The organism is Streptomyces sp. BBFR25, assembly GCF_044590125.1.
Taxonomy (GTDB): Bacteria; Actinomycetota; Actinomycetes; order Streptomycetales; family Streptomycetaceae; genus Streptomyces; species Streptomyces canus_D.
In genome coordinates this window covers 230,687-346,029 of record NZ_CP172447.1, presented here as the reverse complement: position 1 = coordinate 346,029, position 115,343 = coordinate 230,687, and the positions used below count along the sequence as shown (strand labels likewise).

At 70.8% G+C, this 115,343-nt stretch carries 90 protein-coding genes and 3 pseudogenes (2 of these 93 running past the window's edge); 53 read left to right on the top strand and 40 right to left on the bottom strand.

Translation table 11 applies throughout. From position 1 onward, the window contains the following. Positions 1 to 388 carry the 5' portion of an Ohr family peroxiredoxin gene (locus ACGH52_RS01385; RefSeq protein ID WP_059296927.1) on the bottom strand. 110 nt of this gene lie to the left of the window's left edge, so only the first 388 of its 498 coding nucleotides appear in the window; it begins with the start codon at positions 386 to 388; its stop codon lies off the left edge, out of view. A 123-nt stretch (positions 389 to 511) separates the two neighbouring features. Next, complete coding sequence (locus tag ACGH52_RS01380; RefSeq protein WP_059296926.1) at positions 512 to 1,408, bottom strand: RNA polymerase sigma-70 factor; 897 nt, start codon at positions 1,406 to 1,408, stop codon at positions 512 to 514. Positions 1,409 to 1,662: 254 nt separating this feature from the next. Between ACGH52_RS01380 and ACGH52_RS01375 the strand changes: the two genes are divergently transcribed. After that, positions 1,663 to 2,283 (top strand): DUF5134 domain-containing protein, encoded by a 621-nt coding sequence (locus tag ACGH52_RS01375; RefSeq protein WP_399936928.1) that lies wholly within the window; start codon positions 1,663 to 1,665, stop codon positions 2,281 to 2,283. A gap of 6 nt (positions 2,284 to 2,289) precedes the next feature. Here ACGH52_RS01375 and ACGH52_RS01370 read toward each other — a convergent pair whose 3' ends face one another. From ACGH52_RS01370 to ACGH52_RS01350, 5 genes are all read right to left on the bottom strand, one after another. After that, positions 2,290 to 3,681 carry an aldehyde dehydrogenase family protein gene (locus ACGH52_RS01370; protein ID WP_399936926.1) on the bottom strand — a complete coding sequence of 464 codons (1,392 nt, stop codon included), beginning with the start codon at positions 3,679 to 3,681 and terminating at the stop codon, positions 2,290 to 2,292. Next, complete coding sequence (locus tag ACGH52_RS01365) at positions 3,681 to 4,781, bottom strand: phenazine antibiotic biosynthesis protein (protein ID WP_399936924.1); 1,101 nt, start codon at positions 4,779 to 4,781, stop codon at positions 3,681 to 3,683. Before ACGH52_RS01365 ends, ACGH52_RS01370 begins: the two co-directional genes overlap by 1 nt. Before the next feature lie 91 nt (positions 4,782 to 4,872). Then, positions 4,873 to 5,616 (bottom strand): PIG-L deacetylase family protein, encoded by a 744-nt coding sequence (locus tag ACGH52_RS01360; protein ID WP_399936922.1) that lies wholly within the window; start codon positions 5,614 to 5,616, stop codon positions 4,873 to 4,875. Continuing rightward, positions 5,613 to 6,875 carry an NAD(P)/FAD-dependent oxidoreductase gene (locus ACGH52_RS01355; protein ID WP_399936920.1) on the bottom strand — a complete coding sequence of 421 codons (1,263 nt, stop codon included), beginning with the start codon at positions 6,873 to 6,875 and terminating at the stop codon, positions 5,613 to 5,615. The genes ACGH52_RS01360 and ACGH52_RS01355 overlap by 4 nt, the downstream gene beginning before the upstream one ends. Before the next feature lie 146 nt (positions 6,876 to 7,021). Beyond that, entirely contained in the window at positions 7,022 to 7,786 is a 765-nt protein-coding gene (locus ACGH52_RS01350; RefSeq protein ID WP_059296920.1) for a class I SAM-dependent methyltransferase, read from the bottom strand. 197 nt (positions 7,787 to 7,983) lie between these two features. Between ACGH52_RS01350 and ACGH52_RS01345 the strand changes: the two genes are divergently transcribed. The 4 genes and pseudogenes from ACGH52_RS01345 to ACGH52_RS01330 all read left to right on the top strand — a co-directional run bounded on the left by ACGH52_RS01345 (position 7,984) and on the right by ACGH52_RS01330 (position 12,459). Then, a complete protein-coding gene (locus ACGH52_RS01345) occupies positions 7,984 to 8,922 on the top strand; it encodes a 2-hydroxyacid dehydrogenase (RefSeq protein WP_399936917.1) in 939 nt (312 codons plus the stop codon). Positions 8,923 to 9,249: 327 nt separating this feature from the next. Then, a pseudogene (locus ACGH52_RS01340) lies at positions 9,250 to 10,869 on the top strand (cytochrome bc complex cytochrome b subunit). 148 nt (positions 10,870 to 11,017) lie between these two features. Then, positions 11,018 to 11,860 carry an alpha/beta fold hydrolase gene (locus tag ACGH52_RS01335; RefSeq protein WP_063124323.1) on the top strand — a complete coding sequence of 281 codons (843 nt, stop codon included), beginning with the start codon at positions 11,018 to 11,020 and terminating at the stop codon, positions 11,858 to 11,860. A 107-nt stretch (positions 11,861 to 11,967) separates the two neighbouring features. Beyond that, a complete protein-coding gene (locus ACGH52_RS01330; RefSeq protein ID WP_059296917.1) occupies positions 11,968 to 12,459 on the top strand; it encodes a GNAT family N-acetyltransferase in 492 nt (163 codons plus the stop codon). A gap of 90 nt (positions 12,460 to 12,549) precedes the next feature. Here ACGH52_RS01330 and ACGH52_RS01325 read toward each other — a convergent pair whose 3' ends face one another. The 3 genes from ACGH52_RS01325 to ACGH52_RS01315 form a co-directional block, all read right to left on the bottom strand. Continuing rightward, entirely contained in the window at positions 12,550 to 13,734 is a 1,185-nt protein-coding gene (locus ACGH52_RS01325) for a 2-oxo acid dehydrogenase subunit E2 (protein ID WP_399936915.1), read from the bottom strand. 109 nt (positions 13,735 to 13,843) lie between these two features. After that, on the bottom strand, positions 13,844 to 16,531 hold the full coding sequence (aceE, locus tag ACGH52_RS01320) for a pyruvate dehydrogenase (acetyl-transferring), homodimeric type (protein ID WP_399936913.1): 2,688 nt from the start codon (positions 16,529 to 16,531) through the stop codon (positions 13,844 to 13,846). Positions 16,532 to 16,652: 121 nt separating this feature from the next. Continuing rightward, positions 16,653 to 17,393 carry an SDR family oxidoreductase gene (locus tag ACGH52_RS01315; RefSeq protein ID WP_399936911.1) on the bottom strand — a complete coding sequence of 247 codons (741 nt, stop codon included), beginning with the start codon at positions 17,391 to 17,393 and terminating at the stop codon, positions 16,653 to 16,655. Between the two features lie 278 nt (positions 17,394 to 17,671). On the opposite strand from ACGH52_RS01315, the gene ACGH52_RS01310 reads away from it, so the two are divergent. After that, entirely contained in the window at positions 17,672 to 18,124 is a 453-nt protein-coding gene (locus tag ACGH52_RS01310; RefSeq protein ID WP_059296913.1) for a cupin domain-containing protein, read from the top strand. Positions 18,125 to 18,243: 119 nt separating this feature from the next. On the opposite strand, the gene ACGH52_RS01305 is transcribed toward ACGH52_RS01310, so the two are convergent. From ACGH52_RS01305 to ACGH52_RS01295, 3 genes are all read right to left on the bottom strand, one after another. Next, positions 18,244 to 18,738 (bottom strand): cupin domain-containing protein, encoded by a 495-nt coding sequence (locus ACGH52_RS01305; RefSeq protein WP_399936909.1) that lies wholly within the window; start codon positions 18,736 to 18,738, stop codon positions 18,244 to 18,246. Positions 18,739 to 18,783: 45 nt separating this feature from the next. Beyond that, entirely contained in the window at positions 18,784 to 20,319 is a 1,536-nt protein-coding gene (locus ACGH52_RS01300) for an MFS transporter (protein WP_399936907.1), read from the bottom strand. A gap of 115 nt (positions 20,320 to 20,434) precedes the next feature. After that, positions 20,435 to 20,905 carry a carboxymuconolactone decarboxylase family protein gene (locus ACGH52_RS01295; RefSeq protein ID WP_399936905.1) on the bottom strand — a complete coding sequence of 157 codons (471 nt, stop codon included), beginning with the start codon at positions 20,903 to 20,905 and terminating at the stop codon, positions 20,435 to 20,437. 305 nt (positions 20,906 to 21,210) lie between these two features. Between ACGH52_RS01295 and ACGH52_RS01290 the strand changes: the two genes are divergently transcribed. From ACGH52_RS01290 to ACGH52_RS01270, 5 genes are all read left to right on the top strand, one after another. Beyond that, on the top strand, positions 21,211 to 21,999 hold the full coding sequence (locus tag ACGH52_RS01290; RefSeq protein ID WP_399936903.1) for a DUF427 domain-containing protein: 789 nt from the start codon (positions 21,211 to 21,213) through the stop codon (positions 21,997 to 21,999). A gap of 100 nt (positions 22,000 to 22,099) precedes the next feature. Then, positions 22,100 to 23,050, top strand: coding sequence for an alpha/beta hydrolase (locus ACGH52_RS01285; RefSeq protein ID WP_399936901.1), 951 nt, complete (start codon positions 22,100 to 22,102; stop codon positions 23,048 to 23,050). 18 nt (positions 23,051 to 23,068) lie between these two features. Further along, a complete protein-coding gene (locus ACGH52_RS01280) occupies positions 23,069 to 23,788 on the top strand; it encodes an alpha/beta fold hydrolase (RefSeq protein ID WP_399936899.1) in 720 nt (239 codons plus the stop codon). 105 nt (positions 23,789 to 23,893) lie between these two features. Then, complete coding sequence (locus ACGH52_RS01275; protein ID WP_399936897.1) at positions 23,894 to 24,235, top strand: hypothetical protein; 342 nt, start codon at positions 23,894 to 23,896, stop codon at positions 24,233 to 24,235. Between the two features lie 234 nt (positions 24,236 to 24,469). After that, on the top strand, positions 24,470 to 27,241 hold the full coding sequence (locus ACGH52_RS01270; RefSeq protein WP_399936895.1) for an AAA family ATPase: 2,772 nt from the start codon (positions 24,470 to 24,472) through the stop codon (positions 27,239 to 27,241). A gap of 20 nt (positions 27,242 to 27,261) precedes the next feature. Here ACGH52_RS01270 and ACGH52_RS01265 read toward each other — a convergent pair whose 3' ends face one another. After that, positions 27,262 to 27,669, bottom strand: coding sequence for an OsmC family protein (locus ACGH52_RS01265; protein WP_399936893.1), 408 nt, complete (start codon positions 27,667 to 27,669; stop codon positions 27,262 to 27,264). A 180-nt stretch (positions 27,670 to 27,849) separates the two neighbouring features. On the opposite strand from ACGH52_RS01265, the gene ACGH52_RS01260 reads away from it, so the two are divergent. Next, positions 27,850 to 28,593 carry an SDR family oxidoreductase gene (locus ACGH52_RS01260; RefSeq protein ID WP_399936891.1) on the top strand — a complete coding sequence of 248 codons (744 nt, stop codon included), beginning with the start codon at positions 27,850 to 27,852 and terminating at the stop codon, positions 28,591 to 28,593. A gap of 21 nt (positions 28,594 to 28,614) precedes the next feature. Here the strand turns inward: ACGH52_RS01260 and ACGH52_RS01255 are convergent, their stop codons facing one another. Beyond that, positions 28,615 to 31,356 carry an AAA family ATPase gene (locus ACGH52_RS01255; protein WP_399936889.1) on the bottom strand — a complete coding sequence of 914 codons (2,742 nt, stop codon included), beginning with the start codon at positions 31,354 to 31,356 and terminating at the stop codon, positions 28,615 to 28,617. A gap of 208 nt (positions 31,357 to 31,564) precedes the next feature. On the opposite strand from ACGH52_RS01255, the gene ACGH52_RS01250 reads away from it, so the two are divergent. From ACGH52_RS01250 to ACGH52_RS01240, 3 genes are all read left to right on the top strand, one after another. Beyond that, a complete protein-coding gene (locus tag ACGH52_RS01250) occupies positions 31,565 to 31,897 on the top strand; it encodes a hypothetical protein (RefSeq protein ID WP_399936888.1) in 333 nt (110 codons plus the stop codon). Between the two features lie 106 nt (positions 31,898 to 32,003). Then, positions 32,004 to 33,470: an aldehyde dehydrogenase family protein gene (locus ACGH52_RS01245; RefSeq protein ID WP_399936886.1), complete on the top strand. Its 1,467-nt coding sequence runs from the start codon at positions 32,004 to 32,006 to the stop codon at positions 33,468 to 33,470. A 98-nt stretch (positions 33,471 to 33,568) separates the two neighbouring features. Next, complete coding sequence (locus ACGH52_RS01240) at positions 33,569 to 34,399, top strand: helix-turn-helix transcriptional regulator (protein ID WP_399936884.1); 831 nt, start codon at positions 33,569 to 33,571, stop codon at positions 34,397 to 34,399. A gap of 28 nt (positions 34,400 to 34,427) precedes the next feature. Here the strand turns inward: ACGH52_RS01240 and ACGH52_RS01235 are convergent, their stop codons facing one another. Next, complete coding sequence (locus ACGH52_RS01235) at positions 34,428 to 35,036, bottom strand: malonic semialdehyde reductase (protein ID WP_399936882.1); 609 nt, start codon at positions 35,034 to 35,036, stop codon at positions 34,428 to 34,430. A gap of 112 nt (positions 35,037 to 35,148) precedes the next feature. On the opposite strand from ACGH52_RS01235, the gene ACGH52_RS01230 reads away from it, so the two are divergent. The 7 genes from ACGH52_RS01230 (at position 35,149) to ACGH52_RS01200 (ending at position 42,374) form a co-directional block, all read left to right on the top strand. Further along, on the top strand, positions 35,149 to 35,550 hold the full coding sequence (locus ACGH52_RS01230) for a winged helix-turn-helix transcriptional regulator (protein ID WP_399936880.1): 402 nt from the start codon (positions 35,149 to 35,151) through the stop codon (positions 35,548 to 35,550). Between the two features lie 200 nt (positions 35,551 to 35,750). Continuing rightward, positions 35,751 to 38,564, top strand: coding sequence for an AAA family ATPase (locus tag ACGH52_RS01225; RefSeq protein ID WP_399936879.1), 2,814 nt, complete (start codon positions 35,751 to 35,753; stop codon positions 38,562 to 38,564). Positions 38,565 to 38,694: 130 nt separating this feature from the next. Further along, positions 38,695 to 39,432: a sigma factor gene (locus ACGH52_RS01220; protein WP_399936877.1), complete on the top strand. Its 738-nt coding sequence runs from the start codon at positions 38,695 to 38,697 to the stop codon at positions 39,430 to 39,432. Positions 39,433 to 39,715: 283 nt separating this feature from the next. After that, positions 39,716 to 40,126, top strand: coding sequence for a MarR family winged helix-turn-helix transcriptional regulator (locus ACGH52_RS01215; protein ID WP_399936875.1), 411 nt, complete (start codon positions 39,716 to 39,718; stop codon positions 40,124 to 40,126). A 9-nt stretch (positions 40,127 to 40,135) separates the two neighbouring features. Beyond that, a complete protein-coding gene (locus tag ACGH52_RS01210) occupies positions 40,136 to 40,486 on the top strand; it encodes an ArsR/SmtB family transcription factor (RefSeq protein WP_399936873.1) in 351 nt (116 codons plus the stop codon). A 180-nt stretch (positions 40,487 to 40,666) separates the two neighbouring features. Beyond that, the gene (locus tag ACGH52_RS01205; RefSeq protein WP_399936871.1) at positions 40,667 to 41,434 is read left to right on the top strand and encodes an SDR family NAD(P)-dependent oxidoreductase; all 768 of its coding nucleotides are present in this window, start codon (positions 40,667 to 40,669) and stop codon (positions 41,432 to 41,434) included. 484 nt (positions 41,435 to 41,918) lie between these two features. Then, positions 41,919 to 42,374 carry a VOC family protein gene (locus tag ACGH52_RS01200; RefSeq protein ID WP_399936869.1) on the top strand — a complete coding sequence of 152 codons (456 nt, stop codon included), beginning with the start codon at positions 41,919 to 41,921 and terminating at the stop codon, positions 42,372 to 42,374. Positions 42,375 to 42,463: 89 nt separating this feature from the next. Here ACGH52_RS01200 and ACGH52_RS01195 read toward each other — a convergent pair. Both ACGH52_RS01195 and ACGH52_RS01190 read right to left on the bottom strand, forming a co-directional pair. Further along, a pseudogene (locus ACGH52_RS01195) lies at positions 42,464 to 42,604 on the bottom strand (hydroxylase); the annotation flags it as partial. Positions 42,605 to 43,465: 861 nt separating this feature from the next. Continuing rightward, a complete protein-coding gene (locus ACGH52_RS01190; RefSeq protein ID WP_399936867.1) occupies positions 43,466 to 44,299 on the bottom strand; it encodes a GNAT family N-acetyltransferase in 834 nt (277 codons plus the stop codon). Between the two features lie 194 nt (positions 44,300 to 44,493). Here ACGH52_RS01190 and ACGH52_RS01185 point away from each other — a divergent pair, with 194 nt between their 5' ends. The 3 genes from ACGH52_RS01185 to ACGH52_RS01175 all read left to right on the top strand — a co-directional run bounded on the left by ACGH52_RS01185 (position 44,494) and on the right by ACGH52_RS01175 (position 47,720). Continuing rightward, entirely contained in the window at positions 44,494 to 45,297 is an 804-nt protein-coding gene (locus ACGH52_RS01185) for an SDR family oxidoreductase (RefSeq protein ID WP_399936866.1), read from the top strand. A 36-nt stretch (positions 45,298 to 45,333) separates the two neighbouring features. Beyond that, entirely contained in the window at positions 45,334 to 46,158 is an 825-nt protein-coding gene (locus ACGH52_RS01180) for a hypothetical protein (protein WP_399936864.1), read from the top strand. A 143-nt stretch (positions 46,159 to 46,301) separates the two neighbouring features. Then, positions 46,302 to 47,720, top strand: coding sequence for a sugar porter family MFS transporter (locus tag ACGH52_RS01175; protein WP_121702583.1), 1,419 nt, complete (start codon positions 46,302 to 46,304; stop codon positions 47,718 to 47,720). An 18-nt stretch (positions 47,721 to 47,738) separates the two neighbouring features. Here the strand turns inward: ACGH52_RS01175 and ilvC are convergent, their stop codons facing one another. Beyond that, positions 47,739 to 48,737 carry a ketol-acid reductoisomerase gene (gene ilvC, locus ACGH52_RS01170; protein WP_007444763.1) on the bottom strand — a complete coding sequence of 333 codons (999 nt, stop codon included), beginning with the start codon at positions 48,735 to 48,737 and terminating at the stop codon, positions 47,739 to 47,741. 338 nt (positions 48,738 to 49,075) lie between these two features. Here ilvC and ACGH52_RS01165 point away from each other — a divergent pair, with 338 nt between their 5' ends. Continuing rightward, a complete protein-coding gene (locus ACGH52_RS01165) occupies positions 49,076 to 50,143 on the top strand; it encodes a ferritin-like protein (protein WP_399936861.1) in 1,068 nt (355 codons plus the stop codon). Between the two features lie 219 nt (positions 50,144 to 50,362). Here the strand turns inward: ACGH52_RS01165 and ACGH52_RS01160 are convergent, their stop codons facing one another. Together ACGH52_RS01160 and ACGH52_RS01155 are read right to left on the bottom strand one after the other, a co-directional pair. Next, positions 50,363 to 50,821, bottom strand: coding sequence for a universal stress protein (locus ACGH52_RS01160; RefSeq protein WP_399936860.1), 459 nt, complete (start codon positions 50,819 to 50,821; stop codon positions 50,363 to 50,365). 81 nt (positions 50,822 to 50,902) lie between these two features. Next, positions 50,903 to 52,207, bottom strand: coding sequence for a CynX/NimT family MFS transporter (locus tag ACGH52_RS01155; RefSeq protein WP_399936858.1), 1,305 nt, complete (start codon positions 52,205 to 52,207; stop codon positions 50,903 to 50,905). Between the two features lie 258 nt (positions 52,208 to 52,465). Between ACGH52_RS01155 and ACGH52_RS01150 the strand changes: the two genes are divergently transcribed. Together ACGH52_RS01150 and ACGH52_RS01145 are read left to right on the top strand one after the other, a co-directional pair. Continuing rightward, positions 52,466 to 52,903, top strand: coding sequence for a cupin domain-containing protein (locus ACGH52_RS01150; protein WP_399936856.1), 438 nt, complete (start codon positions 52,466 to 52,468; stop codon positions 52,901 to 52,903). 128 nt (positions 52,904 to 53,031) lie between these two features. Further along, the gene (locus ACGH52_RS01145; RefSeq protein ID WP_399936854.1) at positions 53,032 to 55,974 is read left to right on the top strand and encodes a SpoIIE family protein phosphatase; all 2,943 of its coding nucleotides are present in this window, start codon (positions 53,032 to 53,034) and stop codon (positions 55,972 to 55,974) included. 130 nt (positions 55,975 to 56,104) lie between these two features. Here the strand turns inward: ACGH52_RS01145 and ACGH52_RS01140 are convergent, their stop codons facing one another. The 8 genes from ACGH52_RS01140 to ACGH52_RS01105 form a co-directional block, all read right to left on the bottom strand. Next, on the bottom strand, positions 56,105 to 56,938 hold the full coding sequence (locus ACGH52_RS01140; protein ID WP_399936852.1) for an amidohydrolase family protein: 834 nt from the start codon (positions 56,936 to 56,938) through the stop codon (positions 56,105 to 56,107). A 9-nt stretch (positions 56,939 to 56,947) separates the two neighbouring features. Then, positions 56,948 to 57,730 (bottom strand): SDR family NAD(P)-dependent oxidoreductase, encoded by a 783-nt coding sequence (locus ACGH52_RS01135; RefSeq protein WP_399936850.1) that lies wholly within the window; start codon positions 57,728 to 57,730, stop codon positions 56,948 to 56,950. 64 nt (positions 57,731 to 57,794) lie between these two features. Further along, positions 57,795 to 58,736, bottom strand: coding sequence for an aldo/keto reductase (locus ACGH52_RS01130; protein ID WP_399936848.1), 942 nt, complete (start codon positions 58,734 to 58,736; stop codon positions 57,795 to 57,797). After that, positions 58,715 to 59,530 carry a ribonuclease activity regulator RraA gene (locus tag ACGH52_RS01125; protein WP_399936847.1) on the bottom strand — a complete coding sequence of 272 codons (816 nt, stop codon included), beginning with the start codon at positions 59,528 to 59,530 and terminating at the stop codon, positions 58,715 to 58,717. The genes ACGH52_RS01130 and ACGH52_RS01125 overlap by 22 nt, the downstream gene beginning before the upstream one ends. Then, the gene (locus ACGH52_RS01120; protein WP_399936846.1) at positions 59,527 to 61,545 is read right to left on the bottom strand and encodes a hypothetical protein; all 2,019 of its coding nucleotides are present in this window, start codon (positions 61,543 to 61,545) and stop codon (positions 59,527 to 59,529) included. Before ACGH52_RS01120 ends, ACGH52_RS01125 begins: the two co-directional genes overlap by 4 nt. Position 61,546: 1 nt before the next feature. Continuing rightward, positions 61,547 to 62,506, bottom strand: a complete 960-nt coding sequence (locus ACGH52_RS01115; protein WP_399936844.1) for a carbohydrate ABC transporter permease — start codon at positions 62,504 to 62,506, stop codon at positions 61,547 to 61,549. A 2-nt stretch (positions 62,507 to 62,508) separates the two neighbouring features. Beyond that, complete coding sequence (locus tag ACGH52_RS01110) at positions 62,509 to 63,441, bottom strand: carbohydrate ABC transporter permease (RefSeq protein WP_399936843.1); 933 nt, start codon at positions 63,439 to 63,441, stop codon at positions 62,509 to 62,511. Next, positions 63,438 to 64,715 (bottom strand): ABC transporter substrate-binding protein, encoded by a 1,278-nt coding sequence (locus tag ACGH52_RS01105; protein ID WP_399936841.1) that lies wholly within the window; start codon positions 64,713 to 64,715, stop codon positions 63,438 to 63,440. The genes ACGH52_RS01110 and ACGH52_RS01105 overlap by 4 nt, the downstream gene beginning before the upstream one ends. Positions 64,716 to 64,851: 136 nt before the next feature. On the opposite strand from ACGH52_RS01105, the gene ACGH52_RS01100 reads away from it, so the two are divergent. Both ACGH52_RS01100 and ACGH52_RS01095 read left to right on the top strand, forming a co-directional pair. Beyond that, on the top strand, positions 64,852 to 65,514 hold the full coding sequence (locus tag ACGH52_RS01100; protein WP_399936839.1) for a GntR family transcriptional regulator: 663 nt from the start codon (positions 64,852 to 64,854) through the stop codon (positions 65,512 to 65,514). A gap of 416 nt (positions 65,515 to 65,930) precedes the next feature. Next, positions 65,931 to 68,291, top strand: coding sequence for a carbohydrate-binding protein (locus ACGH52_RS01095; RefSeq protein ID WP_399936837.1), 2,361 nt, complete (start codon positions 65,931 to 65,933; stop codon positions 68,289 to 68,291). 126 nt (positions 68,292 to 68,417) lie between these two features. On the opposite strand, the gene ACGH52_RS01090 is transcribed toward ACGH52_RS01095, so the two are convergent. Continuing rightward, complete coding sequence (locus ACGH52_RS01090; protein ID WP_399936835.1) at positions 68,418 to 68,849, bottom strand: VOC family protein; 432 nt, start codon at positions 68,847 to 68,849, stop codon at positions 68,418 to 68,420. A gap of 253 nt (positions 68,850 to 69,102) precedes the next feature. Between ACGH52_RS01090 and ACGH52_RS01085 the strand changes: the two genes are divergently transcribed. Further along, positions 69,103 to 69,339, top strand: a complete 237-nt coding sequence (locus tag ACGH52_RS01085; protein WP_361466706.1) for a hypothetical protein — start codon at positions 69,103 to 69,105, stop codon at positions 69,337 to 69,339. Positions 69,340 to 69,567: 228 nt separating this feature from the next. Next, positions 69,568 to 72,492, top strand: coding sequence for an ATP-binding protein (locus ACGH52_RS01080; RefSeq protein ID WP_399936832.1), 2,925 nt, complete (start codon positions 69,568 to 69,570; stop codon positions 72,490 to 72,492). A 50-nt stretch (positions 72,493 to 72,542) separates the two neighbouring features. Here the strand turns inward: ACGH52_RS01080 and ACGH52_RS01075 are convergent, their stop codons facing one another. Further along, positions 72,543 to 73,808, bottom strand: coding sequence for an aminotransferase class V-fold PLP-dependent enzyme (locus ACGH52_RS01075; RefSeq protein WP_399936831.1), 1,266 nt, complete (start codon positions 73,806 to 73,808; stop codon positions 72,543 to 72,545). 406 nt (positions 73,809 to 74,214) lie between these two features. Here ACGH52_RS01075 and ACGH52_RS01070 point away from each other — a divergent pair, with 406 nt between their 5' ends. Next, entirely contained in the window at positions 74,215 to 74,604 is a 390-nt protein-coding gene (locus tag ACGH52_RS01070; protein WP_399936829.1) for an SsgA family sporulation/cell division regulator, read from the top strand. A 39-nt stretch (positions 74,605 to 74,643) separates the two neighbouring features. Here the strand turns inward: ACGH52_RS01070 and ACGH52_RS01065 are convergent, their stop codons facing one another. Beyond that, positions 74,644 to 78,405 (bottom strand): S8 family serine peptidase, encoded by a 3,762-nt coding sequence (locus tag ACGH52_RS01065; RefSeq protein WP_399936827.1) that lies wholly within the window; start codon positions 78,403 to 78,405, stop codon positions 74,644 to 74,646. Positions 78,406 to 78,640: 235 nt separating this feature from the next. On the opposite strand from ACGH52_RS01065, the gene ACGH52_RS01060 reads away from it, so the two are divergent. Together ACGH52_RS01060 and ACGH52_RS01055 are read left to right on the top strand one after the other, a co-directional pair. Then, positions 78,641 to 79,642, top strand: a complete 1,002-nt coding sequence (locus ACGH52_RS01060; RefSeq protein ID WP_399936826.1) for a LuxR family transcriptional regulator — start codon at positions 78,641 to 78,643, stop codon at positions 79,640 to 79,642. A 189-nt stretch (positions 79,643 to 79,831) separates the two neighbouring features. Further along, positions 79,832 to 83,113, top strand: a complete 3,282-nt coding sequence (locus ACGH52_RS01055) for a S8 family peptidase (RefSeq protein WP_399936825.1) — start codon at positions 79,832 to 79,834, stop codon at positions 83,111 to 83,113. Positions 83,114 to 84,068: 955 nt separating this feature from the next. On the opposite strand, the gene ACGH52_RS01050 is transcribed toward ACGH52_RS01055, so the two are convergent. Together ACGH52_RS01050 and ACGH52_RS01045 are read right to left on the bottom strand one after the other, a co-directional pair. Continuing rightward, on the bottom strand, positions 84,069 to 85,997 hold the full coding sequence (locus ACGH52_RS01050; protein ID WP_399936823.1) for an N-acetylmuramoyl-L-alanine amidase: 1,929 nt from the start codon (positions 85,995 to 85,997) through the stop codon (positions 84,069 to 84,071). A gap of 222 nt (positions 85,998 to 86,219) precedes the next feature. Then, on the bottom strand, positions 86,220 to 86,573 hold the full coding sequence (locus tag ACGH52_RS01045) for an antibiotic biosynthesis monooxygenase family protein (RefSeq protein WP_399936821.1): 354 nt from the start codon (positions 86,571 to 86,573) through the stop codon (positions 86,220 to 86,222). A 214-nt stretch (positions 86,574 to 86,787) separates the two neighbouring features. Here ACGH52_RS01045 and ACGH52_RS01040 point away from each other — a divergent pair, with 214 nt between their 5' ends. The 6 genes and pseudogenes from ACGH52_RS01040 (at position 86,788) to ACGH52_RS01015 (ending at position 91,827) form a co-directional block, all read left to right on the top strand. Beyond that, on the top strand, positions 86,788 to 87,552 hold the full coding sequence (locus ACGH52_RS01040; protein ID WP_399936819.1) for an ABC transporter ATP-binding protein: 765 nt from the start codon (positions 86,788 to 86,790) through the stop codon (positions 87,550 to 87,552). Then, a pseudogene (locus ACGH52_RS01035) lies at positions 87,549 to 88,294 on the top strand (ABC transporter ATP-binding protein). The gene ACGH52_RS01040 and the pseudogene ACGH52_RS01035 overlap by 4 nt, the downstream one beginning before the upstream one ends. 47 nt (positions 88,295 to 88,341) lie before the next feature. Then, complete coding sequence (locus ACGH52_RS01030) at positions 88,342 to 89,214, top strand: branched-chain amino acid ABC transporter permease (protein WP_399936817.1); 873 nt, start codon at positions 88,342 to 88,344, stop codon at positions 89,212 to 89,214. Further along, positions 89,211 to 90,266: a branched-chain amino acid ABC transporter permease gene (locus ACGH52_RS01025; protein ID WP_399936816.1), complete on the top strand. Its 1,056-nt coding sequence runs from the start codon at positions 89,211 to 89,213 to the stop codon at positions 90,264 to 90,266. Before ACGH52_RS01030 ends, ACGH52_RS01025 begins: the two co-directional genes overlap by 4 nt. Then, on the top strand, positions 90,263 to 91,453 hold the full coding sequence (locus tag ACGH52_RS01020; protein WP_399936815.1) for an ABC transporter substrate-binding protein: 1,191 nt from the start codon (positions 90,263 to 90,265) through the stop codon (positions 91,451 to 91,453). Before ACGH52_RS01025 ends, ACGH52_RS01020 begins: the two co-directional genes overlap by 4 nt. Before the next feature lie 152 nt (positions 91,454 to 91,605). Then, a complete protein-coding gene (locus ACGH52_RS01015; RefSeq protein ID WP_399936813.1) occupies positions 91,606 to 91,827 on the top strand; it encodes a hypothetical protein in 222 nt (73 codons plus the stop codon). A 107-nt stretch (positions 91,828 to 91,934) separates the two neighbouring features. Here the strand turns inward: ACGH52_RS01015 and ACGH52_RS01010 are convergent, their stop codons facing one another. The 3 genes from ACGH52_RS01010 to ACGH52_RS01000 all read right to left on the bottom strand — a co-directional run bounded on the left by ACGH52_RS01010 (position 91,935) and on the right by ACGH52_RS01000 (position 98,406). After that, positions 91,935 to 93,944 carry an NAD-binding lipoprotein gene (locus ACGH52_RS01010; protein WP_399936811.1) on the bottom strand — a complete coding sequence of 670 codons (2,010 nt, stop codon included), beginning with the start codon at positions 93,942 to 93,944 and terminating at the stop codon, positions 91,935 to 91,937. Between the two features lie 181 nt (positions 93,945 to 94,125). Further along, positions 94,126 to 97,845, bottom strand: coding sequence for a S8 family serine peptidase (locus ACGH52_RS01005; protein WP_399936809.1), 3,720 nt, complete (start codon positions 97,843 to 97,845; stop codon positions 94,126 to 94,128). A gap of 297 nt (positions 97,846 to 98,142) precedes the next feature. Next, the gene (locus ACGH52_RS01000; protein ID WP_361466660.1) at positions 98,143 to 98,406 is read right to left on the bottom strand and encodes a DUF2630 family protein; all 264 of its coding nucleotides are present in this window, start codon (positions 98,404 to 98,406) and stop codon (positions 98,143 to 98,145) included. Between the two features lie 316 nt (positions 98,407 to 98,722). Here ACGH52_RS01000 and ACGH52_RS00995 point away from each other — a divergent pair, with 316 nt between their 5' ends. Next, on the top strand, positions 98,723 to 99,610 hold the full coding sequence (locus ACGH52_RS00995; RefSeq protein WP_399936807.1) for an aromatic prenyltransferase: 888 nt from the start codon (positions 98,723 to 98,725) through the stop codon (positions 99,608 to 99,610). Between the two features lie 258 nt (positions 99,611 to 99,868). On the opposite strand, the gene ACGH52_RS00990 is transcribed toward ACGH52_RS00995, so the two are convergent. Further along, a complete protein-coding gene (locus ACGH52_RS00990) occupies positions 99,869 to 100,615 on the bottom strand; it encodes an SDR family oxidoreductase (protein WP_399936806.1) in 747 nt (248 codons plus the stop codon). Between the two features lie 363 nt (positions 100,616 to 100,978). Here ACGH52_RS00990 and ACGH52_RS00985 point away from each other — a divergent pair, with 363 nt between their 5' ends. The 3 genes from ACGH52_RS00985 (at position 100,979) to ACGH52_RS00975 (ending at position 103,407) form a co-directional block, all read left to right on the top strand. Then, a complete protein-coding gene (locus tag ACGH52_RS00985) occupies positions 100,979 to 101,569 on the top strand; it encodes a sigma factor-like helix-turn-helix DNA-binding protein (protein WP_399936804.1) in 591 nt (196 codons plus the stop codon). 253 nt (positions 101,570 to 101,822) lie between these two features. Continuing rightward, on the top strand, positions 101,823 to 102,773 hold the full coding sequence (locus ACGH52_RS00980) for a Dyp-type peroxidase (RefSeq protein WP_399936802.1): 951 nt from the start codon (positions 101,823 to 101,825) through the stop codon (positions 102,771 to 102,773). 196 nt (positions 102,774 to 102,969) lie between these two features. Beyond that, positions 102,970 to 103,407, top strand: coding sequence for a hypothetical protein (locus tag ACGH52_RS00975; protein WP_399936801.1), 438 nt, complete (start codon positions 102,970 to 102,972; stop codon positions 103,405 to 103,407). Between the two features lie 77 nt (positions 103,408 to 103,484). On the opposite strand, the gene ACGH52_RS00970 is transcribed toward ACGH52_RS00975, so the two are convergent. Next, entirely contained in the window at positions 103,485 to 104,336 is an 852-nt protein-coding gene (locus tag ACGH52_RS00970; protein ID WP_399936799.1) for a fumarylacetoacetate hydrolase family protein, read from the bottom strand. Positions 104,337 to 104,599: 263 nt separating this feature from the next. Between ACGH52_RS00970 and ACGH52_RS00965 the strand changes: the two genes are divergently transcribed. The 5 genes from ACGH52_RS00965 (at position 104,600) to ACGH52_RS00945 (ending at position 110,785) form a co-directional block, all read left to right on the top strand. After that, a complete protein-coding gene (locus ACGH52_RS00965) occupies positions 104,600 to 105,382 on the top strand; it encodes an IclR family transcriptional regulator (RefSeq protein ID WP_399936797.1) in 783 nt (260 codons plus the stop codon). Between the two features lie 505 nt (positions 105,383 to 105,887). Beyond that, positions 105,888 to 106,250 carry a WXG100 family type VII secretion target gene (locus ACGH52_RS00960; RefSeq protein ID WP_104630818.1) on the top strand — a complete coding sequence of 121 codons (363 nt, stop codon included), beginning with the start codon at positions 105,888 to 105,890 and terminating at the stop codon, positions 106,248 to 106,250. Positions 106,251 to 106,308: 58 nt separating this feature from the next. After that, positions 106,309 to 106,635: a WXG100 family type VII secretion target gene (locus ACGH52_RS00955; protein WP_109030543.1), complete on the top strand. Its 327-nt coding sequence runs from the start codon at positions 106,309 to 106,311 to the stop codon at positions 106,633 to 106,635. Positions 106,636 to 106,686: 51 nt separating this feature from the next. Further along, positions 106,687 to 108,045 (top strand): type VII secretion integral membrane protein EccD, encoded by a 1,359-nt coding sequence (eccD, locus tag ACGH52_RS00950; RefSeq protein WP_399936795.1) that lies wholly within the window; start codon positions 106,687 to 106,689, stop codon positions 108,043 to 108,045. A gap of 28 nt (positions 108,046 to 108,073) precedes the next feature. Beyond that, a complete protein-coding gene (locus ACGH52_RS00945) occupies positions 108,074 to 110,785 on the top strand; it encodes a right-handed parallel beta-helix repeat-containing protein (protein ID WP_399936793.1) in 2,712 nt (903 codons plus the stop codon). Between the two features lie 59 nt (positions 110,786 to 110,844). Here the strand turns inward: ACGH52_RS00945 and ACGH52_RS00940 are convergent, their stop codons facing one another. After that, positions 110,845 to 111,468 (bottom strand): hypothetical protein, encoded by a 624-nt coding sequence (locus ACGH52_RS00940; protein ID WP_399936792.1) that lies wholly within the window; start codon positions 111,466 to 111,468, stop codon positions 110,845 to 110,847. Positions 111,469 to 111,648: 180 nt separating this feature from the next. Between ACGH52_RS00940 and ACGH52_RS00935 the strand changes: the two genes are divergently transcribed. The 3 genes in view from ACGH52_RS00935 to eccCa are tightly spaced (at most 2 nt apart) and all read left to right on the top strand, a layout consistent with a single transcriptional unit that may run on beyond the window. After that, a complete protein-coding gene (locus ACGH52_RS00935; RefSeq protein ID WP_399936790.1) occupies positions 111,649 to 112,011 on the top strand; it encodes a WXG100 family type VII secretion target in 363 nt (120 codons plus the stop codon). Positions 112,012 to 112,013: 2 nt separating this feature from the next. After that, positions 112,014 to 112,445, top strand: a complete 432-nt coding sequence (locus tag ACGH52_RS00930; RefSeq protein ID WP_399936788.1) for a hypothetical protein — start codon at positions 112,014 to 112,016, stop codon at positions 112,443 to 112,445. Beyond that, on the top strand, positions 112,442 to 115,343 hold the 5' portion of the coding sequence (gene eccCa, locus ACGH52_RS00925; RefSeq protein ID WP_399936786.1) for a type VII secretion protein EccCa. Its footprint extends 1,160 nt past the window's final position; 2,902 of the gene's 4,062 nt are visible here — the first part of the coding sequence; its start codon is at positions 112,442 to 112,444; the stop codon falls past the right edge of the window. The genes ACGH52_RS00930 and eccCa overlap by 4 nt, the downstream gene beginning before the upstream one ends.

The following is a 115,343-nucleotide window of genomic DNA, read 5'->3' as shown; positions in this document are numbered from 1 at the left end:
CGGGCCACCGCACCACCAGATCGACGCGCAGCAGGTAACCGCCGTCCTCCGGGTCCCGGCCGAAGGCGACGGTCGCCACGACGGAGATCGCCGCGGGATCCAGCGCCTCCTGCCGGGCCAGCAGGCTGAGCGCGCCGTGGAAGCAGGCGCCGAAACCGGCCGCGAAGAGCTGCTCGGGGTTGGTTCCCCGGCCGTCACCGCCCAGCTCGGCCGGCATCCGCAGATCGAGGTCCAAGGCCCCGTCCGCCGAGCGTGCATGGCCGGAGGCCCGCCCGTGCGAGGCCCCACCACCTTGGACGGTCACCGTGGTGGTGTAGATGGGCGAGAACTCCTCCCCGTCGAAATCCTTCTCGGTCGACAGGGTGGGCAACTTGATCCGCTCGGTCACGGGATGGCTCCGGTGTCGTCGTGGTACGCGGTCCCGGCAGACGTCCGGGACGACTGGATGACCGACGAGCAACCGTTGTTGTGACGCCTGCCCCGTCGGTGGCCGAGGACCCCCGACCGCAGGTCAGTCCCGCAGGGAGGCCACGTAGGGCGCCAGTTTGGCCGGGTTCATCACCCACATCAGCCGGTCGATGCCGTCCGCCGAGATGTCGGCGGTCAGCAGGGCGACGGCCTTCTCGCCGGACAGGACCAGGACGGCCGGCCGGCCGTTCGCCTCGACCCACCGGACCTGCGACTGCGGCCAGAAGCGCGGAGCGAAGGCCACGAGGTAGCGCGAGACGTGGGGCAGCCCGACGACCGGGATCCTCGACGCGCCGCGGATACCGTTGCCGTCCGTGTAGCTGACGACGTCGGCGGTGAGCACGTCCTCCAGGCCCGACAGGTCGCCCGTCCGCGCCGCGGAGAGGAAGACCTCCAGCAGCCGTCTGTGGGCTGTCGGGGTAACGGCCTCCTTGCGTTCGGCGGCCAGGTGCTTGCGGCCCCGGCTCACGAGTTGGCGGGTGTTGGCCTCGCTGGTCTCCAGGATCTCGGCGATCCGTCCGTAGGGGTAGTCGAACGCCTCCCGGAGCACGTAGGCGGTGCGCTCCACGGGGTTCAGCTTCTCCAGGAGCAGCAGGACCGCCATCTCCACGGCCTCGGAACGCTCCGCGCCCAGGTGCGGATCCTGCGTGGTGTCGACGGGCTCGGGGAGCCAGGGCCCGACGTAGGACTCCCGGCGAACCCGCGCGGACTGGGCCACGTTGATCGCCAGCCTCGTGGCGACCGTGGTCAGGAAGGCGGCCGGTTCGTGCACCTTCGAACGGTCGGTGCTCTGCCACCGCAGCCAGGTCTCCTGCACGATGTCCTCGGCCTCCGCCGCACTACCCAGGACCCGGTACGCGATACCGAAGAGCTGCGGGCGCGCCGAAAGGAAGTCCTTCGTCGCCTGGTCAAGGGTGCCGGGTGGGGCGCCAGCGTGCATGGAACATCCCTTCTGGCTTCGTGCACCCCATGCTACAAGCGGGCGCGGACGGGCGCGTCGGCGGAGGGGCGCACGCGTGCGCATGGATCCCACAGGTGGCACACCGTGGCAACGGGTCACCCTCAGACACGTATTGTCGTCGGCGGACCCCCTGTGCCCGGCAGCCCCGCCCGGCCCCGCGCACGTGCCCTGTCACGGATCGATCCCGCTCCCGGTCAGGACAGCGAACCGCCAGGGACCAGAAGGGGCACACCGTGTCGGACAGGACGCCGGCTCTCGATGCCGTGCACGGCATGCTGACGCTGTTGTTCACCGTAGTGGCCCTGCACCTGCTGTGGCACGCAGTCCGGTCACCGGGTGCGGGCCGCCGTGACCGCGTGGACCTCGTCCTGCACTGCGCCATGGCGGCGGCCATGGCGGCGATGCCCTGGAGTCTCGGCCCACCCCTGTCCGGCCGGGCCGCGACGGTGTTCTTCACCGCCGCCGCACTGTGGTTCCTGCTGACCGCCCGGGCCGCGACGGTGTTCGCCGACCGGCTGACGCCCGCCGTCGGCATGGCGGCGATGGTCTGGATGTCACGGACCCCGTCCGGCGCCGCCGCCTCCGAAACCGTGGCGGCCGCGGGCGTCCCGGCCGCGCACCACACCGCGGCCCACGGCCATGCCGCCGACGCCTCGACGACGGCGGCCCTGGTCACCGTCGTACTGACGGTGTATCTCCTCGGCTGCGCCCTGCGGTCGTTGACGCGCCCCATGCCCGCGCTGCGGACCGCCACGGACCCCGCGCACCGCGCCGCCGCCACGAACCCGTACAGGCACGTGCGCGACGGCGCGATGGCCCTGGGGACGGCCGTGATGCTGCTGCTGCCCCACTGACCGCCGTCACTCGATCCCGACCACGGCCTTGCCGCGCATCAGGAAGTCCGACAGGTAGCCGTCGTGGGGCACTCCCGGAGCCATCCAGTACGTCGGGTGGTCACCGGCGTACACGTTGGCAATGGAGGGTTCCGCCACCAGCGTGTCGAGCAGCGCACGATCGCGGGAGAGGACCGAGAGCACGAGTGTCCCGCGCAGCGGGGCGATGCCGTCCGAGCGGCTCCAGGGCGCCACCCACACACAGGGGAAGGGGAGTTCGGTCCCCACCTGTGGGGCACCGGCGTCGGCGACCTGATGGACGGCCGGCCGCAGGACGGCACTTCCGTCCCCGAGGTCGTCGACGACGCCGTCACCGCCGAGCCAGGCGCGGGTCCCCGCCGCCACCGACCTCAGGTAGGAGTCGAGGGCCAGGGCCCGGTCCAGCGGGCACACCGGGAGAACCGCCCGGGTGTCCTGAGGCGGCAGACCGGGCAGTTGGGACAGGCGCGCCGCAAGGGCCTCCGCCAGCGGTGCCGGGTCGCCCTCGACGAGGACGGCGGTGGCGTTGACGCACGCCGTGCCGGCCTCGTCGGCGACGGAGGCGACGATCGTGTCCAGGTGCTCCCGCCAGTCCGTGTCCGCCGTGACGAGGATCTTCGTCCGGCCCGGCCCCTGGGGCAGCACGCGGGCGTCGTGGGCGTAGCGGTCGACGATCTCGTCACCGCCGTACACCACCGCACGGTCGGCGCCGCGGATCAGCGTCCGCGCGGTCCGGTGGTCCGTGGGCAGCAGCGCCAGCCGGTCCTGGCCGATGCCCGCCCGGTGCAGCGCGCCGACCAGGCGGTGCGGGGTGAACGGCTCGCGCCGCGACGGCCGTACGGCCACGCGGTAGCCGAGGGCCAGCGCCTCGAGCCACAGCCGGTGGACCCCCGGATGATTGCCGGAGGCGTTGACGGCGAACACCTCGCCCCGGCGGGCCCACACGGCGTACCCGGACCCGACGGAGGAGTCCAGGCGCTCCCGGACCGTTCCGCGCGGCCTGCCCTGCTCGGCGGAGGCACGGGCGCGGCCGACGAACCTCGCCGTGCCGCGTGTCGCGTCGCGCACCACGGTCAGCGGGGTGCCGGAGGTCCGGCTGACCAGGTACTCGTACTCGCGCACGCCCAGCCCGCCGACGGTGCCGGTGGCGAACTCCTCGGCGGCCGCCTCCAGCAGCGCGTCCAGGCCGGCCACCGGGACCGGCCCGGCCTTGCGCAGCGCGGCCAGCGCCCGGTCGACGTACACCGGCGGCACCAGGCTCAGCCGCGCCACCTCGACACCGGACACGTCCGTCACGGTGTCCGGGACACGGGTGCGGTAGGGGCCGCGGGGGCCCAGGGCGTCCAGGTACACCGGCTCGGCGACATCGGCGGTGGCCATCAGTACACACCCTCGATCACGGTCTCGCCCCGCACCGTGGGCACTGGCGCCACGTCCGCCACGGCGTCGCCCGCGTGACCGCCCGCGGGCCGGACGCGCACGGCCGTGTCGCGCTCGGCGTTGTGGGGGATGAGCATGGACTTGCTGACGTGGCTGACGATCACTTGGCCGCGCTCGCCCACCGCGACGCGTTCCCCGGTGGCGGGGTCGACGACGGACAGGAACACGTACGGCGACACCGGGTCGAAGACGCAGGGCTGCGAGGCGTCGAGACCGGCGCGTTCGAGCAGTGCGGTGAGCATCATGGTGTTGCCGTACATGCCGATCAGCGGCACCTCGGGGAAGACCTCCGTGGCCAGCAGGTGACGGGTGTCGGGGTCCATGTGGGTGCCGCCCCAGACGATGGCCCGGACCGAACCGTTGATCCGTTCCAGGAGGTCGTCCTCGCGGGCGAAGCGCTCCAGCAGGGGCGTGGTGGCGGCCAGGACACCGATGTCCTGGGTCAGCAGGATCCGCCGGCACTGTTCGACGAGGTGGTCGGTGTAGGACTCGACCTCGTCGCCGCGGCCCGTGGCGATCAGCTTCCGCACCCACCGGGGGTCCATGTCGATGCTCAGTCCCGGGCCGCCGAGTGAGGCCGCCGCCCGTTGCAGCACGTCCCCCACCAGATGCGGACCGGTCGGCGCCACGGTCAGCCACTGGGCGCCGACGGGCAGCCCGTGCTCCCGCAGACGCCGGTCGACCTGTGCGGTGCTGTGCCGCATCCAGTCGTCGAGCTGGACCACCCGCTTGGGCGCCCCGGTCGTCCCGCCGCTGTCGAAGACGTTGAGCAGCCGGGCGTCGCCGCCGTAACCCCGGGGGATCAGGTCCGCCACCGGGACCTGGCGCAGTTCGTCGCTCAGGTCGGGGAAGAGCGCCAGGTCGTCCACGCCCTTGACGTCCCGCCGCGGATCGAAGGCGAGCCGTTCGGCCCGGTCAAGCCAGTAGCGGGACCCGGTCTCCGGGTCGAAGTGCCAGCGCACCGCGGCGCGCACGAACTCGTCGGGATCCACGCCGTCGGACGGTCCGGCGTCCAGGACGGCGGGGGAGTCGTACATCATGAGGGGTCCTTCCTCGACACGGGCACCGGCCCGTGCGGATGGCGGGAGTCGCGACGGCGGGGAGAGGCGTAGGGGGCCCGCGGGCGCCCGGTCATCGGCTGAACAGTTCGAAGGCGGCGGCGGGAGTGCCGGCGAACCGAGCGCGGTGGACGCCGGTGCTCTCGCCCAGGAAGCGGCGCGCGTACGTCTCGGGATCCTCCTTGGTCAGGGCTTCGAGGTAGGTCCGGTGCCGCAGCAGGGACTGGACGCCCTGTTCGAAGCCCGGCTCGGCGGACACGGCGTGGGACGGCACCGGTGAGTTGGCGACGGCCACCCAGCGGACGCCGTTCCAGGGCAGCAGCCCCTGTTCGGCCAGCTCCGGGAAGATCCAGCGGTTGCCCGCGTCCGCCGCCGCGTCCAGTACGGCGCGGCCCACCGCCACGTGGTCCGGGGTGTTCCAGGCCCCGGTGGCCCACGTGTCCCGGTGGTTCAGGGTGATCACCAGTTCCGGCCGGTGACGCCGTACGGTGGCGGCGATGCCGCGGCGCAGGGAGACGCCGTACTCGATCACACCGTCCCGGTGGTCGAGGAACTCCACCGCGCGGACACCGACCGCCGCGGCGGCGGCCCGCTGTTCCACCTCCCGCAGGGGGCCGGCCCGCCCGGGACCCAGGGTGTCGATACCGGCCTCACCGCGGGTGGCGAGCAGGTACGTGACCTCCCGGCCGTCGGCCACCCAGGAGGCCACGGCCGCCGAGCACCCGTACTCGAGGTCGTCGGGGTGGGCCACCACGGCCAGGGCCCGCCGCCAGTCGTCCGGCATCGGGCGCAGCGGTGCGGGAGCGCTGTCGGTCACGCCTGGTCTCCTGCCGGTCGCGCGTGCGGGGGAAGCAGGCTCTCCAACGGGACCGAGGGATCGGCGAGGGCGGCTTCGTCCAGCTCCGCGTCCGACTCGATCAGGGCGCGGATCGTCCCGATCACGTCCCACAGGTTGACGCTCATCCCCGCCAGCACCCGGTCGCCGGACATCCAGAACGCGAGGAACTTCCGCTCCTCGCGCGACCCGCGGAAGACGACGCGGTCGTAGCCGCCCGGTTCGGTGTACCCGGTGTACTCCATGCCGAGGTCGTACTGGTCGGTGTAGAAGTACGGCAGCCGGTCGTATTCCGCGTCCTGGCCGAGCATGCTCAGCGCGGCGGTACGGGGCTGGTGCAGCGCGTTGGCCCAGTGCTCCACGCGCAGGTGCCGGCCGAGCCGGGGATGGTAGGCGTTGGCGACGTCACCGGCGGCGTGGACACCGTCGGCGGAGGTCCGCAGGCGGGCGTCCGTCACGATGCCGTTGCGCACGTCGAGGCCGGCCTCCTCGGCCAGGCGGACGTTGGGCGTGATGCCCACCCCCACGACCACGGCGTCCGCGGGCAGGTGGGTTCCGTCGGCGAGCCGGACCCCGTCGACGCGGCCTCCGGTTCCGGTGACGGCCTCGATCTGGGCATGGGGACGCAGGTCCACACCGTGGTCCCGGTGCAGATTGGCGAAGACCTCGGCCGCCTCCCGGCCCAGGACCTTCAGCAGAGGCAGCTCACCGCGCTCCAGCACGGTGACCTCCGCGCCGGCCGCCCGGGCCGCCGCCGCCGTCTCCAGCCCGATCCAGCCACCTCCGACCACCACGATCCGCGCGCCTTCGGTGAACGCCTCCTTGAGGCGCTCGCTGTCGCCCACGCGCCGCAGGTACAGCACGCCCTGCAGGTCCGCGCCCGGCACCGACAGGCGGCGCGGCGAGGAACCGGTGGCGAGCAGCAGACCGGCGTAGGGCACGCGACGGCCGTCGTCCAGCGTCACCGCCCGGCCCCGCGCGTCGACGGACGTCACGCTCGTGCCCAGGCGCAGATCGACGTCGTGGTCCCGGTACCAGCTCTCGGGGTGCACGTGGATGGACTCGCGGTCCTCCTTGCCCAGCAGGTACCCCTTGGACAGCGGCGGCCGGATGTACGGTCGTTCCCGTTCGTCCCCGATCACGAGGAGCGGCCCGTCGTGGCCGTGCTCGCGCAGCTCCTCCGCGGCCTTGCCGGCGGCCAGGCCGCCCCCGACGATCACGAACGTCTTCGCACGCGGCATGAGATCCCGTCCCAGTCTGTGAGGCGCACACGGACCGAGTGGTCCGGTCACCCTTCAGACCGGGCGACTACACGCGTTGTGACACCGTGGCACGGGCCCATCTGGCCCCGAGCTCCCGGAGTTCGCCGCGCGCTCCGCCCGCCCGTTCACCGGCGGGCCGGTCGCGTCACGGCCAGAACACGCGGATCACCGTGCCCCGGCAGCGGGACGAAGCCGTGCCGTGCCAGGTCGTCAATGATCCGCGTGCGCGAGGCGGGCCACATCCAGAACGACTCCGTGTGCTCCCGAAGGACATGCCGCCCGCTGTGCACCCAGTAGTCGACACGTGTGCGGATGCGGTATCCCGCCGCGGACATCGTCATGCGTCCGCCGTACACGTGCGCGCCCACCCGCTGCTCCGGCAGGCGGCGCACGACGGTGCGAGGGGGCAGCAGGGCGGGCGGCGGCTCCAGCAGGAGCGTGCCCCCGGGGGCCAGGGCCGCGTGGATCGCGGGCCACAGAGCGTCCCGCGCGGCCGGGGGGAGACAGGCGACCGTGTTGTGGCACACGGCGACGTCCGCCGCTGCGTACAGCGCCGCCTCGCCCAGGGCGTACGGGTGCACGGTCACCCGCTCGCGCTGACGCGCGGGCAGGGTGGCGAGGCGGGTGAGCAGGGACGTGCGCATGGCTCGCGCGGGCTCCACGGCGTGCACGTCGGCCGCGGACTCGGCCAGGCTCATCAGCGTGACCCGGCCGGTCCCGGCACCGATGTCCAGCACACCGAGACGGGCCCGCGCGACGTGCCGGCCGTAGAGGTCGCGGACGCGTGCCGCGTCCCGGTCGGCCTGAAGGATGTCGTAGAACTCGGCGGTCACGGCGTAGGAGTCCGGGTCCGGCCGGGACGCGGATGCTCCGGTGATGACGGGGTGCATGTCCAGCTAGACAACGTGTGAGCCGGGCGTGTGACAGCGGGTGCCCCGAGCGGGGGCCCGGCCCGAGCGGGGGCCCGGCCCGAGCGGATCCGAGGTGATCCCCGTCACGGGACCGTGCTGTCACAGGTGTGTGGCACACGCAGTCAGTTCTCTGGTTCCGACTCGCGGAACCCGGAGGGAAAGCAGAGCACGTCGTCATGACCGTGAGAACCCCGCAGGTATGGCTGCCCGCCCAGTTCGCCGATCTCACCGACCTGCCGACGGGACTGGAGTACGCCCGCTGGGACGGCCGTTCGGCCTTCCCGTCGGACCCGGCCGAGGTGAACTTCTACGTCCCGCCGCTGACCAAAGACATCGATGTCATCGGCAAGCCCCTGCCCCGGATGACGAGTCTGCGTGTGGTGCAGGCCCTGAGTTCCGGTACGGACGAACTGCGCGCGGAGCTGGACCGGCTCCCTCACCCCGTGACCCTGTGCAACGCGGGTGCGGCCCCCGCTCCGAGCACGGCCGAACTGGCCCTGACCCTGATCCTCGCCTCGCTGCGGGGCATACCGGAGTCGGTCCGCGCCCAGGACGGCGGGGCGTGGAGACCGGAGGTCTTCCCGTCCCTGTACGGGCGGTCCGTGCTCATCGTCGGCTACGGCGCCGTCGGCTCCGCGCTGGAGGAACTCCTGGTGCCGTTCGGATGTGCGGTGACCCGTGTCGCCGGCGCGGACCGGGACGCACCCCGGGGCCCCGTCCGCTCCGCCGCACACCTGCCCCAGCTCGTGGCCGACGCCGATGTCGTCGTGCTGTCCACCCCGCTGACCCCGAAGACCCGTCAGCTCTTCGACGCGGGCATGCTGGCCCGCATGAAGGACGGCACCCTGCTCGTCAACGTGGCACGCGGGGCCGTCGTCGACACCGACGCCCTGCTCAAGGAGACGCACCAGGGCCGGCTGCGGGCCGCGCTCGACGTGACCGACCCCGAGCCGCTCCCGCCCGGGCATCCGCTGCGGGAGACACCCGGCGTGCTGATCACGCCGCACGTCGGCGCGTTCACGTCGTCCCTGTGGCCCCGCCTCGAACAGCTCATCCGGCGCCAGTTGAGCCGTTTCGCCGCAGGTGAGGAGCTGGAGAACGTCGTGTCCCGCTGACGCCCGGTCCCGGGGGCGGAAGCCGCGTCGGGCCGTCCCGCCGCTGTCCTGCCCGCGGGCGCCGCGCATGTCACACCCGCACCGTCTCACCGGTCATGCTGACGACAGCAGTACACGAATCCTGCCGAACAGCACAGCGTCGGACGAGTCGGATTCGTCGCACCATACGTGTGCCGACGGTCTTCCCGGCGGGCGATCCGCGGGGGCGTCCCCCACCCCCACCACGGCCGCACGGCCGGAAGCCCTCGCGCCGCGCCAGTGCCGCGGATCCACGGCCAAGGCCGCCACCGCCGCGCTGCGTGTGACGCAGAAACGAAGGGTGAAGAGATGGGCCACGACAGCCGGCCGGTGGAGCCGGAGCAGAAGCGCACGGGGGAGAGGCTCGCCCGATGGGCGGACAGCCGGCTGGGCCGCCGCCCGATCGTGCGCTCCGCCCGGCGCCTGGTCTTCCCCGACCACTGGTCGTTCATGCTCGGCGAGATCGCGCTCTACAGTTTCGTGATCCTGCTGATCACCGGCGTCTATCTGAGCTTCTACTTCCACCCCTCCTCCGACCTCGTGGTCTACCAGGGCGACTACGCCCCCTTGCGCGGACAGTTGGTGTCCGAGGCCTTCGACTCGACCCTGCACATCTCCTTCGACGTCCGAGGCGGCCTGCTCGTCCGCCAGGCACACCACTGGGCGGCCCTGGTCTTCGTCGCCGCCGTCCTCGCCCACATGCTGCGGGTCTTCTTCACCGGCGCGTTCCGCAAGCCGCGGGAGCTGAACTGGGTGCTGGGGTTCGGACTGCTCGTCCTCGCGATGTTCGCGGGTCTGACCGGCTACGACCTGCCGGGGGACCTGCTGTCCGGCACCGGCCTCCAGGTCGTGAACGGCACGATCCTGTCGATCCCCATCGTCGGGACCTATCTGTCGTTCTTCCTCTTCGGGGGTGAGTTCCCCGGCGACGACCTGATCGCCCGCTTCAACACCCTGCACGTCCTGGTCATCCCCGCACTCATGGTCGTCCTCATCGTCGGCTACGTGGTCCTGGCCCTGCGCCACCGGCCGGCGCAGTACCCCGGACCCGGCCGTACCCGCGACAACGTCGTCGGTCTTCCGGCCAAGGTGTACGCCGTGAAGGCCGCCGGCTACTTCTTCCTCGTGACCGGCGTGATCTTCTTCATGGCCGCCGTCGCCGAGATCAACCCCGTGTGGGACTACGGCCCCTTCCGTCCCGACCAGGTCTCCGCCGGGTCCCAGCCCGACTGGTACATGGGCGTCGCCGACGGACTGCTGCGCGTCATGCCCGGCTGGGAGATCGACTTCTGGGGCCACACCCTGGCCCTGGACAACCTGCTGCCGCTGCTGGCCGGGACGCTGCTCTTCCTGGCCATGGGGGCCTATCCGTTCCTGGAGGCCTGGGTGACGGACGACGACAGCGAGCATCACCTGCTGGACCGTCCCCGCAACCGCCCGGTACGCACCGCCCTCGGCGTGGCCTGGCTCAGTGTCTACGCGGTGGCCCTGATCGGTGCCGCCAACGACATCATCGCCACCCGCCTGCACGTGTCCGTCAACGACGTGACCTGGGCCGTGCGCGTCGGCCTCTTCGTCGTCCCCGTCCTGGCCTTCGTCGTCACCAAGCGCGTGGCACTGGCACTGCAGCGCAGGGACCGCGACCTGGTCCTGCACGGCCGAGAGACCGGCGTGATCAAGCGCCTGCCGCACGGCGAGTACGTCGAGGTCCACGAGCCTCTCGACCCCGCACGACTGCACACGCTGACCTCGCACGAGCAGAACCGGCCACTGGACGCCGTACCCGCGGGCGACGGGGACGGTGCCGTGGCCCGCCGCACACAGCGCCTGCGCACCGGGCTCAGCGGCTTCCTCTAGGGCCCCGGCACGCAGATCCCCAAGCCCACGGCGACCGAGCACGAAGAACTCACCGGTCGGCACGGGTCCTGAACCGCGAGGCGACACACACGGGCGGAGACCATTTTCACACCATGTCACGCATTTGGTGGGTCTCCGGTCTCAAAGGTGAAAAGGCGACACAACGTGCCGCGAACACCGATCACGATCCCGCCCCGCCCCGCCCCGAAAGGCATGCGACATGAACCGCACCTCCCGTACAAGCCGGACCCGTACGACGATGACCGTCCTGGCCGGCGCCGGTATCGCCGCCGGCCTGCTCGCCACCACGATCGCCCCGGCCTCCGCCGACAAGGACACCACCGACCGGGGCCCCAAGCCCACCGTCGTCCTGGTCCACGGTGCGTTCGCCGACTCCACGAGCTGGAACGGCGTCATCGACAAGCTCCGGCACGACGGCTACCCGGTCGTCGCCGTCGCCAACCCGCTGCGCTCCCTGAGCGGCGACTCCGCCTACCTCAAGGACGTCCTGGCCGGAATCGACGGCCCCGTCGTGCTCGCCGGTCACTCGTACGGCGGTTCGGTCATCAGCAACGCCGCCACCGGCAACAAGAACGTCAAAGCGCTGGTGTACCTCGCCGCCTTCCTCCCCGAGAAGGGCGAGAGCGCGGGCGACCTGTCCGGGCGGTTCCCCGGCAGCACCCTCGCCCAGGCGCTGCGCCCGGTGCCGGTCACGAACGCCGACGGTTCCCCGGGCACCGACCTCTACATCCAGAGCGACAAGTTCCGCCAGCAGTTCGCCGCCGACGTGCCCCGCAACAAGACCGACCTCATGACCGTCACCCAACGACCGGTCACCGAGGCGGCCCTGGGCGAGGGAGCGGCCGAACCGGCCTGGAAGACCATTCCCTCCTGGGTCCTGGTCGCCACCCAGGACCGCAACATCCCGGCCGCGGCCCAGGAGTTCATGGCCCAGCGGGCCGGTGCCCACACCACGCAGGTGCGATCGTCCCACGCGGTTAGCGTCTCGCAGCCCGGAAAGGTCACCGGCGTCATCGAGGACGCCGCCCGCTCGGTGCGCTGAGAGCGCACCCGGTGATCGAAGGGCCGGCGGTTCGCCGCCGGCCCTTTTCCCGACCCCGCACCGTGTGCGTGTCGCGCACCGGTTCCCGGCCGCTCAAGGACGGACTCATGCGCCGCGAACCGCGGATCATCCCGATAGGCCCCGGCCAACTCGCCCGCACCGCGGCGATGCACCGCCGATGTTCCCCGCAGACCCTGTGGAGCCGTTACCACCGGGCGATGGACGACCCCAGCACGTATGTGCCCACTCTGCTGTCCCGCCCCGGATCGGTACACCTGGCGGCCCTGGGCACCACCGGCCGCATCGTCGCCGTGGGCCACCTGATGCCGGATCACACCGCTGTCGAGGCGGCGCTGCTGGTCGAGGACTCCTGGCAGAGCCGTGGAATCGGGACCCGCCTGCTCCAGCACCTGGGCGAGCACGCGCGGGCCGGCGGCTGGACGACGATCTACGGCCTCTTCCTGGCCGGCGACGAGCGGATCGACGCCATGCTGCGCCACGCGCCCGTTCCTGTACAGCGCAGGGAAGAGGGTGGCGCCGTCACCGCCTCGGTCTCGGCCCACGACCTGATGGCCCACCCCTCCGCCCCCGGGCGGTGACGTGCGCGGGCCCCCTCGGACACCGCATCCACGGCCTGCGCCGCAGACGGAAAAGCCGGTGCGGGCGACGCCCGCACCGGCTCTTCCCGCTCACGCAGCGGCGTCGGGATACAGATCGTCTTCGAACGCCGCCGACTCCAGGAGCGCCTTGACCGACGTCAGGTAGCGTGCCGCGTCCGCCCCGTCCACCAGCCGGTGGTCGTACGACAGCGACAGGTGCACCAGGTCCCGGACGCCGATGACCTCCTCGTCACCGACGCGCACCACCCCCGGCCTCCTGACCGTGGCGCCCACGCCGAGGATCGCGGCCTGGTTCGGCGGCACGATGACTGTGTCGAACAGCGCACCACGCGAACCGGTGTTGGAGATCGTGAAGGTCGCGCCCGACACGTCGTCGGGGGTCAGGTGACCACCGCGGGCCCGGTCGGCGAGGTCGTGGACGGCCCGGGCGAGCCCGGCGACGGTGAGGTCACCGGCCGCCTTGACGACCGGGGTCATCAGACCGGCCTCCGTGTCGACCGCGATCCCGATGTTCTCGGTGTCGAAGTAGGTGATGGTGCCCTCGTCCTCGTTGATCCGGGCGTTGACCACCGGATGCGCCTTAAGCGCCTGGGCGGCTGCCTTGACGAAGAAGGGCATGGGGGAGAGCTTGAGGCCCTCGCGTGCCAGGAAGCCGTCCTTCGCCCGGTTCCGCAGGCGCATCAGCCGGGTGACGTCGGCCTCGACCGTCGAGGTGAGCTGCGCCTGCTCCAGCAGTGCCTTCTTGAGGTTGTTGCCGATGGCCCGGCGGATACGGGTCATCGGAACCGTGCGGCCGCGGAGCGAGGACGTGTCCTCCGCCGGGGCGGCGCGCACCGGCGCGGGCGCGGGTGCCGGGGCCTGCGGAGTCGCCGGCGCGGGCGAGGGCGCCGGCGCGGGGGAAGCCGGAACGGCGGTCGCGGCAGGCGGCACGAAAGGCTCGGCCGGAGCCGGAGCCGGAGTGGGTGCCGGAGCCGTCGGTGCGGGTGCGGCTGCAGGCGGGGCCGCCGGTGCCGTGTCCGGCGCGCCGATGACGCCGAGGCCGGCACCGACCTCGACCGTCTCGTCCTCGGCGGCGAGGATCTCCAGCAGGACGCCGGCGGCGGGGGAGGGGATCTCGGTGTCCACCTTGTCGGTCGACACCTCCAGCAAGGGCTCGTCGGCCTCGACGCGGTCACCGACCTGCTTCAGCCAGCGGGTCACGGTGCCCTCGGTGACGGACTCGCCGAGGGCCGGCAGGGTCACGGAAACGCTCATGATGACGTTCAACTCCTCACGGCCCGGCGTGGCGTGCGCCTACGCCGGACCTGTCGTGCAGGGCCCGCGTCGGACGACGCGGGCGGTAGGGGTCGCCTTGTACGGCGGTTCAGCGGTCGAGGCCGTACTGCGCGCGGGCCCGCGCGACCGTCTCCGGCGGGACCTGCCCCGCACGGGTCAGACGGTCCAGTGCGGTCACCACGATCGACTCGGCGTCCACCCGGAAGTAGCGGCGCACGTCCTCGCGGGTGTCGGACAGCCCGAAACCGTCGGTGCCCAGGGAGTAGTAGTCCTGTTCGACCCACTGGCCGATCTGGTCGGGCACCTGCCGCATCCAGTCGCTGACGGCCAGCACCGGCCCCGGCGCCCCGGACAGGGCGCTGGTGACGAACGGGATGCCTTCCTCGCCCCGCATCCGGGCGTCGTCGGCGCGCATCGCGTCCCGGCGCAGCTCCGTCCAGGACGTCACCGACCACACGTCGGCGCGCACTCCCCAGTCGGAGGCGAGCAGTTCCTGCGCGCGCAGGGCCCAGTGGATCGCCGTACCGGAGGCGAGCAGTTGGAGCCGGGGCCCGGCCGCGGCCGCCTCGGCGGGCCGGTACCGGTAGATGCCCCGGACGATGCCCTCCTCGATGCCGGGAACCGGCGGCATGGCGGGCTGGTGCTTGGGCTCGTTGTACACGGTCAGGTAGTAGAAGACGTCCTCGGGCCGCTCGCCGTACATGCGGCGCAGACCGTCCCGGACGATGACCGCGATCTCGTAGGCGAACGCCGGGTCGTAGCTGACGGCCGCCGGATTGGTGGAGGCGAGCAGGTGCGAGTGGCCGTCCCCGTGCTGCAGGCCCTCGCCGATCATCGTCGTGCGCCCGGCGGTGCCGCCGACCACGAAGCCGCGGCCCATCTGGTCGCCGAGTGCCCAGAACTGGTCGCCGGTCCGCTGGAAACCGAACATGGCGTAGAAAATGTAGAAGGGGATCATGGGTTCGCCGTGCGTGGCGTACGACGTCGCGGCGGCGGCGAACTCGGCGACGGAACCGGCCTCGGTGATGCCCTCGATGAGCAGCTGCCCGGTCGTGCTCTCCTTGTAGTGGAGCAGCTGGTCCGCGTCGACCGGGTCGTAGGTCTGGCCGTGCGGCGAGTAGATGCCCGCGGTGGGGAACATCGACTCCATGCCGAAGGTGCGGGCCTCGTCGGGGATGATCGGCACCCATCGTGCCCCGCTCCCCGGGTCGCGCATCAGGTCCTTGACCAGCCGGACCAGCGCCATCGTGGTGGCCATCTCCTGGTGGCCCGACCCCTTCTCCAGGTCCTCGAAGGGCTTGGCGGGCGGTTCGGGCAGCGGCTTGGCGACCACTCGACGCACGGGTGCGGGCCCGCCCAGCGCGGCCCGGCGCTCGCGCAGGTACCGCACCTCGGGCGAGTCCTCCCCCGGGTGCCAGAACGGCACCTGGTCACCGGCGAGCGCGCTGTCGGGGATGGGCAGCTCCAGCAGGTCGCGCATCGCCCGGAACTGCTCCATCGTGAGCTTCTTCATCTGGTGGTTGGCGTTGCGCGACTCGAACGCCGGGCCCAGCGTGTGGCCCTTGACCGTCTGGGCGAGGACCACCGTCGGGGCGCCCCGGTGCTCGACGGCGGTCCGGTAGGCGGAGTACACCTTCAACGGCTCGTGGCCGCCCCGCGAGTTCTCGAACAGCTCGACCACCCGCGCGTCACTCAGGGAGGCGGAGAGCGCCGACAGGGCGTCACCCGTGAAGAAGTGTTTGCGTATGTAGGCCGCGTCCCGCGCGGCGAGCGTCTGCATCTCGGCGTCGGGCACCTCGCCCAGGCGCCGTACCAGGTCGCCGGTGGTGTCCTGCCCCAGCAACGGGTCCCAGGCCTCGCCCCACAGCGTCTTGACCACGTTCCAGCCGGCGCCGCGGAACCGTGCCTCCAGTTCCTGGACGATCTTCGAGTTGGACCGTACCGGCCCGTCCAGGCGCTGGAGATTGCAGTTGATGACGAACGTCAGGTTGTCCAGGTTCTCGCGGGATGCCAGGGTCAGGGCGGCCGTCGACTCCGGCTCGTCCATCTCCCCGTCGCCCAGGAACGCCCACACCCGTGAGGCGGAGGTGTCCTTGATGCCGCGGGCGTGCAGATAGCGGTTGAAGCGGGCCTGGTAGACGGCGCTGAGGGGGCCCAGCCCCATGGAGACCGTCGGGAACTCCCACAGCCACGGCAGCCGTCGGGGGTGCGGATAGGACGGCAGGCCATGACCTCCGGCCTCCCGTCGGAAGGCGTCCAGTTGGGCCTCGCTCAGCCGCCCCTCCAGGAAGACCCGGGCGTAGATCCCGGGGGAAGCGTGTCCCTGGAAGAAGAGCTGGTCGCCGGAGCCGTCGCCGTCCTTGCCCCGGAAGAAGTGGTGGAAGCCGATCTCGTAGAGCCAGGCCGCCGAGGCGTAGGTGGAGATGTGACCGCCCAGTCCCAGGCGCGAGCCGCGGGTGACCATCGCCGCCGCGTTCCACCGGTTGAGCGCGGTGATCCTGGTCTCCATCTCCAGATCACCGTCGAACTCCGGCTGCGCGGCGGCCGGGACGGTGTTGATGTAGTCCGAATACAGCAGCCCCGGCAGGGAGGTGCCCGTGCGCGCGGCGAACTCGTGCACCCGCCGGAGCAGGTAGACCGCCCGTTCCGGTCCCGCGTTGCGCACCACGGCGTCGAGGGAGGCACGCCACTCGGCGGTCTCCTCGCTGTCGCGGTCGGGCAGCTGGTCCAGCTCACTGATCACAGGGTTCTCGGTCGGCCGGGAGGGTTCACTCATGGCAGCCTTCTTGTCACGGCGTGGGTGTCGGCGGCATCGGCCGCGGACACGGTGGGTGTCGCGGGGCGACAGGTCTGAGGGGGAGGGAGATCCGGGCGACGGGCAGCGCCACCCGGCGGGGTCAGCGGCTCTTGAGCCACTGGGTGAACGTGTGATGGCCCAGCCGGGCGTCCGGCCCGGGAAGCAGGGCCCGCTCCTCGAGCACCGCGCCGAAGAACGGGGCCCCCACATCGGCGATCACCGGGCCGGGCCGACCGAGGAAACCGAGCACCTCGGCGGTGACGTCCTCCAGCCGGAGCTCCTCGGGCCCCGCTGTCTCGACCACGCCGAACTGCGGCAGCCCCACCGCGACATGGGCGAGGACCGCGGCGACGTCGTCCGCCGAGACGGGCCGCAGCAGCAGCGGCGGCACGTGCACGCCGTCGGGCCGGGAGCCGGCCGAGGCGGCGGCCTCCACGGACTCGTGGAACGGCGTGGCACGCACCACGGAGTACGGCACGGTCGTGTGCCGGGCCAGATCCTCCTGCGCCGCCTTGGCCTGGAAGTAGCCCGCCCCGATCCGGTCGGCGCCCACCACCGACAGCGCCACGTAGTGCTCGACGCCCGCGGCGGCGGCCGTCTGGAGGAGGTTGCCCGTCGCGGTGGTGAAGAACGCGGTGCTGGCCTCCTGCCGCCGGGAGGGTGCGTCGGTGACGTCCACGACCACCTCGGCGCCGCGCAGCGCTCCGTGCAGACCCTGGCCGGTGCTGACGTCTACTCCTTCCCCCCGCGACACGGGCACGACCTCCACCCCGTGGTCCCTGAGCCGCGCGACGGTCCGGGAACCGATCAGTCCGGTGGCACCTGCAACGACGACTCTCATCTGCGTCTCCTCCGTCGGGGGCCGATGACCCCGCTGGGTGTCGTGGGCGGATCGTGGCGGATGCGGAGTGCCACCGTGCCCGTCTCTCGTAGACAGATGGCATGTCCTTCGTGTGACACCGTGCGGGGCGGCCGCCGCCTCCGACCGCTCCGGCGCGGTGTCACAGACCCGCCCCGTACCCGGTCAGGAGGGCGAGCGGTCATCACGACCGGAGACGACCCCGTGACGGCGGACGACGTGCCGCCCGGTCACGGCGGAACCACGGAAGGTGCGACTCGATGTCGGAGAATGCACAGCACGCCCACCACGGACACGGAACCGGCGACGCGGACGGCCCGAGCTGGACCCGCGCGGCGAAGATGATCCAGGACGCCTCGCCGATCGTCGTCCCCGAGGGCGCCTCGGCGATGACCATCCACGTCGAGTGGGAGCCCGGCGACCCCGGCACCCCGCCGCACCGCCACTCCGGACCGGCGTTCGGTTACGTCATCAAGGGTGCCGTCCGCTTCGAACTGGAGGGTGAGCCCGAGCGTGTGGTCGAGGCCGGCGGCACCTTCTGGGAGCCGGGCGGCGACGCCATCCACTACCAGGACGGCAACGCGCTCAGCGACGAGAAGACGGAGTTCGTCGTCACGATGATGTGCGCGCCCGGCAAGCCCATGCTCGAACTGGTCGACGAGGCGGAGCTGAAGGAGCGCGCTCACCTGCGCGCACCCCGGCCCACCGCCTGACCCTCGGTCGGGCACTCACGACGGGGCCCCGCACCCGTGACACCGGCCAGGCCGGGAGGTCACGGATGCGGGGCCCCGTCGTTGCGCGGTATCAATGGCTCCCGCTCCTACCCCTGCTCCTACTCCACGAAGTACGAGTCGTGCCGGTCGAAGAACGCGGCACGCTCCTCCTCGGTAGCGTGCCCCAGCTGGGAGACCTGTTCGAAGTACTCCTCGCGCGGGGCGCCCGGGGTGAACAGCAGCAGCATGTCGGCCGGTGCGTCGGAGTCGTTGCGGAAGGCGTGCAGCCCGCCCTGGGGGACATGCAGGAAGTCACCCTTGCGGGCGTCGACCCACTGCACACCGTCGAAGACGCGCACGGTGCCGTCCAGGATGAAGAAGGACTCCGAGATCCGCTTGTGGAAATGGGTCTTGGGGCCGCCCGCCCGGGGCCGCATCTCCACCCGGTACAGCCCGAACTCGCCCCGTGTGGTGGCCGTGGTGGCCAGGTAGTGGGTGGCGTCCTTTCCGGTGCCGCTCTCACCCAGGTTCGGCGGTGTGGTGGCCGGCCGGAAGACGGCGCTGACCTCACCGTCCTCGCCCCAGTACTTCTGCTCCGGGTACGGGTACGACATGTCTGGTTCCTTTCGTACGGCAAGCGCTGCGCGCGGCGCCGGTTGTCATTCGACGGCTTGATGATGGGCGAAGCGGGACACCAGTGGGGGTTCCGTCAGCCAGCCGTGGGTGTGCCCGTGCGCCGGACGAGGTGCGGTGGCGGACCGCCGCAGCGTGCCGAAAGCGACCGCCGCGCCGACGGCGAGGAGGACCGCGCACAGCGGCATGGCCCGGCCGAACGAGGCGTCGAAGGCCGTGTCCGACCGGTAGGCCTCCGGGCCCATCCCGACCAGCAGCGGGAGTGCCGCGACGGACACCAGCCCCGCCGCCCGGGCCGCGGCGTTGTTGATGCCGCTGGCCAGTCCGGCGTTCGAGGCGTCCACCGAGGCGAGCAGAGTCACGGTCAGGGGGGCGACCATGACGACCATGCCGGCGCCCATCACCATGAGGGCGGGGAGGATGTCCTGGATGTAGGACGCGCCCGGACCGACCCGCAGCATCATCAGCATCCCCGCTCCGCACACCAGCGGGCCGACGGTGAGCGGGGCCCGCGGCCCCAGCCGCTGGGCAAGCATCCCGGCGTGGGACGAGAACAGCAGCATCAGCACGGTGTTCGGCAGCATCGCCGCCCCGGCGGCCAACGCCGAGTACCCGACGACGATCTGCAACTGCAGCGCGGTGAGGAAGAAGAACCCGCCCGTCCCCGCGTACACGCACAGGGTGATGACGTTGACGGCGGTGAACTGCCGGGAGGAGAAGATCGCCAGCGGCATCATGGGGTCGCCGCTGCGTCGTTCGACGCGGAGGAACGCGGCGCCCGCGACGACACCGCCGACGGCCGCGGCGACGGCCACGGTCCCGCCGTCGCGCGCCTCCGTCAGCGCATAGGTGACCAGCGCCAGGGCCAGGGCTCCCAGGACGGCGCCGGGAACGTCGAAGCCGACCCCGCGCCGGGCCCCCGCCCCTGCCGTGGACACTGCTTTCTTGCGCGGTGCGCCCACGGACTCCGGAACATGGCGCAGGGCGACGGGGACGCACAGCAGCGCCGGGACGGCACTCAGCACGAAGGTCCAGCGCCAGCCGGGCCCGTCCACCAGCCACCCGCCCACGAACGGCCCCAGAGCGGCGCCGATGCCGCCGAATCCGGACCACAGGCCGATCGCGCGCGGCCGGTCGTCCGGATGGAAGGAGGCCTCGATGATCGCCAGTGACCCGGGCGTGAGCAGCGCACCCCCGACACCCTGCAGGGCCCGGGCGGCGATGAGCGTGGTGGTGTCCGGGGCCATGGAGCACAGCAGCGACGCGACCGCGAACCACACCAGGCCCAGGACGAAGATGCGACGCCGCCCGAACCGGTCGCCCAGGGAACCGCCCAGCAGGATGAGCCCCGCCAGGGTCAGCATGTAGGCGTTCACCGTCCACTGGAGGACGCCGAGATCGGCGTCGAAGTCCTGGCCGATGCGCGGGAGCGCGATGTTGGTGACGGTCGAGCCGAGCAGCACGACGCCGGAGCCGAGGACGGTGGCCAGTAGGGTCCACCGCCCACGGGCGCCGGCGATGCGGAGGGGAGCGGTGCTCTCGGGAGCGGGGGAGCGGTTCATGTCGAGTCCTGGGGTGGCGTGGCCCGAGCGGTCCGTCGCCTGCTCGGGGGTCGGGGTGAGCAGGCGACGGACGGCACGCGTCCGGCCGAGCTGCCGCGCGGCCGGAGAGGCTGGATCAGCCGAACATGCCGGGCTTGTAACCGCCCGCGGGCTGCTGGTTGATGACGTTGATGCGGTTGTAGGCGTTGATGACGGCGATCAGCGAGATCAGCGCGGCGAGCTGGTCCTCGTCGTAGTGCTTCGCGGCCTCGGCCCACACCTCGTCGGAGACGCCGCCGGAGGCGTCCGCGATGCGGGTCCCCTGCTCGGTCAGTTCCAGGGCCGCGCGCTCGGCGTCCGAGAAGACCGTGGCCTCGCGCCACACGGCGACCAGGTTCAGTCGCTGCTGGTCCTCGCCCGCCGCGGCGGCGTCCTTGGTGTGCATGTCCGTGCAGAAGCCGCAGCCGTTGATCTGGCTGGCCCGGATCTTCACCAGTTCCTGGGTGGCGACCGGAAGAGCGGACTGGACCGCCGCTCCGGCCGAGTTCAGGTGCTTCATGACCTTGCCCGCCAGGGCGTTGCCGAAGTAGTTGATGCGCGCGTCCATGACGTATCTCCTCAAGGGTGGAACGGTTACGGACCATTGACCGGGTGCCCGCGCGTTCTGTGACAACCGGATCAGTCCGCATGCGCCACCTTCCGTTCCCCGGCCTCGGAGTCCGCAGGCCTGACCCATCTCAAGGCACACCGTGTGAAGAATGACGCACACCACGGCCGCATTCGGTGTGGTCGCCGTGCACGGGCGTAGCATCGAACGAGTGGACCAGGCCCGTCGGCCCGAGTCGGCGCCGCCCTCCCGGGCCCCGGGTACGGCGAGCGCACCATCCCCCAGCGAACTCCAAGGTGATCACCATGGCTACCGAGAGCGTCCTGCACCCGAGCCTCATCGTCCCGATCGGACACGTCGAGCCCGTTCCCCGCCGCATCCGGGGGATGGTCGGGGGCCGTGTCGCCTTCGACACCCGCCGCGCGCTGTACGTGTGGGAGTGGCAGGCGTACCCGCAGTTCAGCATCCCGATCGAGGACTTGGTGGAGGGCGTGCTCGACGACGACAAGCACACCGAGCAGCTCGGTGCCGGGCCCGCTCACCGCCACACCCTGCGGGTCGGTCCGGAGGTCCGTGCGGGAGCGGCATGGGTCTGGGGGGAGGGCTCCCCCGAAGCCCTGCGCGACACGGTGCGCTTCGAATGGGAGGCGCTGGACGCCTGGTTCGAAGAGGACGAGCCGGTCTTCGTCCATCCGCGCAGCCCGTACTCGCGCGTGGACGCGCTGCGTTCGCGCAGCACCGTCCGGGTCGAGGTGGACGGCGTCGTGCTGGCGGAAGCCTCCGGCTGCGTGAAGCTGTTCGAGACCGGTCTGCCGACCCGCTACTACCTCGACCCCATGAACATCGACTGGACCCGGCTGCGGCACTCCGACACGGTGACCCGGTGCCCCTACAAGGGAACGACGAGCGACTACTGGTCGTTCGACGGCGACACCGGCGCCCACGAGGACATCGCCTGGACGTACGACTTCCCGACCATCCACGCCAACCGCATCGCCGGACTGACCGCGTTCTACAACGAGCACGTCGATCTGTACGTCGACGGCTTCCTGCTGCCGAAGCCGGTGGATCCCACCCGGGTGGGATCCGACTAGCCGAAGCGTTGTGCGGGCCCGAAGCGTCACACATCGACTCCTCACACGGTCTCATGAGGTGGAAAGCCATCCAAAAGCCTCATCACCGCAAGGAGTGACCATGAGCGACATCGTTCTCGAGCCCGCCGCGCAGGATTTCGCCGACGCCACCGCCAAGCCGCCGTTGCTGTACGAACTCGGTGTCGAGGGAGCCCGCAAGCTGCTCGACGACGTCCAGTCCGGTCCGGTGGAGAAGCCGGACGTGGACGAGAAGTGGATCACCGTGCCCGCCGAGGTCGGTGACGTGCGGGTGCGCATCCTCAAGCCCGTCGGCACCACCGGCGTGCTGCCTGTGATCCTCTACGTGCACGGTGGCGGCTGGATCCTCGGAAACGCGGGCACCCACGACCGCCTGGTGCGGGAGCTGACCGTGGGCGCGGAGGCGGCCGTGGTCTTCGTCGAGTACGACCGCTCTCCGGAGGCGCAGTACCCCGTCGCCATCGAGCAGGCCTACGCCACCGCCCAGTGGGTCACCACCAAGGGCGCCGACGAGGGCCTGGACGGCTCCCGCATGGTCGTCGCCGGCGACTCCGTCGGCGGCAACATGACCGCAGCCCTCACTCACATGGCCAAGCGGCGCGGCGGCGTGACCTTCCTGCACCAGTCCCTCTACTACCCCGTCACCGACGCCGGGCAGGACACGGAGAGCTACCGCGTCTTCGCGCACGGACCGCACCTGACCGCGAAGGCCATGGAGTGGTTCTGGAACGCCTACGCCCCCGATCCGGCGGAGCGGGACCAGATCACGGCCTCGCCGCTGCGAGCCACCCTGGAGGACCTCCAGGGGCTGCCTCCGGCGTTCGTCGCGGTCGACGAGAACGACGTGCTGCGCGACGAGGGCGAGGAGTACGCCCGCAAGCTGATCCAGGCCGGGGTGCCGACCACGACCGTCCGCTACAACGCCACCCTGCACGACTTCATGATGCTCAACCCGGTCCGCGGAACGCAGGCCTCCACCGCGGCGATCGAGCAGGCGATCCACGTGCTGCGCAAGGCCCTCGGCACCGACTGATCTGGAAGGGCCACTCTCATGAGCACACAGAAACCGACCATCGTCCTCGTGCACGGCGCGTTCGCGGACTCGTCCAGTTGGAACGGCGTCGTCGCCAGGCTCCGGTCGCACGGCTACCCGGTGGTGGCCGCGAGCAATCCGCTGCGCGGGCTGACCGAGGACAGCGCGTACGTCAGGCAGCTCCTGGAGTCCATCGACGGGCCCGTCGTCCTCGGCGGCCACTCCTACGGCGGCTCGGTCATCAGCAACGCCGCGACGGGGCTCGACCACGTCAAGGCTCTCGTGTTCGTCGCGGCGTTCCTGCCGGAGGAGGGCGAGAGCGCGGTCGACCTGTCCGGCAAGTTCCCGGGCAGCACCCTCGGGGAGACGCTCCGCCCGGTGCCGGTCACGCTCCCCGACGGCAGCCGGGCCGCGGACCTCTACATCGAGCAGAGCAGGTTCCACCAGCAGTTCGCCGCCGACGTCCCGGAGGAGACCACGGCGGTCATGGCGGCCACCCAGCGGCCCGTGGCCGACGCCGCGCTGGCGGAGGGCGCCTCGGCGCCGGCGTGGAAGGACATTCCGTCCTGGGTACTCGTGGCCGCGGACGACCGCAACATCCCGGCCCAGGTGCAGACGTACATGGCCGAGCGCGCGAAGGCCACGGTGGTGCACGTCACCGCTTCCCACGCGGTGAGCGTGTCGCGTCCGGGCGATGTCGCCCGGCTGATCAACGAGGCGGCGCAGGCGACCGGCTGAGCGGACGGTGGGCCGCCGCCCTTGGGATGACCGGCGGCGGCCCACCGGCACCGCGCCCGCCGCGGCGCCGCGTCACGTCCCACCGGAGTGACACGGGAGTACCTCATGAACACGAGCAAGCAGGCCGCTCGCGGGCTGGCCGACCTACAGGCGTTTCTGTACCGCGAGGCGCACCTCAGCGCCGCTCGTCGGCGGGTGTCCGCCTTCACGGCGAAGGCCGACGGGCTGACCCACGGGCAGAGGGTGGACCTGGAGCGGTGGTATCTGGAGGAACAGAAGTACGTCGCCCGCATGGTGACCGAGCACATCGCGGAACGCATCGGCGCGGCCGAGGCGGCGAACCGCCTCCGGTTCGGCCGCTGGCTGCGCGGCACGCTGATCGCCATGACCGCGATCGGCCTGACGATCTTCGTGTGTACGGCGGTCGTCGTGGGCTCGATGACCTGATCGACCGAGGCCGCACCGGGTCATCACAGGATCCGTAGCGGCGGCTTCCGGCCAGTGGGCCCTGGTCGGAACGCGATGCCGGGAAGACGGGCACGCAGCAGAAGGCAGAGGGGGCGCAGGCGGGGGCATCAGGGCCCCGGGTCCCGAGCGCCTGCGCGCGAGCCTCGGCAATCATTTTGAGACAGCTCTACGGAAAGTGAAACGCCGGGGTATCGTGGCAGCCGGGAGGCTGCCATGGTGAGGGACGGCGCACGGACCGAGCTCATCGGGCGGCAGGACGAGTGCAAGGTCCTCGACGACCTCCTCGCCCAGGCCAGAGCGGGCCGCAGCGGAGTGCTGGTGGTGCGCGGTGAGGCGGGCATCGGCAAGACCGAGCTGCTGAACCACCTCCGCGACCGGGCCACCGGGTGCCGCGTCGTCAGAGCGGCCGGCGTGCAGTCCGAGATGGAGCTCTCCTACGCCGGGCTGCACCAGCTCTGCGCACCTCTGCTCTCCCACCTGGACGGTCTGCCCGAGCCACAGCGCAACGCCCTGCGCACGGCCTTCGGAATGCAGGTCGGTGATGCTCCCGACCGGTTCCTGGTCGGCCTGGCCACGTTGAGCCTGTTCGCCGCCGCCGTCGGCGACCAGCCGTTGCTGTGCACGGTCGACGACGCGCAGTGGCTGGACCGCGTCTCGGCCCAGACGCTGGAGTTCGTCGCCCGACGGCTGCTCGCCGAACCCGTCCTGCTGGTCCTGGCCGTCCGCGAGTCCGGCTCCCGCGAGGTGCTCGCAGACCTTCCGGAGCTGGCCGTGCGCGGACTCGGTGAGCGCGATTCCCGCGAACTCCTCGACTCGGTCGTCACCGGCCCGCTCGACCAGCGGGTACGCGACCGCATCGTCGCCGAGACGCGCGGCAACCCGCTGGCCCTGGTGGAGCTGCCGCGCGGCCTGACCCTCCTCGAGATGGCCGGAGGATTCGGCATACCGGAGAGCCGTCCCCTGTCCAGCCAGATCGAGGCGGGTTTCCTCCGCCGCATCCGGTCCCTTTCCGCGCAGGCGCAGCAGTTGCTGCTCATCGCCGCCACCGAACCGGTCGGTGATGTGTCCCTGCTGCGGAGTGCCGCCGAGCGCCTCGGCATCGACGTGGACCGCGCCGCGACCGAAGCCGAGGCGTCGGGTCTGATGACCCTCGGCACCTGGGTCCGCTTCCGCCACCCACTCGTGCGCTCCGCGGCGTACCGCGCCGTCGGCTTCGAGGAACGCCGTGACGTGCACGCCGCCCTGGCCGAGTCCATCGACGCCACGCTCTATCCCGAACGCCGTGTCTGGCACCTCGCCAGTGCCGCGACGGGCCCGGACGAGAACGTCGCCGCCGAACTGGAGGGCTCCGCCGGGCGGGCGCACGCCCGCGGTGGTGTCGCCGCCGCGGCCGCCTTCCTGGACCGAGCCGCCGAGCTGACCCCCGATCCGGTTCGCCGCGGAGCCAGGGCACTGTCTGCGGCGGAGGCGAAATACCAGGCGGGCGCCTTCGACACCGCGCGGGAACTGGTCGACGCGGCGGAGCTGGGCCCTCTCGACGAGGTCGGAGCCGGACGCGCGACCTTGCTGCGCGGGCAGATCATGTCGGCGGCCAAGAGCGCCAGCGCCGGACTGCCGCTGCTGCTCGAAGCGGCGAAGCGGCTCCAGCCGTTCGACTCCGCACTCGCCGACCGGACGTACCGGGACGCGATCTACGCGGCCCTGACCGCGGGCCGACTGGCCACGGGCGGGGTCCGTGACGTCGCCGAGGCGGTGCTCAGCACGCCGGGCCATACCGGCACCGAGAGCCGGGAGACCCGCCTCCTGACCGGTCTCGCCCGGGTGGTGACCGAGGGCTACGCAGCGGGCGCGCCGATCCTCCTGGACGCCGTGGCGGCGTTCCGGGAGGGGGGACTCTCCCGGGAGGAGGGCCTGGGCTGGCTGCCGTTCGCGTGCCGTATGGCACACAACACCTGGGACTTCGCAGCCTGGTCCGAGCTGTCGGCGCGGTTGGTCGACCTGGCCCGCGCCAACGGAGCGCTCGCCGTGCTGCCCTCGGCCCTTCTGCTGCGCCTGTCGAACCGGGTGTTCGCCGGCGACCTGCGCGGGGCCGCCTCCCTGACCGTGGAGGCGGGCGCGATCGGCGAAGCCACGGGCAGCGGCTTCCTCGCCCACTACGGCGCACTCGTCCTGGAGCCCTTCAGAGGGCGGGAGACGGCCACCCGGCAAGCGATCGAGACGCTTACCCAGGACCGCCTCCTGCGCGGGGAGGGCAAGGTGACGACGGCCACCCAATGGGCCGCTGCCGTCCTCCACAACGGCCTCGGCAGGTACGAGGAGGCCTACGCCGCGGCCGAGCGGGGCTGTGAGAACCCGCAGGAGCTGGGCCTGTCCCTCCAGTCCCGGGTCGAACTCGTCGAAGCGGCCGTGCGCCTCGGGCGTACCGAGCGGGCCGCCGAGGCAGTACGCACGATCGAGGAGATGGCCCAGGTCAGCGGCACCCCCTGGGCGCTCGGTACCTCCGCCGCCGCGCGTGCCCTGGTGAGCGAGGGAGAGACGGCCGACGCCCTGCACCGGGAGGCGATCGAGCGGCTCGACACGGCCGGGGTCCGGATGGACAGCGCCCGCGCGCGGCTTCGGCACGGTGAGTGGCTGCGCCTGGAACGGCGCCGGGCGCAGGCGCGTACCCGGCTGAGCGAGGCACACGAGATGCTCGACGCCGCCGGGGCGGAGGCGTTCGCGGAACGCGCCCGACGTGAGTTGAAGGCCGTCGGCGTCACGGTGCGCGGTCGCGCCACGGCGGAGACGGCGGTCCTCACCGCGAAGGAGGTAGAGATCGCCCGGCTCGTGCAGGGAGGCTTCACCAACCCGGAGATCGGCGCGCGGCTCTTCCTCAGCCCGCACACGGTCGAATGGCATCTGCGCAAGGTCTTCGCGAAACTCGGTGTCTCTTCCCGCAAGGAGATCGACTCGGTGCGGTTGGAGGCGATGGCGACCGCGCCCTGACCCGCCCGGCGAAGGCCCGCTCAGACGTGCGACGCCTCGGGTTCCGCCAGCAGGGCGGGCACGGTGACGATGTTCGCCTCCCGGGCCAGCAGGCGGTGGACGGGACAGCGCCCGGCCGCCGCCAGCAACTGCTCCCGCTGAGCGGGCTCCAGGTCGCCGGTCAGCCCGACGTTCTTGACGATGTCACCCTGCTTCCCGAACCGCACGGCCACGTCGATCCGCTCCAGTGGCCAGTTGTGCCGGTCCGCCAGAGCCCGCACGGCCATGGAAGTGCAGGACCCCAGCGCGGCCAGCAGCAGCTCGCCCGGGGTGGGGCCCTCGTCGGCGCCGACGGGCTCGGGCTCGTCGGCGGTCAGGTGGTGCGTGCCGATCGAGACGGAACGGGTGAGCCGTGCGCCTTCGGCGACGGTCACGATGCGCGTGATCATGGGTCTTCCTCTCGGCCGAGGTACGGGGACCGGGCGGGGTCCGACAGGTCCCTCTTCCGCAGTGACCGAGCGGCGCGGGCGTGTGTGACAGTGCGGCCGGTGAGGGGGTGTCACAGACGGGGCGGGTGTCCTGTCACCAGGGTGTAGCGCACGGACCATGTCGGCGGGAAGAGGCAGCACATGCGGGTGGCGGTGGCCGGAGGAACCGGTCTGGTGGGCAAGTACGTAGTCGCCGAGTTGCGAGCCGCCGGGCACACACCAGTGGTCCTCGCCCGTTCGCACGGTGTGGACCTCACCACCGGCGCGGGTCTGGCCGAGAAACTGTCCGGCAGCGACGCGGTGATCGACGTGGCGAACATCGTCACCACGAGAAGGAAGACCGCCGTCGACTTCTTCTCCCGGGCGACCGGCCACCTGATCGCCGCCGCGCGCGCCGGCGGGGTCGCGCATCTGGTCACCCTGTCGATCGTCGGCTGCGACGAGGTCGACTTCGGGTACTACTTCGGCAAGCGTGCCCAGGAGGAACTGGTCCGCGACGGAGGCGTGCCGTGGACGGTGGTGCGGGCCACGCAGTTCTTCGAGTTCCCGGAACCGCTGCTGAACAGCGTGTCACCCGTGGTCATGGTGCCGAGGATGCTGACCCGGCCCGTCGCCGCCCAGGACGTCGCCCAGACGCTCGTCGGACACGCCGTCGCGGAGCCGGCGGGGATGGCACCCGAGATCGCGGGGCCCGACCAGCTGGACATGGTCGACATGGCGCGTCGCATCGCGCGTGCGCGAGGCCGACGCCGCCTCGTCGTGCCGGTGACGCTCCCGGGCAAGGTCGGCAAGGCCATGACCTCGGGCGGTCTGCTGCCACGCGGGGAGTACCTGCGCGGCCGCCGGACGTTCGAGGCCCATCTCGCGTCCCTCCGGGCTGCCTGACACCCGGTCAGGCGGCGCCGCTCACAGGACCGTGCTCAGGAGGCGCCGCGAGCTGATGCCCAACTTGGCGTACACCTTACGCAGATGCCATTCGACGGTGTGCGGGCTCAGGAACAACTGGGCGCCGATCTCGGAGTTGGTGAGCCCGTCCCGGGCCAGGCGCGCGATCTGGCTCTCCTGAGGCGTGAGCGCCGCCACGGCGGCGGCGTCGCGGCGGGCCACCGTCTCGCCGGTGGCCCGCAGTTCGCGGACCGCGCGCTCGGCGAACGCCTGCGCGCCGAACCGGGTGAACAGGGCGTGGGCCGTCCGCAACTGCGCACGGGCGTCGGCGCGGCGGCCCTCCCGCCGCAGCCACTCCCCGTACAGCAGCCGTGCCCGGGCCGTCTCCATGGCTGCCTGGGTGCGGCCAAGTCGCTCGATCGCCGCCCGGTACAGCTCGTCGGCAGCCGTTCCGTCACTGAGCAGGGCGCGGCAACGCAGCTGGACGCCCAGTGCCCAGTCCGTGGCGGCGGCGTCCGTGTCCCGGGTCAGCCGGACCAGTGCCGCCTCGGCCACGTCGAGCCGGCCGCTGCGCGCCCCGGCCTCCACCAGCTCGACCAGGCCCCAGCCGGCCGCGACCATGTCCTGCGGGTGCGCGCTCGCCCGACGGGCGGCTTCCAGCGCCTCCTCGTACCTGCCCAGGCCGTTGAGGAGCACGGCCTGGGCCCGGCACGCGACGGCCACCCCGATGCCCTCACCGCGGCCGAGGGCCTCCTCCGTACCGGCCTTGATCAACGGTGCGGCTTCGCTCGCGCGCCCCTGCCAGGCGGCGAGCGTCATCGTGCCGTACGGCGAGAAGCCGCTGCCGACCGACTCCTGGACCCGGCCGGTCTCCGCGATGAGCAGCGCCGCCGCGTCCAGTTCACCGGCGGTCGTGTGGACGACCACCCGCGAATTGAGCGCCAGCGGCAACTCGGTCAGCGCCCCGACGGCACGGGCGGTGCGCACATGGCGGGTGACCAGTTCCGTCCAGCTCTCGTGGTCCCACATCTCGGCCGCCAGTGCCGAAGCCGCCCACGACCAGCGCAGTACCTCGTCGGGCTCGGTCTCCCGGCGGAATGCGCGTACCGCGTCGCGCGAGACGGCGACCGCGTCGCGATACCCGTCGAGGAAACGGGTGGTGAGGGCGTCCAGCAGCAGATCGGCGCTGCGCGGCGTTCCCGTGCGGGGCGGGGCCGTCCCGCGCGCGGCCGCCGCCACCTCGCGTACGTGCGCTTCGGACGCGAGGCGCCCGGCGAACATGGCGGCCGACAGGGTGTCCAGGAAGGTCTCGCGGGCCAGGCCCACATCGAGCGGGACCATGTGGCGCGCGGTGGCCAACAGCCTGGGGAGCGCTTCGTCCACGCGGCTGGAGGCGAAGGAGATGCGGGCCTCGACGAGATCGGCACGGGCCCGGCCGAGTTCGTCGAGCGTGCCGGCCCGTGCCAGCTCCAGCAGGTCGCGCGCGGCGGCGGGCGCACCGGCGCGCAGCTTCGCCTGAGCCGCGGCGAGGGCACGCGTGGCCTTGCGCCGCGGGTGAGGCGTCAGGACGGCAGCATGGGCGAGGAACGCGGCCGCCGCGGCGGTGCCGCCCCGTGCCCGCGCCCGTCCGGCCGACGACTCCAGCTCCGCGGCGATGGCCTCGTCCGGCCGGACCGTGGCCCGCGCGAGGTGCCAGGCACGCCGGTCGGGGTCGAGGCCGGGGTCCGTCGCTTCGGCAAGCACGCGGTGCACCTCCCGCAGCTCCGCGAGCCCGGCCGACCGGTAGACCGCGGAGCGCAGCAGCGGATGCCGGAAACGCACCAGCGTGCTGACGTCGAGCAGCCCCGCCGAAACCGCCGGTTCCACCGCGTCCGGATCGATGCCCAGTCGCTCGACGGCGCTCTTGAGCAGCGACACGTCACCGACCGGCTCGGCGGCGGCCGCCAGCAGCAGGCGCTGCGTCGGCTCCGGAAGCGCGCGGACCCGCGCGAGGTAGCTCCGTTCGATACGGCCGGTCACCTTTCCGGGACCGTGCGGAGCGGACCCCTCCACCGCTTCCGCGTCGACGCGGCCGTGGGGGAGTTCCAGCAGCGCGAGGGGATTGCCGCGGGCCTCGGCGAGGACGCGGTCGCGGATCCGCTCGTCCATCGGACCTTCGGCGCCCGCGTCCAGCAGCGCGCGGGCGTCGGTGTCGTCCAGCCCGTGCAGCGTCAGCTCGGGCAGGCCGGCCAGGTCGTCGCGTCCCCGCTGCTCACGGGTGGCGAAGACCAGAGCCAGCGGTTCGGCGAGCATCCTTCGCGCCACGAACGCCAGCGTCTGCGCGGAGACACGGTCGAGCCACTGGGCGTCGTCCACGAGGCAGAACAGCGGTCGCCGGGCGGCCACGTCGGTCAACAGCCCGAGCACGGCCAGACCGACCAGGAACCGGTCCGGGGGCGGCCCCGCGCTCATCCCGAACGCCGTGGCCAGCGCTTCCGCCTGCGGCGGCGGGAGGGAGCCGACGTGCCCGAGGAAGGGCGCGCACAACTGGTGCAGTCCCGCGAACGGAAGCTCCATCTCCGACTCGGCACCCGCTCCACGGGCGACCCGGTGTGCCGTGACGCGTGCCGCGAGATGATCCATGAGGGCGGACTTCCCGATGCCGGCGTCGCCACGCAGAACCAGCACCGCGCTGCGGCCTGCCTCCACCTCCGAGACCAGCCCGTCCAGCACGTCGTACTCACGGCGCCGGCCACGCAGCCGCTCCGGACCGTCCCCGCTCACGCAGCCCCCCACACGCGGTGAGCATAACAACACGGCGTGCGGCCGGGGCAGGGGGCGGCTGCCGCGGCCGTATTCGGCGGCGGCTGTCACAGAACGGAGAGCCGTCTCATCAAGAGGGCAGAACGCTTTCCCGCCCACTCGCGCCGGTGTCCCGCCGGCGCCGGACCCCTTCGGCCCGGCATCGCGAGCCGAGAGGAGAGGACCTCACATGCTGACCGCGATGGACCGTTCCAGCCCTTCGGGCACCACGGAGACAGGGGCCCACGGGTGCGCGCAGCCCGGAAAGTGGCTGATCGGCGTGCCGTTCCGATCCACCGCTTCCCGCGTGGTCTGGATGTACTACGTGGTGGGCGAGGCGGGTGACGTCTCCCGAGCGGTGCGCGTCGCCCTGGCGCGTGCCAACAGTGCTCAGGAGAGGCAGGCGCGGGGCGGTGGGTCCGTCACGGCGGAGGAGCTGGAGGTCCGCAGGATCACGCTGGACGCCCTCGGGCGCACGCGCCTGGAGGGCCCCGGCGACCGGTGGGCCGCGTCCTCGTGGTGAGGGCCGGGAGCGTCGGGCGGCGCCTCGCGCCACGGCCGCGACGTCCCACGGCAGTGCCAGACGCGCACGCTCCTGTGACCCGGATCATGGGTCCGGGAGGGCATGGATGTCCCGCACCGCGCGGTGTTCGCTGGGTGACATGAACGAAAGCCCCAGGATGCCCTTTCCGACTCCTTCCCACTGGATCGACGGCCGTGCCGTCACCGGCTCCGGACCGTTGATCGACGTGGTGAACCCCGCCGACGAATCGGTCATCGCCCACCTCCACGAGGCCACCGCCGACGACGTGAACATGGCCGTCGACGCCGCGGTCGCCGCCTTCCCCGGATGGGCCTCGACGTCCCCGCGGCACCGTGCGGACGTCATGCGACGCCTGGCCGACGGCCTGCAGAAGCGGAGCGAGGAGCTGGCGGCCACCATCACCCTGGAGATGGGCGCTCCCATCGCCTTCTCCCGGCAGGCGCAGGTCGGATTCCCGGTCGCGTCCACCCTGGCCGCGATCGCCGCGGTCGAGCAGTTCGAGTGGACGGAGACGGTCGAGAACTCGCTCGTCGTCCGCGAGCCCATCGGAGTGGTGGGTGCCATCACCCCGTGGAACTTCCCGCTGCAGCAGTTGGTGACGAAGGTGGTCCCGGCGATGCTGGCGGGCAACAGTGTCGTCCTCAAGCCCTCGGAGATGTCTCCCCTCAGCGCCCGGATGTTCGCGGAGATCGCCACGGAGGCCGGGCTGCCGAACGGTGTGTTCAACGTGGTGCAGGGAACCGGCCCGGTCGTCGGTGAGGCCCTGTCCCGCCACCCGAAGATCGACATGATCTCCTTCACCGGATCCACCCGCGCCGGCAAGAGCGTCTCCAGCGCCGCCTCCGTCACGGTGAAGCGGGTCGCACTCGAACTGGGCGGCAAGGCGGCCCACATCATCCTCCCCGAGGCCGACCTCGACTCCGCTGTCACCCGCGGACTCGGCCTCGCCTGGGCCAACGCCGGCCAGGCCTGCGGTGCCTACGTGCGCATGCTCGTGCCCGAGGACCTTCAGGCGACCGTCGTCGACAGGCTCCGGACCGCCGCCCAGGAGTACGTGGTCGGTGATCCGGCCACCGAGGCCACGCGGATCGGACCACTCGCCTCGGAGACCCAGCGCCGACGCGTCGACGACTACATCAAGCGCGGCATCGCCGACGGCGCCACCCTCGTGACGGGCGGCCCCGGCCGGCCCGAGGGGTTCGAGACCGGTGCCTACGTCAGGCCCACGATCTTCTCCGACGTCGCACCTGATTCGGTCATCGCCCAGGAGGAGATCTTCGGCCCCGTCCTCGTCGTCATCCCCTACACCGACGACGATCACGCCGTCGAGATCGCCAACGGCACGGTCTACGGCCTCAACGCCGCGGTGACCGGGGACGAGGATCATGCCATGGCGATCGCCATGCGCCTGCGTGTCGGCCAGGTCGACGTCAACGGCGGCCCGCACAACTTCCAGGCACCGTTCGGCGGATACAAGCAGTCCGGCAACGGCCGGGAGATGGGCCGTGCGGGCCTCGAGGAGTTCCTGGAGACCAAGGCGATCACACGCTGACGCACCGCGCCATCGTGTCCGCGCACAACACACTGTTCGCCGGGAATGGCGCACCCCGGATACGACGTTCACGTCGTTGATCCACCGAAAGGACGACCATGGCAGACCGCGCGGCGCTGGCCGCTTTTCTGCGGGCACGCCGCGAGGCTCTGCAGCCCGAGGACGTCGGGTTGCCCCGCGGCCGCCGCAGGCGTACCGGAGGGCTGCGCCGGGAGGAGGTCGCGGCCCTGTGCGACATGTCGGTGGACTACTACAGCCGGCTGGAGCAGCCGCGGGGCCCGCACCCCTCGGAGCAGATGCTCACCGCGATGGCCCGCGGCCTGCGCCTGTCACTGGAGGAACGCGACCTCCTCTTCCAGCTCGCCGGTCACGCCCTGCCGCGCCGTGCACGACGCGGCGATCACGTCGCCCCTGGGATGATGCGCATCCTGGACCGGCTGGAGGACACTCCCGCCCAGGTGATGAACCACCTGGGCGAGACACTGAGCCAGACACGTCCCGCGGTGGCCCTGCTGGGTGACGAGACGGCCTACACGGGACTGGCCCGCAGTTCCCACTACCGCTGGTTCACCGACCCTGCCGCCCGTCTGGTCCACGCCGCGAGCGATCACGCCGAGCAGAGCCGTCTCATGGTGGCCGACCTCCACAGCGCCTACTCCCACGGCGGAGACGACTCCGATGCCGCCGCGCTCGTGGACGCGCTGAACCGGGAGAGTCCCGAGTTCGCCGGCCTGTGGCGGCAACGCCCCGTGCTGGGACCGTACTGCGCCTCCAAGCGCTTCGTGCACCCACAGGTCGGAACACTCGAACTGCACTGCCAGACGCTGATCGATCCCGACCACGGCCAGCGGCTCGTGGTCTACACCGCGACACCCGGGACGGAGAGCCACACCAACCTCCGGCTGCTGTCCCTCCTGCCGGTCTCCTGACAAGTGCGGCTCTCACTCCTACCGGGGGTCAGGCCCAGTCGAGGGCGTGCTCGTGGGCCAGCCGCGGCATGCGGTCGAACGCCGGAGGTCCGGCCGGGTGGCCGATGTTGACGACGAGGAGGGAGTGCCAGTCGCTGTCGGCGAAGAACTCCTTGTCGATCCCGGCCGGGTCGAAGCCGGCCATCGGACCCGCGGCCAGGCCGAGGGCGCGGATGGCGAGGATGAAGTATCCGGCCTGAAGCGGTCCGTTGAACGAGGTGATGGCCTCACGCTGGGCGGGCTCGCCCTCGAAGTACTCCTTCATCTCCGGGCGGATGGGCAGGACGTGCGGGAGGTGCTCGTGGAAGCGGTGGTCCACGGCGAGGACCGCGACGACGGGCGCCGAGGCCGACTTCGGACGGTTGCCCTCGTCGAGGTGCGGCAGCAGGCGCTCCTTGCCCTCGGCCGTACGGACGTACAGGACGCGCAGCGGTTGGGTGTTCGCGGCGGTCGGTGCCCAGCGGGCGAGCTCCCAGATGCTGGTCAGCGTTGCGTCGTCGACCGGCGTGTCGGCGAAGGAGTACGCGGTGCGGGCGTCGGTGAAGAGCGCGGCGCCGGCCTCGGCGGGAATGCGGGGGAGGGGTCCGGAAACGGACATGGGGATACTCCTGGCTCGTTGTGCTCGTCATTGGGGAGTAACTACTGTAAGGCTGGTTGCTAGGAAAAACAGAGCGACCTTCGGCAGAGTAGCACCCGGTTACCCTGAGGGCATGGAGAAGGCGAAGGGCACTCGATCGGTCGACGCGGACGGCGCGGAGGCGGGACAGCACCATCCGGCGGCTTGTGACGGTGCGCTGAGCAAGGCGTTCAGCTTTCTCGGCAAGCGGTGGAACGGCGTCATCCTGGCCACCCTCCAGCACGGACCCCTGGGCTTCGCCGAGTTGCGGCGCGCGGTGGAGGGCATCAGTGACTCGGTCCTCTCAGAACGGCTTTCCGAGCTGTCCGCCGCCGGTCTCGCGTACCGCGAGGTGGAGCCCGGTCCGCCCGTCACGGTGCGCTACCGCCTCACTCCGGACGGGACGGCTCTGATGCCCATCCTCAGTGAGCTCGCCGGATGGGCATCCCGGCACCTTCCGGACACGCCGGCCGCCCGGCGCGGCGGCCGTGGTTAGACCGTCGCCGTCTCGGTCGTACGAGGAGCCGACCGGCTTGCGGGGTCCCGTGTGACAACCTTGGCGGCATTTCTCATGTGGAGTGTGTCACAAGGTCTGGACACAAGGTGTGCTCTGTGCTGCCGGTATTGTGAAAGGGATTGTTCCCGGCATTCGATGCGGGAGTTCGCCGTCCCCGGAGCACCTGAGGAGCCACGCGCATGATCGCCAGCCCGCTTCCGGACCTGGTCGGCCGGCACCGCGAGTGCGAGGCACTCGACGATCTGCTGGCAGGCCTGCGTGAAGACGGGTCCCGGGTGCTGGTGATCCGCGGCGAAGCGGGCATCGGGAAGACGGTCCTGCTGGAGTACCTGGCCGCGCAGGCGTCCCGGACGAAGGTGACCCGGGCGCAGGGCATCGAGGCGGACATGGAGCTGCCCTACGCGAGCCTGCACCAACTGTGCGCGCCGTTCCTCGACGAGCTGGACGACCTGCCGGCACCCCAACGGGAAGCTCTGCGCGTGGCGTTCGGCATGGCGGCCGGTGATCCGCCCGACCGTTTCCTGGTCGGTCTCGCCGTGCTCACGCTGCTCACCCGTGCCTCGGAGGCGCAGCCGGTGCTCGTCCTGATCGACGACGCGCAGTGGCTGGACCAGGTCTCCCTGCAGACGCTGGAGTTCGTCGCGAGGAGACTGCTCGCGGAGGCGGTCGCGATGGTGTTCGCGGTGCGCGACCCCGAAGGACAGGACGCACTGACCGGTCTGCCGGCCCTGCGCATCGGCGGCCTCGACGCCACCGCCGCCGGGGAGCTCCTGGAAACCGCCGTCGGCGGGCGACTGGAGAAGCGGATCCGGGACCGGTTCGTGGCCGAGATGCACGGCAATCCGCTCGCTCTGCTGGAATTCTCCCGAGGCCGCAGTGCCGCCGAACTGGCTTACGGCCTGGACTCGTCCGGCCACCCGATCGTCCAGGGCCCGGTCGCGAGCCGGATCGAGCGGGACTTCGCCCAGCGGCTCGGGTCGCTGCCGGAGGCGACGCGGACGCTGCTGCTGATCGCCGCGGCGGAACCGGTCGGTGACGCCCGGCTGCTCGCCCGCGCGGCCGCCATGCTCAAGATCACCCCCTTCGCCGCTCCGGCCAAGGTCGCCGGTCTGATCGAGCTGGGCGAGTCCATCCGCTTCCGGCACCCACTGGTCCGTTCGGCGGTCTACCACCAAGCCCCACCCGAAGCACGCCGGTCGGTGCACCGCGCCCTGGCCGCCGCCACGGACCCGGTCCTGGACCCCGACCGGCGCGCCTGGCACGCCGCCCAGGCCGCGGACGGACCGGACGAGGAGGTCGCCGCGGGACTGGAACGCGCGGCCGACCGCGCCCGGCAACGCGGCGGAATCGCGGCCGAGGCGGTACTGCTGGAACGCGCGGCCGAGGTGACACCGGACCGCCGGCCACGTGGGCGCCGCGCCCTGGCGGCAGCGGAGGCGCACTTCTCGGCCGCGGCGCCCGACCGGGCCACGGAGCTGGCCACAGTGGCCGAACTGTGCCCCCTGAGCCCGCTGGACCGCGCTCGCCTGGCGCGGCTGCGGGCCAGGATCCTCTTCGCCCGCAGCCGCAGCGACGAGGCGGCGCCCCTGCTCCTGGACGCGGCGGCGCAGTTCACCGCCGCCGGTTCGCCGCTGGCGCGGGAGACGTACCTGGAGGCGATCAGTGCCACCATCTTCGCGGGCCGCGTGCACGGCCCCGCCGGGGCCCGCGCCGCCGCGATCGCCGCCCGGGCGTCCGGCGCACCCCCTTCCGGCTCCGGGGCCGCCGACCTGCTGCTGGACGGTGTGGCCGCGCTCCTCACGGACGGTTACGAGACCGGTGTGCCGGCGCTGCGCGGCGCCCTGGAACTGCTGGCCACCGAAGAACTGCGCACACGGGAGGCCACCGTGCGCTGGCTCCTGCTCGTACCGGTGGCGCTGGAGGCGTTCATCCACTACGCCTGGGACCTGCACGCGTGGGACACGCTGTCCAATCGCGCGGTGCGCCTGGCCCGCGACATCGGCGCGCTCGGCGCACTGCCCCCGGCCCTCATCTACGCCGGCGGAGTGCACATCCACTACGGCGACTTCGCCGAGGCGGCCAGGGTGATCGACGAGGCCGACGCCCTGGCCGCCGCGACCGGACACGCGCCGCACAAGTACGCGTCGCTGGTCCTGGCCGCCTGGCGGGGTGAGGCGGACGTCGCCTCCGGGATCATCGAGGAGTCCCGGCAGCGGGCCGACCAACGGGGCGAGGTGTCCCTGCTGGGCACCATGGGCTACGTCCAGGGAGTGCTGTACAACGGTCTGGCACGGTACGAGGAGGCCCTGGAGGCCGCGCGTACCGCCATCGAGCACGACGGGTTCAACTTCGTCGGTCTGTCCTTGATCGAGCACGTCGAGGCCGCCACCCGGTGCGGTGAGCTGGACCAGGCCAGGGCCTCGTTGGAGCGGCTGATGGATCTCACCCGCGCGGCCGACTCAGGCTGGGCCCGCGGCGCCAGTGCGCGTAGTCAGGCCCTGCTCGCCGACGGCGACGAGGCCGACCGCCTGTACCGTACGGCGATCGTGGAGTTCGGGCGAGGCGGGGTGACCGTGGAGGTGGCCCGTAGCCACCTGCTGTACGGCGAGTGGCTGCGCCGTACCCACCAGCGAGCGCTGGCCCGCGAGCACCTGCGTAAGGCTCACGAGATGTTCGACAGCATGCGGGCGCACGCCTTCGCGGAGCGGGCCCGCCGCGAGCTGCTCGCCACCGGGGAGCACGTCAGGGCACGGGAGACCACGGTGACCAGCGCGCTCACCCCCCAGGAATCACAGGTGGCCACGCTCGCCGCCGACGGCATGACGAACGCGAAGATCGGCGCGGAGCTGTTCATCAGCCCGCACACCGTGGAGTGGCACCTGCGGAAGGTGTACACGAAGCTCGGGATCAATTCCCGCCGCGCGCTGCCCGGTGCCCTGGCGAGCACCCCGCCCACGGACCGGGACGACGAGGGCCTGGTGCGTGCCGGCTGAGTCCGTAGGCCCTGGCCCCCGGGGCCCCACGGACTCGACTACGGACAACAAGGGCGCGACGGGGGGTGCCGCGGACGGAGGGTGGACCCATCGCCCCTGAAGGGGCGTCCGTTCACCCGAAGGAGTCCCGATGTCCGCGCCCAGCCCGGAGACCACCACGTCGGCCGGCACCCCGGCCGCCCGGCCTGCCGAGGGTGACCTGGACACCGCCCTCCACGTTTTCCTGGCCCAACGGAACCGACTGTTCCGCATCGCCCACCGGATCGTCGGGGACGCCGCGGGAGCCGAGGACGTGGTCCAGGAGGCGTGGGTGCGCTGGCAGCTCACCGACCGCGCGGAGGTCAAGAACCCGGTCGCCTTCCTGACCACGACCACGACCCGCCTGGCCATCAACGTCATCCAGTCGGGGCGGCGCCGGCATGAGACGCCGTCCGAACCGCGTTTCGCCGACCTCGGTGACCTCGCCTCGTCCGACGACCCCATGCTCTGCGCCGAGCGGACCGCGGCGATCGAGTCGGCCCTGGCCCTCCTCATGGCCAGGCTGACGCCGGACCGGCTGGCCGCCTACGTGTTGCGCAAGGGCTTCGACTACACCTATACGGAGCTGGCGAAGCTGCTGCGGATCAGCGCCCCGAACGCACGCGTGGTGGTCCACCGCGCCCAGGCCCGTCTCGGCAGCCAGCGCGAGCGGTCGATCCCCACCGAGTCGCACCGCCGTCTCGTCACCGCGTTCCGGACCGCCGCCGACACCGGCGACCTCGACGGTCTCGTACGACTGCTCGTCCCCGAGGCGCGGGTGCGCCGCTTGGCGCCGCCGTCCCGCAGACCGGCCGACCCGGCGCACGTCCCGGCCCGTCAGGCCGCGTGACGGCGAGAGGCGAAGCAGGGCTCGTTCCGGCCGGGGCGGGTGAGTTCGCGTCACCGGATCTCGCCCGGCCCCCTGTTGTCACATCCGAGGCCTCCGTCTTGTCTCCCTTGTGCGGGCAAGCGGGTGCGGCTCACCTGCCGCGCCCTCACGCCGGGAGACCGCCCCGGCATCGAGCAGTCGGACGCCGGGGACAGCAGGAGGGCCACCACCCATGAGCGACGATGCCAGGTTGATCACACAGTGGAACAGGCTGACCCGAGTCCACCGCCGGATCGAAGCCCGTATGGAGCGACACCTCCACCGGCAGCTGGGCCTGGGCGTGAGCGAGTTCTACGCCCTTCGCACGCTGAGCGAGGGGGTGGCGGCCGGTACCGGTCTGCTCTATCTGAGCGACCTGGCCAACGGGACGGGACTGAGCCAATCCGCCACCAGCCGCCTGGTCACACGCTTGCAGGAACGCGGCCTGATCACCACGCACACCGCGTCCAACGACCGCCGGAGCATCGAGATCGAACTCACCGCCGTCGCGCACGACGTGTTGCGGCTGGGATCTCCCCTGCTGAGCCAGGCGGTCGAGGAGGTCGTGCGCCAGCTCCACGTCGAGGAGACGGACAAGGACCTGCTCCGCTACCTGCGTGGAGGGGTGAGTGACGGTGCGGGCACCCATGTTCGACGGGCGCCGAACGTTCGGTAGCATGGCCGTATGCCGAACCACCACGCGTCACCTGCGGACAGCGAGATCTCCCTGCCTCGCCTCCTCGGGGTGCTCAGCGATCCGACGCGGTTGGGAATCGTCCGGATCCTGTCCGACGGCGCCGAGAGAGGGTGGGGGCAGTTCAGTGCTCCCGTCGCCAAGTCCACGCTCAGTCATCACCTCAAGATGCTGCGTGAGGCGGGCGTGACCCAGACTCGCCAGGAGGGTACTCGCTGCTTCGTGAAGCTGCGAGGTGACGCCCTGGAGACCCGCTTCCCCGGCCTGCTGCCGGCGCTGCTGTCCGCCGCCGGCACCGACCGCGTCGGAGAACACGTCATCGAGCGGGACGAGCAGGCGTGACCGCGTAGAGCACTCCGTGCCGCACGGGAACCGCTTGAGCCGTGCTGGATTGACATGAACATGATTTCTGTTGACGGATGCGGGTCGCGTCATGGGTATCCGCCGCCTCCCCATTTGACGACCTCGTCGACGCTGTCACATAGTGTTCTATGTACATCGAACATCGAACAAGGAGTCTTCATGTCCCCGAACCAGTCCGATGAGACGTTCTCCGGTCGCGTCGTGATCGTCACCGGCGCTGGAACCGGCATCGGCCGAGCCACCGCCGTGGCCTTCGCCGAGTCGGGTGCGTACGTCCTCGGGGTGGGCCGCCGCGAGGCGCCCCTGAAGGAGACCGCCGCGGCCCACGCCAACATCGACGTCCTGGCCATCGACATCTGCGGCGACGATGCGCCCGCCACGGTGGTGGGCGCCGCCGTGGAGCGGTGGGGGCGCCTCGACCACCTGATCAACAACGCCGGTGCGACAGCGGTCATGCCGCTGGCGGAGGCCGACAAGCAGACGATCGTCGATCTGCTGGCGCTCAACGTCGTCGCACCCAGTCTTCTGGCTCGCGAAGCCCTGCCGCACCTGCGCCGGACCTCGGGGTCGATCATCAACCTCTCCAGCACCTACGGGCACCGCCCGATGGCTGGGGGTGCGCACTACTCGGCCACCAAGGCCGCCATCGAGCAGATGACGCGGAGCTGGGCACTGGAGCTGGCCGACGAGGGTGTCCGTGTCAACTCGGTCGCTCCCGGCCCCACCCGCACCGACGTCATGCTGCACGCAGGTCTGACACCGGAGGCGGCCAACGACATGTACGCCTATGAGCGCGACCGCATCCCGACCCACCACATCGCGCACGCGGACGAGGTGGCTCACTGGATCCTCCGCATGGCGGACCCGGCCGGACGCCATGCGACCGGTCAGGTGATCACCGTCGACGGCGGCCTGGAACTCATCTGACGAGTGGCGCGTCGGGACGGCTGCGGACCCGGGGCGGTACCGCGTGCCCGATCCACCGGGGGCGTCTTCGTCAGCCGCACGGACGAGAAGGCTCGGCTTCACACTGTCCGGACACGGCAGAGCAGACCCTCGTGACACGGTGTCACTTTCGTTGGGCTGCCCGGCGATTGTGCCGGGAGGCCGAGGCGTCGGCACGGCGGTGGTGAGGCGGCCACCGAGGACATCGCGCCCGGCGTCCTGCGTCACTGACGTGGTGACAGGCCCGCGTGAGGTGATCGATCACCACGGGCGGGTCGAGGCACCGGCCCGCAGGACCGGTGTCTCCCTCCGCCGAGGGCGGTCACCGGTGTCACGAACCGGCCCCCGGCCCGGTCACATGTCGCAGGCGCGTGCGGATGCGATGACGGCACCCGCGTGCACGCCGACGGGCCGGACTCCGGAGCCGACCCGGGACAGCTCGGGCTCATGAAGGGACGACGGGTCGATGACACCATCAGGGAAGCTGCCCGCACCGCAACACGGCCTCCTGCTCACGCACTTCCTCACGGTGCGCGACGTCGCCGTCTCCCGGCGCTTCTACGCCGACGTCTTCGGCGGAGAGGTGGTGATGATGGAGAACCCGGCGATGGTGAAGGTCGCCAACAGCTGGATCATCATGAATCCCGGTGGCGGCCCCACCCCCGACAAGCCGGGGGTCACGCTGGAGGCACCCCGAAGCGGTGAGCGCGTGTCCAGCTTCCTCAACGTGAGGGTGGCCGACCTGGACTCCTTCTACGCGCATGCGGTCGCTCAGGGAGCGGACTTCCTCACCGAACCCGTCGATCGCGGTGCCGAGCTGCGTTGCTACCTGCGCGACCCCGACGGCTACCTCGTCGAGGTGGGCCAGTCCACCGGCCTCCTGCGGGGCATCCAGGCGGAAGCTCCCGCCGAGTCCGGTTGAGGCCCGCGGGCGGAGAAGTCCGTCGGCACGGGTCGTTCACGGCTGCTCCCGGCCGCCCCGCCGGCCGGGAGCGGTACGGGTTCGGCGCGGGGGACGACGCGGGTGCCGTGGAAGACGTAGGCGGTCAGCTCCTCGAAGGTCCAGCTCATGTTGGACAGCAGATCATCTCCGACCTTCGCACTGTTGACCTCGGCCGTCAGCGCCAGCCGCAGGAACGCGTCGTCGCCCCGGATATTGGGGGGTGGCCGAGGGCCCGTGAGGGCCCAGCGTCGCACCGGACACAGTAGGGGCTTCCGCTTGAGCCGTCCGCGGCCGTCGAGGGGATGGGTGTCGAGCTGCGGTCGGGCCGCACCGTGAAGTCCGTCACTCCCGACCCGGTCGTCCTCTCCGACGTCGAGGTCATCCCCACGTCCACCGTCGTGTGAACCGGCGGTACCGTCGCTAGCCCGCTGACGGCCGAGATCCCGGGCGAACGCGACCGCCTGGGCCGCCTCGCCGTCGACGAACACCTCCGGGTCAAGAATGTTCCGCACGTCTAGGCGGCCAGTGACACGGCCGCCGCACAGGTCGAGGACGAGCACTTCGCGATGCGAAGCTCCCAGCACGCGCAGCCCATGGGCAAGTTCGCCGGGCACAATGCGGCGGGGGAGAGAGACATGACGTTCCCCGACACCGACTCGTGGCCCCGCCGGTCTGGCCGGCGCCCCGCCCGACTCTCCTCGGTCCATGCCGCGCGCAGCTCCGACGCGCTGCACGGCCTGACCTCGAGACAGTTGCGTGAAGTGCCGGACGCGGAACGCGACCGATGCCTCCGCGGTTCTGGCCCTGACCACCTGCGTCGGAACGACGGTCACCTGGCTCCCCCGGGACGGCGGCAGCGGTTCGGCGACGACGTCCACGGTGCGTCGATCGTCTCCGCCGTCCGCCGCACGGGACATACGCGCGCATCTTGTCCACGAGCGTGGCATGGACCGGGAACGCGTGTACTTCTCGGGATGCTGTCGATCCGCATCGGTCGCTGCCGTCGCCGTGCCGCGGGCCGCGGACGCCTCCGGTGACCTGGAAGGCCCCTTGGAGGTACTCGTTCTGGTTCAGTCCGGGAAGTCGAAGAGACGGTACCGGTACGCCGCCGTGAAGCCGAACCGTCGGTACAACGGTTCCCCGGCGGGGCTGGCCACGAGCGCGGCGAAGTGCATCCCGCGCTCTCGCCCCACCCGGAGCGCGGCGGACGTCAACGCCGTCGCGACCCCCTGTCGGCGCAGCTCCGCGGCCACGTGTACGAGGAAGATCCCGGCCACGGAATGCGCGGTGATCAGTACGGTTGTCCCGACCACTCGGCCGTCCAGCACCGCGGCCAGCCGGACGATGTCCGCGTTGTCCCCACGCTGCGACTCGGCGCGTACCATCCCGGCCTCCGGCCCCGGGCCGATACCCATGGACGTCCGGTACGTCCGTACGAGATCCCGCAGTCGCCCGCCGTCCCGAACCGGCTCCACGCGCAGGCCGGACCGAGTACGTGCGTCGTCGTCCGGCCGGTCGTGCCCGGCGACCGGGTCGCCGAGCGGCCGCACCATCACCGGCATGACGGTGAGCTGTCGTCCACCGTGGTGCCTCAGGACATCCGCGGTCTCCTCGGGGCTGTCCGGCCCCACCCACCACCACCAGGGAACTCCTGCCAGCTCCCTGCGGACGGCCGCCACGTCCGTCCTGGCCGCGGACCGTACGCGCACCACGCCGTTGAACTGCGGGGCCGCCAGGCCGCTGCGAAAGAGGTCGACACCGAGGTCCGGGCGGTCCGCGGCGCCCCATCCCATGAGGTATTGGCGGAAGTTGGCGAACACGGACCCCATGGCTGGCGAGGCCGCCATGCCGTCATGGATCCGCACTGTGTCGTGCGACGTACCGGCCGTGCTGGTCGAGTCCATTGACACTGTTCCCTTCACATTGTGATGTCGTCCCGCACAGTGTGAGCCATCACCGCCCCCGGGGCGTTCTCCGTGTCACACATCGGCCACCCGTCCGGTCAAACGCTCAGCCGATCGCCGGTGGACGCACCGACACCGGCCCGTGGCTGCTCGCACGGTCCGGTCGGTGGCACAAGGCCAGGAGGGTTATTCGTATGAAGGTCGTGGTGGTCGACGGTGGAGGCCTCATGGGCGTCGAGACCGCGCTCTGGGTCAGGGACCACGGACATGAGGTCGCCCTCGTCCAGGCCCCCGGCGACCCGCGCGCGCCCATCTCCGACGAGATCGCCGAGGCACTGCGGGGCTGTTCCGTGGTGGTCGACCTCGCTCATCAGCCGTCCGCCGACATCGGCAGCCTCTCGGAGGATCACGGTCTGGTCGTGGACGAGGCGGCCCTCGTGGACTCCTGGGCCGGATCCACTGGTGAACTCCTCAGAGCCGGGGCCGCCGCCGGCGTCCGTCACCATGTGTGCCTCTCCGTCGTCGGCGTGGACCGTATCGGCAGCGAGGGGGTGTTCCGGGCGCTCAGGAACCGGGAGGCCATGGTCCGGCGGTCCGGGCTCCCGTACTCCATCCTCCGCGCCACACAGACCTTCGACGCGGCGGAAGACATCGCGACCGCGGCCACCGAGGACTGGATCGTGTGGGTTCCGCCCGCCGAGGTGCGTCCGGTCTCCCTCACTGACGTGGCGACCCTGCTGGCGCACACCGCCGTGACACGGCCCCTCAACGGAGTCCGTGAGATCGCGGGCCCCGAGCAGTTCCGGCTGGACGCCTTCGTGCGCACGGCCCTGCTGACGGAGGCGGAGTACCGGAAGGTCCGTACGGACGTCCTCAGTCCCTTCTACGGAGCGCGGCTCCGGCTCCGGGACCTGCTGCCGGGCCCAGACGCGTTCATCGCGCGAACCACCTACCGGGAATGGTTCGCCGGCCGGCCCGCGCCGGACACCACCTCCTGACCCCGACGACACGAACGGCACGAGAGAGAACCGCTGATGACGACCCTCAACCTCACGCTGCTCGGCGCGTTCCGCGAGATCACGGCCGCCGAACTGCCTCCTGTCAACTCCGCCCACAGCGGTCGGCCCCTGCGCCGGTACGCCCTGCAACTGCACGTACCCGACGAGCGGCACCAGGAGCTGGACGCCGAACTCAAGGCGGCCGTTACGCCGGACGGAGACCACCTGCAAGGGAGCGACGCGGCGTGGCGCGTCTCGGAGGGCTGGACCGCATCCTCCCAGGGCCGCCGGCCCGAGATCTACGTCTACCGGATCGAGATCCAGGAGGTCGAGATCCTGCATGCCGAAGCTCTCGAGGTCGAGGGATTGCGCATCGTCCCAGGCATGTACAGGGAACGGGCCGACGAGGACACCATCATGGCGACGGTCGTCGCGGAGCTGGACGGTGAGGACGACGAGCACTTGGAGGAACTCCTCAGGGAGCCCGGCGCCTGGTACGACGTCACGCGCCGGGGCATCAGCGACACACCGGTGCGCATGCGCTTCGGGCGCTGTGTGTGGCAACGGACCGAGGAGGGAGGCCGACGCCACCTCCTGGAACTCGTCGGCGACGAGGGCAGCCCCGAAACGGCACCCTCTGCGCTGGACCTCGCAGCCCGGCCGCGGCTGGACCGGGCTCTGGAACAGATCGCGGCCCACACCGACGCCCTGTCCCGGCTCCTTGAGGAACTGCGCGCCGGGGGAGTACTGAGCGAGGGCGCGGTCAAGGCCGTCGAAGCGGCCGCCGCCCCGCGCCCGTTGACCCCGCGGGAGCAGCGTGAACTGTCCCGCACCGATCGACTGAGCGACTACTGGAGCTGAGTCCGTCCTTCGGAAGGCTGGCGACGGCACATATCGCACAAACAGGGGTATATCTGTCACATCGGTCGGGCGAAGGCGGTCTTTAGGGACGAGAGTTCGCCCATACCGGACCGGCCCCGGAGCCGGTAGCCCGAGGAGTTCACGTGGCCAGCACATCGCAGGCACCCAGTTCAGGAGCCAGGACGGCTCATCCCGATCATCTCGGGCACGTCATCTTCATCGCGGCGGCGGCCGCGATGGGCGGTTTCCTGTTCGGTTACGACAGTTCCGTGATCAATGGCGCGGTCGAGGCGATCCGGCACCGCTACGACGTCGGTTCGGCGGTGCTGGCGCAGGTCATCGCGATCGCGCTGATCGGCTGTGCCATCGGTGCCGCGACCGCGGGCCGCATCGCCGACCGGATCGGCCGCATCCGGTGCATGCAGATCGCGGCGGTCCTGTTCACCGTGAGCGCCATCGGCTCCGCGCTGCCCTTCGCGCTGTGGGACCTGGCGATGTGGCGTGTCATCGGCGGCTTCGCCATCGGCATGGCCTCGGTGATCGGCCCCGCCTACATCGCCGAGGTGTCCCCGCCCGCCTACCGCGGCCGGCTCGGCTCCTTCCAGCAGGCCGCGATCGTCATCGGCATCGCCGTCTCCCAGCTGGTCAACTGGGGGCTGCTGAACGCCGCCGGTGGTGACCAGCGCGGTGAGCTGATGGGCCTGGAGGCCTGGCAGGTCATGCTCGGCGTCATGGTGATCCCGGCCGTCCTGTACGGCCTGCTGTCCTTCGCCATCCCGGAGTCCCCCCGCTTCCTGATCTCGGTCGGCAAGCACGAGAAGGCCAAGAAGATCCTCGAAGAGGTCGAGGGCAAGGAGGTCGACCTCGACGCCCGCATCGGCGAGATCGAGCACGCGATGCACCGCGAGGAGAAGGCCAGCTTCAAGGAGCTGCTCGGCGGCAGCTTCTTCTTCAAGCCGATCGTCTGGATCGGTATCGGCCTGTCGGTCTTCCAGCAGTTCGTCGGCATCAATGTCGCGTTCTACTACTCCTCGACGCTGTGGCAGTCGGTCGGCGTCGACCCCACCGACTCCTTCTTCTACTCGTTCACGACGTCGATCATCAACATCATCGGCACCGTGATCGCGATGATCTTCGTGGACCGCGTCGGCCGCAAGCCGCTCGCCCTGATCGGCTCCGTCGGCATGGTGATCGGACTGGCGCTGGAGGCCTGGGCCTTCTCCTTCGACCTGGTCGACGGCAAGCTCCCGGCCACCCAGGGCTGGGTCGCCCTGATCGCCGCCCACGTCTTCGTCCTCTTCTTCGCCCTGTCCTGGGGTGTGGTCGTCTGGGTCTTCCTCGGCGAGATGTTCCCCAACCGGCTGCGTGCCGCCGCCCTGGGCGTGGCCGCCTCCGCGCAGTGGATCGCCAACTGGGCCATCACCGCGAGCTTCCCGTCGCTGGCCGAGTGGAACCTCTCCGGCACCTACGTGATCTACACGGTCTTCGCCGCCCTCTCCATCCCCTTCGTCCTGAAGTTCGTGAAGGAGACCAAGGGCAAGGCCCTGGAGGAGATGGGCTGACCCGGCCTGCCCGGCATGTCACGCCTCTTCGTCGACCCAGCTCATGAGCTTGCGCAGCTCCTTGCCGGTGGTCTCCAGGAGGTGCTCGGAGTCCTGCTTCTTGTACTCGTTGTACTTCTTCAGACCGCCGTGGTACTCGTCCATCCAGTTCTTGGCGAAGGTGCCGTCCTGGATCTCGGCGAGGACCTTCTTCATCTCGGCCTTGGTGGCGTCGGTGATGATCCGCGGGCCGGTGACGTAGTCGCCCCACTCGGCGGTCTCGGAGATCGACCAGCGCATCTTCTCCAGGCCGCCCTCGTACATGAGGTCCACGATCAGCTTCAGCTCGTGCAGGCACTCGAAGTAGGCGATCTCCGGCTGGTAACCGGCCTCGGTCAGGGTCTCGAAGCCCGCCTTCACCAGCGCCGCGGTGCCACCGCACAGGACGGCCTGCTCGCCGAAGAGGTCGGTCTCGGTCTCCTCGGTGAAGGTCGTCTTGATGACGCCGGCGCGGGTGCCGCCGATGCCCTTCGCGTACGACAGGGCCAGCGCGAAGCCGTTGCCCGTGGCGTCCTGCTCGACGGCGGCGATGCAGGGGACGCCGCGGCCTTCCTCGTACTGACGGCGCACCAGGTGCCCCGGGCCCTTGGGGGCGACCATGCAGACGTCCACGCCGGCCGGCGGCTTGATGAAGCCGTAGCGGATGTTCAGGCCGTGGCCGAAGAACAGCGCGTCGCCGTCCTTCAGGTTGTCCTTGATGTCCTTCTCGTAGACCTCGGCCTGGATCGGGTCCGGGACGAGGATCATGATGACGTCGGCCTCGGCGGCGGCCTCGGACGGGCTCACCACGCGCAGGCCCTGCTCCTCGGCCTTGGCCTTGGACTTCGAGCCCTCGTGCAGACCGACGCGCACGTCGACACCGGAGTCGCGCAGCGACAGGGCGTGGGCGTGGCCCTGGCTGCCGTACCCGATGACCGCGACCTTGCGGCCCTGGATGATGGACAGGTCGGCGTCGGCGTCGTAGAACAGCTCAGCCATGAGGCACACCTTTCGAACAGCTCCCCGAGCGGGGGACGGAGGAACAGGCCCAGAGGGGCTCGGGCCAGAGATCGTGACCAGCGGAACGGGGCCGGGAACAAGGGCACGTCCACCCGCCGGCCGATGAGCATGACACTATCTCACCTGCACAGTGCATCGAAATGAGCAGGTGGCGTGCTGGAGACAGTGTGAACGCCCTGCGGAGTCCCGGGTCCGTGTCACATATGTCCGGCTTCGGCGGTCAGAGCAGCGACCCCAACGGCGTCCCCGTTCCGTCGGCTCCCGCGATGCCCGGCGGCCGGGGCGCCTTGCGCTACGACACCGAAATGAGCCCCCCCATGTCTCAGGACCAGACCGACACGCCCGACACCGCATCGGCGACCGGCATCGCGACGCTGGACGATCTGCGCAGGCACCTGCAATGGGCCATCGAGGTTGAGCACTCCACGCTGCCTCCGTATCTGACAGCCCTCTACTCGCTGGACGCGGAGCGGAACGCGGACGCCGTACAGCTCATCAGCGGTGTCTTCGTCGAGGAGATGATCCACCTCGCGCTGGCGGCCAACCTGCTCAACGCGGTCGGCGGCCGACCTGTCCTCGACGCTCCCCACATGCTGCCGCCCCACCCACGGACGATGCCGCACGCCGACCCGTCCATCGAGTTGTCCCTTCTGCCGTTCGGCCAGGAGGCGCTCAGGCTGTTTCTGCGCCTGGAACAGCCGGCTCACCCCGGCGACCCGGCCGAGGGGGATCACTACGAGACCATCGGCCAGTTCTACGACGCGATCGAGAGGGGCCTGCGGCACCTGTGCGCCGAACTGGGCGAGGACCAGGTCTTCGTCGGGGACCCGGCCCGTCAGGTCGCCGGCGGCCCCTTCGTCCACACGGCGGGGCGTCTCGCCCCGGTGACCGACCTCGGCTCTGCGCTCGCCGCCCTGGAGGAGATCGTCGAGCAGGGTGAAGGTGCCTCCCGTGCCGAGGTCTGGGACGGCGACAAGGACCTGTTCCACGCCGGGACCCAGGCGGTCTCCCACTACTACCGCTTCCAGGAACTCGCGCTGGGGCGGCGCTACCAGGCCGGTGACACGCCCGACTCCGGCCCCACCGGCGAGGCGGTGACCGTTGACGAGGCCGGCATCCGTCCTGTGCGGCCCAACCCGCGGTTGGCGGACCACCCCGAGGGCAGCGCGATCCGAGCCGCGCAGGAAGTGTTCAACCAGACCTACTGCAAGACACTCGAGATGCTGGAGCAGGCGTTCAACGGCAATCCGGCGATGCTGGGGATGTCCGTGGGCACCATGTACGCACTCAAGGCGCAGGCGCAGGGCCTGATGGCACTCCAAGACGACGACGGCCAGGCCGCAGGCCCGACGTTCGACTACGTCGCACCCGAGGACCGGTCCTAGCACTGCCCCCTGCTTCGCTACCGCCCGGATCGCCCTATGGTTCCCGGTGCGCCGCCCTCTTCTCGCCGACGGCGCTCGATGAGCCCGTCGTCCCACCCTCGACGAGCTTCCGCCACGACCGACCGGACGGCGGAGCCGGACCTGCCTGACCGACGCGCGACCGGGTACTGCTCGGTCGCGCGTCGGCGTGCGCGGGGTGCTGGACGGCTGGGACCGGGCCTACCGGCCTGCCAGCGGCAGTTCGGCCGCATCGTTCCCGTCGCCCTCGGGCACCAGGAGCACGGCGGTGCGCCCCGCGTGGACGACGGCGTCGCTCACCCGGGGGTCCCACAGGGCGCCGAACATGTCGCGGTGGTGCGGTGTCAGGACCAAGAGGTCCGCCTTCCACTCGGCCGCGGTTTCGGAGATCACACCGGCGATCTGAGTGGTGAGCGCATGGACCATGACTCCTTCGGCCGCGACCCCGCTCCGGCGCAGCATGCCAACCGCTTCGTCGAGCACGGACTCGGCTTCGGTGTCGTCCTCCAGGGGAACGACAGCGGCAAACGTGGCAGCGGACGCGGCGACGTGCAGCACCCGGACGCTGGCACCCGTCAGCCGGGCCACCGCGGCGGCCGAGCGAACGGTGGACAGACGGGTGGGGCTGGAATCGACGGCAACGAGTATGCGTTTGAACATGGGCTTCTTCCTCTTCGTCTACGACCGCGGAAGCGCGGCCGTGTGGGCGGTGCCACGGTCCTTCGCGGCGCTCCCGCCCCGTCAACGGTCGGCGAGTTCGTCCTCGACGACGCGGTCGCGGCCCGCCACGTATCCGACGGCCATCTGCGGTACGAGCAGCGCGCTCATCACGGCGATCGGCAGACCCCAGCCGCCACTGTGCTCGTAGAGCGTTCCGATGAGGATCGGTCCCGGGATCGCCAGCAGGTACCCCACGCTCTGTGCGAAGGCCGACAGTTGGGCCACGCCCGTGCTGGTCCTGGCCCGCAGACTCACCATCGTCAGCGCGAGGGGGAACGTGCAGTTGGCGACGCCCAGGATGAGGGCCCACACCCAGGCGCCGCCCACCGGGGCGAAGTACAGCCCGGCGTAACCGACGAGTCCCGCCACGCCCAGGACCAGGACGACCGGGCCCTGGTGCGGACGGCGTGCCGCCATCCGAGGAATGGCGAACGCGAGGGGGACACCCACAGCCATGGTGACGGCCAGCAGCAGCCCCGCGGTGCCGGCGGGCAGGCCCGCGTCGCGGTAGATCTGAGGCAGCCAGCCCATGGTGATGTAGGCACCGGTGGACTGGAGCCCCATGAAGACCGCGAGCGCCCAGGCCGTGCGGCTCCGTGACACGCGGGGTACCGGGTGGTCCGCCGCCCGCGCCCCGGCCGCCCGGTCGGGGTCGGAGAGCGCGGCCGTATCGCCCTTCCGGACGAAGGGCAGCCAGGGCAGGACGGCCGCCACGGCGAGGGCGCCCCAGACCGCGAGGCCGAGTCGCCAGTCACCTCCCAGGGCGCTCGTCACCGGCACGGTCACTCCGGCGGCGACGGCCGTGCCGAGCGAGAGGGCCATCGAGTAGAGACCGGTCATGGCGCCGACCCTGTCGGGGAAGTAGCGCTTGACGATGACCGGCATCAGGACGTTGCTGAGGGCGATGCCCATGAGGGCGAGGGCGCTCGCGGTCAGGAATCCGGACGCAGAACCGACCCAGGGACGCACGATCAGGCCCAGGGCGACGGCTGCCATGCCCAGAGCCACCACGCGGGCGGGGCCAAGGCGCCGGGCGAGCCGCGGAGCGGCGACACCGAACACGGAGAAGCACAGGGCGGGGACGGAGGTGAGCACACCGGCGACGGCCGCGCTCATGTGGAGCCCGTGCCGCACTTCCTCCAGCAGCGGGCCGAGGCTGGTGACGGCGGGCCGCAGGTTGCATGCGGTCAGGACCAGTCCGGCGACGAGCAGGCGCTCTCTCCATCGTCCGGAGCGGCCCGTGGCGCGATCCTCGGGGAGGGGCGTGGACGTGTCGATGCCGTCGCGGTCGCCGAGACCGCGCACTTGTTCTTCCTCACTGCGCATGACCAGCATCGTAGAATGATGGGATGTTTCATGGCGCCTCTCAGTCACACTGTGAGGTGTGATGTTGCTCATGGAATGATGGGATGTTCCCACTTCGGTGCACTATCCGGCCGCGTGCGCGGCCGCTGACGGGTTACGACGGGCCGTCACGCGATCACACTGTCCACGGACAGGCACACTGGTAATACAGTGTGTTGTGTGAACTGGTCGCCGGCATCCCGCGGCCGGTCACCCAGTCATCTCCCGAAGGGAATCACCATGCGCACCACGTTGCGTGCAGCAGCCGTAGGAACCGCACTCGTCGGACTCTCACTGACCCCGGGCATCGCCCAGGCCACGCCCGGAGGGCCCGGCGTCAGCGGCACGATCCTGGCGCAGTGGACCGAGGGCGGCCGGGACTACGTACTCCGTGAGATCACCATCCCCGCCGGTCAGGCAACCGGATGGCACTACCACGACGGCACCCTGCTCGCCTACGTCAAGCAGGGCACACTCAGCCACTTCGACAGCAACTGCGCCTCGGACGGCGTATACAAGAAGGGCAGCTTCCTGAAGGAGCCCGCGGGCGCGGACCACGTGCACATCGGCGAGAACCGCGGTGCGGACGACGTCGTCCTGGACGTCCTGTACGTACTGCCGCACGGCGCGCCTCTGTCCGAGGACGCTCCCGCGCCGGGCTGCGACCTGCCCAAGTAGGCTCCCGGCCACGGAAGCAAACTCTTCCGCGAACCAACCATGTTGACGACCGACGGACGATGGTGACCGGTGTGTGTTCCATCCGCTCCAAAGTCAACAATCTTCGAAGAAGCGGTAAGATTTAGGCCATGAACGCACGGCTTGCGTTGCTCGGCACCGTGGGGCCAGGTACTACGGAGAGCGAGATCTTCAGGCTGGCGCTCCAGCACGTCGTGGGTGAGCTGGGCGGCCTGGGGGGAATGATCCATCTCCGCGGCCCCATGTCCGCGCTGCGGCTGGTTTCGGCCGTGGGTCTGCCGTCGGTCGTCACGCTTCCCTGGGAGATCATCGACCAGGAGGGCACACTGGCCCCCGCCCGCGCCCTTTACGAGGGCAGCGGCGTCTGGTCGCCCGCCGGAGCCGAGGCCCCCATGACGACGGAGGGGCCGGTTCAGGGCAGTGGCCTGGCCGCCGTTCCGCTGTCCGGCGGGGCTCGCAGCGTAGGAGCGCTCTCCGTCGTCATGAGCGACGGTGGAGCGCCCACGCCGCAGCAGTGGGAATTCCTGAGGGCCGTGTCCGCCTGGACCGAGGAGCGCATGGCCCAGGCGCCGCCGACCGCCGGGCCGGCGCACGCCGAGGTGAGCGGTGAGCGGCTGCGTCACGCGCTTCACGAGGTCAGCGTCGGCTCATGGGAATGGGACATCCGTACCGGGCGTATCAGCTGGGACGCGGCGGCTCTGGAAGTGTTCGGCACCAGAGCCGCGGACTTCGTCGGGAAGGTCGAGAACTGGATGAAGAACATTCATCCAGACGACCTGGCACCGACGCTCAGCACAGCGGAGCGCGCGATCCGGGACCACACGGTGTACGAGGCGGAGTACCGCGTCCGCCGCCTGGACGGCACTTATGGCTGGGTCCGGGCGCGCGGCAGGGCGACGTACGACGAGCACGGTGAACCCGTCCGGTTGGTCGGCGTCGCCTGGGAGAACGAAGAGTCCCGGTCCGCGCGTGACGCGCTCAGCCGCGCCCTGCGCCACATGAGCGACGGGTTTCTGGCGTTCGACGACGAGTGGCGGATCGTCTTCGCCAATCGCGAAGCGGAGCGCGTGCTGGGCTCCTCGGAGGACGAACTGCTCGGCCGGGTCCCGTGGGCCCTGGCCGCGACGCAACGGATACCGGAAATGGAGAGCCGGCTCCGCAGCGCCGTCGCCGCGGAAGAGCCGGTCAGTTTCGACGTGCGCATGCCCGAGGATCGCCGGTATCACCTGCGCCTTGTCCCCGGGCCGGGCGGCCGGACGCTCTACATCACCGACGTCACGCAGAAGCGGCGCCTCCAGGAGGAGCGGCGGGCCGCCGAGCGCGCCGCGTCCGAGCGTGCCGCACATGTCGCGAAGCTGACCGCCGCGCTCGCCAAGGCCACGACCTCGCGCGACGTCGTGGACGCCCTCGCCCCACGCGTGCTGGCACCGTTCGCGGCCGTAGGGCTGCTGGTGCAGACGGTGGAAGGCGAGTCACTCCACACGGTGGGCGCGGTCGGCTACGACGAGGGATTCCCCAGCAGTGCCGAGGGCCGGTCCCGGGCATCCCGCGGTCCGCGCTGGGACGTCATAGCGTCCGGTACTCCCCTCTTCCTGTCCTCCGTGGGGGAACTCGTCGCACACTCGCCGGACGCCCCCGAGCTGCCGGTGCGCCCGGGCCACGAGTCCTGGGCGTTCCTGCCGCTGACGGCGTCGGGTGTCACGTTCGGCGTCTGCGTCCTGTCCTTCGACCGTCCTCGGCTTCTCACCGACGACGAACGCACCCTGCTGACCACCATCACCGCGCTCGTAGCCCAGTCCCTGGAACGGGCGAGGCTCTACGACGCCGAGCACACCCGCTCCCGCGAACTCCAGCGCGGGCTGCTCCCACGAGATCTGCCCTTCGTCTCGGCGTGCACCGCGGCGGCCCGTTACCTCCCTGCGGGACAGGGCATGGACGTGGGGGGCGATTGGTACGACATCATTCCGCTCTCGGGGGGCCAAGTCGCCCTCGTGGTGGGCGATGTGATGGGGCACGGCCTGCCGGAGGCGGCGACGATGGGGCGACTGCGTACCGCGGTCCATACCCTCGCCGACCTCGAACTGCCCCCCGACGAGATCATGAGCCATCTCAACGACATCGTGGGTGGCATGGACGAGGAGTCGTACGTCACCTGCCTGTACGCGCTCTACGACCCGACCACACGCGTCTGTTCCATCGCGCGTGCGGGCCATCCGCCACCCGCGCTCGTTCTGCCGGACGGCAGTGTCCAGTTCCCCGAGCTGGCACCCGACCCGCCCCTCGGAGCGGCAGAACCACCGTTCGAAACGGTGGAGTTGACCGTACCGGCGGGCAGCCTCCTCGTGCTCTACACGGACGGGCTGGTGGAGTCGTCCGCCCGCGAGATGGACCAGGGCATGCAGGCACTCTCCGGTCTCCTGACCACCGCGTACAGTGCCGCGGCGGGTGAGGGCGGTGCGAGCTTCGACCTGGAACATCTCTGCGACACCCTGACGGCCGGTCTGCTCCCCGCCGACCAACAAGCAGCCGACGACGCGGCCCTGCTCGTCGCCCGTCTGCACGCCACGCCCGAAGAGAAGATGGCCCGGTGGTCGCTCGGCGACGACCCCAAGGCCGCCGGTCTGGCACGACAACACGTCCGTGAGCAACTCGCCGTATGGGGGATGGACCACTTGATCCCCACCACCGAGCTTCTCGTCAGCGAACTCGTGGGCAACGTCGTCCGTCACGCCAAGGGCCCCATCGGCCTGCGCCTTCTGTACGACACGGAGTTGATCTGCGAGGTGTACGACGGCAGCCTGACCATGCCGCGCATTCGACGGGCGACGGACACCGATGAGGGAGGCCGCGGACTGCAACTGATCACGGCCCTCTCCCGGCGCTGGGGAACGCGCTACACCACCACGGGAAAGTGCATCTGGACCGAGCAGGATCTCGTCGGCGCCGAGGGGCGCCGCGAGGACCCCTCCGAAGCCCTGGGCCTGATGTTCCCGGCCGTCGAAGAGTTCACCGGGGATCTGGACGCGCTGCCCTTCGGGGACGGGGAGCCGTGACGGGACGCCTGCCGTGCCGAGGGTGGGGCGCGATCGGGCCAGCCCTGGACCCGGGGTCGCGGCAGCTCGCTCGACGAGCCCTTCGCGAAGGCGCGCCCGGGGGCGTTCCGGAGCGGCGCCCGGCGGGCGGTCAGGCGCCGATGCCGTACCAGCGGGCGGCCGTGGTCCCGAAGACCGCCTCGCGTTCCGCCGTGCCGAGACCCGCGGTGAGGGTCTCGGCGAGCGTGAGCACGTCGTCGTACCCGGCCGCCAGCAGGCACACCGGCCAGTCCGAGCCGTACATGAGACGCTGCGGCCCCAGGGCCGAGAGCAGCACGTCGGTGAACGGGCGCAGCGCGTGGACCGGATCCCCGGCGGTGCGGGTCACCAGACCGGACAGTTTGACGGCGACGTTGGGGCAGGCCGCCAGAACGGCCATGTGCCCCGCCCAGAGGGCGAACGCGTCCGGGTCGATCACCGGGTTGCCCGCGTGGTCCAGGACGAAGCGGACCTCGGGCAGTTCCCGTGCCGTGCGTACCGCGGCCGGCAGTTGGCCCGGGTGGACGAGCAGGTCGTGGACGAGGCCCGCGTCGGCGGCCGCACGGAGACCGCGACGGACCTCGGACCGCGCGAGCCAGTCCGGGTCCGCCTCGTCCGTCACGGGGTGACGCAGGCCCACCAGGGTCCGGCCGCCGGGACCCTCGCGCAGCGCGGCGAGACGGTCGGCGACGGCCGGATCGGTGAGGTCGGCCCAGCCGACGACCCCCCTCATGTGCGGGTCCCCGGCGGCCAGGGCCAGCAGTTCCGCCGTCTCCTCGGCCACGGCACACGTCTGCACCACGACGGTGGCGTCGATCGCGTTCCGCAGCAGGGCCGGGCGCAGGTCGTCGGCCGTGTAGGTGCGGTACAGGACCGGACTGCCGTGGGTCCACGGCAGGTCGCGGACGGCCAGGTCCCACACGTGGTGATGGGCGTCGACGCGCACGGAGCCGGCTCACCCCTCCTTGCGCAGCCGCAGGCCGTCCATGCCGCCGTCCACGGCCAGGCACGTGCCCGTGGTGGACCCGGCGGCAGGCGAGGCGAGATAGGCGATCGCGGCGGCGACCTCGTCGGCGGCGACCAGGCGGCCGTGCGGCTGCCGGGCCGCCAGGGCGGTGTACTCGGCGGCGGGATCGGCGGCCCGGTCCAGCAGCCGGCCGATCCAAGGCGTGTCCGCCGTACCGGGGTTGACCGCGTTGACCCGGATTCCTTCCGGCAGCAGGTCGGCGGCCATGGCCCGGGTCATCGCCACCACGGCGCCCTTGCCGGCCGAGTACAGCACCCGTTGGGGCAGCCCGGCGGTGGCCGCGATGGAGCCGACGTTGACGACCGCCGCGTGGACGGAGGCCCGCAGGGCGGGCAGCGCGGCCCGGGTGACCCGGACCATGCCGACGACGTTGGTGTCCAGGACGCGGTGCCACTCCTCGTCGGAGTTGTCCTCGACGCCGCCCTGCGCCCCGATCCCCGCGTTGTTGACCACGATGTCGAGTCCGCCGAGCCGGGAGACCGCCGCGTCGACGGCGGCCACCACCGAGGCGTCGTCGCGGATGTCCGCGCGCAGGGCAGCCGCGAAGGAGGAGGGCTCCGGTTCGGACAGGTCCAGGACGGCCACGCGGGCGCCCTGGGCGGTGAGCAGCCGGGCGGTGGCCAGGCCGATCCCGGAGGCACCGCCGGTGACCAGCGCGGTGAGTCCGGCGAAAGGCACCGCGCCGGGTAGTGCGGAACCGTTCGTTGTCATATGTGCTCTCTCCCCATGGTCGTCGGTCCTGGTCCTGTGTTTGCCCGTGGGCCGGTGCCCCCTGTCACGGCACCGGGACGGCCGGGTCCAGCAGGTGCGCCTCGCGCAGCTCCGCCCACATCGCGGCCGGGATCGGGTGACCGGCCAGTTCGAGATTGCCCGTCACCTCATGCGGCGACGCGGCGCCCACGACGACGGACACCACGGCCGGATGTCCGAACGGGAACTGCTGGGCCGCGGCCCGCAACGGCACACCGTGCCGCGCGCAGACGTCGTCGAGCGCCAGAGCCCGCCGCAGCACGTCGTCCGGTACGGGGTAGTAGTGGTACGGCGCGCCGGGCCGGGGGTCCGCCAGCAGCCCGGAGTTGAACACGCCACCGGCGATCACCCCGACGCCCCGTTCGGCGCACAGGGGCAGCAGGTCGGCCAGCGCGGGCTGCTCCAGCAGTGTGTAGCGGCCCGCGATCAGCACCACGTCCAGGTCGGTGCGGCGCACCAGCTCCGCCAGCGGCGCGCTGTGGTTCATCCCGGCGCCCACGGCGCCGACGACTCCTTCGTCCCGCAGGCGCAGCAGCGTGGGCACGGCGTGCCGTACCGCCTCGTCGAGATGGTCCTCGGGGTCATGCACGTGCACGATGTCGAACCGGTCGACACCGAGACGTTCCATGCTGCCTTCGAGGCTGCGCAGGACATCGTCGCGGCCGAACGCGTGCCGGGGCTCGGTGCCTTCGGCGATCTGCCAGCCGACCTTGGTGGACAGCTGGAACCGGGCGCGGTCCACGGTGGCCAGCGCCCTGCCGACCCGTCGCTCGGACAGGCCGTCGCCGTACAGCGGAGCCGTGTCGATCAGCGTGGCCCCGCCGTCGACGGCGGCGTGGACGGTGGCCGCGGCGACGTCGGGATCCACCTCGCGGTACAGATTGCCGATCGGGGCGCAGCCGAGGCCGAAGCGGGGCAGCGCGAGCCGGCGACCGGTGCGCGGGGTCACTTCTTCGAGGCGCGCCACTGCTCGTACTCCTCCCTGCTGTCGGGGCTCAGGGGGTAGTAGTCCGACAGCCGCGCGCCCTGGTCGATGCGCATCCGGCTGAACTCCTCCCACTGCTCGTGGTCAAGGGCGCTGTCGACGATCTCCTGGGCCTTGGACACCGGGACCACCACGGCGCCGTCGTCGTCGGCGACGACGAGGTCGCCGGGCAGGGTGAGGACACCGCCGGCCGCCACGGGCACGTCGTAGGCCCAGGGGAACAGCTCGGACTGGGAGGCGTAGTGCGGGGTGGTGCCGGTGCACCAGATCGGGACGCCGAGTTCGCGGACACGGGGCGCGTCCCGGATGCGCCCGTCGACGACGATGCCGGCGCCGCCCTTGCGCTTGAAGTAACGCACGAGCATGTCGCCGAAGCAGCCGGTGAAGGCGCTGCCGTAGGCCTGGACGACGAGGACGTCGCCGGGCTGGACCTCTTCGAGGACCGCCCACAGGGCCGTGCTGCGCTCGACGTACTCCTGGGCCAGGCCGCTGGCCACGTCCTCGCGCTGCGGCATGAACTGGAGGGTGCGGGCCGGACCCGTGATCTTGTTGCCGAGTTCCAGGGCGGTGGGGCCGGACAGGTAGCTGCGGCGGATGCCGAGTTCGTGGAGCTTGGCGCAGGCGGTGGCGGAGCTGACCCGGTTCAGGCTGCTCACCAGCTCGCCGTCGGGGCGGTCCCAGGGGCCACCGTGCACGGGCAGGTCCCACACGGGCCTGGCGTCAGCCGCGGCGCCGTCGGCCTCGTGGCCCGCGGGACGGGGGAGTGACATGCTCATCGGGTTCTCCGGAAGGTCGTGGGGGATGTGTGGTGGGCGAAGGGGCGGGCGTTGAGCCGCATGTCCAGCCGGAGCCGGATGCGGCGCCCCGGGGGCAGGACGATGTGGACGGCGTTGTCGTGGACCGGCGCAGAGTGCTCGGTCTCGGGGCCGGTCGGCAGGTGGTAGTCGTGGGAGTCGCCGGGATAGTGCTCGCCGCCGCCGGTCCAGTGGGCCTCGGTGATCAGGTGCTCGCCGAAGCCCCCCGCGAGCAGCCGTAGCCGGCGTGTGTGCACCGTACTGAGGTTGACCAACTGCACGGTGGTGCCGCAGGCGTCGAGGTGTTCGACGAGGGCGGCGACGTCCCAGGGGAGCCCGGGGCGGGCGGCGTCCAGGTCGTCGTAGCGCACCCGGGCGAGCGGCAGGCCGCCGTTGTAGAGGGTCTGCGGTGCTCCGGTCGTCAGCTGGGTGAGCACCTCGGTGACCACCGGGTTCACCCGCTGCCACTTGTGCAGGTCGAGGTCGTCGGTGTCGGCGTCCTCGGCCGTCATCAGGGCGGTGCGGTGGGCGACCTGCGCGAGGGCCATGCGCAGGGCCCGCTCGGGGTAGTCGGGGTTGTCGCCGTCGAGATAGGCGAGCCACGGCGCCTCGTGCCCGGCCTCCTCCTTGTCGCGAAAGGCGTGCACCTCCCGCCAGTCGTAGCCGGAGTGCTCGCGGACCTGGTCCAGACGGGCGCGGTCCTCGTCGCGCATGCCGAACCACCACAGCCAGGTCCAGTAGGCGACCTGGGCGGGTTGGTGGTCGAACCATCCCTCCGGGCCGACCCGGGTCGGCAGCGCGTTGACGGTCCTTCCCTCACCCAGGCCGAGGGCGTGGGCCCAGCCGGGGCGGCGGGTCGCGCCGGTGTCGTACGGCATGGCGGTGCGACGCTGCTCCCAGACCTGGTCCAGGGGCCGCCGGGCGAGGTCCAGCCGGGCGTCGGCGCGGCCGAGCATGCCGGCACTGATGGCTCCGACCAGCGTCGCCGCGCCGATCGAGTGCACGCCGTGCGGCCAGGTCCAGCCGTAGTGTCCGCCGTACCAGCGGCCCCCGTGGTCCTCACCGACCTCGCCGGAGGGTCCGACGTTGTCGGGCATGGCGCCGGCGGCGGCCGCGCGTTCCCGCCAGGCGTCCACGTATTCCAGGACCCAGTCCGCCAGGCGCGGGTCGTGGTCGTACAACCAGGCGTTGACGACGAGCGCCGTGGCCGCCAGGTCGACGGCGGTGTCGCCGCGGCCGAGCCGGTCGCGCATCGCGTGGCCCATCCGCACGGCGTTGTCCTCGTCGGCCAGGTCGTCCCAGGACGTGATGCCGGGGATGTCGCGCAGGGGCAGCCCGTAGGGGCGCATGCCCCGCTGCTCGTGCCCGAACCGGTCGTCCCACTGGGGGCCGAGGCCGGTCCGGGGGCCGTCCGACCCGTTGTGCGGGGCGCGCAGGGCCCTGGTGGCGGGGTCGTAGTTGCCGGTCGCGCTGTCCGGGAGGTACTGCTCGGCGAAGCGCCGGGCCCGGCCGCGGAAGCGCTGGTCGGCAGGGTCGGCGGCGCAGATGCCGTAGAACATCAGCAGGGCCTCGCCCTGATGGAACCAGTCGTAGCCGCGCTCGAACTCGTTCCGGTACAGGCCCAGTTCGGTCAGTTGTGCGGTGACCCCTTCCCAGTGGCGCTTGACCGCGGGCAGCAGGTCGTCGGCTCCGCCCAGGCGGTAGAGGGCGGGCCAGTTGAAGAACGCCTCGTAGAAGTCGTCGGCGCCGTCCCGGTCGGGGATGGTGCCGGAGAAGCGCAGCCGGCCGTCGGGTTCGGTGTATCGGTCGCTGAACAGCCGCCAGGCTCCGTCGAGTTCGTCGAAGAGGTGGCGTTGCAGCACGGCCCAGGCGGGCGGCGGCCCGGTGGGCAGGGTGGCGGTGATCTCGGTGGGGCGGGTTTCGGGGGGCGTGCCGCCGGACGGCGAAGTCCCGACGGACCTCTCCCCGGTGGCGGGTATGCCGTGTCGTGCGTTCATGTCAGCCCTTCAGGGCGCCGGAGGTCAGGCCGCTGATGATGTGCCGCTGCATGATCGCGAAGAAGGCGAGTGCCGGCGCGACGGCGAGGAGCAGGTTGGGGAAGACCACGGCGTAGTGCGTCGAGTACTTGCCGACCGCGGCGTACACCCCGGTGGTGACGGTGTAGAGGCCGCTGCCGGGTCCGAGGATGATCTGGGGGTTGGCGAAGTCGTTCCACACGCTGAGACTGTGCAGGATCACCGCGGTGGCCACCATGGGCCGCATCAACGGCAGCACGACGAGCTGGAAGGTCCGCAGTCGTCCCAGGCCGTCCACGGACGCGGCCTGGTCCAGTTCCCTGGGGATGGTCCGGATGTAGGCGCTGTACAGGAACACCGACACGGGCAGGGTCAGCGCCGTCTCGAAGAGCACGAAGCCGGGGATGGTGCCCATCAGTCCGAGGTACTTGAGGACGTAGACGACCGGGATCAGCAGAACCTGGCTGGGGACGAACGTACCGGCGACGAAGAGCAGCAGCAGTGCCGTGTGCCACCGGGTGGTGCCACGGGCGATCACGTACGACACCGGGGCGGACACCAGCAGGGACAGGACGTTGACGAGCAGTACGAACAGCAGGGTGATCCCGTAGGCCCGTACGACGTCGAAGTCCGGGTTGGAGAGCGCGTCGCGCAGCGGCCGCAGGCTCAGCCGGTTCAGCGGCAGACCGAACGGGGATTCGCGGATGTCCTGCTCCGACTTGAAGGCGTTGACGACCAGCAGCCACAGCGGGATCACCATGAACGAGGCGGACACGAGGAGCAGGGGCAGCCGCCACAGCGAGCTTCCCGGTACGGTGCCGCGGTCGCGGCGTCGCGGCCGTGAGGTGGGTGCCGGGCGCGGCGGTCCCTTGTCCGGAGCAGCGGCGGGGGCCACCGGGCCGAGGACGGCCCGGCGCGGGCTGGTGGTGGGTTCGGTGGGCATGGTCAGGCCCCCGCTCTCTCGTCGGCGCGGCGCCGCAGGAAGGTGATCGCCAAGGCGGCGATGCCGGTCACCACCGTCAGCACCATCGACTGGGCGGAGCCGTACCCCAGGGCGTTGTTCTGGAACGACTGGGCCAGGATCAGATAGGCGGCGGTCTGGGTGGAGCCGGCGGGACCGCCTCCGGTCAGGGAGAGCACCAGGTCGTAGGAGCGCAGCAGGGTCACCAGGGTCAGCACGATGTTGACGGTGACGACCGGCGCGATCATCGGCAGGGTCACACTGCGCAGGGTCCGCCACCGGCCGGCCCCGTCGATCCGGGCGGCTTCGAGCAGCGAGGCGGGGACGGTGTGCAGTCCGGCGATGTACAGCACGAGGGTGAATCCGAAGCCGGACCACACCACGACCGCGATCAGGCTCGCCAGCGCCCAGCCGGGCTGGGACAGGAACGGCAGTCCGGCGTGCCCGGCGGAGCGCAGCACGCTGTTGACCGCGCCGTTGGTGGACAGCAGCGCCGACCAGAGGAAGCCGATGATCAGCGCACTGATGACGTACGGGTAGAAGAAGACGGTCCGCAGCACGGTGTTGGTGCGGCTGGGAGTGGAGATGGCGAGGGCCAGGGCGAGTCCCACGGCGTTGACGGCGAGGGTGCCGATCACCGCCAGCAGCACCGTGATCCAGGCCGCCTGCCGGACCTCCGGATCGTCCAGGAGGGCGCGGTAGTGGTCGAGTCCCACCATCGAGGGGTGTGCCGTGTAGCCGTCCCAGTCGGTCAGGCTGAGATAGCCGGACAGCACCAGGGGCACGACCATCATGACGAGGAAGAGCGCGACTGCGGGAGCGGTCATGAGCAGCCCCGTCAGCCGGTCCCGGCCGCGGGCGGTGGCGAACAGGTCGCGCACGGCCCGCGCCGGCCGGGTGGTGGTGGGCAGACTCATCTCGTGTGCGCCTTCAGCCAGGTGTCCACGTTCTTCAGCCCGTCGGCGGCGTCGCCGCCGGTGTAGAGGCTCTGCACCTGCTTGTTCTGCTCGGCCTCGAAGCCGGTCGGCATCTGGTACTCGCCACTGCCGGCGATGGCCTGGTGGTTGGTGGACTTGTCGAGGAGCGCCTGCACCTCGTCGGCCAGCGGGGAGAGCTTGTAGGGGTAGCCGGTGCGGAACGAGGAGTCCTGCTTGAGCTGGCCGGCCACGGCGGCGCGGTCGGTGGTCAGGAACTGGACGAGCTTCTCCGAGGCCTTCTGGTGCTTGCCGGCCTTGAAGATCCGGTAGTTGGCCCCGGGGGTCACCGAGAGTCTCGGGGTGGAGGCGTCGTTGAGCTGGGGCGAGGGAAAGACGCCGACCTCGAAGTCCTTCTTCGCCTGTGCCTCGGCCGCCACGAACCAGCAGCCCATCGGGTACATCGCGGCCTTGCCGGACAGGAACTCGGTCTCCGCGTCGGCGTACTTGGTGCCCAGGGCCTGCTTGTCGAGATAGCCCTTGTCCAGCCAGTCCTTGTACAGGTTCATGGCCGGGCCGAGGTCGGTGCTCAGGGAGCGCTTGCCGGCGGAGGCCTGCTTGAACCAGTCGGGCTCGCCGGTGGTGACGGTCGGTGCGAAGAGCATCATGACCTGTGCCTGCGTGACCCACTCTCCGGCCGTCTGCATGGGCAGGTACCCGGCGGACTTGAGCTTCCGCATCGCCGCCGTCAGTTCCTGCATGGTGGCGGGCGGCTTGGCGACGCCGGCCTCCTTGAAGGCCTTCTTGTTGTAGAAGACGAGGGACTGGACCTGCTGTCCGATCGCCACGTCGTACAGGTGGCCGTCCAGTCGCTGGGCGTCCGCCATGGGCGCGTCGGCCGCCCAGCTCAGCTCGGACAGGTCCCTGAGATAGGGGAGGACCTTGTCGTTGTGCGAGCCCTCGACGACGTCGGGGGCGTTGCCCGCCGCCAGCAGTTGCTGAAGTGTGCTGTCCACGGTGCCGTCGGCGGCCGTGGGCGAGTCGATCTGTACCTTGATTCCGGGGTTGGCCTTCTCGAAGGGAGCGACCAGCTCCCGCCAGTACCCCTTGGTCAGATTCGGTGTGATGTTCACCAGCATCCGTACGGTGCCGGTGGCACCCGAGTCCGGGTCGGCGGCCGAGTCAGCCTCGAACCCGCCACTGCCGCCGCACGCGGTGGTCAGGGCCAGGCCCAACAGGATGCCTACCGCAGCGTTGATGGATCTTCTCCGGGCCATGTCGCCCTCCCTATCGATTATGTTCTATCGATAGGCGATATGATGACTCCTGTTACGTGGTTGTCAAGAGCCTGCAACCACAGACACACGATCATCGATAAGATGCGAAGACGTTCTAGGAACCTAGGGGGCCGTCATGGCGGGCGTCGGTGAGCCGCTGACCCGGGTACTGCTGTCCGATCAGGTGTACACCCGGGTGCGGGGTCTCATCGTCAACGGGGACCTCCAAGCCGGTGACCGGCTGGTCGAGGCCGAGATCGCCCGTGATCTCGGGGTCAGCCAGGCGCCCGTACGGGAAGCCGTCAAGCGGCTGGTGCACGAGGGCCTGGCCGACCACATCCCGCGGCGCGGCAGCTTCGTGGCCGACGTGTCCTCGCAGGACGCCGACGCCGCGCGGGCGGTGCGGGTCATCATCGAGGAGTTCGCGGCCCGCGCGGTCGCCGAGCGCGCCGACCCGGAGTCCGTCGAGGCGCTGCGCGCCAAGGTGGAGGACATGCGGGAAGCGGCCGAGGCCGGCGACATCGGACGCTTCCGGGACGCCGACATCGCCTTCCACCGGATCCTGTGCGAAGCGAGCGCCAACCCGTTCCTGTCCCGCATCTGGAGCCTGATGGAACCGAGCCTGCGTGCGCTGCGCGTGGTCTCCGACCCGCTGTTCACCGGTGACTGGGCCGAGATGGCAGTCCAGCACGGCGCACTGCTGGAGACGCTGGAGTCGGCCGACGCCGACCGCGCAGCTGCCGCGTTCGCGGCACACGCCCGGGGGGACGAGGGCGTCCCGCGCCTCGGCCACGGCTGAGGCGGGCGCGTCCGCCGGGCAGCGCCTGGCCCCCGCTCCGCCTGTCCGGTCGACCGACTCGGCCTGCCCTCCCTGCATGGGGACGGTCTGCGGCCCGCAGACCGTCCAATCTTTCCTGGCGATTCCGCCGTTTTGTACCATTCCCGTCAGTTCGTGGCCTTCCAGCCGTTCTGTTCTTCCGTCGTCCCGGACCTCCAGATCGTTCGTGGCCGTCTCGCGTTCCGTGACTCCGCCCGAATCGCGTGCCTGACGGCGCCCGCTTCCGGGACGCCCCCGCGGGTCGCCCGGCCTCCGGCGTGGAGCGACCTGCGCACTCCGCACCACACCAGACCCACGCCTCCCACTCCTTACGCGATCGCTCCGTGGGACCTATATTGATCGCCGACTCGCGGTTATCGATAGGCGATGGGAGAGTCATGTACTGGAGACGCAGTGCTCTGGTCATCGGAACCGCTGCCGCGACGGTGCTCACCGCACTGACGGCCGCCGTTCCGGTATCAGCGCACACGAAGGGCACCACGCGCTATGTGAGCGTCACCGGTTCCGATGCGAACCGCGGCACCAAGCAGTCCCCGTTCAGCACCGTGCAGCAGTGCGCCGACGTCGCACAGGCCGGCGACACCTGTGTGATCGCCGCCGGAACCTACCGGGAGACCCTGACGCCGCCGCGCGACGGCACGGCATCCGCCCGGATCACGTTCCGCGCCGCCCCCGGTGCGCGCGTCGTCCTCGACGGCAGTGCCCCGGTCGACGGATGGGCGCAGGTCAGCGCCTCCGACCTGTCGGCACTGCAGGCCGCCGACCCGACGCTGAGCGGCTCGGACTTCGCCACGGCCGCCACGGCCGGGAAAATATACCGAACCGACATCGCCCTGAACCCCGCGCTGCCCGGCAACCAGCTCTTCGTCGACGGCACGATGCTGGGCGAGGCCCAGTGGCCCTACCCCGGCACCGAGCCGACGCGCCCCGACTACAACTCCGCGGACGCCGGCACCAACGACACGCTGTACGACGACGCCCTGACCCAGCCCGCCGGATACTGGAAGGGCGCCCGCCTGACCTCGCACAACTGGTTCGTCAGCCAGACGGGCACCGTCACGTCGTCCGTGACCGGCTCCGTGACCGCCTCGGGGCTGGCCACCTCCTGCGTCGGCCTCAGCCCCAACCAGCAGAACCTCTACTCGCTCACCGGCAAGCTCCAGGCGTTCAGCCATGCCGGCCAGTGGTTCTACGACGCCGACGCGCAGCGGCTCTACATGTGGATGCCGGACGGTGCGAGCCCGGCGGGGCATACCGTAGAGGCCAAGCAGCGCAACGTCGCCGTCGACCTGTCCGGGCGGTCCTACGTGTCCGTCGTCGGCCTCGGTGTCCGGGCCGCCACGGTGGCGACCTCCTCCACCTCCACGCACAACGTGCTGGACGGCATCGACGCCACGTACGTCTCGCACTACATGGACCTGAAAGTGGACCCGGGCAAGGTCACGCCCGCCGACCCCTGCGACGTGCTGACGGCGGGTGAGACCACCAGCGGCATCCTCCTGAAGGGCACCGCCAACACCCTGCGCAACAGCAGGATCGACTACAGCGCCGGAAACGGGGTGCTGCTGGCCGGTTCGGGCAACACGGTGACCAACAACCTCATCACCCGCGTCGACTACCGCGGTAGCTACGCCGCCGGGATCAACGTCCTCGGCAGCGACCAGACGATCACGCACAACACCGTGACCAACAGTGGCCGCAGCAACATCAACATCGACAACAAGGTCGCCGGGACCACGGCCTCCGGTCACGAGATCGCCTACAACGACCTGTCCGACTACGGCAACCTGGTCGTGGATGTCGGCGCGATCTACATCTGCTGCCAGGTGAACCTGGTTGGCACCGAGATCCATCACAACAAGCTCCACGACGCCGCACTGTTCGCGGCCAGTGCGCCCGCGCCCGGCGTGTACCTGGACCTGTCCACGTACAACGCCACGGTCTACGACAATGTGGCGTGGAACCGCACGACCTACGGCGTCGTCCTGATCAATCCCAACGGCGGCACGACCAGCGGCAACCGCGTCTACAACAACACCAGCGGCACCGACCGCAAGTCCGTGAGCCTCTTCCCGGGCACCTACTCGGACACCGAGGTGGCCAACAACATCGGCGACGCCGACACCATGGCCGGAGTGTCCTCCACGAACAACCTGCCCATGGCCGACGGTCCGCAGTTCACTGACCCCGCGCACCACGACTACACCCTCCGCTCCACCTCACCGGCACGCAACTACGCCCTGGTGCGGCCCCCGGCCACGGACGGCTCCACCGACCCGCAGCCCAGCGCCGGCGCCTACCAGTACGGTGCGACGCCGTGGCAGGCCGGAGCGGCCATGCAGCGCACGACGGTCCAGGCCGAGTCGTACGCGGAGGGCGGCGGCGTCGCCACCCACGCCGCCGGAACCGGCTCGGTCCTCGGCAGCTTCGACGGCGGCGACTGGGTCCGCTACGACGACGTGGACTTCGGCACCGGCCGGAATCTCCTGGTCGCGAGCATCGGCAGCGAGCGGCCGTACGCGGGAGGCCGGTTCGAGGTCCGGCTCGACTCGGCCACCGGCCCGGTCATCGGCACGGTGCGGGTGGAGAACACGGGCGGCTGGGACACGTACCTGGACCAGACGTCCACGATCACCCCGACGAGCGGCACGCACGACGTCTACCTCAAGGCTCTTGGCACGGCACCGGGCGTCGCGAACATCGATCACTTCTCGGTGGAGAAGATGATCTCCCAGTAAGGCGCTGACGATCCCGCCGACCGTCGGTCATCGGCTCCGGCCGCCGCGCACTCCCGAGTGCGGGCGCCGGGGCCCGCACCACCGGTACGACACGACCCGCCACCGGGCGAGGCGCACCCCGAGGATCTACGGGTTCGGCACCTCCTGGAGGACCCAGCCGTTGCCGTCCGGGTCGGTGAAGTCCGCGTACGTGCAGTAGTTGCGGCGCTGAGGGTCGGGTCCGCTGATCCACTTCTCGCCCGTGCAGCGGTGGAAGATGTCGCTGGTGTCGTGGTAGATGTCGCCGACCTCCACGCCCCGGCCGACCAGCTCGTCCCGGGCCTCGAAGATGTCCGAGACGATGAGGTGGAGGCCCTTGGACGACCCGGGGGCGGCCAGAGTGACACCCGTGCCGAAGAGTACCGAGCACGGCGAACCGGGGGGTGTCATGTGGACGACCCGGTAGGTCTCGTCCGTCACGTGGTCGGCGTCCAGGCGGAACCCGACCGCCTCGTAGAAGGCCTTCGCCCGGTCGACGTCGGAGACGGGCAGCACCAGGACTTCCAGTTTGAGATCCACTTGTCGTCACTCTCTTACGTTTCACCGTGGAACGGTGCCATCGGATCAGGCGGCATAGGCCCGCTCTTTCGAGTGAGTGGTCTCCATCGGCAACCATCACACGGTGTCGCAGGATACCGCCCCGACCAAGACCGGCGGGTCAGGAGGTGAGGCTTGCCGATCTGTTGATCAACATGACACAGTGTCACACGTTGTGTGTATGTGTCGTCGAGTATCGCCGACGCCGCACTGCTGAGGAAAGGAAAGGTCCCACATGACATCTCTGGGCTTGAAGAAGAAGCTCGTCTCCGCGAGCCTCGTCGCGCTGGGTGCGACGGGCGTCACGTTCGCAGGAGCGGCAGCCGCGCACGCCGACACCATGATCGGGCTCTACGACACGCAGGCTCAGTGCCTCGCGGTGCAGGTCGTTTACCAGAGCAACGACCCCGGCGGCAGCTACTACTGCGACAACGACCACGAGGCCGGCGTCTGGTACCTCTGGAAGCGGTAGGCGCTTCGGTTCACCCCGTTTCATGTCGGCCCACCGACCCGGTCGGTGGGCCGACGGCGTCCCTCGCGCACACCCGTCATCCCTGCCCTCCCGCGGAGGACACCCGATGACCCTGTGTCGACGACCCGACACGGTCCGCGACTTCACTGCCGAGACGAGGGGGAGCAGCGGAGGAGGCCGGTCCGGGACGCCGTGGACAGAGAGAGTCATCAGGTAGTCATTCGACTGATGACCGAACCGGGCCCGCCTCAATGGAAGAGGTCAGGCACAGGTAAAATCCGGAAGTGTGGCCGATATCAGAGGTGTGCAGCAGAGGCTCAGTCCGATGCGAACGGCGGCTGCCGAGCGGCCGACCACGATGCGACTGAGGGTTGTCTTGTCCGGACCGGCCTCGATGCTCACGGCATGATCGGTCGGGACAGGGAACTGGAGGTTCTGCACGGCCTGCTCTCCAGGACGGTGGCAGGCCAGGGTGACGCGCTGCTCGTCCGCGGAGACCCGGGGGTCGGCAAATCCTCTGTGCTGAGCACGTTCGGTTCTCATGCCGCGGACCGGGGGGTCAGAGTCCTTCGCACCTCCGGCGTCGAGACCGAACAGTGGCTGCCGTTCGCCGCGCTGCACTTGCTGCTCCAACCGGTTCTCGGCGGGGCCGTGACGTTGCCGGCCCCCTACCGGAAGGCCCTCGATGGCGCCTTCGGGGCCAGCGAGGGGGAACCCGAGATCTACCGGGTCGGGATGGCGGTGCTCGAGCTGCTCGCCGACGCCGCCGACAGCCAGCCCCTCCTGCTGCTCGTCGATGATCTCCAATGGGTCGACTCGTCGAGCCGTGACGTGCTCGGATTCGTGGCCCGGCGTACCCGGGACCTCCCCATCCTCGTGATCGGTGCGGCAAGAACCTCGTCACCGGGCACGTACAGCCTGGTTACTCACGCCGAACTCGTGCTGGAGCCCCTTTCCCCGGCAGCGGCGGCCGAACTGCTCGATGCCGACGCCCCCGGCCTGGCAGACGGGGTGCGGGCCCGCATCCTGGAGCGCGCCGCCGGCAACCCTCTCGCGCTCGTCGAACTGCCGAGGGCGGCTCAGGGCATGTCAGCCCGGCTCGACGATCTGCCTCTGACCCAGCGACTCGAGTCCGCGTTCGCCTCGCGCACCGACTCGCTCACCCGCGAGTGCAGGACGCTCCTCCTGGTCCTGGCAACGGAACCCACCGCGCCACTGAAGCAGCTCCTCGACGTGGCGAGTCGTCTCGCGGGATCGGAAGTCTCCGTGTACGCCCTGCAGGAGGCCGTCGACGCCGGATTGGTGGTTCTGACCGGTCGCACCCCGGAGTTCCGGCACCCCTTGATGCGCTCCGCGATCTACACACGTGCCACCGTCGCCGACCGTTTGTCCACCCACAGGGCCCTGGCCGAGACGCTGGAGGGATCACCTGGGCGGCGGCTCGTCCACCTCGCCGCGGCCACGCTCGGCCCGGACGACGAACTGGCCGGCCAACTGGAGCGCTTCGCGGACGACGCCCAGGAACGGGGGCAACTGGCCGCGGCCGTACCCGCCCTGCGCCAGGCAGGCGAGCTGGTGCACGACGCACGCCGCCAGACCGGCCTCCTGGTCCGTGCGGCCGAGCTGGCCAGCGAGATCAACGACCGCGTGCAGGCCCAGATCCTGCTGGACAGAGCCGACCTGGCGGAGTTGGGCCCCACGGAGAGGGCCCGCCTCATGCTGGTCTCCGACAAGGCCGCGTTCGAACCCGATGAGCCTCAACGCCGCATTCAGGACATGATCGACGCGGCAGCCGGGGCCTTCGACGTCGGCAGTACGAACGTCGCGGAGAACCTGCTGTGGCGTGCGGCCGCCCGATGCTTCTTCCAGGACGGCGACGCACGTGTGCGTGCTCAGGCCGCCGCCGAACTGGACCGGTGGAAGCCCGACCCGGACGCCCCTCACGTCCTGACGGTGCGGGCCTACACGGAGCCGTACCGCCATGGGGCCGATCTGATCACACGGCTCGAAAAGCTGGAGCCGGACCGCGAGGACGGCCAGCTGCTGCACTACCTGGGCAGCGGTTCGATGGTCATCGGTGACATCGGCCGTGCCACTCGCCACCTGGCCCAGGCGGCTTCCGTGTGGCGGTCCCAGGGCCGTCTCGGGCTGCTCGCGCGATCCCTGGCGGGATCCTGGCCACGTCTGTACCTCGGGCAGCTGGCCCAGGCCCGGGAAGAGGCCGCAGAAGGGATCGCGCTCGCCGAGGAGACCGGGGAGTGGATCGTCTGGCTCGGCCTCAAGGCCACGTCGGCGCTCGCGGCGGTGCTGCGGGGAGAACGCGAAGCCGCAGCTCGGAGCGTCCGGGAGCTGAGAGCGCACAGCCTCTTCCCCGTCATGCCCTTCGCGAGCATCATGGCGCAGCAGGTCGACGGTCTCCTCGCACTGTTCCACAGCCGTGCCGTGGAGGCGTACGACGTCCTCGCGCGTGCGTTCGACAAGACGGACCCGCACTACCACTCGACCAGTCGCTGGCTGCTCGTCCCGGACCTGGTGGACGCGGCCGCGGCCGCGGCCGCGGGCCGAACCGAACAGGTGCGAGAGCTGTTGGCAGAGCTGCCGGCACTGGCAGACCGGCTGCCCTCGGAAATGATGATCGTTGCCCGGACCTACAGCGCGGCAGTCCTCGCTCCGGACGACACCGCCGAGGAGTACTACGACTCCGCGCTCTCCGCACTGCCGGACACCTGGCCGCTGTCGCGTGCCCGACTTCATCTGCAACACGGCAGGCGACTGCGCCGACAGCGTCGGAACGTGGATGCGCGCAAGCCTCTGCGGCTCGCACGTGACGAGTTCGACCGAGTCGGTGCGCAACCCTGGGCCGACATGGCCCGTGAGCAATTGCGGGCAGCGGGGGAGTCGGACGGACGACGACGCCCGAGCAAGGGCGAGAGTCTGACAGTCCAGGAAAGGCAGATCGCCGAGTTGGCCTCACAGGGGCTGAGCAACCGGGAAATCGGCCAGCGCCTGTTCATCTCGCACCGGACCGTTGGAGCCCATCTGTACCGCATCTATCCACGCTTGGGCATCACCAGCCGAGGCAGGCTCTCCGCAGCGCTGGCCGCGCTCGGAGACGACCAGCCGACCTCGGATTCGGCCGACCCCGCCGGATGACGGTGCATGGCCGGCCGATGCCCCTTCGGACTCGCGCGGCCGGGACGGCATCACACGAAGGCGCCGCTTTCCTGACGGAGCGCCGCCACCAGACGGTCGAGTTCCTGGCGTGTGTTGTACAGAGTGGGGGTCACCCGGACAGCGCTGCCCTGGGCGATACCTGTGCGCGCGACCGTGAGAACACGGTGCTTCTTGAGCAGCAGCGTCGCCATCTTCTGTGCCTGCGCGTAGTCCCTCATCGCAGGAAGCCGGAAGCTGGTCACCGCTCCGTGGCGTGCGGTGTCGTCGGGTGTGAGGATCTGCATGCCTGGGATGTCCCGCACGCGCTCCACCCAGTAGTTACGGAGCGACTGCAGGTGCCGTTGTTTCCGCGACCCCCCGATGGCACGGTGAAACTCGATGGCTTTGGGCACAGTCAGGGCCGCCGCGAAATTCACCGTGCCCACACTGGATCGGGAGCGGGTGTCGTCCGGAGGAAACATCGTGTTGCCCATGCACGGTTCGATGCTCCCCAATCGGGAACCGCGGATCCAGACGGCACCGGTACCCAGAGGCGCGCACAGCCATTTGTGCAGCGAGAAGCCGACGAAGTCCGCGTCGAGATCCGACAACGTGTAGTCCATGTGGCCGATCGTCTGGGTGGCGTCCACGATGGTGTCGACACCTCGGGCCCGTGCCATGCTCACGATCTCCCGGACCGGCATCACGATTCCGGTTCGATTGGACAGATGTGTGACCAGGAGCAGCTTCAGGCCGGCGGGCGCCTCGTTCAACTGTGATTGATAGACATCCAGGATGTTCGCGGTCGTAGCCGGTTCGGGCACGGAGAACTTGATGACCTTCGCGCCACGACGATGGGTGAGTGAATCCATCGCCTGCTGCATCTCGTCATAGTCGAGATCGGCGTACATGACCGCGTCACCGGGCCTCAGGGAACCGTACTGCAGGATCAGGTTCTGCATGGCCTCGGTGCCGTTTCGAGTGAGAGCGAACTCCTCCTTCGAAGCACCCATCAGCTGCGCCACCTCGGCTCGCACGTTGTCCATGGCTACCGTGCGCTCACGGCCCGGGATGCCGTCACGGACGAACGTGACGTTGTGGCGATTGAGATAGCGAGTCTGCTTCGCGTACTCCTCCTCGACCGATCGCGGCATGACGCCCCAGTAGGCGTTCTCCAGGTTCGCGACGGAACGGTCGACATCCCACAGCGACGGAAGACTGCGGGTGTCCGCGTGGGCCGGAGCGGACATGACCGGCAGCGAGCCTGCCGCGCCAGCCGACGCGGCGGCCGAGGCCATGAACTTACGTCGATTCACTGCTCTCCCCTGGAACCGGTCGCGGAACACCGCGAGCGAGCGTCACATGTTTCGAGCGGCCACATCGGGCACGACCGACGCGCGCCCCAAGTGCCGCCACACTAGCGTCAGGTGCCACTGTGTTGCCACCCTGCGAAGTGCTGTTGTGCTACGTGCCCGCAGCGATCCGTCGGCGTCACAGCCCGATGAGGGCTGGTCTGCCGCGGTCACCCTCTCCAGCGAGGCTCCCGGCGATGTCCGAGGGTCAACCGACGGATGAACTTCTGGCTGTCCCGGACGACAGTGATTGTGATGCCATGTCGCCCAACTGGAAGGAATCGCCGTCATGAGTGGTGACCGCCACACTGTGCAGGCACAACACTCGGCCGCACACGCTCTCCTGTCTCTCTCCTTGTGCCTCGGCCGGATGACGGGCGCTCTCGAGTGGGAGGACGTCCCGGCGGAGTTCCGTTACGACCCCGACCATCCTCTCCTCGTCACGATCCGCTTCGCTCCCGAGGGCGCCCCACCGGTCACCTGGCATGTCGGCCGTGACCTGCTTCACGAGGGCCTGCGCACCACGAGCGGTCTGGGGGACGTCCAGGTGTGGGCCGACACCCCCGCCGACGGGGAGACCGCGTGGCTCCAGATCAACGCACACGGTGACATAGCCATCTTCAGCTTGCCCGTCCCGGAACTGGGGGAGTGGCTCGACCGCACTTATCTGCACGTCCCGGCCGGTACGGAGTCGTCGCGGCTCGGGACCGACGCCTTCCTCTCCAAGCTGTTCGACGAACCCGAGGCCTCGTCTCGATGACCTCGGGACACATGGCCGGAGATGTTCACCACCGGGCGCTCACCGTAGGCCGAAGGCGCGGATCAGGGTCTGGCTGACGCCGTTGCCCTCGGTGTCCTTCGCCGTCGTCCGCAAGCTCGCATAGCGCGCCTTGCCCGGTGCGTCGAGCCGTGCCGTCCAGCCGTCCGCCGACTTCCGCAGCGCCGTCCGGTGCCAGGTTGCGCCGTCGTCGTACGACACCTCCACGGCCGCCGTGCGGATCGCGCCGGCTCCCGCCGCGCCCTTGAGGTGCGAGGCCGTGACGGTCAGCTCCGTGCGCCGGTGGGCGCGGCCCGACAGGTCGGCGTCCACCGCGTAGTCGAGCTGCACCAGGGGCAGCGGTGTGAGACGGGTGGGGTGCGTGGTGGCCGAGGTGAAGTCCCAGACGGTACGGGTGCGGGTCGAGTACGGGCGGTCCGGGAGGTTCCGGTTGCCTTCCAGCACGAGGCGGTAGGGCTTGGGATCAGGCGACAGATCCCCGACCATGACGATCCGTTCGTTGACGTCCTCGCCGAGCAGCTCGTCGCCCTGGTAGAGCGAGATTCTGGATGTGTCGCCGTCTGCCCAGACGACGCCCGCGTGCCCGCCGGAGTCCCCCCACGCGGTCATGACGGAGGTGCTGATGTTGTCACCGGCCCGGAAGGGGGCCTGCCCGCTGGTGCCGTTGTCACTGAGCAGGCGCGGGTGCTGGATCGGGGCGAACCAGGTCTCCCGTGTGGTGCTGCGGGGCGTGTAGGAGCGCGCCACGCCCCGCTGGCCCAGGTCGGACGTGGAGGCGAAGGACACCCACTGGACGTCGTCGTCCGCGGTGACCCATGAGGTGAGTTCACCCTGCGCCCGGACCTGGGTGGGCACGATGCCCAGCGGACGGCCGAGGAGTGAGATGTCCTGGCGGTACTCGACCGCCCGGCCCTGCGACGTGTCGCGGAACGTGTCGTCGACGCGTGCCAGCTCGCCGGCGGCGGGGCGGTAGGACGGGTCCCGGGGAACCGCGCCGTCGTGGTGGCGGACCAGGTCGTAGGCGTAGTGGGGGACGGGGTGGGAGACGACCTGGAGCGTGATCGTGCCGGTCGCGCGGAACCGGGTCAGCAGCCGCGTGCTGTCGTCGGTGCCGAGCGAGGCCACCGGCAGCGGGGCGGCCTCCGGCAGGTCGGCCCAGGGGTCGAACTTCCCGTACCCGTTGTTCAGGATCAGGAGCTGACGTGCCCCCGCCTGCGCCGCCGCGGCGGCCTGGTCCGTCGGGGCCACGGTGGCGCTGCGGCGGACGACCGCAACGCGGTCCCGCACTTCGACCCCGCGGAACTCGGCCGCGGAACCGTCACCTGCCCAGGCGGCCCGGTAGGCACGCGTGCCCTCGGGCAGCCGGGGCGACAGGCTCTGGACCGTGACGTCGTCGAAGGTCTGAGAGCCCGCGGCGAACGTCAGCGGAGGCTGGATCTGCCGCCAGCGGGTCGCGAAGGTGTACGAGCCCGTCCGCACCTTGGGCGTGGGCGTGACCCACAGGCTGTCGTAGCGCCAATACTCGGCCACATAGCTGTCCATGAAGGGGAACAGTCCGGTGTTGCCGCGGTACTGGTCGATCCGCAGGAACTGGTTGGCCGTGGGCCGTGGTGTGACGGCGGCCGCCTTGCGCAGGCCGTCGGCGTCGAAGGCGACCGTGCGGTCCGCGTCGAGGTCGACCTCGGGTGCGGTGAACATCGCGAGGCCCAGTGTGTGCGTGCCGTCGACCCCGGGCACGGCGGAGTTCATCCACACCGAGTAGGTGCTCGGGGACAGCCGGAGGTCCAGGCGGCCCGAGGCGTCCACGGTGTGGACCTTCGGCGCGGTGTTGCGCTCGACGTCCTTGAGGATGACGGTTCCGGACAGCGGCTTGTCGTGGCGGTCCTTCGCCGTGAGCGTCAGGGTCGCCCGACGGCCCTCCTTGTTCACCCCGACCGGGGTGCGGGCCAGCACGGCTCCGTCGGCGCCGGAGGCGAGCAGGCGGGTGGCGTACGCGCCGTTGTCCTCGGCCGCGTCCAGATGCGTGATCACGCCGACGGAAGCGGTGCCGTGGGCGGGCACGGTCACCTGCGCGTCCGACAGGGTGAACAGGCCCTCGGGCAGCTCGGCGGGGCTCAGCGCGAGATCCAGCGTGACCGGGGCGGGGCCCAAGTTGGTGTAGGTGACGTCCCGGCGGACGGTCTGCCCCGGGGTGTACGGGTAGTGCGTCTGCGCGAACGCGTCACCGGATGCCAGCAGCGTCGAGCGCACCGCGGCGGCGACGTCGACCCGCCCGCTGCCCGCCTCGAACGGGCTGAAGCGCTGGGTTCCGGCGGCGGTGCCGACCAGCGCTTCCTTGAGCCGCTGCCCCGTCCAGTCGGGGTGTTCGGCGGCCAGCAGGGCCGCGGCGCCCGCCACATGCGGTGTGGCCATCGAGGTGCCGGACAGGGACTGGTAGGCGCCCTCGCCCTCCGGCGCGTACTGCGAGCGCGCGGCGAGAACGCCCACACCCGGGGCGGTCAGGTCCGGCTTGATGGCGTTGTCGCCCACGCGGGGACCGCGGCTGGAGAAGTCCGCGAGCTGATCGACTCCCTTGCCCGGACCGTTCACCGCACCCACCGTCAGCGCCGCGTCGGCGGCAGCGGGGGTGCCCACGGTGTACGCCTCCGGGCCGGAGTTGCCCGCGGCGACGACGAACAGCGCTCCGGTCTCCGCACTCAGCCGGTTGACCGCCTCGCTGAGCGGATCGGTGCCATCGGTGGGAGAGTCGCCCAGACTCATGCTGACGATCTTCGCGTGCTGGTCGCGGACCGCCCACTCCATGCCGGCGAGGACCCAGGAGTCCTGACCGCTCCCGCTGTTGTCGAGGACCTTGCCGATGTGCAGTGACGCGCCCGGGGCGACGCCCTTCTCGACGCCGCCGGACGCGGCGCCCGTCCCAGCCACGGTGGACGCCACATGGGTGCCGTGACCGTTGCGGTCGGTGACGCCCTGGTCCGGCACGAAACTCTCGGTGGCCGCGACGCGCCCGGCGAAGTCCGGGTGGCCCCCGTCGATACCGGTGTCCAGGACGGCGACGTCCACACCCTCACCGGTGTTCCCGCCCGACCAGACCTCCGGGGCTGCGATCTGCGCCGTCGTGTCCGACAGCGTGGCCCGCACCTTGCCGTCCAGCCACACCTTGGCGATGCCGCCGGCCAGGCGGCCCCCGGACGCCGCCGACCGGGCCGCCGGGCCGCCGGCCGCGGTGTCCCCCGTACCGGTGAGCGAGGTCCAGAAGTCGGCCGCGCGTGAGTGCTCCGCGCAGATGGCGGCACCCTGGATGCTGCTGAGCTCCCGGGTCCGCCGGGCACCATCGGGGGTCGTCGCGCTACGGGAGCGGGCCGCCGCGTCGGTGTAGGTGACGATGAGCGGCAGACCATCGGCGCGTGCGTCGTCGTACCCGTCCTCGAGCAGCTCCGAGACGTTGAAGAGCCGGCCGTCCAGGGCGCCCGACCCGATGTACGGGACAGCCGCTTCCGGATAGACGTACGTGTCCGAGCCCACCGTCATGACATGTGCGCCACCGCTCCTGCCACGCGGATCGGTCACCGACAGCACGGTCTCGGCCCCGTCCTCGCCGGTCACGGTGACCTTGTCGCCGGTGATCAGCGTCAGGACGCGGGTCGGCCCCGCCGGAGCGGTGTGCGGCGCGGGGGGCACCGTCGCCGGGGCCGCCGAGGCGGCCGGAGCCGTCACGGTGAGGACCAGCAGAGCGGCGACGCCGACGGTCAGCCCGCGTCCGCGGGACCAGGGGATGGGCAAAGGGACCTCACCGACTAGATGTGCAGGGATCGATCGAAGTCAGCCATCCCGCTCGCGAGGCTGTAAAGACACATCTCTGGCACTTCTGTGCCATGTCACCCTGTGGACACGAAGCAAAAGGTGCAACATTCCGCAAGCGCGACACACTGCACCGTGTGTAATCCCAATGTTCCGGCGTACGGTACGCAAGGCGCGCCGGATGTTTCGCGCCACAGGGGTCAGGGGTGGGAGAGCGATGGCGGAAACCGATGCGCCGATGGCGCTGGTCGGGCTCGACGCGGGCACGGAGGCGGTCTACCGCGAGCTGCTCGCACGCGGCGGCGGAACCGCCGAGAGCCTCGTCACGGCATTCGGACTGGACCGCGGCCAGGCGCTGGCCCAGCTCGAACGCCTGCACCGCAACGGACTGCTCAGCCGTCGCTCCTCCGGCGAGTACCAGACCGTGGATCCGCGACACGCGCTCGCCGCCCTGGTCGAGTCGCGCACCCGGCAACTGGCGGCCGTGCGCGACGCCGCCACCTCGCTCGGTGAACTCTTCGACGAGGCACGGAGGTCGGGCACTCCCCGGCCCGACACCCGGACCATCAGCGGCGCGGAGGAGGTCGGCGACTGCTACTACCGGCTCAAACAGGCCGCCCGGCGCGAGATCTGCGAGCTGGAGCGCCCGCCCTACCTGCTGGCTCCCAACGAGCCGCTGGACGAGGCCGCGATCCGCCGTGGAGTGCGGGTACGGGCCGTCTACGCGGCCGCCAGCTTCGACGACGACGGTGGCTGGCAGGACCTGGGCAGCCTGGTCTCCCGCGGCGAGGAGGCCCGAGTGGTGCCCGCGCTGCCCGTCAAGCTCGTCCTGGTCGACCGTTCGGCGGCCATGGTGTCGCTGACCCTGGAAGGAGGCAGCACCGACTGCCTCTACACCGAGGCGCCGCCCCTGATCGAGATGCTGTCCGAACTCTTCGACCGCTACTGGGCCGGCGCCGCCCGTCTGAGCGAGGCGGACACCGCCTCGGCACCGGGACCGGACAAAGCCGGTCCGGGTGGCGGCGCGCGGCGTCCGACCGAAGAGGAGCGCCAGCTGCTGGCACTCTTCGCCGCCGGCGTCAAGGACGACGCCATCGCCCGCCAGTTCGGCGTCTCGACCCGGACCCTGCGCCGCCGGATCCAGAACCTGTACGCGGAGCTGGGCACCACCAACCGGTTCGGTGCCGGCGTTGCGGCAGCCCGCCGCAACTGGCTGTGAGCGGCCGGACGCGAGACCGGTTCCGGCCGCTTCGTCCGGTACGCACACCTGGGGTCCAGGACACACCGTTGTGCCGGCCCCATGCCCGTCAGCTGTGCCACGCACTGAGGAACACGAGGGAGACCGTTGTACTCACGATCGAGACCGACGCGCTCGGCGGTAGCCGCCGCCGCGCTCACCGTGACGCTCATGACCACCATGGGCGCCACCCCGGTCATGGCGGCCGGACCGCCCACCGGCACGGACACCGCCCCGGGCAGCCGGGCCCACACCGCCGGCGCCTCGTGGATCACCCTGATCACAGGCGATCGGGTCGCCGTCGACGCCGCCGGAAACCCGGTGGGTGTCGAGCGCGGCGAGGGACGGGAGAACACGCCCGTCCGGATCAGCCGTACCGGCGGCCACGTCTTCGTCGTCCCGGAGGACGCCTTCGCTCTCATGGCCGAGGACCGGGTCGACCGCCGGCTCTTCGACGTCACCCTGCTGACCGACCTCCGGCGGCGCGCGGTGAACCGCGGGGACAAGCTCGGCGTCATCCTCACCTACCAGGGCGAGGCATCGGCCGCCAGATCCGCGGCGCGCACCGTCGGCGCGGCCGAGGTCACCCGCACCTTCGACGCGCTCAACGGGCGGGCGGTCACGGCCCGACCGGAGGATGCCGGAAGCCTGTGGAAGGCACTCACCGACGAGCAGAGCGGCTCCCCGCACGCCCGGCTCGTCCCGGGCGTGCGCAAGGTGTGGCTCAACGGTCTGCGCCGGGCCTCGCTGGACACCGGCGTCGCGCAGATCGGCGCCCCTACCGCGTGGACGGCCGGCTACGACGGCAAGGGTGTGAAGGTCGCGGTCCTCGACACCGGCGTCGACTCCGGCCACGCCGACCTGCCCCGGGGCAGCAAGGTCGTCGCCGAGCGGAACTTCACCCCCTCCGCCGACGCCCGCGACCACTTCGGACACGGCACCCACGTCGCCTCCACCGTCGCAGGCACCGGTGCCCGCTCGGGCGGCCGGTACAAGGGTGTCGCCCCCGCCGCCCAGATCATCAGCGGCAAGGTGCTCGGCGACGACGGCAGCGGCGACGACGCCGGCATCATCGCAGGCATGGAATGGGCGGTCGCCGAGGGGGCCCGGATCGTCAACCTCAGCCTCGGCTCCGCCGACACACCCGGCGCCGACCCGTTGGAAGAGGCGGTGGACCGGCTGTCGCGGGAGACCGGCACCCTCTTCGTCGTCGCCGCGGGCAACGAAGGACCCGGGGACTCCAGCCTCGGCTCGCCCGGCACGGCCGACGAGGCGCTCACCGTCGGCGCCGTGGACTCCGACGAACGGATCGCCCCGTTCTCCTCACGCGGACCTCGCGCGGTCGACGCCGCGGTCAAGCCCGACGTCACGGCCCCCGGCGTGGACATCACCGCCGCGGCCGCCGAGGGCAGCCTCTTCGACCTCGACCCCGGCATCCTGCACCCCGCTCCCGGATACCTGACCATCTCCGGTACGTCCATGGCGACCCCGCACGTAGCCGGCGCGGCGGCGATCCTGCTCCAGCGGCACCCCGGGTGGACGGGACGTCAGCTCAAGGCCGCGCTGGTCGCGTCCACCGCCGACGGCGGCCTCGGCTCCTACCTCCAGGGCTCCGGACGCGTCGACGTACCCGCCGCCCTGGAACAGCGCGTCGTCGCCGAGCCGGTGTCCCTCACCTTCGGCACCGCCTCGTTCCCGCACGGGGACGACGTGGCACAGGAACGCACCATCACCTACCGCAACGCCGGTGACACGCCACTCGACCTGGACCTCTCCGTGTCGGGCACGGGTCCCGGCGACAACGCCGCTCCCGAGGGGATGTTCACCCTCGACCGGCAGCACCTGACCGTCCCTGCCGGCGGTACCGCCACCGTGGCCGTGACCGTCGACACCACGCTCGGCGGCGACCTCTACGGCGCCTACAGCGTCGAACTGGTCGCCGTCGGCGACGGACAGCACGTACGTACGGCGGGCGCCGTGGTCCGCGAGGCCGAGGTGTACGACCTGACGCTGCGTCACCTGGACCGTCATGGCGAAGAGGCGGCCGTCTTCAGCACCGTGTTGTCCGACCTCGACCGGGGCCAGTACACCCTGATCACGAACGACTCCGGGTCGACCACGTTCCGGTTGCCCCGCGGCTCCTACAGCCTGGACACCCTCATCACCGCGCTGAACGGCGGCGGCACGGCCGCGGTGGCAGCCGACCTGGTGGTCCGTCCGCTGCTGGAGCTGACCGAGAACACCACGGTGACCTTCGACGCCCGCGACGCCGAGCCGGTCACCTTCGACGTCCCGGACCGCCGGGCCGAGCGCACCGACCTGTCGACCGCGTACACGCTCGACGTCGGACAGCGGCACGTGTTCGCGCTCGGCTCCGGAGGACTGCGGGACTTCCGGGTGGCGCAGATCGGCCCCCGGCCGACCGGCGGCCGCATGCAGTCCGGTGTCGCGGCCGTCTACGAGCACGGATCCGACGTCTACAACGTGGCCTACGGCCGTACCGGTCCCCTGTACACGGGTTACCACAAGACGGTGCGGACGGCCGACCTGGCCAGGATCGACACCACGGCCGGTGCCTCTGTCGAGGGCCGCAGGGGCGTGCTGTTCACCACTCCCACGGTCAACGACACGCTGGTCGCACCCGAGCCCGTCGAGGGCGGCCTCCCCTTCACCAAACATGTGCACGTCAACACGGACAAGGTGACCTGGGCCCAGGACTTCCTCCAGGTGGGCGGCGACGACGACATGCTCGCCGAGACGCTGTACAGCATGGAGAGCCGGCCCTTCGCCGAGCGGCACGTCTACCGGACCGTGTACAACGTGGGCGTCTTCGGACCGCGCCTCGACGCGCACTCGAACCTCTCTCGCAGCGGCAACACCGTCTACGGCACGCTGGGTCTGTTCGACGACGGCGAGGGCCACGACGGCTACTCCCAGCACGGCGCCGGAACCACCGAGATCACCCGCGACGGCACACCCCTGCAGAGCGCGGACCACTCGGTGGTCGACGGACTGCAGTTCACCGCTCCCGCGGACAAGGCGCGCTACACCATCTCCACCCGGGTACAGCGCGACACCGTCGCCTCCGTCAGCACCGACATACGGGCCACCTGGTCGTTCGAGTCCGCGCGGACCGACGGTGAGCGGGCGCTGCCCCTGTCGGTGGTCCGGTTCGCCCCGGCCCTCTCCGCACGCAGCACCTCGAAGGCGCGTGCGTCCGTCGCCGTACCGGTGACCGTGCAGGGCGCCGCGGCCGGGCGGAACCTGGCCTCGCTGCGGGTGTCCTACTCGACCGACTCCGGCAAGCACTGGCAGCGGGCGGCCGTGCGGGACGGCGGCGTGCGGGTGACGAACCCGGCGGCAGGCGGCGCCGTCTCGTTCAGGGCCGAGGCGAGCGACCGCCAGGGCAACACCGTAGTCCAGACCATCCTCGACGCGTACCGCACCGCCTAGACGCACGCGGCATCCCCCGGAGCACAGCGGCTCTGGGGGATGCCGCGTATGCCCCCGGGGCCGAAGGCCCGTCCCTCCCCCTTGACCGACAGTGTGCACGCGACCGTGACGGGCCGGTCCCCGGGCTGTGCTCGGGGGAGAGCGGCCCCCACCGTCACCACCGACCTCGACCTGAGCGCCCGCCGGCTTCCGGTTCAGCGCCCGGGGACATGTACCACCTGCGGGTGCACGTCACGTGGCCGGACGGCGAGCCACTCTCCGGACAGCGAACGGTCGCTGTCGCTCGACGGCACGGAGCTGCGGCAGACCCGGCTGGAAACCGCCCGGCCCGCGCAGCCGGTGGGCACTGCCCACCGGCGAGCCCTCGGGCGGCGACCTCCTGTATCCCGTCCGTTCACGCCACGAGCTGCCCCCTGCTGAGTTCACACCGAGCGCGGCTTCTCGCCCGCGCCGGCCCGGACCGGGACCGCGCCGAGGACGGTCGAGCTGTCCTCCGACGACGGGCGCATCTGGCATCGCGCCGATGCGGTCTGCCGGTGAAGGCGCAGTGCGGGCCCCACTGGACGCACCCCGGCGCGCCGCGTTCCTGTCACTGCGGGTCCGTGCCGCGGACACACAGGGCGGACCGGTGACCCAGACGGTGAGTGACCCAGACGGTGACCCGAGCGACCGGCCTCGGGTGAAGGGCCCCTGATCAGGTGCTGTCCTGACGAGAAGGGCTGATGTCCGGCAACGGAATGCCCGCAGTCGGGTGACTTTCGAGGAAGGTCACCCGACCACGGGCGGAAGTGTTGCCGGGATCGGAGCGCAACCAGTACCGACGCCTGCCGAAGCGGGACCGGGCGCGAGGGACGACGCCAGAAAGGAGGTCACGCAGAAAGGAGGTCACGTCGCCGCTGACGACGCCGACGTGCCGAACCCGTCCGTGATTCACGTCACGGGACGGGCCTGACGGTCAGACTCCGTCGTTCTCCCAGTGGTGGGTCGCCGTGGTCGCGGTGACGGCGTTCGCGTAGACGAGTGCGACGCGGTGGTTGTACTGCACGGTGTACATCTTCTTCCCGCCGATGACGACCGCGCCGCTGGACGGGAAGTAGTCGTCGGTGGCCGAGGCGTCCTGGGTGGCCACGTACGCCTGTCCGGCCGGGATGGAGTACATGCCGAGCGGGGCCTGGGTGGAGGCGCCGAGACCGGCCGGATACTCGGCCTTGTCGGGATAGCTGGAGCCGTAGAGCGCCACCGGTGCGCTCCCCGCGGGCTTGATGATCTTCACTCCGTACCGGATACGGGTGTTGGTGCCGCCCGGGTTGTGGAACCACACCTTCGCGCCGCTGAACCAGACGGCGGTCCAGTCGTCCCGCACCTCTGCCACCACGAACTGCTGACCGGCCTGTGCCGTGCTGCCCCAGTCGTTCACCCGGTTGGTACCCGCGGCGCTGCCGTGGATCGCCTGGTCGCCGAAGAGCGGGGCGGTCTCGCCGGGGGCGGTGCGCAGGTAGACGAAGTTGGCCTGCTGCTGCCGCTCGGTGCAGGTGGGCGTCTGCCCGGTGGGGTCGTCGGACGGGCACACCTGGAAGGTCTGCACGTTGTCGGTGAACGAGGGCGTGATCGCCACGACCTCGCCCGGCTGGGGCACCTCGGGCAGACCGCTGACCGGAGCCCCGAGCAGGCTCATGAAGTGGTTCCAGTCCCACGCGTAGCCGGGGTCCCAGTGCATGCCGGCAACCAGCGAGGAGTTGGGCCCGGCAACGTTGTCATGGCCGATGACGTGCTGCCGGTCCAGCGGTACGCCGAAGCGGGCGGCCAGGTACTTCACCAGGTCGGCCGTGGCCTGGTACTGCGACTCCGTGTACCAGGCGGCGCCGTGAGCGGCGTAGCCTTCGTGCTCGATCCCGATGGAGTGCAGGTTGGTCGAGTAGTTTCCGGCGTGGAAGGCGATGTCCTTGGTCGGGACCATCTGGGTGACCGCACCGGACGACGACATGACGTAATGGGTCGAGGCGGGGTTCGTGGGGTTGGCCAGACCCGCGACACCGGCGTCGTAGGTGGACTCCAGGTCGTGAATGACGATGGTGTCGACGCGGATGCCGTTCGTGGGCCGGTTGGCCACCTGGCCGCCGGCCGGAGAGCCGGCGACGAAGGTGCAGTCGACCGTCGTGGGGCATTCCGTAGCGGCCGCCGTGGACGCCGTCTTCAGGTGGAGGGCGTCGATCTGCTGCCGGTCGGGGGTGACCGAGGGGCTGGCGGCCACGCGCAGGCGCTGGCCGTCCTGGGTCGTGGCGGAGGCACCGCCCCGTATCGTGCGGAACACGCGATCGGCGAAGCTCGCCGCTGCCTTCTGCTGCTTGGCCTGGCTGTAGCGGGCCACGGCCCCGTACCACTTGGCGGGGTCCGTGGGCGTTGCGCCGACCAGTTCCCGCTCGTAGGAGGCCAGCAGCGCGGCGCCACCCCGGATGTTCGCGGCGTCGTTCTCGCGCAGTGCCCCCGCCGACAGGCCGGTCAACTCCGCGGCCTGGTGCAGCGTGTGGAGAGCGGGGTCGGCGGCAAGAGTCTCAAGGTCGGCTCGGCCGGCGGCACCGGCACCGCCGCGGGCCAGCATCGCGGGGGTGACGTCGGTGAGATTCATCGGCCCGTAACCGCCGTCGGTGCTCGGCAGGCCACCGTGGCCGTCCCACGCCGATTCCTGGTGGGACAGAGCGAGCAGGACGGTGGGCGGAATGTGGTATTCGGCCGCCGCGGCGAGCAGGGCCTCCTGACGCTCCCCCGAGACGTCACTCGCCGTGTCGGCCTGGGCGGCGCCCGACATGGCCAACAGGCCACCCGCGACGAGTGCGCCCACCGTGACACCGACGGGCAGAGCGACTGCCCTTCGTGACTTGTGCAAGGTGATGCTCCTTATCAAGAAAGTAACCGGCATCGAGGCGCGCCGACCAGCGGCCGTGACAGGCCGTCGGCGCAAGGCAACTCGATGCGGGGATGACTATAGGGCGAAGCTGGTTGTAGGTGCCACGAGAGCCTGCACGGTTCAACACGGTGCGTTGTGACACTGGCCGACGGCACTGTTGCCGCCCTCCCGCCGAGCAGTGACGTGCCGGTCGGGATCTCGTCAGGAAGGAAGCAACTCGACGACGACGCGATAGCTGGCGGGCTCCGACGTGATGTGGAGTGCGGGGTCGTCGAACAGGCGCTTGAGCGCGGCGTGCCACTCCTGATTGCCCGTGGCCCTGTCGAGTTCGGTGCCCGAGGACCACTCGGCGACATGAACGAACCGCGTCTTTGGGGCGTCGGCCAAGGGGCGGTGCAGCCGGGAGCGGATGAATCCGGGCTGCGTCGACATGATCCGGGCGTTCTCCTGGTACGCCTCGGTGAAGTAGTCGGCCTCCTCCGACGGCACGGTGTAGGTCTTGATGAGGACGACCGGATCGGCGGTGTGCGTCTTCGATTTGAGTGAGTCGGTCATGCCCATTCGACAGGCGACGGCTCGCCCCTGTGACGAGTGGTCGAAACCCCTGCAATAGCGAATTATCTTGCCGAGGTGTCACAACCACTGAGTGCCAACGGTCTAATCGGTGGCCAATAGCGCTGCTGCTGGCGCAAGTTGAGGTCCGACCCACCTGGTCGGAACAGATGTGTAGGAGAACAGTGTCAGTCATATGCGCCGTCCGGGGCGGTCGGTGACCACGTCGGTCGAGGTGTCCGCACTCACGGTGCGTTACGGCGGGGTGAAGGCCGTGGAAGACTTCACCCTCTCCCACTCCAGCGGTGGCGTGATCGGATTGATCGGCCCCAACGGTGCAGGGAAGACGACGTTGTTGAATTCCCTCTCAGGGGTGACACCTCCGACATCCGGAACCATTCGCGTGAACGGCCACGACCTCACCGGGGTCGGCCCCGTGCACACCGCCCGCCTGGGTGTGACCAGGACCTTCCAGAACCTCCAGATCTTCAGCTCCCTGACCGTGCTGCAGAACGTCATGCTGCCGCGCACAGCTCGAAGTCTGCCCCTCTCCCTCGGCCACGTCCTGGGCCTGGCCACCTCCAGGAAGCGGGTCGAGGCCGAGCGCCGCACGGCCAGTGAACTGCTGGAGAGGGTAGGGCTGGGGCCCTACGCACACCTCTCCGCGGGGAGGCTGGCCTACGGACTTCAGCGCCGGGTGGAGATTGCGAGGGCGCTGGCGGGAGACCCCGCTCTGCTGCTCCTGGACGAACCCCTCGCAGGTCTCGCGCGCGCGGAAAGCGCCGATCTGACGGCACTGTTCACCGACATCGCGGCGGAAGGTGTGACCGTACTGTTGGTCGAGCATGATGTCGCCGGCGTCTTCGCGGTGTCGGACCGGGTGTTGGTCCTGGACCATGGCCGGCTGCTGGCGGACGGCCCATCCGACCGGATCGCCGCCGACCCCGTGGTGCGCGCCGCATACCTGGGCGAGGAGATGTGACCGAACTGCTGCGGGCCACCGGGCTGGTGTCCGGATACGGTCGGATCGAGGCCCTGCACGGAGTGGATGTCTCGGTGTGTGCCGGGCAGGCCGTCACCGTGATCGGACCCAACGGCGCCGGCAAGTCCACGCTGCTGCGCACGCTGGCGGGCCTGACCCGCCCGTGGCAGGGAACCGTCGAGTTCGACGGCACGGACGTCACCCGTTGGTCGGCGGAGCAGCGGGCGCGAGTGGGGCTGGTGCTCGTTCCCGAGGGCCGTCATGTGTTCGCCGGGCTCACAGTCGAGGAGAACCTGCGGCTGGGCGGCTACGCGGCGGACCGGGCCGCAGCCGGGCTGGACGCGGTCTACGACCTCTTTCCCGCGCTCGTCGCCCGCCGACGGCAGCCCGCGGGCACTCTGTCGCCCGCCGACGGCAGCCCGCGGGCACTCTGTCGGGCGGCGAACAGCAGATGGTGGCCATCGGCCGGGGCCTGATGAGCCGTCCGAAACTGCTGCTGCTGGACGAGCCGTCGCTGGGACTCGCCCCGCAGGCGGTCCGGCTGGTGACCGACGCCCTGGTGGAACTGGCCGGGCGTGGCACGACGCTGGTCCTGGTCGAGCAGAGCGCCGGCGTCGCCTTCCGGGTGGCACAGCACGGACACCTCATGGAGCGGGGGCACCTCGTGGCATCGGGACCCGTCGGCCAACTGCGCGAAGACTCCAGGGTCGTTCGAGCCTATTTGGGAGGGCCCGTCGGATGAACACCCCCGCACCGCAGTCACTCACGATCGGAACCCGGTAGCCCCGCATGGCGCAGTTTCTCGACTTCACACTCTCCGGACTCGGAGCCGGCACCACCTACGCACTGGTCGGGTTGGGGGTCGCGTTGGTGTACCAAGTCACCGGCGTGATCAACTTCGCGCAGGGCGACTTCGTCATGCTCGGCGGGCTGGGATGCGCGGTGTTGCACGAGGCGGGCACTCCCCTGTGGGCGGCTGCCCTGACCGCGATCGCGGCCACCTCCGCCGTTGGCGCCCTGCTGGATCTCGTCGTCATCCGACGAGCACGGGACGCCGACAGCGAACGGCTGATCATCTTGACGATCGGCGCCTCGGTGACCATGGAGGGCGCGGCGCTCCTCGCCTTCGGCGCGGACTCCCACTTCGTCCCGGCCTTCTCCGGGGGCCACGCCTTCGACGTGTTCGGGGCCCATGTGCCCCGACAGTACGTGTGGTGCGGGGTGGCCACCGGGGTGGCAGTCCTGCTGATGTGGGTGTTCCTCACCAGGACCTTGTGGGGTACCGCGATGCGCGCCACGGCCATGGAACCCGAGACCGTCCGTCTCATGGGCGTCTCGCCGGCCCGGATGAGCCTGCTGGCGTTCACCGTGGCCGCGGCGCTGGGCGCGCTGGCCGGAGTGTTCCTGGCTCCGCTCCAGCCGCCGGACGCCTCGGTGGGCATCCCCTTCGGTCTCAAGGGCTTCACCGCGGCGGTCATCGGCGGACTCGTCTCCCCGGTGGGCGCCGTGGCCGGCGGGCTGCTGGTCGGACTGGTCGAGGCGTACGCCACCGGATACCTCAGCAGTGAGTACAAGGACACGCTCACCTACGGACTGCTGCTCATGGTGCTGCTGCTCCGGCCCACCGGGCTGCTTCGCCGGGCGTCGGTGGTGCGGGTATGAACGGGTCGCACCGGGCGCGCGCCCTGGTCGGCTCTCGTGCCGCCGGGTACGCCGTCTTCGTCGTACTGCTGCTGACGGTGCCCGCCGTCTTCACAAGGGTGCCCTTCTACACGATGTCGGTCGCGGTGCTCATGTGCCTGCAGGCCACGGCGGCACTGGGTCTCGTTCCCCTCGTCGGCCGGGCCGGACAAATCTCCCTCGGGCAGGCCGCCTTCTTCGCCATCGGCGGGTACACCTCCGTGATCCTCACCGGCAGATGGCACGTCAACGCCCTGCTCGCGCTGACCGCCGGGGCCGCGCTGGCCATGGCCGTGGCCTACGTCGTGGGGCTGTTCATCTTCCGGGCACAGGGCCAATACCTGGCGCTGGCCACCCTGTCGTTCGGTCTTGTGGTCAGCTCCCTGGCCAACCAACTGCCGCTGACCGGCGCCTCGAACGGGCTCTCGGGCATTCCGTCGCTGGCGCCGTTCGGTGTGGAGCTGGACACCGACCTGTCGGTCTACTACCTCGTGGCCGGCGTGCTGCTGATCGCCGTGCTGTTCGTCGACGCGCTGCTGCGGTCCCCTGCAGGGGACGCGCTGACCGCGCTGGGTGACAGCCCCGTGGCGACGGAGGCCGCCGGGGTGTCGGCCGCCGCGCTGCGCCGTGGAGCGTTGGCGCTCGCTGCCGGGCTCGCCTCGATCGCGGGCAGTCTGTACGCCCATTGGTCGTCCTTCATGGACTCCGGTCAGGCAGGGCTCCTCAGCTCCGTACAACTGCTCGTTATCGCCTCGGTCGGTGGACTGCGTACCCCGTGGGGCGCGCCGCTCGGTGCGCTGGTGATCATCACGTTCTCCGAGGCGTCCAAGGACTTGATCCCGAAGGTGTTCCCGTCCGCTACCGGGAATTTCGACATCGTCGTCTACGGGATCGCGTTGATAGCCGTGCTGCTGTTCCTGCCCAGAGGGGTGGGCGGCGTGTCGGCGGTCCGCACAGAGCGGTCGCTTCGGAAGCGGCAGGACTCTCCTGCCCCCGCCACGACGGCTCGTACACAGGAAAGAGAGAAACAGTGATCCGGACAGGTACCTCGTTGGCGCTGACCGGCGCGATCCTTGTCGGCGCCTTGGGGCTCACCGGCTGCGCCGCGTCGGAGCAGGACGACGGGACGGGCGGGCAGTCGAAGGGGGGAGACATCGCGATCGGCGCCAGCCTGGAGTTGTCGGGGCCCACGCAGAGCATCGGCACGGCGTACAAGAAGGCCCTCGAACTGCAGGTGGACTCGATCAACGAGCAGGGAGGAGTGCTGGGCGGACGCAAGCTCAGGCTGATCGTCAAGGACAACCAGACCAAGCCCGCGCAGAACATCACGAACGTCAACGACTTGATCAACAACGATCACGTCGTGGCAGTGATCACGGGAGGCTGCTCGGCGTGCACCGTCCCGGTCACCAGCATCGTGGAGAAGCGCAAGGTGCCACTGATCTCGCTGGCCTCGGCAACGGCGATCACCAACCCCGTGGCGGAGCGTCAGTACACCTTCAAGATCTCGCCCAACCCCGCTCAGGACGCCGAAGTGCTGCTGGCCGATCTGAAGAAGCAGGGGGTGAGGAGTGTCGGCCTGCTCAATGTCGACAACCCCTACGGGCAGGAGGGCCGGGCGACGGTCCTGGCCCAGGCGAAGAAGACCGGCATCAGGGTCACTGGCACGCAGCAGTTCGGCCAGGAGGACAAGGACATGAGCGTCCAGGCGAAACGCCTGGTCGACGACCGTCCCGAGGCCGTGGTCGTCTGGGCGGTCATGCCCGCTGCCGGGATCATCGCCAAGAACCTGCGGGACGCGGAATTCGACGGTGGTGTGTATCTGGATGTCGGCGCCGGCGCGGAACTCTTCGTCAAGGGCGCCCAAGGAGCCGCGGAGGGCGTCCACATGGTCTTCCCCCGCGTCCTGGCGATCGGTGACGTCACCTCGGGCGGTGAGAGCGTCCGGAACCAGAAGCAGTGGGTGGCGCGCTACACCGACACGTACCAGGACTACTCCGGGTTCGCCTCCTTCGGGGCGGACGCTGCCCTGATGCTGCGCAACGCCATCGCCGGGGCGGGCAGCACGGACGGACCCGAGCTGCGCGACACGATCGAGACGATAGGCTTCGACGGAGTGTCCGGCCCGATCCGGAACTCGGCGAAGGAGCACTCCGGTCTCCAGCCCGAGTCGCTCGGCGTACTTGTGGTACGAGACGGCGACTGGCATCTGGCGAACTGACGGGCGGCCGAGGGCCGGGCCACCCGTGCTTTTCGGTCTTCCTTGCGAAGGCGAGGAGACGACGCCGGATGACGGGCAGACGAAGAGTCATGGTGGACACACAACTTCGGCACGGGGAACGGACCCGGCAGGAATCCCGTGCGCGAGGAACCATGGCGATCTGGCGGTGGGCCAGGTGGGCGGCACTCCTCCTCGCCGTCGGCTGGGCGCTGAACTCGGTCGTCAAGCTGGTCGAGGGTGCGCAGGGACGCGAGCTGTGGTGGCCGTTGCTCAGTACCGTCATCTGGGCAGCGGTGACCGTGAACGGGTTCGTGACCTACCGCCGTATCAGGACCAGGACACTGCCGGCCATCACCGGTCGGACGGCAGCTTGACCGTCGTTCAGCCCATGAGGTCCGTTCGCGGACTGGCGCTGTGGACCGTCATGATGCCGTTCGGCGCCGCAGGCTGCCGTCCCTCAAGGGACTGGCGCTTGCGCACCTCATGCAGGGGCGGGGCCTCGCGTCTCCCTGTCGTCCGTGCCGCGCCGGGCTTCCGGGAGGACGTCCGGACGCGCTGTGCGTGCGCCGGACGCAGCGGCTGGGGAGTGTGCACCCGTCTCCGGCGGGGTCACGACCAGGATTTCGTCCGAGGAAGTCCAGCCCCGTTGTTCCGCTTTGCCGGGAGCGAGGCGTACGTCGACCTCCCGGCGCGGGGTGCGCGCATCGTGCGCTCGGTACCCGATCGCGCACTCTCCGCGCCTGAGGGCGGACGCCACCACGGTGGCGAAGGACGCCACCCGTCCCGGGAGCACGTAGTGCGAGGCCGGGCGCAGGGCCAGGGCGCCGCCCCGTGCGGCGAAGAGCGCCTCGAACACAGCGGCCATGCCGGTGTTCTGCGCGATCCTGGTCATGACCAGGGAGGTCAGCTCGCCGCGCACAACAGCGTCCCACTCCAGGCCCAGCGGGGCCAGTGCCAGGCCGCGGTGGTCGGTCAGTTCGGCGACGACGGGCAGGGCCTGGCCCGTCTCCTCCTCGACGGCCCGCAGGGTCAGCAGCGTGAGCAGGAGCTGGTCGTCGGGTCGGGCCCGGTGTGGTCCCGCGTCCGGTCCGAGCGCGATCACACTGTCGTAACCGAACAGGTCGAGTGCGCGAAGAGTGTCGGGTCGGGTCGGCTCTCCGACGTGGTACGACACGGCGACCCTTTCGTCGTCAGTGGGGCCGGCGGCCCCCGCGCTCACCGGTCCGTCGCCGGAACCGGTGACGACGTACAGGTGTGAGCCCGTCCGTGCGGTGCGGCGGAGCAGGTCCATGACGAGTGGAGCGCGACGGTTCCACCCCAGCAGCAACGTCTTAGAGGGAGGCCGCTGTCGGTCGTGCGGGCCCGCCATGACGGTGAGATCCACAGCAGTACCCTGCTGCTTCGGAACGGGCGGCCGATCGTCCCGGGCGACGACGATCAGGCGGTCCCCGGGGCCACATCGCGTGCTGGAGGCCGGTGTGAGCAGGGCACGGCCGTCGGCCGCCAGGTACCCGACGACACAGGCTTCCTCGTACCGCGGCGAGATCTCGGCGAACGTCAGTCCCAGGGCGTCCGGTGCGTGGACCACGTGGAACTCGGCGCCCGTGAGATCGAGAAGGTCCCTCAACGCCCGCACCAAGCCGGGGTGCCGGGAGGCCTGGACGAGCAGCCGCGCCGTGGTGGACTCGACGTCCAGGACGACGCCCCGCGGTCCGGCAGCGAGCCGGGCCGCGGTCAGGAACCGCTCGTCGCGCACGGCGGCCACCACCGGTGGGCCCGCCCCGGCGCCGAGCAGGGCTTGCAGGGCCAACAGCACCCGGACCACTTCCGCGTCGGCGGCGTCATCGTCGCCCGGCAGCACCAGGACGCAGTGTGCCGCGGCGGGAGTGAGCAGCGCGAGGGCAGCGGGGTCGGTCGGCGCGCCCGTACGGCAGACGACGCGTACTCCGCGAGTCACCCCCAGCGCCGCGTTCAGCTCAGAGGCCATCACGGCGGAGTCGCGGTCGGCGAGCACCGCGACGGCTCCCCGTACTCTGCCGACCTGGCTGATGACCATCTCACCGACAACGGTGAACACCTGATCGGACCAGCCGAGCACCACCGCGTGCCCCTTCTCCAGCACCCTGGACCGACCTCGGCGCAGTTCTTCCAAGCGGTCACCCAGCCCGGTCGTGATCACACCCACCAGGGTGGAGACACACAGCAGGGCAATCAAACCGAGAAACACCGACAGGACCATCCGGAGCGGCGCGCCGGTCACCCCGCCGAGGCGGAGGGTCTCTGCGCTCGTACGCCACACGGCGACGAGCCGTTCCGAGAGGGATCGGGGTGCCCGCGGGTCGGTCCACACCAGGAGCGTGCTGACGGGAACGACGATCGCCAGACAGCAGGCGGCCAGCCAGCCGAGCAGGGCGCCGGTGCTTCGGGCCAGTGTCCGGTCGAAGACATAACGCGCGCGGTGTCGCCATGAAACCGGCCGCTTGCGCCCCATAGTGTGTACCCCCTACCGCCCCGCGCACCGCGTGAGCCATCAGCGGAAGAGTGCTGACGCGAGAGCCGCGACACACCGTGCCACGGGAATATTCACCCGTTCGGGAACGGCACGGCGGGCTACGGCTCCGAGCAGCGCTGCCCGGAGCCGTAGCCCGTTGTCCTGCCGGGGTGACGTCGGGTCAGCGGAGGCCGAAGGCCCGGGTGACCGTCTGGTGGACGGTGTTGCCGACCGTGTCCCGCGCACTGGCGCGCACCGTGACGAACTCCGCCCTGCTCGGGGCGTCGAGGCGGAAACCGCCGTTCCCGGTGCGATCGGCGCGGTGCCAGGTGCGGCCGTCGTCGTAGGAGAGCTCCACGGTGGGCGCGCCGAGGTGGCCGACGTGCGCGGCGCCGGGCAGGTGCGCGGCCGTCACGGTCAGCGTGGCGTGCCGCTTGGCGCGGCAGGCGCCGTCGAGCTCGACGCGGTAGTCGAGCTGTACGAGCGGCAGCACCGTTTTGGCCTCCGGGTCGGCGGCGGCACCGGAGACGAAGTCCCACTGGGTCCGGGTCGCTGAGGAGTACGGCGTGAACGGCGCATTGCGCTCACCGGTGACGACGAGCCGGTAGGGCAGCGTCCCGGGGGCCGGAGCCTTGCCCTCGACGAGCGAGAAGACTCCCTCGCCGAGGGTCGTGCCGCCCTGGGACAGGGTCATGTGCTGGGTGGTCGTACCGGTGTCGTCCTGGCTGAGGCCGACGTGGTCCCGGCTGCCCCAGGCGGGGACGTCGATGGCCATCGAGTCACCGATGCGCAGGGGCGACCGGTACGCGTCGTTGAGGTGAGGTCGTTCGATGGGCCTGAACCACTCCTCCGACTGGCGGCTGCCGGGCCGGTAGGCCGTCTTGGCGCCGATCTCGTAGGTCACGCCTGACGCGTACGCCTCCTGGTTCCAGCGGTAGTCACCGGTGGAGACCCAGTCGGTGCGGGTGCCGCTGACGGGCTCGGGCTGGGGCCCGCCGAAGGTCCAGCCGCTGCCCGGGATCCAGTCGTAGCGGAACTCCCCGCCGGACCCGTCGGGCAGCGGGCTGTCGAAGGCCACGTCGACCTGGGCCAGGGAGCGGGAGTCCGCCCGGGTCGTCATCCGGGTCGGGATCTCGTTGTGCCAGCTCGCGAGGAGGTCGTACACGTAGGGGCTGACCGGCTGGGAGGCCACGGTGACCTGCGCACCGCGGACCTTCGCCCGGGCGGCGAGCTTCTCGCCCTCGTCGGTGCTCAGCAGCGCGACGTCGAGGGCGACGGGCGGCCCGAAGGGCTCGCCGTAGCCGCGCACGGCACGGCCGTCCTCGTTGTTGACCACCAGAAGCAGTTTGGCCCCGGCGGCCACGGCATTGGCCGCCTGGACGCCGTCGGCGACGTCGTCGTTGCGGCGTACCACCACGGCCTTGCCGCGGGCGTCAAGCCGGGCGTAGTCGGCGCCGGCGCCGTTGCCCGCGAAGACCAGCGGCAGTGTGCGCGTGCCCTTCGGCAGTGCGGTGACGCCGTCCTGGCGCAGGACGTCCGTGAAGTCGGTGGTCCGGGTGGACACCGTCAGCGCGGGCTGCTCCTTGCGCCAGCGGGCGTTGACGAGGAAGTCGCCGTGGGTCACCTTGTGGGTGGTCGGCTGCGCCCACAGGCTGTCGTACGCGGTCTGGGTCTCCAAGCCCGTCCGGTAGGTCGTCCCGCCCATGGAACGCTGGTAGTCCAGCCGCTGATAGGTCGCCTCGGTCCGCCGGGGCACCGTCGTCTCGATGCGCTCGATCCGGCTCGCGTCGAAGGTGACCGTGGCGTCCTCCGTCAGCCGGACCTCGGGGTCACCGAGCAGCGCCATGCCCCAGGAGTGGGGGCCATGGACGCCGGGGACGGTCTTGAAGGCGAGGGCCGAGTAGGTGTCCTCCGGCAGGTACAGCTCGGTCGTGCCGCTGTCACCCACGAGGACGGGGAGGGACTCGGAGTCCCCCGACCTCAGGAGGTCGAACACGCCCGGCACGGGGTTGCCGTCCGCGTCCTTGAAGTGCACCGTCAGCTTGTGCCGGACCGGGCCCTGGGACACCGCGGTGTGCGCCACGCTCCGCGCGTCGGCGTCCGTCGCGAGGATCTGGCCGCTGTAGGTGCGACCACCGGCCGCGCCCGAGCCGTCGATCGTCAGAGTGACACCGGCGGAGCCGTGCGCGGGCACGGTGACCCGGGAGGCCGACAGCCGGAACATCCCCTGGGGTGCGTGCGTCGCCGCGACCGACAGATCCAGGGTGACCGCGGCGCCGGTGGTGTTCGTGTACGTGACCGGGCGCTGCACGGGGCCCGGTGAGCTGCCCGGGGCGTAGGCGGTCGCCGAGGCGTACACCCCGGCGTGCACCGCCGCGTCGACGTCCACCCGGCCGCTGCCGGCCTGGAACGCGTCGTACTGCGGAGTGCGGTGCGAACTGCTGGCGAGGACGTCCTTCAGGGCGCTGCCGGTGAGGTCGGGACGTGCGGCGGCGAGCAGAGCGGCGGCGCCGGCGACGTGCGGTGTGGCCATCGAGGTGCCGCTCAGGCTCTGGTACGCGCCGTTGCCGCCTGCGGCGAAGGAGGAGTTGGCGGCGAGGATGCCGACTCCGGGGGCGGTGATCTCCGGCTTCAGCGCGCCGTCGACCCGGGGTCCCTGGCTGGAGAACGGGGCCACGGTGTCGGTGGAGTCCACCGCGCCCACGGTCAGTGCGGAGGTGGCCACACCAGGGGCGCCGACGGTGCCGGCCTCGCCCCCGTTGCCCGCGGCGACGACGAACAGCGCGCCGGTCTCGGCGCTGAGCCGGTCCACGGCCTGGCTCATCGGATCGCTGCCGTCGGACGGCTCACTGGAGCCCAGGCTCATGTTGACGATCTTCGCGTGGCGTTCGAGGGTGGCCCACTCCATGGCGGCCAGCGTCCACGAGATCTGCCCGCGCCCGGAGTCGTCCAGCACCTTGCCGATGCTCAGCCGCGCTCCGGGCGCGACCCCCTTCTCCTTGCCGTCCGAGGCCGCACCGGTGCCGGCGATGGTGGACGCCACGTGGGTGCCGTGCCCGTCGCGGTCGTCGGTGTTCTCGTCCGGTACGAAGCTCTGCCGCGCCGCTATCCGGTCGGCGAGGTCCGGGTGCCCGGCGTCGACGCCGGTGTCGAGAACGGCGACCTCCACGCCCTGCCCGGTGTTGCCGCCGGCCCAGGTTTTCGGGGCGCCGATCTGTGCGGTGCTGTCGGCCAGGTCCGCCTCGACCGGGGCGTCGAGCCAGATGTGTGCGACACCTCCGGGGAAGGCGGCGTCGGTACGTGCAGTTCCGGCGTCGTCGCCGACCGTGTTCCTTCCGGTGACGGAACGCCAGAACTCCGCGGCCCGAGCCCGGTCGGCGCTGAGCGCGGCGCCCTGGACACTGGCGAGGTCGCGCACCTTGCGGGCGCCGTCGGGGACAGCGGCCTTACGGTGCGCCGTCGCGTTCCGGTACGACACGATCAGTGGGAGCCGCTCGCAGGAGGCGTCGTCGTACCCGTCCTCGATCAGGTCGGTGACGTTGAACAGTTCGCGGTCGAGGCTGCCCCCGGCTACGAACGGCAGGGCGGACTCCGGGTACACGAACAGGTCACCGTTCGCCTCGGTGATACGCGACCGCGCGGGCTTCCCGTCGGCGTCCCGCACGGTGACCGTCCCACCGGTTCCTCCCGAGCCTTGACGGGTGGTCACCACGTCGCCGGTGATCAGTGTCACAGTGTGTTCGCCGGTGGGAACGCCGGTGGAGGAGGGCGCCTCGTGCGCGGCGAGCGTGGGTGCGGAACCGGGCCGTGCCACGGCCCGTACGCTGAGCGGTCCCGTGAACACGAGCACCGCGGCGGCGGCAACTGCCGTCACATTCCAGCATTTTGGGTGTCGCTTCAAGTGTCTGTATCTCCTGCGGTCGCGCCGGACGGGGACGATCGTCCCCTGGCGCTTCAAAGTTCACCGAACAAACGGTCGGCATCTCTGAAGCGCGGTGAGCATACGGCCACCTCGTACACCGTGTGAAGAGTGCGGGCCGACTCCTCGGACCGGCCCGGACGCCGGCCCCGAACGTCGCACGATCGTGGGCACGTCCGAACTCCCGCCTTCTGTCACACGGCGCCCTTCACTGCTCACCGACCGCCGGTTACCTGCCCCGGACACCCCCCTCTGTCAGCCGCGTCACTCGGCTCCGCTTCAGGAGAGGTAGTCCTCGACCTGCGAGGCGGGCCGAACGCGCACGTTGTCGGGATCCTGACCTGCGGCGACCCGCGCCTTTCGCTGCCGGAGCAGGTCCCAGCACCGGTCCAGCTCGGCCTCCAGACGGGCCAGACGAGCGTGCTCGGTCGACTCGTCGATCACCTGCTCCGCGAGCTGCTCCCGCAGGTCCTTTTCCTGACGGATCATTTCGTCGATGCGACCGAGGATCTGTCCCTCGGCGTCGGCTTCGGAGCCGGTCATGATTCTCCCTGGGACGTTGGGTTGCCACTGTCGGTGCGGACGACGGGGCAGTCGGTCGCACTCTTCATTGTCATCCCGCTGGTCGTGTCCGGCATAAGCAAGATGACCGCTCCCCACGGGAAGCGGATGCGACTCAGACAGTGTGAAGAAATCCAGTATGGTGTGGTGGCCGAGTGACCCGGATGAGGCTCAAGTCACACTGTGTCAGACTGATAGACGGCAAGGCGGCCCCGGACGCGTTGCTGTTGCGTTTATGGACCACGAGCGAGTCATGTGCACAAGCACCCCTATGTGATCCGGAAGAAGCAGGAGAGCAATGCCTACTGGTAGAACGACGGATCTGGACCGGTTCCTTTACGACCTCGAGGCGTACGCGGAGCTTGCCGAGGTCAACTTCGACAACCGAGCCGTCGAGCAGGTTGTTGACGCCTTCGCGGAGCAGTTCGCCGCCGGAACCATCACGGTCCGCACGACGACTCACGAAGCCTCCGCCCGCAGTGTGAACTTTCGTTACATGTACCCGGATTCGCCCCATGATCCGGTCGGGATCGCCCGGGCACACGGACTTCTTCCCGACGCCGATCCTGCCGTCATGTCGCTGCTCGGTGAGGTCACCGACAAGATCCCCCTGTGGTGGGGGCTGGACGCGTCGGTGGGACACGGCGTACAGAAGGTCTGGGCGTTCTTCGAGCAGCCCCTGGAATTCGGTGAAATCGCTTCGCTCGAAAGCATACCCCATTCCCTGCGGGACCATCGTGAACGTTTCGACGAGGCTCGTATCGACAGATTCGCGATCATGGGGTTCGATTTCCGCGACAACACGACGAACCTCTACTCCGAGATGGTCAGTCCCGGCTACTTCGACCAGGAGGACATAGCCAGGATGATCCGGGACACGGGTTCCCTCCCGCCGGACAACGAGGAGATCGGGCGCTGCCGGGGAGCGATCAACGCCTACTACACGTTCGACTGGAATTCCCCGCAGGCCCGCAGGCTCTGCTTCGCCGTCCCGGCGAGGGAAGGGGAGTTCCCCTCCCATCTGCACCCGCTCGCCGCCCGCTTCGCCGCCGAGGCTCCGGTTCAGGCGGGGCGCAGGGACCTGATCTTCAACCCCACCTTCGGTGCGCGTGGAAAGTACCTGAAGATGGAGGCGGACTACACCGGTGACGCCGCGTCCCGGGTCTTCGGCTACTGGAACCGCTGACCGTCCCCCGGACGCATCCATCGCGGTCACGGCCCTCGGAGGCAACGCTCCGTGGGGCCGTGCTTGTCGGTGAGCGCCGGCGCCGACGGTTCATGGGGCGGGTCTGCGGGGGTTTGTGCCGGAGGTGGGCCGGTGCCCGGCTGGCCCCGTGCACTCCTGTGGGACCACCAGGCGGCCCTGCGGGAGCACAGCCGTACCTGCACCGCCCGCAGACCGCATGGCCGGCCGGAGATCCCAGCGGTTCCCGGAAACGCGGGACTAGCGCTGCCCTGCGGCCCACTCGTCGAAGTGGGTCTCCGCGATGCGGGCGTCTGCGCCGGGGAGCAGGTCCGACTCCTGGAGTGTGATGCCCCAGTAGAGACCGTTCGGGTCCGTCACGACGGTACGGGTGTCCTCCCGCACGGCCAGGCCCTTGCGGATGAAGTCCTCCATTCGGAAGACGTCGGGGCCCGCGACCTCGACCGTGCCGTTGAGGGGCGAACCGACGGCCGTGCGCCCCACGGCCGCGGCCACGTCGCCCGAGAAAATGGGCTGGATCTTGATGGGGGCGACGCTCACGGTGTCACCCTCCGTGGCCGAGTCCGCCAGGCTCTTCGCGAACTCGAAGAACTGCGTGGCGTGCACGATCGAGTACGGAATCCCGGACTTCTTGATCATGTCCTCCTGGGCCTGCTTGGCCTGGAAGTAGCCGCTCGCCTGAAGACGGTCGGTCCCCACGACGGAGAGCGCCACGTGGTGGGCGACACCGGCCTCCGCCTCGGCCTTCAGCAGGTTGGTCGTCGAGACGCGGAAGAACTCCTTGACCGCGTCGTCCGCGAACGACGGAGAGTTCGACACGTCGATGACGACGGAGGCGCCTCGCAGCACCTCTGCCAGGCCCTCGCCCGTCAGAGTGTTGACACCGGTGTTCGGGGAGGCCGCGACCGCCTCGTGCCCGTGCTCGCCCAGCCTGGCGACGACCTGCGAGCCGATGAGCCCGGTTCCGCCGACAACTACAACCTTCATCGGAACGCCTTTCGGAGGGTTCTCTCGGGCGGCGTCCACGGCCGCGACCGAGCTGTCATTACTTAAGCAATGACCGGGCAGGAGTGCCACCTGTGACAGGAGGGAAGAGCGGGGGCCCGCAACCTCTCCTTGACTCCCCACATGCTGCTTCCTCCACCAGAGAATGACTGTGGAATGACTGTCGCCCCCTCAGTGCGCGCCATCGCCTCCGGCGGCGGCGTAGGTTCGGTCATGAAGTACCACGACGTCTGAACGAGGCCCTTGGTCGGTTACTCGTCTCGGGAAGGAAACGTGGAAGCTATGGGCGCCAAGAGGGTTGAGGAACACAGCGGGGTCGACGAGCGGGGACGTGCGCATCGCTCGGTGACAGCGCATGAGCCACCCGCCGGGCCGCCTGGTCGGGGAGAGGACGTCTTCGCACGGCTGGGGCCGCGACTGTTCGGGATCGCGTACGGCATGCTGGGCAGCACCGCGCAGGCAAGAGATCTCGTGCGGGACGTCTGGCAGCGCTGGCAGACTACCGACCGTGCGGGGGTCGCCGATCCGCGGGCGTACCTGATCATGGCCACGACCCGGTTGTCGATCGACGTCGCACACTCCGCGCGGTTGCGGCGCGCGTCCTACGTCGGCCCCTGGCTGCCCGAGCCCCTGGACACCGGCGATCATGCCGGGACCGGCGCCGCGCGCACGAAGGCGGTCGAGTACGACGTCCTGGTCATGATGGAACAACTGGACCTCGTCGAACGTGCGGCCTTCGTGCTGCGGGAGACGCTGGCTTCCCCCTATTCCGAGATCGCTGCCCTCCTCGACATGGACGAGGCCCAGGCCCGGCACCTGGTGCACCGAGCACGACGGCACCTCGCCACGGACCTCGCCACGGACCGGCAAGGCCGTGAGGACACCGCCGGTCAGACGCGCGGGGGTGACGGGGCCGAGGATTACGAGGCCGCATGACTGGGCCGGCGCTTGCCGACCGTCCGCGTCGTCGTGCCTCTCGCCGGTTCCATGCATTTTCGCGGGTGACATCGTCATGGACGAGCACCCGGCGATCGTGGAGACCGCCAACGGCCGATGCGGACGCGCGGGCCCGGGTACCGTCGGGGTCCCGTGCGCACCACATTGGGTACGTGCTGCCCGGCATCACCCACCCACACTGATGTGACATGGTGTGTGGAGGTACGAGTCAGTCGTGGGAGGATGTTCGTTCATGGGCGGAGAAGTCGAGGAGCCGGAGCCCCAGATGGTTCTGTCCCCGCTGACCAGTGCGGCGATCTTCCTCGTCGTCACGATCGACAGCGGCGGGGAGGACACCGTCCGGGACCTGCTGTCGGATGTCGCCTCGCTGGAGCGGGCTGTAGGGTTCCGCGCGCAGCCGGACGGCAGGCTGAGCTGCGTCACCGGCATCGGTTCCGAGGCATGGGACCGTCTGTTCTCAGGAGCGCGTCCGGCCGGGCTGCGTCCGTTCCGGGAGCTGGACGGGCCGGTGCACCGGGCGGTCGCCACCCCGGGTGACCTGCTCTTCCACATCCGGGCTTCACGGTTGGACCTGTGCTTCGCACTCGCCGCCGAGATCATGGGCCGGCTGCGCGGAGCGGTCACCCCTCAGGACGAGGTGCACGGGTTCAAGTACTTCGACGAACGCGACATGCTCGGTTTCGTCGACGGCACGGAGAACCCGACGGGAGCCGCGGCACGCAGGGCCGTCCTCGTGGGTGACGAGGATCCGGCCTTCGCGGGCGGGAGCTACGTCGTCGTGCAGAAGTACCTGCACGACCTGGGCGCGTGGGAGGGGCTCTCCGCCGAGGGCCAGGAGCGGGTGATCGGCCGCCGCAAGATGACCGACGTGGAGCTGTCCGACGATGTCAAGCCGGCAGACTCGCACGTCGCGCTCACCAGTGTCACCGGTCCGGACGGCAGCGATCTGGAGATCCTGCGGGACAACATGCCCTTCGGGTCGGTGGGCCGCGAGGAGTTCGGCACGTACTTCATCGGCTACGCCCGCACCCCCGAGGTGACGGAGACGATGCTGGAGCGGATGTTCCTGGGCACCGCGTCGGCACCGCACGACCGCATCCTGGACTTCTCCACCGCCGTCACCGGCTCGCTGTTCTTCACACCGGCGGCGGACTTCCTGGAAGACCTCCCCGCTCGACCCTGAGCACTGAACGACCCCCGTGCCCGACGCGAGGGTGGCGGCTTCTGGTAGAACCGGGCCGTGGTTCCTCGGAGCCGGCCCAAAGACTTCTTCGTCCGACAGCGGCCCGTCCGCTGCCCCGGACTACACCCTGGAGCCCGCTTTGTCCTTGCGAGCAGCTCGCACCCGGCCTGTATCCCTTCTCCTGGCCACCGCGCTGGTGACCTCGGCACTCACCGGCTGCACGCTGATGGATCTCGCCCGGGACTGCGAGGGGACCGACGCCCGGGTCGAGGAGCTGGCGGCGCTCCGCGTCCTTGACTCCCGGCCCGACGAGGCCGCCGTCGCCCGGGGCTTCGAGGAGGTCGACGCCGGCTGCTGGTCCGACAGCGGCGAAGTCACGGTGTACGCCGAGCGGACATACGCATGTCCCGGAACCCGGGCCGGCGTGGCAGCGCATTACCGGACAGCAGCGCAACAGGACGGATGGAGCCCCGACCCCGACGCCGCGCCCGGCGACCTGAGCTTCGTCAAGAAGACCATGAACTTGCGGATCACCTTCCTCACTGCCGAACTGCTCGCGGAAGGGGGCCATGGAAGCCGCCCCGACCTCAGCACCGGTGCCGGTTACTCGATCACCGTCGACTCGTACGCATAGCGGCACCGAGGCGGACTGCCGGACGTCGGCATCGAAGAGAGGTCCGCGACCGACGATCCCGTGGAGATCCGGCGCGGTCAGCAGGAGCGGAGTGTCTGACGCTGGCGCCCCAGGCCCTCGATCTCGATCTCCATCACGTCACCGGGCCGCAGATATGGGAAGCGGCCGGACAGGGCGACGCCCTGTGGGGTGCCGGTGTTGATGACGTCCCCGGGGTCCAGGACCATGTACTGGCTCAGGTCGTAGACCAACTGGGCGACGGAGAAGATCATGTCCGCGGTGCGGGAGTCCTGCCGCGGTTCGCCGTTCACGAAGGAGCGCAGTCGCAGGTCCTGGACGTCGGGGACCTCGTCGGCCGGGACGAGGTAGGGGCCGAGTGGGTTGAACGTGGCGCAGGACTTGCCCTTGGACCACTGGCCGCCGGAGTGCTCCAGCTGGAAGTCGCGCTCGGACACGTCGTTGGAGACGGCGTACCCGGCCACGTATTCCAGGGCCTGCTCGGGGGAGTCCAGGTAGTGCGCCGTCCGGCCGATGACGACGGCGAGTTCGACTTCCCAGTCGGTCTTGGCGGAGCCGCGGGGGATTTCCACCTCGTCGTGCGGGCCGACCACCGTGTTCGGGGGTTTGAGGAAGATGATCGGGCGGGCGGGCGGCTCGCTGCCGGACTCCGCCGCGTGCGCCGCGTAGTTCTGCCCGATGCAGACCACCGCGCCGGGCCGGGCGACGGGCGGCCCGAAGCGCAGTCCCTCGGCCTCCAGCACGGGCAGCGTGCCCTCGGTCAGGGCCCGGCGGGTGCGGGTGATGCCGTCCGCGGCGAGGAAGGCGCCGTCGATGTCGGGGGTGAGGGGGGAGAGGTCCCGGGTGACGCCCCGGTCGTCGATGACGGCGGGGCGTTCCCGCCCGGGGTCTCCGAGCCGTACGAGTTTCATGTGCCGTTTTCCTTGGTCGAGGGCCGGGTCGGGCCGTGGCCGCCGCTCGGATCCGCTGCCGACCGGGCGTGGAGGGGCGTGGGTGGTCGCGCCGTCGTGACGAGGCACTGTCCGCCCTCGTCCGCGCGCGAGTGTGTGCCGTGACGGCGCCGTCGCGGCGGCCGGCGCTCCGGTGCTTGCCGGCTCAGTATCGGTGTACGGCACCACTTTTTGTCAATGCACTAACTAGACTGTCAACCCATTGACAACTAGGGTGTGTCGGCATGAGTACTCGGGACGGATCCGTATGGGCCAGTGCCGCACCGGCACCGGCCGTGCTGCGGGCGGGCGCGATCCTCGACGCGCTGGCGGACGCCCGCGGCAGTGCGCTGTCGCCCGCCCAACTGGCCGCCGCCGCGGGCGGCATACCGCGCGCTTCCGTCGTCAACATCTGCGCGGCCCTGCACGAAAGGGAACTGGTCCGGCCCGTGGACGGAGGCTTCGCCCTGGGCCCGGGCCTGCTGCGGCTGGCCCAGTCCTACCTGGACGCCCTCGATCCGGTACACGCCTTCCGGGAGCAGGTGAGCCGCCTGGGCGACCGGGAGGAGACGCTGCAACTGGCCACCATGGACGGCACGGACGTCGTCTACCTGGCGGTGCACGAGGGCACCGTCCTGATGCGCCTCACCAGCAGGGCGGGCGCGAGGCTCCCGGTCACCTGCACGGCGCTCGGCAAGGCCATGCTGGCCGGCCTCGAAGACACCGGCGTGCGGGAACTGCTGGCGGACCGCGAGCCGTTCGAGGCCCGCACGCCCTGGTCGATCACGACCCTCGACGCGCTGCTCGCGGACGTGCGCGAGGCGCGCGCGGCCGGTCACGCCGTCGACGACCAGGAGACCGCCGAGGGCATCGTCTGCGTCGCGGCGGCCGTGCCCGGACCGCCGACGGGCGGCCGCCCCTTCGCCGTCAGCTCCTCGCTGCTCAAGTCCCAGGCCACGCCCGAGCGGGTGGCGGCCCTCGCGGCACTCATCAAAGGCGTCGTACGACGGATGGGCGGAGCGGTCTGACCGCCAAAGCCTTCGGTGCGACCGCCGCGACGGCTCTCTTCGTGCTGCTCTACGCCACCGACTGCGGCTGCCCGTGACGCTGCCGGAAGGCCCGGGCAGGACAGTGTCGTCGGTCACGGCGGGACCGCATCGTTTCCTCCGATCGAGGCGACGACGTTCCACTTCCGAACCCCGATATTCTGAGCGCACGTTGAACCGACCTGCTGTCCGAGCTGGTACGACGCGACGGGCAGGGCCGGCATACGTCCGCCTCACACTATGTCCGAAGGGTGTGGACGTGTGTGACAGTGAGTCAAGCCGACGTGAACTTGGCCATCCACTGACAGGTATGCCGTTGTTTTCCCCTAACATTGGTTTCCCGATCAGCCGTTCGTGTGCCGGTCGGGTGGATTCCGCCTGTCCGACGGACAGTTCCGCCGACGGCTGTCGGTTCCGCGACCTCTCCCACCTGCCCGGCGCGCCGGGCAGGTGAGCCATCGAATCGAGTTCAGGAAGGCGGGGCCTCATGGCGACACCCGACGGAGGGCAGGGCGGTTTCAGGGGCTCGGACGGTGTCCTGTACAAAACGACACCGGAGGATCTGAAGGCCAAGGCCCTGGACATCCGCACGACCGAACAGATCGTGCAGGCCGAACTCGATGCCCTCAAGAGCTACGTCGTCGCGATGGAGGCGAACTGGCAGGGCGTCGCGTCGAACACCTTCCAGGAACTGATGAGGGAGTGGGACGTCTACGCGGCACAGCTCCAGAACGCGCTGCTCGCCATCGCGGGCGGCCTGGACTCCAGCGCCGACAACTACCTCGGCTCCGAGCACTCGAACCTGGCGAACCTCAACAACGTGTCACTTCCGAAGGCCAACCTGTCCTGATCCCGGCCTGCGTCCGCACCTCCGTTCGCTGCTCACACCCTCCGAGGAAGGAATCGCGATGCCCGATATCGAAAGTGTGCCGATCTATGTCGGCCAGGGCCTGGAGACCGCCGGCCAGGACATCAACGCCGCGGCCCAGCACATCATGGGCGAGCTGCACGCCCTGAAGAGCCGGATCCAGTCGCTGATCGACACCTGGAACGCCCAGTCGGCGACCGACTACCAACTGCGCATGCACGAGTGGGACATGGCCGCGGTGGGCCTCTTCGGCAGCGAGGAGGACGACGGCGTGCTCGGCGAGATCGCCCACGTCATGCGGGTGAACTGGGGCAACTACGTCGGTGCCGAGGAGGCCAACATCAGGACCTGGAACTCGGTGCACTGACCCCGCCGCCCCTCGACAGGCCCCGGCTACGCGTGACAAGGAAGACATCCAGTGGAGAATGAACGCTGTCATGTGACCGTGGTGGGAGCACGGCGGCGGGTCGATCTCGCGGTGCCCGCGGACGCGGCCATCGCCGAGTACACCCCGGCCCTGCTCACGCTCGTGGGGCAGGTGGAACTGGACGAGACGTTCCCCCCGGTGTGGTCGCTGGCCCTGCTCGGCGCCCCGCCCCTCGCGCCCGAAGCCTCGCTGCGGGAGGCGGGCGTCGCGGACGGCGCCACGCTCTACCTCCGGGACGTGGCCGCGGGCGAGTTCGACGAGCCTGTGGTCACCGACCTGGAGGAGTCCGTCGAGAAGACCCGCGACGGTGTCACCGCCTGGGGCCGACGGGTCCGCGCCTACACCACACTGGTCCTGGCCGTCCTGGGCCTCATCGCGGCCTTCGTGGTAATGGCGTGGTCGGGTTCCGCGGACTCATACCGTCCCGGCACCGGGATCGGCGCGATGGTCGTTGCGTTCGCCCTGACCCTGCTGGCCTGGCACTCCACCCGCCAGAGCTGGTCGCTCTCGCTGGGCCTGAGGCTGACGATGGCGCACGCGGGAGTACCCTTGCTCGCCACGTCCGCCGCCTGCCTGCCGGTGGCGAGCGCGAGCACCTCCGGCCTGCTCCTGGCCCTGAGCGTGGGTGCCCTGGTCGGAGCCCTCGCCGGGCTGCTGGCGATCCGTCACGTGACGACGTTGATGGCCGTGGCGATCACCGGCATCACCCTGGTGCTGACCACCGCTCTCACCCTCGGCCGCACCTCGCTGCTGGAGTCGGCGGCCGTGGTGTCCGTGACCACCATGGGCGTGCTCGCCGCCGCACCCAAGGCGGCCGGGCACTTCGCGGTGCTGGCGGGGTCGCGGGCGGGCGGCACGGACCCCTACGCCGATGAGGCGGACGTCCTGCGGCTGGTGAAGCGAGGGCAGCGCGTGCTCATCAGCACGAACGTACTCGGCTCGGCCGTCGCCGCGGCGTGCCTGGTGATCCTGGGCTCGGCGGACCACGCCTTCGCGCTCGCGCTCACCGCCTGCCTCGGCCTGGCGCTGATCCTGCGGGCGGGGCGGCTGACGATGGCGCCCGCCGTCGTCCCGATGGTGGCAGCCGGGACGCTCGGCCTGGCCGTGGCACTGGTCCGGGCCCCGGGCAACTTCGGGGCACCGGCGTGGACCGGGCCCGTCGCCCTGCTGGGCGCGGCCGTGCCGGCGCTGGCGTTCGGCCTCGGCCGCGCGTTCCGCGCCGACTCGGACGAGGAGCGGCCGACCTGGATCGACACACTCGCCGGGTTCTTCCTGCTGGCCTCCGTGCCGGTCGCCGTCGGAGTCTTCGGCGTCTACACCTCGCTGCTGCAGTCGGGACAGACGCCGTGAGGGGCCCCGAGGCCGGAGCGGTGCGGCGGTGAAACGCAACGCCCTCAGGGTGGCGGACCGGGGCTGGGGCACACATCGCACCGTCACGGCCGCCGTTCGCGCGGCCGGTGAGGGCGCGGTCATCCACGTCCAGCCCGGGGACTACCGCGAATCCGTGGTGCTGGACCGCGACATCACCCTGATCGCCGAGAAGGGCCCGGGGACGGTGCGCGTCGTTGCCGCCCACGGACCCGCGATCACGGTGCGGGGCGGTACCTGCGAGCTACGTGATCTGACGGTCGAGGGCACCGCCGACCGAGAGCCCTCCGTGCTCGTCCGCGGCGGCCGGGCCGTCCTCGACCACTGCGCCGTCTCCGGGGGGCGCGTCGAGATCGGCCGCGGAGCCGCCGAACTGCGCACCTGCACCATCGAGAACGCCGAGGGCTCCGGTGTCCTCGTCACCGGCACCGCTCAGGTCGTCCTGGAAGAGTGTGTGATCCGCTCCACGGCGGGGCACGGCCTGACACTCAGTGATGCCGCCCGCGCGGAGGTGCGGCACACCACGGTCGAACGTGTCACCGGTTGCGGCATCGTGCTGACCGGCGAGTCGCAGGGCACCTTCGACGCCTGCACGGTCCGCCACGTCGGCGACGCCGGTCTGCTGGCGCAGACCCGGTCGCGCCCGCTCCTGCGGGACTGCCGGCTGCACGACGTCAGGACGCAAGGCGTACGCGCCGCCGACGGCGCCACCGCCGCGGCCGTCACCCCCGCGGCCGAAGAGGGGGAGCACGCCGCAGCGGCCGAGCGCGGGGCGCCCCGCACCAGGCTGGAGACGTGCGAGATCTTCCGCACCGGCAGCGAGGGCGTCCTGGCGGGCGACGCGGCCCGGCTGCGGATGGACGACTGCCAGATACGGGAGACCGGCGGCGCGGGCGTCATCGCCGCGGGCACCGGACGCGTCGAGATGGACCGCGTCCGCGTCGTCGACGTACCCGGCACCGGCCTGGCCGTCGTGGAGGACGCGGAACTTCGGGTGCGCGGCGGCACGGTGGCCCGGACCGGGGCCAACGGCGTGCACGCCACGGACCGGTGCACCGTACGGCTCACCGAGTGCGAGATCTCCACGACGGCCTACACCGCGCTGCACATCGCCGGCAACGTCCGCGCCGAACTGCGCTCCTGCACCGTCCGGGACAGCGCCCAGCACGCCGTGCGCGTCGAGGGCGCGGCCGACTTCACCGCCGAGGACACCCGCATCGAACGAGCCCGGATGACGGGCGTGGACGTCAAGGACGCCGACGCCGTCCTGCGCGCGCTCGTCGTCGCCGACACGGACACCGGCATCCGTCTGGACAGCCGGCACCGGCCGCTGCTGGCCGACTGCGAGGTGCTGCGGCCCGCCAGGACCGGCGTCGAGATCGCGGCGGACAGCAGCGCCCTGCTGGTGGGCGGCCGGATCGAGGGATCGGGATCGGCCGGCGTCTTTCTCGACGAACGCAGTGAGGCCTGGATCGAGGACCTCACCATCTCGGACGCCCGGGGCAGCGGCCTGGTGATCTGGGCCGGAGCCCGGCCCCGCGTCCGCTCGGTCACGATCGCGGGCACCACCAAGAACGGCGTGTACGCGGGCGACGGGTCCGAGGGTCTGCTGGAGGACTGCACGATCTCCGCCACCGGCTATCCGGCGGTGTACGTGGGGTCCAAGGCGTCCCCCCTTCTGCGCCGCTGCCTGGTGCAGGACACGGATGAGGACCTGTCCCAGGCCGACGACGCGGCGGCCCGGTTCGAGCAGTGCCGCACCAGCGGTGTCACGGCCTCCACCCTGCCCACGGCCGACGAGGACGACGGCACCGGACCGGCCCGCGCGGCGGGCACCGCGGGCGTACCCGCGACCGGCCCCGGCACGGCATCCGGCACGGCGGTCGCCGTCCGGGAAGGACCGGGCGAGGACCGGTTGCCGGAGCTGCTGGCCGAACTGGGCGATCTGGTGGGCCTGGAGAGCGTCAAGCGCGAGGTGGAGTCCATGGCCAAGCTGATGCAGTTGGTCAAACGGCGTCAGGAGGCGGGCCTGCAACCGCCGCCGCTGAGCCGCCACCTGGTCTTCGCGGGGAACCCGGGCACGGGGAAGACGACGGTGGCGCGACTCTACGGACGGTTGCTGGCCGCTCTCGGACTGCTGACCGACGGGCACCTGGTGGAGGCCGACCGCGGCGCCCTGGTGGGGGAGTACGTCGGCCACACCGCGCCCCGCACCACCGCCGTCTTCAAACGGGCGCTGGGCGGCGTGCTGTTCATCGACGAGGCCTACTCCCTGGTGCCGGCCGGGCAGAGCACGGACTTCGGGCAGGAGGCGATCTCCACCCTGGTGAAGCTGATGGAGGACCACCGCGACGACGTGGTGGTGATCGCGGCCGGATACCCGCAGGACATGGAGCGCCTGATCGACTCCAACCCCGGCCTGGCCTCGCGCTTCACCCGGACCCTGCGCTTCGACGACTACTCGTCGCAGGACCTCGTGCGGATCGTGGAGCACCAGGCGGCCCGGCACGAGTACCGGATCGGCGAGGACACGGCCGCGGCGCTGCTGGACCACTTCGCCTCGATCGCCCGGACCGAGCGCTTCGGCAACGGGCGCACCGCCCGCCAGGTGTTCCAGCAGATGACCGAACAGCACGCCATGCGGGTGGCCGACCTGTCCGACCCGGACGCCGACGACCTCATGGTGCTGCTGCCGGCCGACGTCCCCGCGGCGGTGTCCTGATGGCGGGCCGTGGTGTGTCCGCCCGACACGCCGGTGCCGGGCGGTACACCGTGTGTTGTTCAGCTCGTCACGGGACCCGGAGGCTCCGGGAAGTGCGAGGCACGGTCGAGACGGGAGTAGGACTGACCCGAGCTGTTGATGAGCGCGATGTAGTTGCCCAGCAGCGCGAGGGCGTTGGCCTGCAGGGCCAGTGCCTTCTGCATGGCCGGGTTGATGTGGGCGGCGAACTCCTCACCGATCTCGGCGACGATGCGCGCATCGTTGTCGTTGGTCTCCTGCACCGTCGGGCTCCAGCCGGTGCCGCCGGGCGTCGTGGGGCCGTAGGAGCCCGAGGAGATGGCCGGCTTCGGCTTGGCCAGCGCCCAGAACTGCGAGTGCACGGCGGTGTCGACCCTGGCCCGCAGGGTCTCGTAGTTGTTGACCGCGCTGCGCCCCTGGGCCAGCAGGGTGGTCTCGGTCGCCCGGACGGTGGTCGCGTCGAACAGGATCGGGCCGCTGTCGGCCACGTCGGTCGCCGATTCGCCGCCCGACCCGCCGCTCGGGTCCTGGTTGAAGCTGGGCGGTGTCTCCCAGCCCACCGACATGCCGGGGACGAGGTGACCGAGCTCCTTCCCCTTGTCCGGATCTTCGACGGCTCCGCCGCCCTCGCCGCCCGGGGCGGGTTCGTTCTGGGGATTGGGCATTCGCTGCTCCCATGTGAGCGTCCGCCGGCGACAGACAGCCGGCCTTCTGGTCGGACGACGCCGACCCTCGCAATGTTGTCACACCGAACTCCGGCGGTGAAAGCGTCGGAGCCCATGCCCTGGAGGCCGCCCGGCTTCCGTGTGCCGTGGACGGCGGTCAAGGTTCAAGGAGTGTCAGTCATGTCAACACCGGCCGGAAACAACAGTGGTTCGGACGGCGAGGGTTCGGGCGGTCACGGGGGCGGCATGTCTCCGGAGGAGTTCCGGGTCGCGCTCGGCGAACTCAGGCGGGCGATCGGCGCGGTGCGCGGCGAGAGCGAACACATCGCGGGACTGATCGGCCAGGTGGAGGCCCGCTTCGAGGCGGCGCAGACCCACTGGCAGAGCCCCGCGGCCGCGACCGCCGAGGTGATGACCAGTTGGTTCGCCAGGGCCTCGCACGATCTGGAGGAACTGCTGCGCGAGATGGCGCACCGCATGGAGACCGCCTACGACAACTACGCCTCCGCCGAACAGGCCAACACCACCAACTCCGGAGGCTGACGATGCCCGAGAGCGCGAACTACGACGCCGTGACGATAAAGATCGATCCGCCGGCACTCGGCACGGAGGGCACCACACTCGCGTCGCTCGCCGGCGAGATCGGTGAGTCGATCATGCGTGTCAACAACATCGCCGCCGGGCTGAGACTCGGCTGGGTCGCCCCGAGCGCCACGGAGGCCCAGGAATTCGGCGACCGATGGACGCGTGTGATGACGGAGATGTTCGGCCAGGAGGGCGGCCGACTCGGCGTCCTTCCCGCCATCGCCGGAGGAATACTCGGCGCGGCCGTGGGCTTCAGCCATCTTGAGAACGAACTGTGGTGGGCCTTCACCAACTTCTCCAACGAAATGGCTGTCCCCACCGGTGACGGCGGCGGGCCCTCGGACCACCTCGGACCCGAATTCCCCTTCACTCAGGACTTCCCGAACCAATGACCAGGACAAGCTTCCACCGCCCGGCCAGGACGTTTCCGCCCTCGGTCCCGGAGCAGCAGGTCTCGCTGGCCGCGCCACCGCAGAAGGCCGCGCAGAATCAGGCGCAGACCTGGCTCTACATGCTGCTTCCGCTGCTCAGCAGCATCAGCATGGCCGCCTACATGGTCACCTTCGGGCGACCTTGGATGATCATGCTGGGCATCGGCTTCGTCGTCGTCTCCATCGGCGTGACGGTCGTCGTCAGGACCCAGACCAAGAACGCCGGCCGGCGCACCCAGTACCGGCAGCGCGACCGGTACGTCGAGTACCTGGGGGACGTCCGGAACCAGGCCCGCGAGTCGGCGGCGGCGCAGCGCGCGGTCAGCGCCTTCGTCCACCCGAGCCCCAGGCGCCTGTGGGCGATCGCCACCACCGGCCCGCGCCGGGTGTGGGAACGCAGGCCCGCCGACGCCGACTTCATGAAGCTCCGGCTCGGCATCGGCCGCGGCGCCCCAGCGATGCGCATCGCACTGAGCCGGCACAGCGACCCCACGACGGAACACGACCAGGACGCCCGCCGCCGGGCCGAGAAGCTGTCCCGCGACTTCGAGACCGTCGGACTCCAGCCCGCCTGGGTCGACCTCGCGGGTACCGGTGTCCTGAGCCTGCTCGGCCCCGAGGAGCGCACCGCCGAGCTGACCGGATCGCTGCTGCTGCAACTCGCCGTGCTGCACGCCCCCGACGACGTGCAGATCGCGGCCCTCGTCCAGGACGAGGACCGCTCCTGGGCTTGGGCGAAGTGGCTGCCGCACGCCCGTCGGCCCGGCCGGGGCGACTCGGTGCCCATGATCGCGCTGAGCATGGACGGTCTCGCCGACATCCTCCAGACCCACGTCGACCGGGTGCGTGAAGAGCGCGCCGAGCGCGCCGGCTCGCTCGGGATACGCCGCGAGCCCAGGACCGTACGGCATCTGGTGGTCGTCCTCGACGGCTTCCGGCCCGACGCGGACTGGGCCGGGCTGCCCCTGGTGTCCGACCTGCTGGCGGAGGCGGGCCCGGACAGCGGCCTGCACGTGGTGTGCGTGGTCGCCAAGGAGAGCGAGGAGCCCAGCCGGGTCGACGCCCGCGCCCGGGTGGACGCCGAGGGCGCTCTCACCCTGGAAACACGTCACCCCGCGCTGGTGCAGACCGCCGAGGACGCGGTCGCCGACGTGTGCCCGCCTCCGCTCGGCGAGCAGACGGCCCGCGCGTTGGCCCCGCTGAGGCTGTCCGGCGAACAGGAACAGGTCCTCGCGCGTACCGTCGCCCTGCCCGAGATGCTGGGCGTGTCTGATCTCGGCGCGTTCGACCCCACCGCGCTGTGGCGCGAGCCCGACGACGAGGCGCTGCTGCGGCTGCCGATCGGCTTCACCGGTGACGGCTCTCCGCTGGTGCTGGACCTCAAGGAGTCCGCACAGGGCGGCATCGGCCCGCACGGCCTGGTCGTGGGCGCCACCGGCTCCGGCAAGAGCGAACTGCTGCGCACCCTGGTGACGGGCCTGACCATGACCCACGCGCCCGAACACCTGAGCTTCGTCCTGGTCGACTTCAAGGGCGGCGCCACCTTCGCCGGCGTGACCGAACTCCCGCACGTGGCAGGTCTGATCACCAACCTCGCCGACGACCTGGCCATGGTCGACCGGGTCCGCACCGCCCTCCAGGGCGAGCAGCAGCGCCGTCAGCGGATGCTGCGGGCGGCCGGCAACGTGGACTCGGTGCGCGAGTACCAGATCCTCCGGGCGAATGGCGGCACCGACGAGGACGGCAGGCCGCTGGAGCCGATGCCGTACCTGATGATCGTCGTCGACGAGTTCGGTGAACTCCTCACCCAGCGCCCCGACTTCATCGAGCTGTTCGTGCAGATCGGACGAGTCGGCCGAAGCCTCGGCATGCACCTGCTGCTGGCCACCCAGCGGCTGGACGAGGGAAGGCTGCGCGGGCTGGAGTCACATCTGTCGTACCGCGTGTGCCTGCGCACCTTCAGCGCCCAGGAGAGCCGGGCCGTGATCGGGACCACCGACGCCTACCGGCTGCCCTCGATCCCGGGCTCCGCCTACCTCAAGGTCGACGAGTCGGTCTACGAACGCTTCCGCGTCGCCCACATCTCCGGCGCCTACGAGGAGGCCGACGAACATGTGACGCAGACCGGACCGCCCGCGGTGCCCGTCCCCTTCGGCCTGCGCACCGCCGAGGACGCCCGGGAGGAGGAGGGCGAAGAGACCGAGCCCTCGGCCTCCCCGCCTCGCACGCTGCCCGGTCGGCGCACCGAGATGCAGGTCGTCGTCGAGCAGGTGAAGGTGCACGGCGGCCCCGTGCACCAGGTGTGGCTGCCGCCCCTGCCCCCGACGATCGAACTCGACTCGGTACTCGCCCCGCTGGAGACCGACGACGAGCGGGGACACCACTCCCTGCTGTGGCCCCAGGGCGGCGGACTCACCTTCCCGGTCGGCGTGGTGGACCTCCCCGCCCGCCAGGAACAGCGCGCGCTGCTCCTCGACCTGTCCGGCCAGCAGGGGCACCTCATCCTGGTCGGCGCTCCCCAGTCCGGCAAGAGCACCCTGCTGCGCTCCCTCATGCTCAGCGCCATGCTCACCCACACCCCGGAGGAACTCCAGTTCACGGGCATCGACTTCGGCGGTGGCAGCCTCATCGGCCTGGAGAACGCACCGCACGTGTCGGGCATCACCACCCGGCACGACGAGGCGCGCACCCGGCGCGCCCTCGCGGTGGTCCGCCGACTGGTCGACGAACGCGAACGGCTCTTCCAGGAACTGCGCGTCGACTCCGCGGCGGACTTCCGCCGACTCCGCGACGAGAACACCCTGCCCCCCGGGGTCAACGCCGCCGACGTCGTCCTCGTCGTGGACAACTGGAGCGCGC

Coding starts and splice junctions, on each gene's coding strand:
- ACGH52_RS01380 (WP_059296926.1), bottom strand. CDS start 1,408: ATGCACGCTGGCGCCCCACCCGGCACCCTTGACCAGGCGACGAAGGAC.
- ACGH52_RS01370 (WP_399936926.1), bottom strand. CDS start 3,681: ATGGCCACCGCCGATGTCGCCGAGCCGGTGTACCTGGACGCCCTGGGC.
- ACGH52_RS01365 (WP_399936924.1), bottom strand. CDS start 4,781: ATGATGTACGACTCCCCCGCCGTCCTGGACGCCGGACCGTCCGACGGC.
- ACGH52_RS01355 (WP_399936920.1), bottom strand. CDS start 6,875: ATGCCGCGTGCGAAGACGTTCGTGATCGTCGGGGGCGGCCTGGCCGCC.
- ACGH52_RS01350 (WP_059296920.1), bottom strand. CDS start 7,786: ATGCACCCCGTCATCACCGGAGCATCCGCGTCCCGGCCGGACCCGGAC.
- ACGH52_RS01345 (WP_399936917.1), top strand. CDS start 7,984: ATGACCGTGAGAACCCCGCAGGTATGGCTGCCCGCCCAGTTCGCCGAT.
- ACGH52_RS01335 (WP_063124323.1), top strand. CDS start 11,018: ATGAACCGCACCTCCCGTACAAGCCGGACCCGTACGACGATGACCGTC.
- ACGH52_RS01330 (WP_059296917.1), top strand. CDS start 11,968: ATGCGCCGCGAACCGCGGATCATCCCGATAGGCCCCGGCCAACTCGCC.
- ACGH52_RS01325 (WP_399936915.1), bottom strand. CDS start 13,734: ATGAGCGTTTCCGTGACCCTGCCGGCCCTCGGCGAGTCCGTCACCGAG.
- aceE (WP_399936913.1), bottom strand. CDS start 16,531: ATGAGTGAACCCTCCCGGCCGACCGAGAACCCTGTGATCAGTGAGCTG.
- ACGH52_RS01315 (WP_399936911.1), bottom strand. CDS start 17,393: ATGAGAGTCGTCGTTGCAGGTGCCACCGGACTGATCGGTTCCCGGACC.
- ACGH52_RS01310 (WP_059296913.1), top strand. CDS start 17,672: ATGTCGGAGAATGCACAGCACGCCCACCACGGACACGGAACCGGCGAC.
- ACGH52_RS01305 (WP_399936909.1), bottom strand. CDS start 18,738: ATGTCGTACCCGTACCCGGAGCAGAAGTACTGGGGCGAGGACGGTGAG.
- ACGH52_RS01300 (WP_399936907.1), bottom strand. CDS start 20,319: ATGAACCGCTCCCCCGCTCCCGAGAGCACCGCTCCCCTCCGCATCGCC.
- ACGH52_RS01295 (WP_399936905.1), bottom strand. CDS start 20,905: ATGGACGCGCGCATCAACTACTTCGGCAACGCCCTGGCGGGCAAGGTC.
- ACGH52_RS01290 (WP_399936903.1), top strand. CDS start 21,211: ATGGCTACCGAGAGCGTCCTGCACCCGAGCCTCATCGTCCCGATCGGA.
- ACGH52_RS01285 (WP_399936901.1), top strand. CDS start 22,100: ATGAGCGACATCGTTCTCGAGCCCGCCGCGCAGGATTTCGCCGACGCC.
- ACGH52_RS01280 (WP_399936899.1), top strand. CDS start 23,069: ATGAGCACACAGAAACCGACCATCGTCCTCGTGCACGGCGCGTTCGCG.
- ACGH52_RS01275 (WP_399936897.1), top strand. CDS start 23,894: ATGAACACGAGCAAGCAGGCCGCTCGCGGGCTGGCCGACCTACAGGCG.
- ACGH52_RS01270 (WP_399936895.1), top strand. CDS start 24,470: ATGGTGAGGGACGGCGCACGGACCGAGCTCATCGGGCGGCAGGACGAG.
- ACGH52_RS01265 (WP_399936893.1), bottom strand. CDS start 27,669: ATGATCACGCGCATCGTGACCGTCGCCGAAGGCGCACGGCTCACCCGT.
- ACGH52_RS01260 (WP_399936891.1), top strand. CDS start 27,850: ATGCGGGTGGCGGTGGCCGGAGGAACCGGTCTGGTGGGCAAGTACGTA.
- ACGH52_RS01250 (WP_399936888.1), top strand. CDS start 31,565: ATGCTGACCGCGATGGACCGTTCCAGCCCTTCGGGCACCACGGAGACA.
- ACGH52_RS01245 (WP_399936886.1), top strand. CDS start 32,004: ATGTCCCGCACCGCGCGGTGTTCGCTGGGTGACATGAACGAAAGCCCC.
- ACGH52_RS01240 (WP_399936884.1), top strand. CDS start 33,569: ATGGCAGACCGCGCGGCGCTGGCCGCTTTTCTGCGGGCACGCCGCGAG.
- ACGH52_RS01235 (WP_399936882.1), bottom strand. CDS start 35,036: ATGTCCGTTTCCGGACCCCTCCCCCGCATTCCCGCCGAGGCCGGCGCC.
- ACGH52_RS01230 (WP_399936880.1), top strand. CDS start 35,149: ATGGAGAAGGCGAAGGGCACTCGATCGGTCGACGCGGACGGCGCGGAG.
- ACGH52_RS01225 (WP_399936879.1), top strand. CDS start 35,751: ATGATCGCCAGCCCGCTTCCGGACCTGGTCGGCCGGCACCGCGAGTGC.
- ACGH52_RS01220 (WP_399936877.1), top strand. CDS start 38,695: ATGTCCGCGCCCAGCCCGGAGACCACCACGTCGGCCGGCACCCCGGCC.
- ACGH52_RS01215 (WP_399936875.1), top strand. CDS start 39,716: ATGGAGCGACACCTCCACCGGCAGCTGGGCCTGGGCGTGAGCGAGTTC.
- ACGH52_RS01210 (WP_399936873.1), top strand. CDS start 40,136: ATGCCGAACCACCACGCGTCACCTGCGGACAGCGAGATCTCCCTGCCT.
- ACGH52_RS01205 (WP_399936871.1), top strand. CDS start 40,667: ATGTCCCCGAACCAGTCCGATGAGACGTTCTCCGGTCGCGTCGTGATC.
- ACGH52_RS01200 (WP_399936869.1), top strand. CDS start 41,919: ATGACACCATCAGGGAAGCTGCCCGCACCGCAACACGGCCTCCTGCTC.
- ACGH52_RS01190 (WP_399936867.1), bottom strand. CDS start 44,299: ATGGACTCGACCAGCACGGCCGGTACGTCGCACGACACAGTGCGGATC.
- ACGH52_RS01185 (WP_399936866.1), top strand. CDS start 44,494: ATGAAGGTCGTGGTGGTCGACGGTGGAGGCCTCATGGGCGTCGAGACC.
- ACGH52_RS01180 (WP_399936864.1), top strand. CDS start 45,334: ATGACGACCCTCAACCTCACGCTGCTCGGCGCGTTCCGCGAGATCACG.
- ilvC (WP_007444763.1), bottom strand. CDS start 48,737: ATGGCTGAGCTGTTCTACGACGCCGACGCCGACCTGTCCATCATCCAG.
- ACGH52_RS01165 (WP_399936861.1), top strand. CDS start 49,076: ATGTCTCAGGACCAGACCGACACGCCCGACACCGCATCGGCGACCGGC.
- ACGH52_RS01160 (WP_399936860.1), bottom strand. CDS start 50,821: ATGTTCAAACGCATACTCGTTGCCGTCGATTCCAGCCCCACCCGTCTG.
- ACGH52_RS01155 (WP_399936858.1), bottom strand. CDS start 52,207: ATGCGCAGTGAGGAAGAACAAGTGCGCGGTCTCGGCGACCGCGACGGC.
- ACGH52_RS01150 (WP_399936856.1), top strand. CDS start 52,466: ATGCGCACCACGTTGCGTGCAGCAGCCGTAGGAACCGCACTCGTCGGA.
- ACGH52_RS01145 (WP_399936854.1), top strand. CDS start 53,032: ATGAACGCACGGCTTGCGTTGCTCGGCACCGTGGGGCCAGGTACTACG.
- ACGH52_RS01135 (WP_399936850.1), bottom strand. CDS start 57,730: ATGACAACGAACGGTTCCGCACTACCCGGCGCGGTGCCTTTCGCCGGA.
- ACGH52_RS01125 (WP_399936847.1), bottom strand. CDS start 59,530: ATGAGCATGTCACTCCCCCGTCCCGCGGGCCACGAGGCCGACGGCGCC.
- ACGH52_RS01120 (WP_399936846.1), bottom strand. CDS start 61,545: ATGAACGCACGACACGGCATACCCGCCACCGGGGAGAGGTCCGTCGGG.
- ACGH52_RS01115 (WP_399936844.1), bottom strand. CDS start 62,506: ATGCCCACCGAACCCACCACCAGCCCGCGCCGGGCCGTCCTCGGCCCG.
- ACGH52_RS01110 (WP_399936843.1), bottom strand. CDS start 63,441: ATGAGTCTGCCCACCACCACCCGGCCGGCGCGGGCCGTGCGCGACCTG.
- ACGH52_RS01105 (WP_399936841.1), bottom strand. CDS start 64,715: ATGGCCCGGAGAAGATCCATCAACGCTGCGGTAGGCATCCTGTTGGGC.
- ACGH52_RS01100 (WP_399936839.1), top strand. CDS start 64,852: ATGGCGGGCGTCGGTGAGCCGCTGACCCGGGTACTGCTGTCCGATCAG.
- ACGH52_RS01095 (WP_399936837.1), top strand. CDS start 65,931: ATGTACTGGAGACGCAGTGCTCTGGTCATCGGAACCGCTGCCGCGACG.
- ACGH52_RS01085 (WP_361466706.1), top strand. CDS start 69,103: ATGACATCTCTGGGCTTGAAGAAGAAGCTCGTCTCCGCGAGCCTCGTC.
- ACGH52_RS01080 (WP_399936832.1), top strand. CDS start 69,568: ATGACCGAACCGGGCCCGCCTCAATGGAAGAGGTCAGGCACAGGTAAA.
- ACGH52_RS01070 (WP_399936829.1), top strand. CDS start 74,215: ATGACGGGCGCTCTCGAGTGGGAGGACGTCCCGGCGGAGTTCCGTTAC.
- ACGH52_RS01060 (WP_399936826.1), top strand. CDS start 78,641: ATGGCGGAAACCGATGCGCCGATGGCGCTGGTCGGGCTCGACGCGGGC.
- ACGH52_RS01055 (WP_399936825.1), top strand. CDS start 79,832: ATGACCACCATGGGCGCCACCCCGGTCATGGCGGCCGGACCGCCCACC.
- ACGH52_RS01045 (WP_399936821.1), bottom strand. CDS start 86,573: ATGACCGACTCACTCAAATCGAAGACGCACACCGCCGATCCGGTCGTC.
- ACGH52_RS01030 (WP_399936817.1), top strand. CDS start 88,342: ATGGCGCAGTTTCTCGACTTCACACTCTCCGGACTCGGAGCCGGCACC.
- ACGH52_RS01025 (WP_399936816.1), top strand. CDS start 89,211: ATGAACGGGTCGCACCGGGCGCGCGCCCTGGTCGGCTCTCGTGCCGCC.
- ACGH52_RS01015 (WP_399936813.1), top strand. CDS start 91,606: ATGGCGATCTGGCGGTGGGCCAGGTGGGCGGCACTCCTCCTCGCCGTC.
- ACGH52_RS01010 (WP_399936811.1), bottom strand. CDS start 93,944: ATGGGGCGCAAGCGGCCGGTTTCATGGCGACACCGCGCGCGTTATGTC.
- ACGH52_RS01000 (WP_361466660.1), bottom strand. CDS start 98,406: ATGACCGGCTCCGAAGCCGACGCCGAGGGACAGATCCTCGGTCGCATC.
- ACGH52_RS00995 (WP_399936807.1), top strand. CDS start 98,723: ATGCCTACTGGTAGAACGACGGATCTGGACCGGTTCCTTTACGACCTC.
- ACGH52_RS00990 (WP_399936806.1), bottom strand. CDS start 100,615: ATGAAGGTTGTAGTTGTCGGCGGAACCGGGCTCATCGGCTCGCAGGTC.
- ACGH52_RS00980 (WP_399936802.1), top strand. CDS start 101,823: ATGGGCGGAGAAGTCGAGGAGCCGGAGCCCCAGATGGTTCTGTCCCCG.
- ACGH52_RS00970 (WP_399936799.1), bottom strand. CDS start 104,336: ATGAAACTCGTACGGCTCGGAGACCCCGGGCGGGAACGCCCCGCCGTC.
- ACGH52_RS00965 (WP_399936797.1), top strand. CDS start 104,600: ATGAGTACTCGGGACGGATCCGTATGGGCCAGTGCCGCACCGGCACCG.
- ACGH52_RS00960 (WP_104630818.1), top strand. CDS start 105,888: ATGGCGACACCCGACGGAGGGCAGGGCGGTTTCAGGGGCTCGGACGGT.
- ACGH52_RS00955 (WP_109030543.1), top strand. CDS start 106,309: ATGCCCGATATCGAAAGTGTGCCGATCTATGTCGGCCAGGGCCTGGAG.
- ACGH52_RS00940 (WP_399936792.1), bottom strand. CDS start 111,468: ATGCCCAATCCCCAGAACGAACCCGCCCCGGGCGGCGAGGGCGGCGGA.
- ACGH52_RS00935 (WP_399936790.1), top strand. CDS start 111,649: ATGTCAACACCGGCCGGAAACAACAGTGGTTCGGACGGCGAGGGTTCG.
- ACGH52_RS00930 (WP_399936788.1), top strand. CDS start 112,014: ATGCCCGAGAGCGCGAACTACGACGCCGTGACGATAAAGATCGATCCG.